This is a genomic window from Janthinobacterium sp. 61, assembly GCF_002846335.1.
Classification (GTDB): domain Bacteria; phylum Pseudomonadota; class Gammaproteobacteria; order Burkholderiales; family Burkholderiaceae_D; genus Janthinobacterium.
Map to the genome: position 1 here is coordinate 1,648,473 of NZ_PJMQ01000001.1, position 114,324 is coordinate 1,762,796.

Genomic DNA, 114,324 nt, shown 5'->3' on the forward strand with positions numbered 1-114,324 from the left:
ACGCAAATCACTTTCGTGATGTACTCATGCGCGTTCGGCTTCTTGCTGGTGGCCCATTTGATGGCCTGCTTGGCCTCGTCGATGGTCATGACGGTGGCTTTTTCCTTCGACTTGATGAAGGACACGCCTTCAAACACGCCTTCCTTGCTGCGCATTACCTTGGCAAACACGGGTGGCTTGGTCTCGCCATCGCTGATTTTGTTCTGTTGCACGAGGTAACGCTGATCGATCTGTTCCATGATAATAAAGCTGTCCAGTGGTAAAGGACGAAATATACCCTGAATGGACAAACGCCGCAGGACGAAATGCCTGCGGCCTTGCCTTTAAATTAATGCAAATCAGGCATAGACAGCGTTCTGTGTCACTGGCTGCAGGTTCACATCATAGATTACCTGCGCGCGCATCGACGCTTCCAGCGAGGGTATCGAGCCGCCGGCGCGGTACTGGAAGCTCACTTGCAGCACGTCGCCCGCCTTCACGGCCAGCGGCGTGGCCAGCGGCAAGCACATGTAGTGGTTCAGCCAGTCGATGGTGGTCGAGCGCTCGGGCACCACGGCCAGGATGTTCTTGGTGACGAAACGCAAGGCGTTCAGTGTGCCGCTGCGTTCGACGACGAACTTGCCATCAAAGCCGAACACGCTGTCCGTCGGCTGGCTGAAGTCGATGATGCTGTACACGGACGGCGGCGCCAGTTCCTGCACACCCGGATGGATGGCCGTGGTTTCCTGGAATTGCACGATGGGCGCATAAAAACCCTCGAAATCGTATTCCTGCTGCATCGGCTGCACGGCCATGATGATGGCTTCGGGCAGGAAGATGGGCAGCGGGCCGCCAAAACGGGCCAGGTAGCGGCGCTTGAATGATTCGATCACTTCCACTTGCTTTTCGCGCAGCATGCCCACGTGTATCATTTCGCAGATGACAATGTCGACGGGTTCGGGCGGCAGATATTCGAAGGCGTCCGCGTGGACAACTTCCACTTTTTCACCGTTGGGATTGAGCGCCAGCATCTTGCGCGCTTCCTTGACCATGTCCGGATTGAACTCCACGCACCACACCTTGTCAGCGCGCGCAGCCGCAAACCACGACAGCACGCCCGTGCCGCCACCCAGTTCCAGCACCTTCATGCCGGGCTTCACCGCGTAATCGATCGCCGACTTGAACCCGTGCATGCGGTTCTGGTCCATCAACATATTGTGGTGGTAATGGACGGGGATAAATTGCCCCAGGTAACAACTCTCGATTTCTCGTTCATTCAGCATGTCTGTCCTCTTGGAGTCTGGCTCCGATGGCCGATCGGTTTTGTCATTCCAGAAAGCAGTGATATCGCACGGGCTGCGCGAGGGGCGGCGACAATACAGCCGGCGCCTGACGGTGATGTGATGGCCCATGCGACGATCTCCTGATTAATGCGACAGGATCATTATCGTTAATTGGCCGGGGGAACAAAGCGCTGAGGTGAGAGGCATTTCCATGCCAGTTTCAGCGCTGGCATGGAAAATATGACTAGAAAGATCACTTACGGGAGGCGCGCGCCTTCTGTGCCGCTTCGATGATGGCCACCACGCCGGGCTTGTCGCCCGCCTGGGCGAACTGCGCGGCCGTCCAGCCATGGTCGCTTTTCAGGCTGGCGTCCGCGCCCCAGGACAGCAGCAGCTTGACGGCACCTTCCTGCCCTTCGCGGGCGGCGAACATCAGCGGCGTGACGTTGGCAGGGGCGCGCGCATCGACCACGGCATCACGGTCCAGAAAAATCTTCATGATGGGCAAGTCGCCCGCCGAGGCCGCATAGTGGAGCGCCGTCCAGCCGCTCTGGTTGACCTTGGCGCCCTTGGCCAGCAAAGCTTGCACGGCGTCCAGCTTGTGCTTGTAGGCGGCCATCATCAGCGCCGTGTTGCCGTTGGCCGAGCGCGCTTCGATGTCGATGCCGGGCGTGTCGAGCAGCAGCTTGAATACCTTGTCCGCATCGTCGCGCAAGGCCAGCACGAGGGGAATGTCACCCCGCTGCGTATCAGGCTGATTCGGATTCATGCCTTCGTCCAGCATGCTGCGCACGCCGCTGGCGTTGTTGACGGACACGGCACGGAAGAAAGTGTCCGGGTCCGGCGCCGCCTGGCTGGCGGTGGCACAGCAGAGCAGCATCGCCAGGGCGAGTTTTTTCATCATGTCTAACCTTAAGAAGTTATGGCAACTGATTGAATAACTTGAAGAAATTATCCGTCGTCTGGCGCGCCACCTGCTCCAGGGGGATGCCTTTCAGGGTCGACAGATATTCGGCCACGTGGGCCACATAGCCGGGCTCATTCATGCGGCCGCGGAACGGTACGGGCGCCAGATACGGCGAATCCGTCTCGATCAGTATGCGTTCGAGCGGCACGTCCAAAGCCACGGCTTGCAAATCCTTCGCGCTCTTGAACGTGACGATGCCGGAAAACGAAATATAGAAACCCATGTCTATGGCGGCGCGAGCCACTTCCAGCGACTCCGTAAAGCAATGCATGACGCCGGCAACGCCGCCATCGGATACGCCCGCACCCTCTTCGCGCATGATGCGTATCGTGTCTGCACTGGCCGCCCGTGTGTGAATAATCAAGGGCTTACGGGTGATTCTTGAAGCTTTGATGTGCGTGCGAAAACGCTCGCGCTGCCATTCCAGGTCGCCCGTCAGGCGGAAATAGTCGAGACCCGTCTCGCCGATGGCGATGATCTTCGGGTGATCGGCCAGGCGCACCAGGTCTTCCACGGACGGTTCAGGCGTGTCCTCGTAGTCGGGATGCACGCCGACGGATGCGAAAATATGCGGATACTGCTCGGCCAGGGCCAGCACCTGTGGGAAGTCCGGCAAGTCGACGGACACGCACAGGGCGTGCGTCACCTTGTTCTCGGCCATCTTGGCGAGGATCTCGGGCATGCGAGCAGCCAGCTCGGGGAAATTGATATGGCAATGGGAATCGATATACATAAGGCGGGATTGTACCGGAGGGAGCAAAAAATGGCCGGGGAACAGCGCCTTCATCCCCTGCCATGGTGGTGCGGATGCTTACAGCTTCGAGGCAGGATGTTCCGCAAGCGGAACGAAGTGGCCGGTCGACTCGTCGAGCGCGTCAAGGGAACCGTTCTCGATGTCGTACACCCAGCCGTGCAGGGTCAGCCTGTTTTGCGCCATGGCCAGCGCCACCGAGGGATGGGTGCGCAGGTTATTGAGTTGCGCGACCACATTGGCGCGCACCATTCCGTCGATGCGCGACTGTTCCGTCGGATGCTCGACCGACTCGTTGATCATGCGTGCCGCATCGGCATGGTGCAGCCAGCTGCGCACGGCCGGCATATGGTCCAGGCAGGCACAGGTGGCAATCGCCTTCATCGCGCCGCAATCGGAATGGCCGCAAATAACGATGTCGCTCACGTTCAAGGCAGACACGGCAAATTCCACCGTGGCGCTTACGCCACCCGGTTCGGGGCCGTACGAGGGCACGATGTTGCCCGCGTTGCGAATCACGAAGAGCTCGCCTGGTTCGCGCTGCGTTACCAGTTCCGGCACCATGCGGCTGTCCGAGCAGGAAATGAACAGGGCCTTGGGGGTTTGTCCCGTGGCCAGCGTCTTGAACAACTCGCGGCGCTCGGGAAAAACCTCTTTTTGGAAGCGTAGAAATCCAGCAATAATGTCGCGCATAAATAAATAAAATGGTTGGCTGAGACGATATTATCGCTGATATGGCGCCTGAGTTCCCTATTGCCCCTCGGGTGGCTGCCACAGCTCCACCTTGTTACCCTCGGGATCGATGACCCAGCCGAACTGGCCGTATTGCGAGTCGGGCGCCTTGTCCAGCACCGTACAGCCCTCGTCGCGCAGCGCTTGCAGCAGCGCATCGAGGTCATCGACCCGGTAATTGATCATGAAGCCAGCCTTGCCCGGCGCGAATTGCTCGCTGTCCTGTGCCGCCACGGACCAGATGGTGGTGCCACCCGTGGGCTGGCCACTAGCATCCGTCCAGGTGAAGGCGGCCCCGCCCCAGGGCTGCACGTCCAGGCCCAGGTGGCGCTGGTACCAGGCGCGCAGCGCGGCCGGGTCTTGCGCGAGGAAGAAGATGCCACCGATGCCAGTGACGCGTTTCATGCACGCCTCCATTGCTGTCCTGTGCCTTGACTGTATCACCGCGGGGCTAGCGTGGCAAACGGCCATGGCGCGCCAGGCAAAAATATTATCAAGATGTATAGTAAACTGCCGCTGCGCAGCCATGGGGGTTGCGCGCGGAAACGTGGAGAGTGTTCATGCTGAAACCTGCGGCTAAATCATTCGCATCGTGCCAATAATTAAATAATCTGCATTAACTTGGTGACGCAAGCGCTTGATTTCATTGGCAACTTGAAGAGTAGTCGAGCAGCATGTCTTCCAGAAACAGCTTGGGCGACAAGGGGTGCTCGGCGATCGCCCTGCGCTCATTGGCTGCCTTGATGGCGGCCATCAAACGGCTGACGTTGATGCGTGCGGCCAGCGCTTCCAGCTCCCGCCTGTGGCGCGGATAGTAGCGGATAGTGCCGGACAATTTCACGGAAAACACATCGTACAGCCAGCGCTGCAAGGACGCCACCAGTGGCGCCAAAGGCGCCTTCTGCAGCTTGTCGGCCGCCTTCAGGGCAGCTTCCACGCCCGGATGGGCCAACACTTGCAGCAACTGTTCCGTTTCTTCGCGGCCACCCGACTCGGATTGGGCCAGCGCGGCCAGCGGCGCGCCGCCCTGCTCGCGCAGCCAGCTGTCCGCGTCATTCAAGCCTTGGGCCTTGAGCCAGGTCAAGGCCTGCTCGTGGCTGGGCATGGGCAAGGCGAACTTGCGGCAGCGTGACAAGATCGTCGGCAGCAAACGGTCCAGGCTGTTCGATGCCAGCAGGAACAAGGTACCCGGCGGAGGCTCCTCCAGCGTCTTCAGCAAGGCATTCGAGGCGGGCGTATTGAGCGCCTCGGCCGGGTACAGCACCACCACGCGCAAGCCTTGGCGATGCGTGGAAATGTTCATGAAGTCGGCCAGGTTGCGGATCTGCTCGATCTTGATGTCTTTCGACGGCGTCTTGGTCTTGGCGCTCTTCTTCGCGCCTTCGCCCTCTTCGCCGTCGTCGGCCACCTCGTCTTCCAGCGCTTCCGGACGGACCCTGCGGTAATCCGGATGGTTGCCCTGGCTAAACCAGCCGCACGAAGCGCACGCGCCGCAGGCATGACCGTTTGCGCGTACGTCTTCGCACAGCAAGGCCTGCGCGAAATGCTCGATGAAATCTGCCTTGCCGATGCCTTGCGCGCCATGGAACAAAATGGCGTGCGGCATGCGCGGGCGCAGCGCTTGCAATTGCTGCCAGGCGTCCTGCTGCCAGGGATAGAGAGAACTTGTCATATCATCTTCTTTTAAATCAGCGTGTTACAGCACTTTGCTCAAGCAGAACATCAAGCAGCTGTGCGAGCTGTACTTGAATGTCAGCGATGCTTTGCGTGGAATCGATGATGCGGAAGCGTTCAGGGAACTGGGCGGCGCGGCGCAGATACTCGTTGCGCGTGGCGGCGAAGAAATCCGATCGCTCCTGTTCGAACTTGTCGAGCGAGCGCGTGGCGTCCAGGCGGGCACGGGCCACGGCCAGCGGCACGTCGAACAAAAACGTCAGGTCCGGCTGCAGGTGGGGATGCACCCACGCTTCCAGCGCTTCCATCTTGCGCAAGTCCATGCCCCTGCCGCCACCCTGGTAGGCAAAGCTGGCATCGGTAAAACGGTCGGAAATGACCCACTCGCCCCGCTCCAGGGCAGGCGCGATGACTTGCGCGATGTGTTCGCGGCGGCTGGCGAACATCAGCAAGGCTTCCGTTTCCAAATGCATTTTTTCATGCAACAGCAGTTCGCGCAGCTTTTCGCCCAGGCCGGTGCCGCCCGGTTCGCGCGACGACACGAGGCTTACGCCCCGCTGCTGCAAATAGTCGGTAACAAAGCCGATATGCGTCGACTTGCCCGCGCCATCGATGCCTTCGAAGGTGATGAAGCGGGGTTGATGGTGTTGTGTCATGAAACTTCTTACTTAATCAGGTGAAATTACCGCTGGTACTGGTTCACGGCGCGGTTATGGTCGGGCAAGTTGGCCGAGAACTGACTGGTGCCGTCGCCGCGCGCCACGAAATACAGCGCCTGCGTGCGGGCCGGCGCCAGCGCCGCCGTCAGCGATTGCGCGCCAGCCAGCGCGATCGGCGTGGGCGGCAAGCCGCCGCGCGTGTAGGTATTGTACGGGGTGTCCGCTTCCAGGTCGCGTTTGCGGATCTTGCCCTGGTAGTTGTCGCCCATGCCATAGATTACGGTCGGGTCCGTCTGAAGCAGCATGCCGGTCTTCAGGCGGTTGACGAAGACGCCGGCGATCATGGCACGTTCGGACTTTTGTCCCGTTTCCTTTTCCACGATGGAAGCCATGATCAGCGCCTCGTACGGGTTTTTATAGGGCAAGGCGGGATCGCGCTTGAACCACGCCTCGGACAAACGACCTATCATGGCCGTGTGCGCCTGCTTGAAAATCTGCATTTCGCTGGCGCCCTTGGCAAACAGATAGGTATCCGGGAAGAACAGGCCTTCCGGCAGCACAAATTCGGGACTGATTTTCGCCATCAACTCCTTGTCGGACAGGCCCACGGTATCGTGCTTGAGGCCGGGATGACTGGCCATCGCCTGGCGCATCTGCTTGAAAGTCCAGCCTTCGATGATGGTCAGCGATTCTTGCGCGAATTCACCGCGCGCCAGCTGCGTGATCAGACGCTGCGGTGTCGTGCCAGGCTTCAGCTCGTAGGAACCGGCCTTGATCTTCGAGGTCTTGCCTTCGATACGCGCCAGCAAGTTGAACAGGATGGGCACGATGGGCACGCCCGCGTCCGCAATCTGCTGGCCGGCCGCATGCGCGCCACTGCCCGGCATGATCGTAAACGGGATCGCTTCGCCTTCCGTGGTGATGGGTTGCTGCGCCCAGTACACAAAAGTACCCCCGGCGCCGATGGCGGCGATGAGCGAACTGACTACAAGTTTTTTAAAGAAAGCCATTGTTCCGATTCTTGTGATGCGGGCGCTACCGGGCAGCGCGCGCTTGTTATGATCGTTCATTTGTGAAGCAAGTACGCGCAAAGCGGCGCCAACACTGGCATTCTTGCCGCTGCCGACGCAATCTGCGCGACATCACTATAATGAACCCGTAATGATAATGCTTAATCGCTGATCTAATGGAAATTATGAATAACTGGAATCAATTTTTAACTGCACAAGGCGCCCGCCCCGTTGTCATCGATGGCGCGCCTGACAGCACCGCTCTTGTCACCAGCGTCGCCACCAACGTCTACCCCATCGCCGATTTTGGCCAGTCCCTGACAGTGTCCCAGCTGCAAGAAGGTTTTGTCGCGGCCATCACGGACCAGGGCTTGATCGGCTTGACCGGCGACGAGGCAGCCAGTTTCCTGCACGGCCAGCTGACCAACGATGTGGAACACCTGGACCGGGAGCAAGTGCGCCTGGCCGGCTATTGCACGCCCAAGGGCAGGATGCTTGCCAGTTTCCTGATGTGGCGCAATGCCACCACCATTTATCTGCAATTGCCGCGCGCCATACAGCCAGCCATCCAGAAGCGCTTGCAAATGTTCGTGCTGCGCGCCAAGGCCAAGCTGCACGATGCGTCCTTTGATGAAGCGAACCAGGTCATCCTGGGCCTGGGTGGACTAAAGGCCAGCGCCACCCTGTCCGCCTGCTTCCCCGTACTGCCCGCCACGCCGTTCAGCAAAGTGGACCACACTCTGGGCACCCTGCTGCGCGTGGCCGATGCCTTTGGCAGCGCCCGCTATGAATGGCTGACGTCCGCCGCCACGGCGCGCGAGCTGTGGCCACAGTTGACCGAACAACTGGCCAAGGGCGGTAATGACGCCTGGCAATTGTCGGAAATCCATGCGGGCATCCCGCAGATCACGGCCTCCACGCAAGAGCAATTCGTGCCGCAAATGGTCAATTTCGAGCTGCTGGGCGGCGTCAATTTCAAGAAAGGCTGCTACCCGGGCCAGGAAATCGTCGCGCGCAGCCAGTATCTGGGCAAGCTCAAGCGCCGTACCACCCTCGTCAGCATCGCTGACGCAGCGGCAGTGGCCGGTGGCGAACTGTTCGCCACCAGCGACCCGGACCAGCCTTGCGGCATGCTCGTCAACGCCGCGCCCAACGGTGCCGGCGGCATCGACGCCCTCGTTGAAATGAAGTTGGGGGCGATAGCGGAAGGTTCAAGCGCAGCCGGCGCCGTGCGCTACGGTTCGGCCCTGGGCGCTCACGTGCAGTTCCTGCCCATGCCTTACGTGCTCGACGCACTCGACTTGTGAGAATGCCATGAAAGATTTGTACATTTATTATCAGGTCAAGGAAGAGCACGCCCAGGCGCTGGAAGCGCGGGTCCGCTCCTTGCAGGCAAAGCTGGCGGCCGCCTCCGGCGTGTCGCCGCAACTCAAGCGCCGTCCGGAAGTGAAGGACGGCTTGCAGACGTGGATGGAAATCTATCCCGTCGTCGGCGAAGGTTTCGCCGAACTGCTGGCCGCAGCCGCCGACGAGGCGGGCTTGCTGGCCCTGACGGCAGGCGCGCGCCATACGGAAGTGTTCATGGATTTGCCTCCATGTGCCTGATCGTTTTTGCCTGGAAAGTCAATCCGCACATCCCGCTGATTGCCGCCGCCAACCGCGACGAATTCTATGAACGCGCCAGCGCCCCCGCCGGCGCCTGGCCCGAGCACCCGCAAGTGTATGCGGGCCGCGATCTGCAGGCGGGCGGCAGCTGGATGGGCATCACGCAGGCCGGCAGCGGCAGTTCGCGCTTTGCCGCCATCACCAATATCCGCAGTCCGCAAGACCGCAACCCGGACGCCCCCTCGCGCGGCGCCCTGGTGGCCGACTATCTGGCCGGAAATATGTCACCGCAAGACTACATCGCGCAAATCCGCCCCGGATGCAAAGCCTACAACGGTTTCAATCTGGTACTGGGCGACGCGCATACGCTGATCTGGTTTTCCAACCGGGGCGATGGCGATGCACGCAATGGCCAACCGTTGGAACCGGGCATCTACGGCTTGTCGAACGCCCTGCTGGACGCGCCGTGGCCGAAAGTCTTGAAGACCAAAGCCCAGTTTGCCAGCCTGCTGTGCCAGGGCGCGCCCGACGACGCGTATTTCGACATGCTGGCCGATACCACGCGCGCGCCCGACTTCCGCTTGCCGGACACTGGCGTACCGCTCGACCTTGAGCGCGTGCTGTCCGCCGTCTGCATCGAAACGCCGGGCTATGGCACGCGCACTTCCACCGTCGTGAAACTGTTCCCGGATTCCCCCGGCGAATTGCATGAGCTGGTGATTCAATAACGCAACCTTGCCATCTTGATGAGGCGCAGGTCGGGATAGGTCGGGTTAGCGCGCAAGCGCGTAAGCCGACACCACCACCACACTCAACCAACATCACCGCCATCCCAGGCGTCGGATTACGCGCGCCTGCGGCGCGCTAATCCGACCGACGCACGCTTCTCCTTGTCTTCATCGAAAAGCCACTCGGCATGCGTCCGCACAAAAAAGAAAGCGCTTGCGCAAGCGCTTTCTTTTGTTTACGATAGATTCAAACGCGGCGACACAGCCGCACCCAATCGCAGTACACAATAATAAAAAAACCATCAGGAGACACCATGGCCACCATGGAAGATGTAGCGCGGGCGGCGGACGTATCGCTGTCGACCGTCTCTCACGTAGTCAACGGCACCCGCAAGGTCAGCCCGAAAACCGTCGCCGCCGTCAACGCGGCCATGCAGCAGATCGGCTATGTGCCGAACATGCTGGCGCGCGCCCTGGCCGGCTCCTCGTCGGGCACCATCGGCGTGGCCATTTCCGCCTTCACCAATCATTACTTCAGCGAAACCGTGCGCGCCATCGAGGCGGCCTGCACGCGCCACGGCTTGATGATGCTGTTTTCCGACACGCATGACGATCCCGAACAGGAACTCAAAGTGGTGCAGAACTTGCACCAGCGCCGGGTCGACGGCATCGTACTGGCGCCCTCGGGCGATCCGCACAACCGCGCACTCGACTATTTGACCAGCAACAAGATCGCTTCCGTGCTGGTCGACCGCATGTCGCCACAACCGTTCGACCAGGTGGGCGTGGAAAACACCGAGGCGACGGCCCAGCTGGTCAGCCACCTGATCCTGGCCCACGGCCACCGCCGCATCGGTTTCATTGCCGGCGCGCCCGGCCTGTCCACGACGGACGAGCGTATCGCAGGCTACCGCCTGGCCTTGCAGCGCGCCAATATCGACTTTGACGCAGAGCTGCTGCGCTCGGGCGACTCGAACCTGGAGCGCAGCGGCACGGCCACTCTGGAACTGCTGGCACTGTCAAAGCGGCCCACGGCCATCGTGGCCGGCAATAACCTGATGACCATCGGCACCATGCACGCCTTGCGTGACGCCCACATTGCGGTACCGCAAGACGTCGCGCTGGCCGGCTTCGATGATTTCGACTGGGCCGATTATTTCAGCCCCCGCCTGACCGTGATGGCGCAGCCGCTCGAAGAGCTGGGCGCCATGGCCGTCGACCTGTTGATCGACCGCATCGCCAACCCGGGCCGCGCCCAGTATGTGCAGCGCTTGTCGCCGGCCCTGCGCGTGCGCAATTCCTGCGGCTGCCCCTGACCTTTTACAGTAATCCAATATGCATCCAGCGATTTCCCTCGGTATCGACCTCGGTACCTCCGAACTGAAAACCGTGCTGATGGACAGCACAGGCAGCGTGCGCGGCCAGGCTTCCGTCCGCCTGGACGTGAGCCGCCCGCAGCCGGGCTGGTCCGAACAAGCGCCGCAGGATTGGTGGGCCGCCTGTGTCAACGCGCTGGGCCAGCTGCGCGCCGGCTGGCCGCAGGAATACGCGCGCATCGTTTGCATCGGCCTGTCGGGCCAGATGCATGGCGCCGTGCTGCTCGACCTTGACGATGCCGTGATCCGTCCCGCCATCCTGTGGAACGATGCGCGCGCCGAGGCCGAAGCGGCCGCCCTGGCGCGCGACTTTCCCGCCTACGCGGACGTGACGGGCAGCCTGCCCATGGCGGGCCTGACGGCGCCAAAACTGCTGTGGCTGCAAACGCACGAGCCTGACGCTTTCGCCGCCATCGCCTGCCTGCTGTCGCCAAAAGACTATTTGCGTCTGCGTTTGACGGGGATCAAACTGACGGACATGTCCGACGCGGCCGGCACCCTGTGGCTGGACGAGGCCAAGCGCGCCTGGTACGCCCCCATGCTGGCCGCCTGCGGCCTGGCGCCGGAACAGATGCCGGCCCTGGCTGAAGGCGATGCCGCGACCGGCACCGTGCTGGCCGCCATCGCCGACCAGCTGGGCTTGCCCATGGACGTGGTGGTGGCGGGTGGCGGCGGCGACAATCCTGTCTCGGCCGTCGGCATCGGCGCCGTCAACGGCGGCGACAGTTTTATTTCGCTGGGCACCAGCGCCGCCATCGTTTCCGTCACCGAAGCGCCTTTGGGCAACCCGGCCGGCGGCGTGCACAGCTTTTGCCACGCCCTGCCCGGTCGCTGGTACGCCATGGGGGCGATTTTGTCCGGCGCCAGCTGCTTGCGCTGGGCGACTGGCGTGCTGGGCCAGCCCGACGAGGCAGCCTTGCTGGCGCTGGTGGAAGCGGGCTTGCCGCTCGACACAGCTGTCGCGCCATCCGCACCGCTGTTCCTGCCCTACCTGTCGGGCGAGCGCACGCCGCATAATGACCCGCAGGTGCGCGGCGCCTTTTTGCAGCTGGGCCACGACAGCACGCCGGCCCAGCTCGGTTATGCCGTGCTCGAAGGCGTGGCCTTTGCCTTGCGCGATGCCATGGCGGCAGTGACATCGACGGGCGCCGTCGTTCCCCACTGCATGCTGGTGGGCGGCGGCGCGCGCAGCCAGTACTGGGCGCAATTGCTGGCCAATGTGCTGGGACGCGAAATGCGCACCCTGCACAACAGCGAACTGTCGGCCAGCCTGGGCGCGGCCAAGCTGGGCTTTGCCGCCATCGGCGACACCAGCCTGCTGGCGCAGGGCTTGCCCATCAAAAACACTTTCCTGCCCGATGCCGCGCACAGCGCAGCCTTGAGCATCCGCTACGGTCGCTACCGTAGCCTGTTTCCCGCCGTGCAAGCCTTGCACCAACTCAGTGATAAGGAATAGTAATGAATCAGCTGCAACAATTGAAGCAAACCAGTACCGTCGTCGCCGACACGGGTGACTTTTTGCAATTGGCCCGTTTCGCGCCACAAGACGCGACCACCAACCCGTCGCTGATCCTGAAAGCTGTGCTGCAGCCCGATTACGCGCCCTTGCTGGAAAGCACGGTTGCCGCGCATAAATCCGCCTCGCTGGACGATATCGTCGACCAGGTGCTGGTGCGCTTCGGCCTGGAAATTTTGAAAGTGGTGCCGGGCCGCGTGTCGACGGAAGTCGATGCCCGCTTGAGCTTTGACCGCGCAGCCACCGTGGCCCGGGCGCGCCGCCTGATCGCCCTGTACGAACAAGCGGGCGTCCAGCGCGAGCGCGTGCTGATCAAGATCGCCGCCACCTGGGAAGGCATCCAGGCGGCCCGTGAACTGGAAAAAGATGGCATCTTTTGCAACCTGACCCTGCTGTTTGCATTTTGCCAGGCCGTCGCCTGCGCCGACGCGAAAGTGCGCCTGATTTCGCCGTTCGTGGGCCGCATCTACGACTGGCACAAGAAATCCCTGGGCGCGGCATGGGACGAAGCGGCGCGCAGCCTGTCCAACGATCCAGGTGTACAGTCGGTCACGCGCATCTTCAATTACTACAAACAACATGGCATCGCCACGCAAGTGATGGGCGCCAGCTTCCGCAACGTGGGACAGATCACGGCCCTGTCCGGCTGCGACTTGCTGACCATCAGCCCAGACCTGCTGGCCAAGCTGGAAGCGTCCAACGCACCATTCGAGCGCGCGCTGGGCGGCGACTTGGGCGCGGCGCAGCCGGCCATCACGTATGACGAAGCGGCTTTCCGCTACGCCTTGAACGACGATGCGATGGCGACCGAAAAGCTGGCCGAAGGCATCCGCGGCTTTGCCGTCGATGCGGGCAAGCTGGACGCCATGATCGAAAAGTTACGCAATCAATAACGCATGCAATCAGTTTTCACCCGTAGCACCAGTCGCTTTTCACAATAAAAACTCTTGGAGATCTTCATGAAAAAAGTCATTACCGCCACCCTGCTGCTGTCCGCCGCCTGCGGCGCCTTCGCTGCCGATAAACCGCTGAAATCCATCGGCGTGAGCGTGGGCGACCTGGCCAACCCGTTTTTTGTCGCCATCGGGCGTGGCGCGGAAGAAAGCGCGAAAAAGCTGGGCGGCCCTGGCGTGAAAGTCACCACTGTTTCCAGCAAGTATGACCTGAACACCCAGGTGGACCAGATTGAAAACTTTATTGCCAACAAAACCGACATCATCATCCTGAATGCCGTCGATTCCAAGGGCATCGCCCCGGCCATCAAGAAAGCACGCAATGCGGGTGTGGTCGTGATCGCCGTCGACGTGGGCGCCGTGGGCGCTTCGGCCACCGTGATGTCCGACAACACCATGGCGGGCGACGTGTCGTGCGCCTACCTGGCCAAGCAGATCGGCGGCAAGGGCAATGTCGTGATCCTCAACGGCCCGCCGGTCACGTCCGTGATCGACCGCGTCAACGGCTGCAAGAAAACCCTGGCCGCGTTCAAGGATATCAAGATCCTGTCCGACAACCAGAACGCGGGCGGCAGCCGCGACGGCGGCATGACCGTGATGTCGAATTTGCTGACGGCCTATCCGAAGATCGACGGCGTATTCGCCATCAATGACCCGACGGGCATCGGCGCCGAACTGGCGATCAAGCAATCGAAGCGCACGGACGTGAAACTGATCACGGCCGTCGATGGCGCGCCCGATGGCCAGAACGCCCTGAAGAACAAGGCCGGCCTGTTTGCCGCCACCTCGGCGCAAAACCCCTACCGCATGGCCACGGACGCCGTGCAGATGGGCTACGACATCATGAATGGCCGCACGCCGAAGCAAACCATGGTGCTGTTGCCGACCCCGGCCATCACCAAGGAAAACGTCGCCACCTACGCGGGCTGGGTAAAGAACTGATCTGCCTGACCTGAACCACGAGGCGCCGCCAGCTTGCGGGCAGGCGGCGCCAGTTTCACAAGCAAGGAAGGACAGTCATGAGCGACGATATTATTTTTGAAATGCGCGGCATCGAGAAGCGCTTTGGCGCCACGCGCGCGCTGCGCGGCGTGCACCTGACGGTGCGCAGCGGCGAAATCCATGCCGTGATGGGCGAAAACGGCGCCGGCAAGAGCACCCTGATGAAGATTTTGTCCGGCGTGTACACCCCCGATGCGGGCGAAATCATTCTCGACGGCAAGCCGATCAAGATCCGTAATCCGGGCGAGGCGCGCGCGCTGGGCATTAACCTGATTTACCAGGAATTGAGCGTGGCCAAGAACATGACGGTGGCGCAGAACGTCTTCATGGGCAGCGAACCGCAAGGACCGTTCTGGACCGTCAAGGGCGGCGAAATGCGCGCGCGCACCAACGCCATCCTGGCCGACCTCGGTTCCCGCTTCGACGCGGACACCATGGTGTCGACCCTGTCGATCGCCGAGCAGCAGCAGGTGGAAATCGCCCGCGCCCTCGTGCATGAAAGCCGCATCCTGATCATGGACGAGCCCACTGCCGCCCTGTCCGACCGGGAAACCGAACAATTGTTCCGCATCATCGAAGAACAGCGCGACAAGGGCCTGGCCGTGCTCTACATCAGCCACCGCATGGCCGAGGTGGAGCGCCTGGCGCGCCGCATCACGGTGCTGCGCGACGGCGCCTATGTGGGCGAGCTGGGCAAGGATGAACTGGATCAAAAGAAAGTCGTGCAAATGATGGTGGGGCGCCCCGCCGACGACTTTTATTCGCACCAGCGCCGCACCACGCGTGGCGCCGAGCGCCTGCGCGTGGAAAGCGTGGGCGGTGGCAAGGTCAAGCCCGCCTCGTTTGCCCTGCATGCGGGCGAAGTGACGGGCCTGGCCGGCCTGGTCGGCGCGGGCCGCACGGAACTGGCGCGTTTGATCTTTGGCGCTGACAAGAAGCAATCGGGGCAAGTGTGGCTCGACGGCCAGGAAGTACATATCCACCGGCCGCTGACGGCGATACGCCACGGCATCGGCTACCTGCCGGAAGACCGCAAGAGCCTGGGCTTGTTCATGCAATTGTCGGCCATGGAAAACATGTCGATGAATATTCTTGCTAAGCATTCCACGGCGGGCGTGGTGAACCGTGGCGCCCTGACCCAGCTCACGCGCGAGGCGATCGCCAACCTCAACGTCAAGGTCTCGGGACCGGACGGCATCGTGGGGGGATTATCCGGCGGCAACCAGCAGAAAGTCTTGCTGGCACGGTGGCTGGCCATCGCGCCGAAAGTGCTCATCCTCGACGAGCCGACGCGGGGCGTGGACGTGGGCGCGAAGAGCGAAATTTACAAGATCATCCACCAGTTGGCGGATGCGGGTACGGCCGTACTGTGCATTTCCAGCGAACTGGCCGAGCTGGTCGGCATTTGCGACCGCGTGATGGTGATGTGCGAAGGACGTTTGACGGGCGAAGTGACGGGCGACGACATCACGCAGGAAAACATCCTCGCCTATGCCACGCAGCTGGAAGCGGCGTAAGAGTACGCAATAGAATAATCATTCAGGAGATTGACCATGACAACGACTACCACCAGCGGCGCCCCGCGCGCCGGCGAACCCTTCAATGCCTCGAACCTGATGCGCCGCCTGGGCATGCTGCCCGTGCTGGTCGTGCTGTACCTGGCCATGTACGGCCTGACCGTATATTTCTCGGCCGACGGCACGTCGACCTTTATGACCAGCAATAACACCATGAACATCTTCCGCCAGGTGTCGATCAATATCGTGCTGGCGTCTGGCATGACTTTCGTCATTCTCACCAGCGGCATTGATTTATCGGTCGGCTCCGTGCTGGCCGTCTCGGCTGTGGCAGGCATGCTGATGTCGCTGTCGGCGCAGTTTGCCGGCTTCTCGATTCCCACCTTCCTCATCGTCGGCCTGCTGCTGGGCGCGCTGAATGGCGTGCTGGTGGCCCTCGTCGGCCTGAACCCCTTCGTCGTGACTTTGGGCACCATGACGGCCCTGCGCGGCGCCGCCTATCTGCTGGCCGACGGCACCAGCGTGCTGAACACGGAAATCCCAAGCTTCGAATGGATGGGCAACGGCAGCTTCCTGGCCGTGCCCTGGCTGATCTGGCTGGCCGCGGCCGTCGTGCTGCTGACCTGGTTTATCCTGCGCAAGACGACGCTGGGCCTGCATATCTACGCCGTCGGCGGCAATATCCAGGCGGCCCGTTTGACGGGCATCAAGGTAGGCCTCGTGCTGATGTTTGTCTACACGATCAGCGGCCTGTTCGCTGGCCTGGGCGGCGCCATGTCGGCCAGCCGTCTGTATGCGGCCAACGGCAACTGGGGCACCGGCTATGAGCTGGACGCCATCGCGGCCGTCGTGCTGGGCGGCACCAGCCTGATGGGCGGCGTGGGTTCCGTCTGGGGCACCGTCATCGGCGCCCTGATCATCGGCGTGATGAACAATGGCTTGACGATTCTGGGACTGTCGTCGTTCTGGCAGTATGTGGCGAAAGGTGTCGTGATCGTGCTGGCGGTGATTCTGGATAAATGGCGCCAGTCGCACGCGCAGAATTAAAGTCCGGGGTCAGACCCGATGGGGAATGTGTCCCGATGGGACGCATTCCGATCGCGAAGCGACTGACCCCAGCATTACTTCACTTAAACTCCAGTCGCATCTCCACATGCGCAATCCCCGCCTCTTCAAATACCTCCCCCTGCTGCACGAAACCGTGGCGCGCATAGAATGGCGCGGCCACGGTTTGCGCATTCAGCACCACCGCTGCATCGCCCCGTTCGCGGGCCTTTTGCATCAGCAAGCTCAAAATGGCGCCGCCCACGCCCGTACCACGGCCCGGCTGGCGCACGGCCATGCGGCCGATGTGGCCGTCTGGCAATAGCCTGCCCGTGCCGATGGCGTTGCCGGAGCCGTCATAGGCAACGGCGTGCAGGCAGACGGCGTCCATGTCGTCGAGTTCGATCTCGGCCGGCACTTTCTGTTCATCAACGAAAACTTCAAAACGAATGGCGGTGGCGTCAAGGCCCAGGGTGGCCCAGTCGCCGAGGCGGATGGTGTGCTTGGTCATGGTAGGTGCTAATGTAAGACGGGACGCAATTGTCGCACGGCCCGCCTTGAGGGAAGAAGGTCAGTCCAGCTTCACCAGCTGCTTGCCGAAGTTACGCCCTTTCAACAGGCCGATGAAGGCGTCGGGCGCGCTGGCCAGGCCATCGGCCACGGATTCGCGGAATTTCAGTTTGCCCGTCGCCACCAAGGCACCCAGTTCAGTCAAGCCCTGCGGCCAGAATTCCGCTTGCTCCGAAACGATAAAGCCGCGCATCGTCAGGCGGTTGGTGAGGATGAAGCGCGCATTGTCAATTGGCGTCGGCTCGCCGTTGTAGCCAGCGATCCAGCCACATAGGGCTACGCGGCCAAAGGCGTTGGTGCGCGCCAGGGCCGCGTCAAACATGGCGCCGCCCACGTTTTCAAAGATGGCGTCGATGCCGTCCGGTGTAGCCGCCGCCAGGTCGACTGCCAGCTTGCCCGCCTTGTAGTCGACACAGGCGTCGAAACCCAGTTCCTTGACGACATATGCGCATTTCTCCGCCCCGCCAGCGATGCCCACGACCCTGCAGCCTTTCAATTTGGCCAGCTGGCCCACGACGCTGCCCACGGCGCCACTGGCCGCCGACACGACGACGGTTTCGCCCGCTTTCGGCGCCATGATCTGGTTCAAGCCATACCACGCCGTCATGCCGGGCATGCCGACGGAACCCAGGTAGGCCGAGGCGGGAATATGCGTCGTGTCGACCTTGCGCAGCATCGTGCCGTCCGATACAGCCACTTCCGTCCAGCCCAGGGTACCGACAACCGTGTCGCCCACGGCGAACTTCGGATGCTTCGATTCGAGCACCACGCCCACCGTGCCGCCTATCATGGTTTCATCGAGCGCCTGCGGCGCCGCATAGCTTTTATTCGCACTCATGCGTCCGCGCATGTACGGGTCGAGCGACAGATACTGGTTGCGCACCAGCAGCTGGCCCTCCGTGATGGCGGGAATCTCTGCCGTTTCCAGGCGGAAGTTATCCGGCTGGACTTCAGCCGTGGGGCGCGAGGCGAGGACGATGCGTTGGTAGGTGGTCATGATGCTCCTTGACGATTGGTAGAGTCAGCGGAAGGCCGAAGTCTGTTGCGTAACGACTAAATCTCATAATCCATGCATTGCCGTGCTTCCCGCACAGCCCAAACAAACGGCTTGATTTTGACGTGCTCGGGATGGTTCTGGTAGGCATCGAGCGCTGCGCGGCTGGCGAACTCACTGTAGAGCACGATGTCATAGGTGGCTTCCAGGCCCGGCTGGGCCACGGCTACCTCGAATTTCAAGATGCCTGGCACCAGGTCGGCGCAGGAATCGAGCAAGGCTTTCAGTTTCAAGGCATTCGTGGCGCGGTCGGCACCTTCGGCGTGGTCTAACAGTTTCCAGAAAACGATGTGCTTGATCATGGTGGCAGGCTGCTTGTTTATAAACGAAGCATTACTGTAACCGCTATCGGCCCGGCTTGCAGGAACAGGGCAGGCAATGCAAACGGGCGGCCCTGGAAGCCGCCCGCAGACTGGGTTTTATCTACATTACAGCACTTCGAACAGGCCGGCCGCGCCCTGCCCGCCGCCGATGCACATCGTGACGACCACGTATTTGACGCCGCGGCGCTTGCCCTCGATCAAGGCGTGGCCCGTCAGACGCGCACCCGACACGCCGTACGGGTGGCCGACGGCGATCGCCCCGCCATTGACGTTCAGGCGGTCCATGGGGATGCCCAGAGTGTCGGCGCAATACAGCACTTGTACGGCAAATGCTTCATTAAGTTCCCACAAGCCGATGTCGGCCACCGTCAAGCCCGCCTTTTTCAGCAGTTTCGGAATGGCAAACACGGGACCGATGCCCATTTCATCGGGTTCGCAGCCGGCCACGGCAAAACCGCGGAAGATGCCCAGCGGCTGCAAGCCTTTTGCTTCGGCCACTTTCGCATTCATGACGATGGCCATCGAGGCGCCGTCGGAAAACTGGCTGGCGTTGCCTGCGCTGATGACGCCGCCCGGCATGGCGGAACGGATCTTCGCGACGCCTTCATAGGTCGTGTCGGCGCGGATGCCTTCATCGCTGGAAATCGTCACCTCGCGCGACACCAGCATGCCGCTGGCCTTGTCAGCCACGCCCATGATGGTGGTCATCGGCACGATTTCCGCGTCGAACAGGCCGGCCGCCTGGGCCGCGGTGGCGCGCTGCTGGCTTTGCGCGCCATACACATCCTGGCGCTCGCGCGAAATCTGGTAGCGCTTGGCCACGGTTTCGGCCGTCTGCAGCATGGGCCAGTACACTTCCGGCTTGTGCTGCTGCAGCCAGACATCGCGGTACATATGCGTATTCATTTCATTTTGCACGCAGGAAATCGATTCCACACCGCCCGCCGCATAGATATCGCCTTCGCCGGCGATGATGCGTTGCGCCGCCAGGGCGATGGCCTGCAAGCCCGACGAGCAGAAACGGTTGACGGTCATGCCGGCCGTAGTGACGGGGCAGCCGCCGCGCAAGGCGACCTGGCGCGCGATGTTACCTCCCGTGGCGCCCTCCGGGAAGGCGCAGCCGACCAGCACGTCTTCCACTTCCTCCGCCTCGATGCGCGCGCGCTCGACGGCAGCGGCCAGCACGTGGCCGCCCAGGGTGGCGCCGTGCGTCATGTTGAACGCGCCCTTCCAGGACTTGGCCAGGCCCGTGCGGGCGGTCGATACGATGACGGCTTCATTCATGCTGTGTCTCCTTGTGGGAATGTTATTGGTCAATGATGGTATCTGAGCAAGCAGAATAGCACATTTAAGTACGGTCGTTCGCAAAGTTATGGCGAGCGCCAATATGTAAGCTTCGTGTAAGTTTCAAGCAAGCATGACGTAAGTTTCAGAGAACACACTCGCCCCAAGCTGTTGCAAGAATGGTCAAAAAGACCTCGGCAGCAGTTCACTATAAAACATAGGGAGACAAACCATGGCAACACCATCCGGCTCGGCCGACGTACGGAAATTTTCCACAAAGGGAACGCCGATCACGCCTGAAGAACGCAAGGTCATCTTTGCGTCTTCGCTCGGCACCGTCTTTGAGTGGTACGATTTTTATCTGTACGGTTCGCTCGCTTCCATCATCGCCAAGCAATTTTTCATCGGCGACCCCACCACCACCTTCATTTTCGCCCTGCTGGCCTTTGCCGCCGGCTTCATCGTGCGTCCCTTCGGCGCGCTGGTCTTCGGCCGCCTGGGCGACATGATCGGACGCAAGTACACCTTCCTGATCACCATTTTGATCATGGGCGGCTCCACCTTCATCGTCGGCTTGCTGCCGGGCCATGCTTCCATCGGCATCGCCGCGCCGATCATCCTCGTCATCCTGCGCATCCTGCAAGGCCTTGCACTGGGCGGCGAATACGGCGGCGCAGCCACCTATGTGGCCGAGCACGCGCCTGAAGGCAAGCGCGGCGCGTTCACGGCGTGGATACAAACGACGGCTACCCTGGGCTTCTTCCTGTCGCTGATGGTCATCTTGGGCACCCGCCTGGCGACCGGCGAGAAGGATTTCGAAGCATGGGGCTGGCGCATTCCCTTCCTGGTCTCCGTCATCCTGCTGGGTATTTCCGTGTGGATCCGCCTGGCCATGAATGAATCGCCAGCGTTTTCCAAGATGAAAGCCGAGGGCAAGACCTCGAAAGCACCACTGACGGAAGCATTCGGCAAGTGGAAAAACCTGAAGATCGTCATCCTGGCCCTGATCGGCCTGACCGCTGGCCAGGCCGTCGTCTGGTACACGGGCCAGTTCTACGCCCTGTTCTTCATGATCCAGACCCTGAAAGTGGACCTGGCAACGGCCAACGTTTTGGTCGCCGTCGCCCTGCTGCTGGCCACGCCGTTCTTCCTGTTCTTCGGCAGCCTGTCCGACCGCATCGGCCGCAAGTACATCATCCTCGGCGGCTGCCTGATCGCCGCGGCGACCTACTTCCCGATCTTCAACGGCCTGACCCACTTCGCCAATCCGCAGCTGGAAGCGGCACTGAAGAACTCGCCAGTGGTGGTGGTGGCAGATCCGGCCTCTTGCCACTTCCAGTTCAACCTGACGGGCCAGAAGAAGTTCCCATCGTCGTGTGACATCGCCACGGCTTTCCTGTCGAACAGCTCGGTGAACTACACGAAAGAAGATGCACCGGCCGGCAGCGTGGCAAAAGTGCGCATAGGTGCCAAGGAATTAACCTCGTTTAACGCCGTCATGACGGCCGATGGCTTGAATTTCGATGCGGACAGCAAAGCCAAGGAAGCCGCGTTCAAGAAAGAAATCGGCGCCGGCATCAAGGAAGCGGGCTATCCGGCCAAAGCGGACCCTGACCAGATCAACAAGCCGATGGTCGTATTGCTGCTGTTCATCCTGGTACTGTACGTGACCATGGTGTATGGCCCGATCGCCGCCATGCTGGTGGAAATGTTCCCGACCCGTATCCGTTACACCTCGATGTCCCTGCCCTACCATATCGGTAACGGCTGGTTCGGCGGTTTGCTGCCGACCACGGCCTTCGCGCTGGTGGCCTTCAAGGGCGATATCTATTACGGCTTGTGGTACCCGATCGTCATCGCCCTGGCGACGGTGGTCATCGGCACCCTGTTCGTCAAGGAAACGAAGGATAACAATATCTACGCCGACGATTGATACGATCCAGCCCCGGCCGCAATGCCGGGGTCTGCAAAGCAAAACGCCGCTGACTGGTCAGCGGCGTTTGTTTTTTATGCGGCGTATGCGGCGGCAAGCTTAGTTGTCGTTCTTCTTTTTCAGCTGGTCGCGCTGCTGCACGTATTCCTGGTAGCTGGTCTGGTTGCGCTTGCGGCAGGCATTGCGGTCGTCAAAGTTATTGAGGCTGTTGCAATACTCACCGATCTTGTCCCGGTTCGCGTCATACAAGACTTCACAGCCAGTCATGGCCAGCAAGAAGGGAACGATCAAATATTTCATTGCTACTCTCATGGATAGGGACGAAATTGCGCGTAAAAACACCAGATTGCCCACTTGATAAGCGAGCAAGCTTTATCTTAACGCGATCCCGGAGGAAAGTACAAGCGCTCGGTATTACTGAATGGAAAGGATTTCCGGCGCGCCGCATGCTATGGTAGAAGTTTATTCCACCGTACTCGCGCCAGGCATGCCGACCATTGCTCCCTCCCCCTGCGGCCCATTGCAGCGCCATTTCGACGCCTTGCTGCAGGACGTCTGCGCCAGCGTGGCGATGCAAGCCGGTAACTTGCTCGATAGCATATATCTGTATGGCAGCGTCGCTCGCGGCGACGCCACGCCGGGCGTATCCGACCTCGACCTCACCCTGGTGCTGCGCCATCCTCCCACGCAGCAGCAGACCGACGCGCTGGAAGCGCTGCGCCTGGCCTTGCAGGCGCGCCACCCGGAAGTACTGAAAATCGATTTCGATATCGGCCAGCGGGCCCAGGTGCTGGCACCGGAGCACCTGTACAGCTGGGGTTACTGGCTCAAGCACCAGTGCCGCTGCCTGTGGGGCGATGACCTGGCGTCGCACTTTGCGCCGTTCGCGCCTTCGCGCGCCATCGCCCTGGCCGTGAATGGCGACTTTGTTCGCGTGCTGGACGATTATGCGCAGCGCCTTGATGACGAGCGAGACCCTGTCGCCATCGTCCGCCTGCAGCGCGAAGCGTCGCGCAAGCTGATCCGTTCCTGCAACATCGTGCGCCAGGATGACGATCCCTGCTGGCCTGGCAGCCTCGATGACCATGTCGCGCTGCTGCTACGGCATTACCCCGCCATGCAAGCGCAAATGGCCTATTTCCTTGCCCAGGCCAGGCCCGGTGCCGTGCCAGCCCGCGGTTTTACGCCAGCGCTGCGCCAGTTCACACAGTGGCTGGAGCAGCAACAGGCGAGCTAAACGCCCCACTCCTCATTCAACAATGGATTGCCGGCCGCAAACGCCGCCAAGTGTTCCAGCAGCACACGCACGCGGGCCGGCAGGTAGCGCCGCTGCGTCCACACGGCATACACGTGGCGCGGCTGAGGCATCCAGTCGGGCAAGACGCGCACCAGGCTGCCACTGGCCACTTCGTCGCGGCATTGCAGCAGCGGACACAGCAGGATACCGATGCCCGCGTCAGCCATCTCCACGGCCAGGCGCATCTCGTTGACACGCAGGCGCGCCTGCGGTTCGATTACCATTTCGGCGCCGTCGCCAGGCCGCCGCAAGCGCCAGCTGCGCAGCGGCTCGGCCACGATCAGCTCGTGTCGCGCCAGTTCCTGCAAGTCGCGCGGCACGCCGGCGCGCGCCAGATAGCCGGGCGCGGCCACCATGACCAGCGCGGCGCTGCCCAGGCGGCGCTGCATCAGCGAAGAATCGTCGAGCGCGCCCACGCGGATGGCCAGGTCGGCGCCGCTGCCCACCAGGTCTTGCAGCAGGTTCGACAGTTCCAGTTCCAGGCGGATGTCCGGATACTTCTGCATGAAACTGACCCAGGCCGGCGTCAGCAAGCCGCTGGCGAAGTTGACGGGCGCCAGCACGCGGATGCTGCCCGAGACGGCCGACAGGCTGGCGTCGAGCTGCTGCGTCGCTTGCCGCAAGGCATGCACCAGGGGACGGCATTGCTCGTAGTATTGCCAGCCTTCCGCCGTCGGCTGCAGGCGGCGCGCGCTGCGGTTGAGCAAGCGGTAGCCCAGCTGGCTTTCCAGCTTTTGCAGCCGGCGCGTGACGGTCGCGGCGGGCAAGTCTTCCTTGACGGCCGCCGCATGCAGGCTGCCTGCCTCAACGATGGCGACAAACAGGGCGAGATCATCTAACATGATTTCATTTTCGGAATTTGAAATTAAAAATTTGGCTCTAGTATAGATTGCTGCAAGTCGTTACGCTGCCACATCCTCACAATTTCGAAAGTTCCCCATGTCCGAAGCCCTGCGCCTGCGCTGCGTATTTGCCTTCCTGATGTCGCTGCTCATGACCCTGCTGATGAGCGCCTGGGTCACCTGGCTCAATATCGGCCTGCAAGCAGACTTTCTACCTCGCTGGCGCCATGCGTTCTTTGCCGCCTGGCCCGTGGCCTTCTGCGCCGTGATGCTGTTCGCGCCCCGCGTGCAGCTGATGAGCCGCAGCATCGTGACCCGGCTCGCCCGCTACCCTTAACCGGCAGTTAAGCACTGGCAATATCACTCGGTCACTCACGCCCACGGCTGCCCCGATCCGGGCTATGCTATGGCCGTCCTTGTTCTTACAGTGGAATGCCCATGCTCGATCACGTCTCCCTCACCGTCAGCGATCTGGAACGCGCCGAGCGCTTCTACGACGCCATCTTCGCCGCGCTGGACGTGCCCAAGGTGGGCAGCGACCATGGCCACGCCTGGATAGGCTATGGCGAGCGCAGCGATGCCGAACATCCCGAACGCAGCTATTTTTCCGTGCGCCTGGGGCCGAAGCCCGACGACGCGCCGCGCCGCCATTGCTGCTTCAAGGCCCCCTCACGCGCGGCCGTGGAAGCGTTCTGGCATGCGGGCCTGGCGCACGGCGGCATCGACCTGGGCGCGCCCGGCCTGCGCCACTATCACGCCAGCTATTACGCGGCCTTTTTGTTCGATCCGGACGGCAACCGCATCGAAGCCGTCTGCCACCGCGCCGACGTCGGCTGACAGGACGGGAAATCCGTTTCTGTTCGGCATTTCCACTTCGTGACGATTTGCCTATAATGGCTGGAACGCCATACCGGTCCCCGGTCCCTGCACCAAGAAGGAGATTCATGCATCATTTATTCGTTGGCCGCCCCGCGCGCACCATGCTCCTCTCCAGCGCAGGCTTGCTGCTGGCAGGCTGTTTTTCCGGCTGTTCCCTGCTGCCGTCGTCGCCTGCCACGCCCGGCGTGCCCGCCACGGCTGCCCTGCCCGACGCCAGCATCGCCTACACCCTGAGCGGCCAGGGCGGCTTGCCCGTGGTGTTCCAGTCGGCCATGGGCGACGGCAAGGATGTGTGGGCCAAGGTGGTGCCCGAAGCCGGCAAACAGCACCGCGTACTCGTGTACGACCGTCCCGGCTACGGCGACAGCCGCAAAACCACCACGCCGCGCGATCCCTGCACCATTGCTGCCCAGCAGCGCGCCCTGTTGACACAAGCGGGTCTGAAACCGCCGTATGTGCTGGTGGGCCATGGCTTGGGCGGACTGTACCAGTACGTATATGCCAAGCTGTACCCGCAGGACGTAGCCGGCCTGGTCCTGCTCGATCCCACGCACCCGCAGCAATGGAACCGGACGCAGACGGACGCGTCCACTTACGCCATGCTCGTGAAGACGCGGCGTAAACTCATGTTCAACAGTACGGAATCGGCGGAATTCGATGCACAGACGCAATGCCTGCAACATGTCGACATGAGCAGCCCGCTGCGCGTGCCCGCCATGCTGCTGGTGCGCGACAAGTTCGGCATCGAGGAAATGGGCTCGTTTGAAAACGTGGTGCGGGCCCAGGAAAAAGATTGGCAGCGCCTGTCCGGCGCGCCAGCCATCGAGCGCATCACGGGCGCCGGCTATTACATCCAGAAAGACAACCCCGTCATCGTCAACGAGGCGATCAAGATGGTGGCCAAGAAGAAATAAAAAAAGGGCAGAGAAATCTGCCCTTTTTCATTCAGCGCGCGTGCATCAGCTATTGAAGCCCTTGCCCTCGCCCGCCAGCTTTACCAGCAGCGGCGCCGGAGTCCACGCTTCGCCGTGGCGGCCTTTGGCGTAGCCGGCAATCGCGCCCTGCACGTTCGGCAAGCCTACCGTGTCGGCGTAGAACATGGGGCCGCCGCGGAACAGTGGGAAGCCGTAGCCCGTCAAGTACACCATGTCGATGTCCGAGGCGCGCAAGGCGATGCCCTCTTCCAGGATGCGTGCGCCCTCATTGACCAGCGCGTACACAAGGCGTTCGACGATTTCCTGGTCGCTGATCTTGCGCCGCGCCACGCCGATGTCGGCCGAATGCTGGACGATCATCGCATTGACCTGCTCCGACGGATAGGCTTTGCGGTCGCCCGCCTTGTAGTCATACCAGCCGGCGCCCGCCTTCTGGCCATAGCGTTTCAATTCACACAGCAAATCGGCCGTCTTCGAATACGTCACTTCCGGCTTTTCCACAGTGCGGCGCTTGCGAATGGCCCATCCGATGTCGTTGCCGGCCAGGTCGCCCATGCGGAACGGGCCCATGGCAAAACCGAATTTCTCGGCCGCCTTGTCGACCTGTTCCGGCAGACAGCCTTCTTCCAGCAGGAAGCCGGCCTGCCGGCTGTATTGCTCGATCATGCGGTTACCGATGAAACCGTCGCACACGCCCGAGACGACGCCCGTCTTTTTCAGCTTTTTCGACAGCGCCAGTGCCGTCGCCAGCACGTCCTTGCCCGTTTCCTTGCCACGCACGATTTCCAGCAGCTTCATGACGTTTGCGGGGCTGAAGAAATGCGTGCCGATCACGTCTTGCGGACGCTGGGTAAACGCGGCGATCTTGTCCAGGTCCAGAGTCGAGGTGTTCGAAGCGAGGATGGCGCCCGGCTTCATGACGGCATCGAGCTGCCTGAAGACGGTTTCCTTCACGCCCAGCTCCTCGAAGACGGCTTCGATGACGATGTCGGCTTGCGCAATGTCAGCATACGCCAGCGTGCTGCTGACCAGGGCGATGCGCTGCTCGGCCTTCTCTTGCGTCAGTTTGCCCTTCTTCACCGTGTTCTCGTAATTCTTGCGGATGGTGGCCAGGCCCTTGTCCAGCGCTTCCTGCTGCGTTTCCAATAGCTTGACGGGAATGCCCGCGTTGGCGAAATTCATGGCGATGCCGCCGCCCATGGTGCCGGCACCGACAATCGCCGCGCTGGCGATGCTGCGCACGGGTGTGTCGGCCGGCACGTCGGGCACCTTGCTGGCAACACGCTCGGCGAAGAAGGCATGGCGCAGGGCTTTCGACTCGGGCGACTGCACCAGTTGCATGAACAGCTCGCGCTCGTACTTCAAGCCATCCTCGAACTTCATCGTCACGGCGGCCGCCACGGCATCGACGCATTTCAGCGGCGCGGGGAATGGGCCGGACATGGCTTTCACCGTATTGCGCGAAAACTGCAGGAAGGCTTCATGGTGAGGGTAATCGACCTTGCGCTCGCGCACTTTCGGCAGCGGGCGCACATCAGCCACCTTGGTGGCGAAGGCTACGGCGGCTTTCAGCAAGTCGGCGCCGGGGGCGATGACTTCATCGAACAGGGCCGTGCCGGCCAGTTTTTCGGACGCCACGGGCGTGCCCGAAACGATCATGTTCAAGGCCATTTCCAGGCCCAGCACACGCGGCAGGCGCTGCGTGCCGCCCGCGCCCGGCAAGATGCCGAGCTTGACTTCAGGCAAAGCCATTTGCGCGCCTGGCGCGGCCACGCGGTAGTTGCAGCCCAGCGCCAGCTCCAGGCCGCCGCCCATGCAGACGCTGTGGATGGCCGCCACCACCGGTTTGGTGGATTGTTCGACGACGTTGATCAGGGTGTGCAGTGTCGGTTCCGTGAGCGCCTTGGGCGAATTGAATTCCTTGATATCGGCACCGCCCGAAAAGGCCTTGCCGGCGCCCGTAATGACGATGGCTTTGACGGCCTCGTCCGCCAGCGCCTGGCGGATGCCCGCGACGGCGGCAGTGCGCGTCGCCAGGCCCAGCCCATTGACGGGCGGATTGGCGAGGGTAATGACGGCAACAGCGCCGTTCACTTGATATTCAGCACTCATGTCTCTTCCTTATTGATTTTGCTCAGCGATGAGGTGGTTGCAAGGGATGAAGCTTTACTATACCGCATAAAAGAACGCTCGTATTATTTTTATCTCGACGCGCGCAGCGCCTGTGCCTGTCGTCATGGTACAACATCGCCCACGCCGGCTGGCCGCCCCCTCGGAAAAAAGGGCCAGCAACTATCGATAACATATTCATTTAAATAAATAAAAAACAACAAGTAAAACAGCGTTTTATAATCTGCTGAATATGCCTTCCTATCCATGCGCAGGCCACTGGCGACACTTTCAGCATTATTTATTCAGGGCACTTGTTTTTCTCATGGCGCTGAGGAATAATAAAATTATTGATTCAAATCAATACTCTGCAACTGATTTAATATTATGGAGCAATGGCGCCCGATAACGCCGTGTTCGATTTTGTTATATCGTGCAGATTCTCACCAATTATCACACCCGCCCTTTCCGGGTAATGATGCAAGCGTTTTATATCGTCATTAGCTGTCAGTATTATCGCCACTCCTTTCTCTTCTCACATTGAAGGAAATACTATGGACGCAGCCAGCCATGTCAGCCACTCCCAGGATTTGGACTTACAAGCGATAAATACTGCATTGAACCGTGTCCAGGCCGTCATCGAATTCGAACTCGACGGCACCATCCTGCATGCGAATGACAATTTCCTGCGCGTCCTCGGCTACACCTTGGCCGAAGTGCAAGGCAAGCACCATGCCATTTTCTGCGACGCCGAGTATGTGAAAACGTCCGAATACGCCGACTTCTGGGGCAAACTGGGCCGTGGCGAATTCGACCATGGCGAATACAAGCGCCGTGCCAAGGATGGTCGCGAAGTGTGGATCAACGCTTCCTACAACCCCATCCTCGATGCGGATGGCAAGCCGTATAAAGTCATCAAGTTTGCCACCGACATCACGGCCAGCAAACGCCGCAATGCCGATTACGAAGGCAAGATCGATGCCATCAGCAAGGCCCAGGCCGTGATCGAGTTCCGGCTCGACGGCACCATCCTCGACGCCAACGACAATTTCCTCAAGTCCGTCGGCTACACGCTCGATGAGATCAAGGGCCAGCACCACCGCATGTTTTGCCTGCCCGAATACGCCAGGAGCGACGAGTACGCGCAATTCTGGCATAAGCTGGGACAAGGCCAGTTTGATGCGGGCGAATACAAGCGCCTCACCAAGGATGGCCGCGAAATCTGGCTCAATGCCTCGTACAACCCCATTTTTGACGTGGAAGGCCGGCCCTTCAAGGTGGTCAAGTTCGCCAGCGACGTGACGGCCCTGAAAAAGCGCAACGCCGAATACGAAGGCAAGGTCAGCGCCATCGGCAAGGCGCAGGCCGTGATCGAATTCGACATGCAGGGCAATGTGCTGGACGCGAACGATAATTTCCTCGCCGTCATGGATTACGACTTGAGCGATATCCAGGGCGAGCACCACCGCATGTTCTGCGAGCCCGAGTATGCCAGCAGCGCCGAGTACAAGAAATTCTGGCAAAAGCTCAACCGCGGCGAATTCGATGCGGGACGCTACAAGCGCCTGGGCAACCATGGCAAGGTGGTGTGGATACAGGCCACCTACAACCCCATCCTGGACTTGAACGGTAAGCCGTACAAGGTAGTCAAGTTCGCCATCGACATCAGCGAACAGGTGAACCTGGAAAACAGCATCCAGTCCAAGGCCGCCAACGACAGCCGCAAGGTCAACGCCCTGCTCGATTCGGTGGCGCGCGCTGCGCAAGGCGATCTGACCTGCAATATCGTGCCTGAGGGCGACGAGCCGATCGACCTGCTGGCCGGCGGCATCAGCAAGATGATCGTCGACTTGCGCGGCGTGATCGGCAATGTGGTGTCGGCCGCCAACGGTTTTGCCGACGCCTCGCATACGATTGCCGAACGGGCGACGGGCGTGGCCGTGGGTACGCAGGCGCTGGGCGCCACGGTGGAAGAAATGAACGCCTCCATCGATGGCCTGACCTACTCCATCAATTCCATCGCGGAAAACACTTCGAATGCCGATTTCCTGGCGAAAGCCACGCAGCAGGAAGCGGAAGCGGGCGCGCGCGCCGTCGCCAAGTCAATCGAGGCGATGGACTTGATCAACCGCTCGTCGGAGGACATCGGCGAAATCGTCAAGGTCATCAGCGAAATCGCCAACCAGACGAATATGCTGGCCTTCAATGCCGCCATCGAGGCGGCGCGCGCGGGCGAGCACGGCCTGGGCTTTTCCGTCGTCGCCGACGAAGTGCGCAAGCTGGCCGAACGTTCTTCGCAAGCGACCAAGGAAATCTCCAAGCTGATCAACGAATCCGTCAAGCGCGTCTCGACGGGCAGCGAGATTTCGCGCCAGGCAAGCGATGCCTTCGACAAGATCGTCTCGGGCGTGGCGAAGACCACGCTGGCCATCTCGGATATCTCGAAGGCGGCCAACGAGCAGTTGCTGACGGCGCGTGAAGTGTCCACTGCGATCCAGTACATCGCCGAGGAAACGGAAAAGTCGGCCGCCAACTGCGACAGCATCGCCCGTTCGACGGATGGCTTGAACGAGCGCGCGGGCAGCCTGAACCAGACTGTCTCCGGCTTCGTGGTGTAGGCCATGAGCCACGCGGCCACCTTGACGCCCGAGGTGCTGACGAGCCTGATCGCGCTGGTGCGCGAGCATACGGGCATCGCCATGACCGCGCGCAAGAGCGTCCTGCTGGAACGGCGCTTGCAGCCTCGGCTGCAGGCGCTGCGCCTGCACAGCTACCAGGATTACCTGGACCGCGTCAGCAGCGACCGCGACGAGGTGGCCCATTTCATCGACCTGGTGACCACCAACGACACCCTGTTCTTCCGCACGCCGCAAATCTGGGATTACTTCCGCGACCGCTACCTGCCCGCCTGGGCCCGCGCCCACCCGGACGGCTGCCTGTCCATCTGGTCGGCGGCCGCCGCCAGCGGCGAAGAACTGTATTCGATCGCCATGCTGTGCGAGCAATTCAAGCTGCAAGCGCCCGCTTTCCGCTACCAGATCCTGGCCAGCGACATTTCGCAGCAAATCCTTGGCGCGGCGCGGGCCGGCCAATACAGCGGGCGTTCCGTCGAGCGCATCCGCTTGTCGCACCCGGACTTGCTGCGCAAATATTTCTCGCCTTCGCCGTATGGCGTCAAGGTCAACGAGGACTTGCGGCAGCACGTGAGCTTTGCACAGCATAATTTGCTGGAAGCGCTGCGGCCGGCGCGGCAATTCGACCTGGTCTTCCTGCGCAATGTGCTCATTTATTTCGATGCGGAGCACCAGGAAACCGTGCTGCGCCAGGCCCGCCTGAGCCTCAAGGATGAAGGCCGGCTGATCCTGGGCGAATCGGAAACCATCGCCCGGCTCGGTACCGGCTATCAATTCGAGTTTCCCATGATTTACAAGGCGGGACTGGCATGATCCACACGCACACTCCGGCAGACGCGCCGCCGCTGCAACTGGTTGGCATGGGGCAACTTGGTGTGGGTACGCAGGGCGAGCAGCTGCAAGCCTTGCTCGGCTCCTGCATCGGTATCGGCTTCATCTGGAAGAATGGCCCCTGCTGCGGCCTGGCTCACTGTTTGCTGCCGGAAGCGCCCGGCGCAGACAGCGCCCCAGGCGCCCCGAATGCACGCGCCCTTAATGCACGCTATGTGAGCCAGGCCGTGCCCTCGCTGCTGCGCCTGATGGGCGTGCGCGAAGCCGACTACGCCGATATCGAGGTGGTGCTGGCGGGCGGCGCAAGCATGTTCGGCCCCGACAATGGCCATGGCCGCCTGCAGGTGGGGCGGCAAAACGCGGCAGCGGCGCAAAAATACCTGGACCAGTGCGGCTTGCACCTCAGTTTTTGCGCGCTGGGCGGACGCCACGGGCGCCATTTGCTGATCGACTGCGCCCGGCACAGCTACGCCGTCACCGATGTGGTGGCGCGACCCGGATTGACTCCACGCAAGGAAGGCGTATATGGATATCCATGAAAACCACGAGGGCGGGCGCGACGGCGCCACCGAACTGTTCGGCTCCTTTCACCTGGGCGATGCTGAATTCGCCCTGCCCGCCAGTTGCATCCGCGAAGTGGTGAACTACCCCGCCAAAGTGACCGCCCTGCCCCTGTCGCCCGCGTATCTGGAAGGCATGTTCACTTTGCGCGGCAGCGTCATTCCAGTGGTCAACCTGGGCCGTTTGTTCCGCGCCGATGCGCCGCGCGCCGCGCCCACGGACAAGATCGCCATCCTCGACTTCCAGCAAGTGCTGATCGGCGTCGTCTTCCAGGATACGGGCGAAATCCTGCGCGTCCCCGCCAGCGCGCGCAGCGCCCTGCAGTATGCGGCCGGCGACGCGCACGCCGTCATCGCTGGCACGATCTTGCTCGACGGCGGCGCGCGCCTGCTGCAAATCCTCGACCCGCACGCCCTGCTGCACATTGAAAACGTGCCCCACGTGCTGGCCCTGCAGGCGACAGGCGCCAAGCTGAACACGGCTCGCTACCATGCGCAAAGCGAGCGCCGGCAATGCGTCAGCTTCCATGCGGCCGGGACCACGTTTGCCTTCGAAATGCTGGCCATCCAGGAAATCATCAAGGTGCCCGAACTGCACAGCTCCCTGCTGAATAGCGAGCTGTGCCTGGGACGCATGCATTTTCGCGGCAGCCAGGTGGCCGTCGTGGATTTTGGCGCCCTGCTGCAGGCGGCCGGGTCCGGCAATGCGGCCAAGGCTGCCACGCTGGAGCAGCGCATCATCGTCGTGCGCATTGATGACACCACCATCGGTTTTCTCGTTGACTCCGTCGACAGCATCGTGCATTTCTTTGGCGACGAGGTGCTGCCGATTCCCCTGCTGAGCAAGGCGCGCGCGGCCATGTTCGCCGGCTGCATCACGAAAGACGGTCTGGGCGACATCATTTTTCTCGACCACAAGGGCATCCTGTCGCAGGCGGAGATCGTCGACATGCGCGATGGCCACGCTCGCCTGTATCCGGCCGATACGGCAACGGCAACGGCCGCCACGCGCCAGGCGCAGCGCCGCGTCTACATCACGTTCACGGTGGAAAGCCGCTTCGCTGTGGAAATCGGCCAGGTGCGCGAAATCATCGATTTCAGCAGCGCCATCACCACGCCACCGGGCATGCCGGCCTGTATGCGCGGCCTGCTGAATTTACGCCAGCAAATGATCAGCATCATCGACCTGCGCCAGTTGTACGCGATGCCGGCCTTGCCTGACGAGGGCGCAGGCAAGATTTTGATCGTGGAACGGGGCGCCGAGCGCTACGGCTTCCTCGTCGACCATGTCGACAACATCATGACCATCTCTGACAGCCAGCGCTTTGCGGCGCCACAAATCATCCGCACGGGAGCACATGACGACTTGCGCAGCGAAATGGATGAAATGATCGATATCGGCACGCAGGCGCAGCGCCAGACCCTGTCCGTTTTCCAATGCGATCATTTGCTGGAAAAGCTGGGCTCGGCGCTGCCGCAGGCCGCATGAACGCGCTATAGCACTACATGCCGGGCAGCTGGTGGCCCTTGAACTGCTCGCGCAGCTTGTTCTTCTGGATCTTGCCCGTCGCGCCCATGGGCAGGGCGTCGATGAACAGCACGTCGTCCGGCGTCCACCACTTGGCGATCTTGCCCTCGAAAAACTGCAGCAAGGCTTCGCGCGTGACTGTCATGCCGGGACGCAACACCACGACGAGCACGGGGCGCTCGTCCCATTTCGGGTGGAACACGCCGATGCAGGCCGCCTGCAGCACGGCCGGGTGCGCCATGGCCAGGTTTTCCAGGTCGATGGTGCCTATCCACTCGCCGCCCGACTTGATCACGTCCTTGCTACGGTCCGTGATCTGCATGTAGCCGTCCGCATCGATGGTGGCCACGTCGCCCGTGGGGAACCAGCCATCCTGCAGCACGTCGCCGCCTTCGTTCTTGTAATACGAGGCAATGATCCACGGCCCTTTCACCAGCAAATGGCCATAACTGATGCCATCCCACGGCAACTCCTTGCCATCGTCATCGACGATCTTCATGTCCACGCCGTAGATGGCATGGCCCTGTTTTTGCAGGATCTTGCGCTGCTCGTCCTTCGACAGGTCCAGGTGCTTGGTCTGCAAGCCGCCCGCCGTGCCCAGCGGCGACATTTCCGTCATGCCCCAGGCGTGGATGACTTCGATGTCGAACTTGTCGATCAAGGTATCCATCATGGCCGGCGGGCAAGCCGCGCCGCCGATCACCGTGCGGCGGAAGGTGGAAAATTTCAAGTTATTTTGCAAGGCATGGTTCAGCAAGCCCAGCCAGACGGTGGGCACGCCCGCCGAGAACGTCACTTTTTCCGCCTCGAACAAGTCGTACAGCGATTTGCCATCGAGCGCCGCACCGGGAAACACCATGCGCGCGCCGGACAGGGGCACGGAATACGGCAAGCCCCAGGCATTCACGTGGAACATGGGCACGACGGGAAGCACCGTGTCCGAGGCGCGCACGTTCAGGGCGCTGGGCATGGCCGAGGCATACGCGTGCAGAACGGTCGAGCGGTGCGAGTACAGGGCACCCTTGGGGTTGCCCGTCGTACCGGACGTGTAGCAAAGCGTGGCGGCCGCATTCTCGTCGAACAAGGGCCAGGTGTAATCGTCGGAATGCGTGGCGATCAAGTCTTCATAGCACAGCAGGTCGGGGATGCTGGTACTGGCAGGCATGCGCTCGCGGTCGCACATCAGCACGAAGTGGCGCACAAAAGTGCAGTCGGCGGCGATTTTCTCCACCACAGGCAGGAAGGTCAGATCAAACAGTAAAACCTGGTCTTCTGCGTGATTGGAGATATAGGCGATCTGGTCGGGAAACAGGCGTGGATTGATGGTGTGCAGCACGGCGCCCGAGCCTGACACGGCGTAATAGGCTTCCAGGTGGCGGTAGCCATTCCAGGCCAGGGTGGCGACCCGGTCGCCCATGCCGATGCCGAGGCCGTGCAAGGCGTTCGCCAGGCGGCGCGCGCGCTGGTGGCAATCGCGGTAGGTGTAGCGGTGCATATCGCCCTCCACCCGCCGCGAAATGATTTCGCTGCCTCCATAATGACGCGCTGCAAACTCGATAATGCTGGAAATCAGCAGGGGCTGATTCATCATCTGGCCCATCACTGGACTCAAGGGAAATGCCGACATCGTGTCTCCTGGGCTGGATACTCGGTTATTGTTGAAATTTAAAGACTTTCCCTAGTTTCGTACGGTCGTGCGGAAATCGTCAACGCATTTCGATATTGCAATGCAGCATGGAATTTTTGATTCCGTTTTTTGCCCCGTTCGTAGTCGCCACGGCACCCGACACGGCAGCCTCGCCAGCGCCCGACACGCGCCTTGGCGCCGTGCGGTAAAATCGCATTCCAGGCTGGCGTTACTTGCCGCCATATCTTATTTTTGAATGGAATCGCCATCACCGCTCCTACCTTACCACTGGACAATGCCTTTGCCGCCTTGCCGCCCGCGTTCTATACGCGCTTGATGCCCACGCCCCTGCCCGCCCCGTATTTCGTGGCCGCCAGCGCGCCGGCAGCAAGCCTGGTCGGCCTCGATGCCGCGCGCCTGGCCGAACCCGGCTATGTGGAGTTGCTGATTGGCAATACCGTGGCCGAGCGTTCGCTGCCCCTGTCGGCCGTGTATTCGGGCCACCAGTTCGGCGTCTGGGCCGGCCAGCTGGGTGATGGCCGCGCCATCTTGCTGGGCGATATCGCGACAGAACGCGGCCCGATGGAGCTGCAATTGAAAGGCGCCGGCGCCACGCCGTATTCGCGCATGGGCGACGGACGCGCCGTGCTGCGCTCGTCCATCCGTGAATTCCTCTGCTCGGAAGCCATGGCGGCGCTGGGCATTCCCACCTCGCGCGCGCTGTCCATCATGGGTTCGCAGCAAGGCATCATGCGCGAAACGCTGGAAACGGCGGCCGTCGTGACGCGCATGGCGCCCAGTTTTGTGCGCTTCGGCTCTTTCGAACATTGGTTCTACCGAAAAAAAACGGACGAGCTGAAAATCCTCGCCGATTACGTCATCGATGGCTTTTATCCCCATTTGCGCGCCGCATCAAATCCCTATCAAGCTTTGCTGGCTGAAGTGTGCGTGCGCACGGCGCACATGATCGCGCAATGGCAGGCCGTGGGCTTCATGCATGGCGTGATGAATACGGACAATATGTCGATTTTGGGCCTGACCCTCGATTACGGCCCCTTCGGCTTCATGGAAGCGTTTGACGCCGAGCACATCTGCAACCATACGGACCAGCAAGGTCGCTATTCCTACGCCAACCAGCCGCAGGTGGGCCACTGGAACTGCCATGCGCTGGGCCAGGCGCTGCTGCCGCTGATCGGCAAAGTGGACTCGGCGCAGGCAGCGCTGGACAGCTACCAGGGCGCCTTTGCGGACAAGATGAATGCCTTGCTGCGCGCCAAGCTGGGCTTGCGCACCGTGCAAGAGGAAGATACGGCGCTGTTCGACAGCATGTTTGCGCTGATGCAAGCCAATCACCTGGATTTCACCAACTTCTTCCGCACCCTGTCGACCTTGCAAGTGGCCAGCCCCGAGCATGACACGGCACTGCGCGACATGTTCATCGACCGCCCTGCCTTCGATGCCTGGGCAGTTAGTTACCGCGCGCGCCTGTTGCAAGAAAATAGCGTCGATGCGCAGCGCCAGGCCGCCATGAACCAGGTCAACCCGAAATACGTGCTGCGCAATTACCTGGCGCAAGTCGCCATCGAAAAAGCCCAGCAGCAGGACTATACGGAAGTGACAAAATTACTGGAAATATTGCAAAAGCCATTTGACGAACAGCCCGAACACCAGCACTATGCGGCCCTGCCGCCCGACTGGGCCAGCCACCTTGAAGTCAGTTGCTCATCCTGAGGAGTCATTATGACCACCAATAAAGTCAAAAAAACCGACGCCGAATGGCGCGCCATGCTCGACTCGATGCAATACGAAGTCACGCGCCACGCGGCCACGGAACGCGCCTTCACAGGCAAGTTCTGGGACCACCATGAACACGGCATCTATACCTGCGTCTGCTGCAACACGCCCCTGTTCGCTTCGGATACGAAGTTCGATTCGGGTTGCGGCTGGCCCAGCTATTTCCAGGCCCTGGACCCGGCCAACGTGACGGAGATTGTCGACCGCAGCCACGGCATGGTGCGCACGGAAATCGTCTGCGCCGTCTGCGACGCCCACCTGGGCCACGTCTTTCCGGATGGCCCGCCGCCGACCGGCTTGCGCTATTGCATCAATTCGGCTTCCCTGCGCTTCGATCCGCAGCCTTGATGGCGGCGATGGCTTGGGCGTTGCTCCTAAGCCATTCCTAAGATGATTCTAATAAGACCAGTGTAAAGTCTCGCCATGAAATTTCTATTCGACCTATTCCCCCTGATCGCCTTCTTTGCCGCCTTCAAGCTGGGCGGCATGTATGAAGCGGCCACGCACGATTTCGTGCAGCAATATTTGTCCGGCTTCGTGTCTGGCGGCCTGATCAAGGCAGACCAGGCGCCGTGGATACTCGCCACCCTGGTCGGCATCGTCGCCACCGCCTGCCAGGTCAGCTATCTGCTGCTGCGCGGCCGCAAGGTCGACGGCATGCTGTGGCTGTCGCTGTTCATCTTTGTGGTGTTCGGCGGCGCCAGCATTTACCTGCATGACGATTTCTTCCTGAAATGGAAGCCGACCCTGATCTACTGGCTGTCCGGCCTGGCCCTGCTGATTGCCCATGTGGGTTTCAAGAAAAACCTGATCCGCAAAACCATGGAAGCGCAAGTGCAACTGCCCGATGCCGTCTGGAACCAGTTGCTGGCCGCCTGGATCATCTTCTTTGGCGTCATCGGCGCACTGAACCTGTTCGTGGCCTTCGTGCTCTACAAGGGCGACATGGCCGCCTGGGTCAGCTTTAAAGCGTTTGGCGCGACGGGCATTTTCTTTGCCTTCATCGTGGCGCAAACCCTGTTCCTGGCCAAACATATCAAGGAAGACGCATGAACACCACCATTGTCAACGCTGCGCCGGAAACGCGTATGGAACGCATTCGTACCCGCCTGGAAACGGCACTTTCTCCTCTGGAATGCGTGCTGGAAGATGACTCGGCGCGTCACCGGGGCCATGCGGGCGCCGCCTCTGGCGGAGGCCACTACAATCTACGCATTATTTCTAGTCAATTTGAGGGGCTCAGGCTCGTCATGCGCCATCGACTGGTGTATGATTCCGTGCACGATATGATGCATAATGAGATACATGCATTGGCGATTGTGGCTCTGGCGCCGTCCGAAGTAGTGTAAGGATGGCGTTTTGGCGTACCGGGGCAACTTGGTATGCCGCTTGCCGCAAGCGCCATGCACGCGTTTTCTTTCCATGCGTTTTTTACGAAACTTTCCCTAACAGGATTTAATAATGACTTTTAAGCCAGCCCGCTTGCTGATTGCACTACTCGCCGTTGTCGCGGTACCTGTTTTTGCGCAAAATGTTGCCGTTGTTAATGGCAAGCCTATCCCATCGTCGCGCGTTGATGCAGTCGTCAAGCAAGTCGTCGCCCAAGGCCAGCAACCGGATTCGCCGCAATTGCGCGAAATGATCAAGAAGGACTTGATCGGCCGTGAAGTGCTGATGCAAGAAGCGGAAAACAAAGGTTTCGGTAAAGATGCAGCAGTCAAGCAACAAATCGAGAACGCACGCCAGGCCATCGTCATCAATGCCCTGGTCGGCGACTACCTGAAAAAGAACCCTGTCAACGACGCTGAAATCAAGGCGGAATATGACAAGTTCGTAGCCCAGACCGGCGACAAGGAATACCACGTGCGCCATATCCTGGTGGGCACCGAAGCTGAAGCGAAAGACATCATCGCCAAGCTGAAAGGCGGCGCCAAATTTGAAGATCTGGCCAAGCAATCGAAAGATGCCGGCTCGGCCGACAATGGCGGCGACCTGGACTGGGCAGCGCCATCGTCCTTCCCGAAAGTCTTCTCCGACGCCTTCGTGAAACTGCAAAAAGGCCAGGTCACCGACACCCCGGTGCAAACGCCTAACGGTTTCCACGTGATCAAGCTGGACGACACCCGCGCGGCAAAACTGCCAACCCTGGAAGAAGTCAAGCCACAGATCGCCGAAGCGCTGCAGCAAAAGAAACTGCAAGCATATCAGGAAGAAATGGTCAAAAAAGCAAAAGTTCAGTAAGAACTGACCTCCCCGGCGCCCTTTTCGGCGCCGGTCGTGTATTCTGCGCCTGAATGTGCACTGCATGGCAGTCGCGATCTTTTGTACCAGTTTTTTGTATACTTATTAGGAATGAACATGATTTTGAAGCCAGCCCGCCTGATCTTAGCCCTGGTCGCCGTTGTAGCGATCCCTGCGTTCGCGCAAAACGTCGCCACCGTGAATGGCAAGGCCATCCCATCGTCGCGCGTTGACCAGGTCGTCAAGCAAGTCGTCGCCCAAGGCAAGCAAGCCGATTCGCCGCAATTGCGCGAAGCCATCAAGAAAGACCTGATCGGCCGTGAAGTGCTGATCCAGGAAGCCGACAAGCAAGGCTACGGCACACGTCCGGAAGTCAAGTCGCAGATCGACAATGCCCGTCAAAGCATCATCATCAATGCCCTGCTGGCCGACTACGTCAAGAAAAACCCTGTCAAGGACGCTGAAATCAAGGCCGAGTACGACAAGTTCAAGGCGCAAGCCGGCGACAAGGAATACCATGCACGCCACATCCTGGTGGCCACCGAAGCCGAAGCGAAAGACATCATCGCCAAGCTGAAAGGCGGCGCCAAGTTCGAAGAACTGGCGAAAGTATCGAAAGACGGTTCCGCAGCCAATGGCGGCGACCTGGACTGGGCTAGCCCAGCGTCGTACGTGAAGCCATTCTCCGACGCCATGGTTGCCCTGAAACCAGGCCAGATCACGCAAACGCCAGTGCAATCGCAATTCGGCTTCCACGTGATCAAACTGGAAGAAACCCGTCCGACGAAGCTGCCGGCACTGGAAGAAGTCAAGGGTCAAGTGGCGGAGTCGCTGCAACAGAAGAAACTTGCCGCCTACCGCGACGAGTTGATGAAGAAGGCAAAAATCCAATAATATTGGATGAGCATGAAAGGCGCTCCACGGAGCGCTTTTTTTACGCCTGAAAAAAGCGAGTTGCAATGGATCTACATGCAGAACTGAAGGCCGCGCTGGAAACGGCCGCCGACCCGGCTCGTGCCGCGCCCATGCAGGCCTATATGCGCGGCCAGTTCATTTTCCTGGGCGTGGCCGCGCCGCAGCGGCGGCTGGCAGCCAGGGACTTGCTCGCGGGCTTGAAAGGCGTGGGAGCCGATGCCTTGCTGGAACATGCACAACTGCTGTGGCAACAGCCAGAGCGCGAATACCAGCACGTGGCGCTCGACATGCTGGGTCTGCACCGACGCCAGCTGGGCATCGGGCACATCCCCGCCCTGCTGGCACTGGCACGCCAGCGGGCGTGGTGGGATAGCGTCGACGGGATGGCCGGCATCGTCGGCGACGTGCTGCAGGCGGAACTGCAGCATGGCGGCGATGTCCATGCGCATATGGTCCCGGCCTTGCACCACGAAGACTTCTGGCTGCGCCGCATCGCCCTCCTGCACCAGCTGGGCTGGCGCGGCGATACGGATGCCGGCTGGCTGTTCGACGCGGCCCTGGCGCTGGCCCAGGAGGACGAATTTTTCATCCGCAAGGCCATCGGCTGGGCCTTGCGCGATTACGCGCGCCACGCGCCCGAGGCCGTGACGGCGTTTGCCAACGCGCACCGCCAGCTGCTATCACCGCTCAGCTACCGCGAAGCGCTGAAGCACCAGCCACCTTGAACGCCTGCCCAACAAGCAATCGCAGCGCCGCATCGATGCGCGGCGCGGCATCCCAGGCCGGCACGGGCGCCAGCAAGCCCAGCGCCATCTGCCGCAACGGCTCGGCGATCACTATGGCCAGCAGCAGGCCGGCCAGTTCCGGCGCATTGCCGGTCACCACGTGGCCGCGCGCGGCCTGGCGCTGCAGCCACTCGGCCAGCAGGGCCGTGCCCCGCTCGATGCCATTGCGCTGATACACAGCCAGTAAATCCGTGCGGGCGGGAAAGTCCGTGCACAGCAGGCGGAACAGGCCCACGGCATCCGCCGTCAACACGCGCGCCGCCATCGCCTGCAATATTTCCCTCAATAGCGGCAAGACCTCGCCGGGCGCGGCCGCATCGTGCGCCATGGCCGGCAGGAAGGCGTCCGTCCAGCCGCGCACCACCAGCGCCACCAGATCTTCGCGGTTGGCCGCATATTGGTACAGCGATTTCTTTGCCATGCCCGCGTGGCGCGCCACCGCCTCCATGGTCGTGGCCGCATAACCTTCGTGCAACAGCAGCCAGGTGGCCGCCTGCACGGCCGCCTCGCGTGCTTCCTCGGGTGGGCGCGCCGGACGGCCCCGTCCACGCATGGCCTTGCCTTCTTCTTCCTGCATGCCGACTCCAAACTTGATCGATGGGCAATTCTACACCGAAACATATTTAGGAAACGTAGTGCGTTTCTTTAATATATAATTGTCTCACCCTAACAAAGGAGAACGACATGACGAACAACGCGCATATTGAATTGCCATGGAGCATCACTACGACGGGCGACTTGCTCGACCCGTTTCCCCTGCATCTGGAAACGGGCATCACGCGCCTGGACGATGGCTGCCTGCTGGTGGCCGCGCGCACGGAGCTGCACGGCTGCAGCGGGCGCATGCTGGACTGGTGGTTTACGTTTTTTGAAACGACGCAGCACATCAAGTGGTGGCACCCGCACGATCACGTGGCCCATCACGGCTGGAACAGCGCGTGGAAAAAAGGAGAGAGTTACTACGGCGCCTCGATCGAGGCGGTGGAATCCCTAGGCGACATTCCGCCCGTGAAAGCCAAGCTGAAGTTCCATGATCCAAAAGACGTGTTTGATCCGCTGCAATTGCAACTGGCCAGGGATAGCGGTGCCCTGTCGGCCGCCATCTGCGCGCGCATCGGCTTTGGCGAGCATGTGCAGCTTGATCCGCAGGGCGACCCGCTCGACGGCGAAATGCTGCATTTGACACGCGACACGCCCACGGGCTGCGTGCTGCGCAGCCGCTTCCTGCTGGGCCGTAACAGCCTCGATCCCGTGCGCGACGTACCCGACGTACTGGGCCTGAATTTGCTGCGCCATTGCTACAGCGAATTTACCTATCTGTCGCGCTTCCTGCCCTCGCTGTATTATGGCGAGCATGCCAACGGAGAAAAGGCGCCGCTGCCCTGGTAAAACCTTGCAGCCAAGGCGCCCCTTACAGCCGCTTGTGCATGCGCGCCAGCGGCAGTTTGATGTCACCAGGCAAGTCGAGGTAGAAATCTTCCGTGACGGAGAAGCCGCTGGCCAGGTACAGCGGCACGCCGGGCAAGGTGGCGGCCAGTTCCAGCGCAGTGAAACCAGCGGCCAGCGCCTGCCGTTCGCAATAACGCATCAGCATGCTGCCCAGGCCCTGGCGCGCACTAGCCGGCTCGACAAAGAAGGCGCGGATGCGGCCCGGCTGGCAGGCCGGGTCGAGCAGCGGGTCCGGTCCGCTCTTCGCGCGGTCGGCGCCGTACAGGGTGGCGCGCTGGCTCCAGCCGCCACAGGCCAGGATGGCACCGTCGCGCTCGATCACGAAATACGTCCGGTCGGCAACGAGCTGCGTATCGACGCCGAACACATGGCGCGTCACGGCTTCGGCCTGCTCTTCACTGTAAAACCCCGCGCTCAGCACCACGCCGGAACGGGCGATCAGCGCATTCATGGCGGGCACGTCGGACGGCAGCGCCACGCGCAAGCTGGTCAGGGCGCCAAAGCTGAACCAGGCACGCGCGATACGTCCCTGCTCCACCTCATATGTCGCCACCAGTTCCTGCGCGGAAACACCGTCTGGCGTGTCGCCATGGACGATTTCATGGTCGATCACCAGCTTGCCGCAAGCGATACGGTTGAGCAACTGCGCCCGCGGTTTGCTGGCCGCGAATCGGGCTGCGAAACGGGGGCCGATCTGCGCGCCACCTTGGGCCAGCAAGGTAGCCGGGTGCTGGAATTGCTGTGCGTCATCGGCATAGATCGCCAGCAAGGCCGCCACATCGTGGGCATTGTAGGCGTCCAGTTGGGCCTGGACCACCGCGACGGGAGAAATGCGTGTATCGTTGGCAAGCGCCATGCGTATACCTGTTATGGAATGGGTGGAAAGTTGCAAAGGGTAACATTGTCGCCCCTGTCGCGGCGCAATTTACTGCGATAATAACAAGATTCGTCGCACGAACTATATTCAGGCGTCACCAATCAATCGCACAATCGCAGCAGGAGTAAAGATCATGAAATGGGAAGGCAATCGCGAAAGCGACAATGTGGAGGATCGCCGTGGCGAAGATGGCGGCGGGGGCGGCGGTGGGGGTGGCTTCGGCTTTGGCGGGCGTTCTATCGGCATCGGCACCATCGTCATCGCCCTCGTCGGCTCGTATGTGCTGGGCGTCAACCCCCTGACCTTGCTCAACCTGCTCAGCGGCGGTGGCGGCCAGGTCAGCACCCAGCAAAGCCAGGCGCCCGCGCGCCAGCCGCCCGAATCGGACGACATGGCCCGCTTCGTGAAAACCGTGCTGGCCGATACGGAAGACACCTGGGGCGCGCTGTTCAAGGCCGAAGGCGGCAGCTACGTGAAACCGAAGCTGGTGTTGTTTTCAGGCAGCATCCCCACAGCCTGCGGCACGGGCCAGAGCGCCAGCGGCCCCTTCTATTGCCCCGGCGACCAGAAAGTCTACCTGGACCTGGACTTCTTTAAGCTGATGCAGCAGCGCTTCAAGGTCTCGGGCGAATTTGCCGAAGCCTATGTGATCGCCCATGAAGTGGGCCACCACGTACAGAACCTGCTGGGCTTATCCGAAAAGGTCGATAATGCGCGCCGCACGCAATCGGAGCGCCAGGCCAACGCCATGTCCGTGCGCCTGGAATTGCAGGCCGACTGCTTTGCCGGCGTGTGGGCATTCCACGCGAACCAGGACCGCAAAATCCTGGAACAGGGCGACGTGGAAGCGGCCCTGAAAGCGGCCACGGCCATCGGCGACGATGCCTTGCAGCGCCAGTCGCAAGGCCATGTCGTGCCTGACTCGTTTACGCACGGCACCTCGGAACAGCGCGTGCGCTGGTTCAGCAAGGGCATCGAGGGCGGCCAGATTTCCCAGTGCAACACGTTTGAGGCGCGTCAACTGTAAATGAAATCCACGCATGCCGCCCTGCGGGACGGCATGCGCATCCATCAGGGCACGCTGACCTCGTAGCGCTTGCCCAGCCGTTTCAGTTCGCCCGTCTCGATCAGCTTATTCAATTCCTGATCAAACTGCAGGCGCAGCTTGTCGAAGGCAGGGGAACGGGGGAAGACGAAATAGCCGTTTTGTACTTCGATGACTTTGGGTAAAGGTTTCACTTGGCGGCCATAGCCCAGGCGGGCGATCACTGGGTCGGTATTGCGGCGGTTGCTGACGAACACGTCCACGTGATTGTGCACCAGCATCTTCAAGCCATTTTCCACATTGTTGGCCACGCTGACCTGCAAGCCTGGCCGCATGCGCTCCCAGTCCGCACCATACGCCCAACCGTTCAGCAGCACTACTCTGCGGCTCTTGAGCACCGCGTCATCGCCATCCCAGCCAAAGCTGGCGTCCTGGCGCGTATAAAAGACCATCTGGTCCTGGTAAAACGGCTTGTCGGAAAACCCCATGCTGGCGATGCGCTCGGGCGTCTTGTAGGGACCGATCAGGATATCGGCCTGGCCCTGCACCAGCATGGCTTGTGCGCGCGCCCACGGCACCATGCGAAAACGCACGGTGTTACCGGTGCGCGCCGCCATCAGGCGCAGCAGTTCCACGCCCAGTCCGTCATACTCGCCACTCTCCTGGTATTCGAACACGCGCGCGAACTGCGCGCCCACGGCCAGCAGTTCGCGCGCTTGCAGTGGCAAGGTGAATGCCGGCCACAGCAGCGCCAGGGCAAGCAAGCGCCGCCCTGCTCTGTTCATCAGCCGACGATGCGCAAGGAGTAATCGGTAGCCCGCACATCCTTGGTCAGGCTGCCAATCGAGATACGATCCACGCCCGTTTCGGCGATAGCACGCACGGTATCGACATTGATGCCGCCCGACGCTTCCAGCAAGGCGCGGCCATTCGTCAAGGCCACGGCTTCGCGCATCATGTCGTTGCTGAAGTTATCGAGCAAGACGGAGACGGCGCCCGCGTCCAGCGCTTCCTGCAATTGCGCCAGGGTTTCCACCTCGATCTGCACGGGCACGCCAGCGTCGAGGTTGCGCGCGTTTTCCAGGGCCTGGCTGACGCCACCTGCGGCCGCGATATGGTTTTCCTTGATCAGGATGCCATCGTACAGGGCCAGGCGCTGGTTCTTGCCGCCGCCGACGCGCACCGCATACTTTTGCGCCAGGCGCAGGCCAGGCAGGGTCTTGCGCGTATCGAGGATGGCGGCCTTGGTGCCGGCGACCACATCGACATATTGGCGCGTGGCCGTGGCGACAGCCGACAGCAGTTGCAGGAAATTGAGGGCGCTGCGTTCGGCCGTGAGCAAGGCGCGCGCGGGCGCCTGGATCGTGCAGACGACGCTGTCGGCCGTCATCATGTCGCCTTCGGCGTAATGCCAGACGATATCGATGCTGCGGTCCAGGCTTTTCATGATGCCTTCGAACCACGGTGCGCCGCACAGCACGGCTGCTTCGCGCACGATGACACGGGCAGTGACGATATGGTCGGGCGGCACCAGTTCGCCCGTCAGGTCGCACTGGCCCACGTCTTCCAGCAAGGCGGCCAGCAAATTGCCTTCGAACGCGCGCGCCAGGGCCGGATCGAAGGGGGCGAAAGAATTAACGAGGGTACTCATGCTGGACCGATTCCTTGGAACAATGTGGTTTCTTTTGCCAGGTCCGCGCCTGGCTTGAGGCCCGCCTTCTTGGCGGCGGCGAAGTCGAGCATGCGATTGATCGAGCGCACGGCCAGCTGGCCGACGGCGGGATCGACGTGGATTTCGTTGTGCATGTTTTCCAGCGTTTCCGCCAGGTTCAGCAAGCCATTCATGGCCATCCACGGACAGTGCGCGCAGCTCTTGCACGTGGCGCTGTTGCCGGCCGTGGGCGCTTCGATGAAGCACTTGCCCGGAGCGGCCGCACGCATCTTGTGCAAGATGCCATTGTCGGTGGCGACGATGAAGGTATCCGTATCCATGGTTTGCGCTGCCGCAATCATTTGCGACGTCGAACCGACCATGTCGGCCAGCGCCACCACGTTCGCGGGCGACTCCGGATGCACGAGCACCTTGGCCTGCGGATACTCTTCCTTGAGCAAATCGAGTTCTATGCCCTTGAATTCGTCGTGCACGAGGCAGCTACCCTGCCACAGCAGCATGTCGGCGCCCGTTTCCTTCTGGATATACGAACCCAGGTGTTTATCGGGCGCCCACAGGATTTTCTTGCCCTGCGCATGCAAGTGGGCAACGATGTCGAGGCCGATGGACGACGTCACCATCCAGTCCGCGCGCGCCTTGACCGCGGCGCTGGTGTTGGCGTAAACCACCACCGTGCGATCCGGATGGGCGTCGCAGAAGGCCGTGAATTCGTCCACCGGGCAACCGAGATCGAGCGAACAGGTCGCGTCGAGGTCGGGCATCAGCACGGTTTTCTCGGGACTGAGGATTTTTGCCGTTTCGCCCATGAAGCGCACGCCGGCCACGACCAGGGTCTTGGCCGGATGGTCGCGCCCGAAGCGGGCCATTTCCAGGGAATCGGAGACGCAGCCCCCCGTGGCTTCGGCCAGATCTTGCAGGTCGGCATCAACGTAGTAGTGGGCAACGAGCACGGCTTCGCGCTCGATCAGCAGGCGCTTGATGCGCGTGATCAGTTCGGCTTTTTCAGCCGGGGAAGGCGTCGCTGGCGTGCGTGCCCAGGCGTGGGCAGTGCAGCTGGCTCCGTCTTGTGGGTGTTCATACTCGACGGATTTGATGGCTAAAGTTTGCATGGCTGTGTCAAACAAAAACGGGATAGACCGGCACAAACGCAATGAAGCTGGTGCGCCGGAACGAAAAAACCGCGGCGCGTCGGTGTGGTGCTGGTGGCTGGCGTTGTAATGTCGGATTACGCTGCGCTAATCCGACCTACGCGACCTACGCGACCAACCCGGGCAACTCACCCTGACGTAGGTCGGATTAGCGCACAGCGCGTAATCCGACGCAACGTTACCCTACATAATTAATCAATCCCTTGGCTTCTGAGGTAATCCTCATAGTTGCCGCGGTAGTCGACCACTTCATCTTCCTTGATCTCGATGATGCGATTGGCCAGCGAGGACACAAATTCGCGGTCATGCGACACGAAGATCAGGGTGCCTGCGTATTTTTCCAGCGCGATGTTCAAGGACTCGATCGATTCCATGTCCATGTGGTTGGTCGGTTCATCGAGCATCAGCACGTTGTGGCGGCCCAGCATCAGCTTGCCGTACATCATGCGGCCCTTTTCACCACCGGACAGTACCTTGACGGCCTTTTTTACATCGTCGCCGCCGAACAGCAAGCGGCCCAGGATGGAACGCACGGCCTGGTCGTCATCGCCCTCTTTCGTCCACTGGCCGATCCAGTCGGTCAGGTTCGTGTCCTTGGCAAAATCTTCCGTCGGGTCTTGCGGCATGTAACCCACGTTGGCGTTTTCCGCCCACTTCACGCGGCCTTGATCAGGCTGCAAGCCGGCGATGTCGCCAGCGATGCAGCGCAGCATGGTGGTCTTGCCGGCGCCGTTGGCGCCGATGATGGCGATGCGTTCGCCCGCCTCGACCATGATGCTGAAATTCTTGAACAGCTGGCGGTCAAAGCCTTTCGAGATATTCTCGACTTCCACGGCCAGGCGGTGCAATTTCTTTTCGCCGTCGAAACGCACGAAGGGATAGGCGCGCGACGATGGCTTGATGTCGTCGACCTTGATCTTTTCGATCTGCTTGGCGCGCGACGTGGCCTGGCGGGCCTTCGATTTGTTCGCGGCGAAGCGGCGCACGAATTCCTGCAGCTCGGCAACCTTGTCTTTCGCTTTCGCATTGTTGGCCAGCTGCTGGTTGCGCGCCTGGGTCGAAGCGAACATGTATTCGTCGTAGTTGCCTGGATAAATCTTCAGGGTGCCGTAGTCCATATCGGCCACGTGGGTGCACACCTGGTTCAGGAAGTGGCGATCATGGGAAATGATGATCATGGTGGAGTTGCGCTCGTTGAGCACGTCTTCCAGCCAGCGAATCGTGTTGATATCCAGGTTATTCGTCGGCTCGTCGAGCAGCAGGATGTCCGGGTTCGAGAACAGCGCCTGCGCCAGCAGCACGCGCAGCTTCCAGCCTGGCGAGACATTGCTCATCGGGCCTTGATGCAGCTCGATGGCGACACCGGCGCCCAGCAGCAGTTCACCCGCGCGCGATTCGGCCGTGTAGCCGTCGTATTCGGAGACTTTGCCTTCCAGATCGGCCGCCTGCATGTAGTCGTCGTCCGTTGCTTCCGGATTCGCGTAGATCGCGTCGCGTTGCTGGATGGCGGCCCACATTTCCGTGTGGCCCATCATGACCACGTCGAGGACGCGCATGTCTTCAAAGGCAAATTGGTCCTGGCGCAGCTTGCCCAGGCGTTCGTTGGTATCGAGCATGACATTGCCGCCCGACGGGTCCAGGTCGCCGCCCAGGATCTTCATGAACGTCGATTTGCCGCAGCCGTTCGCGCCGATCAAACCATAGCGGTTGCCGTCGCCGAACTTGACGGAGATATTCTCAAACAATGGCTTGGCGCCAAACTGCATCGTAATATTTGCGGTTGAAAGCATGTGATATTAGGTCTTTATTCAGTTAAAACAGCTAGTTATGTACTTTTCTCCCATTATACAGCACCCACCATGAACCACTGTATAACACCCCCTAAAACAATGACTTACGGCTGTATATTCGACGATTTCTAACGCGCAAGTTCGCGTACTGGTCGGTATCCAGTAGCATCACCATGCGCTTTTCATCGTCGGCTTGTGGAAGCGCTGCATCAGCGGGTACCCGTCGCCGTTAATCGTCAGCATCGAAAACGACAGCAGCTGATCAGCCGGCCGATATTCCCATCTCCCGGCGATGGCCACCGGCCCACCATCGGCGCGCTCGATGCGACATTGCACAGGCTTGCCGGTTTCGCAGTTGCACTCGAAAAATTGGCGGCCGGAATGATGCAGAACTGCTTGCGTTTCCAGTCGCTGCGGAAAGGTAGGTCCCTGACCACTATCTCGGTGCGTGCGCTGTAGATCTGGCGGACCATCTTGAGGTTGGCCCAGTGAGGCACAAAACCAAACATGGCTGAAGCGATTTCCATCTCACCACACATCCGGCTCCGGGACGCTTGCGGCCTGATTGCCATCGACGCCCAGGCGATTTACTATTGGTCAACATTCTAGGCCGCCACCAGGTCTTTTAAGGCCGCCCCTGCGGATTCGACGTGGCGGCACCCACGATCCCTATTGTCAAGTTTAGTACTGAAACGCAAGCGGTGTTGGCGTCGGCAGACGTGGGTGACATCTCCGTAGCGCCACGGGCAATATCGGCTTTAATGCGATATGTTGAAATAAGGAAATAAATTAATGTAAACTGTACCACGTGCGATGCCGAAGCGCCATCATCTCAATGTTGCATTTTTCACCAAGCGCCAGACTCCCGATACTCACCCATCGCTATTCACTCTTTTCCTTTGGACGGTACACATATGATTACGCAAACTTCTATTTTATTCATAGACTGCCGTGTGAAGGATGCCGCCAGCTTGCTGGCCGAGCTGGCGCCCGATGTCGAAGTCATCACACTCGATGCCGGACAGGATGGCTTGAGTCAGATGGCCGCGGCGCTGGCCGGACGCAGCGGCATCAGCGCCATCCACGTCGTCTCGCACGGCGCCGAGGGCATGGCACAACTGGGCAGCCTGGCGCTGAACAACGATAGTATCGCTTCCCATGCGGCGGACCTGGCAACGATAGGCAAGGCGCTTGCCGCCGATGGCGATATCTTGCTGTACGGCTGCGGCACGGGGGCCGGCACCTCCGGCGCCGCGCTGGTGCAATCGCTGGCCACGCTGACGGGTGCCGATGTCGCCGCTTCCAGCGACGTCACGGGCGCGGCCAACCTTGGCGGCAACTGGATATTGGAAGTGCAGGCCGGCCACATCGAAGCGGCACTGCCATTCAACGCGCAGGCGATGCAGAACTTCCACGAAACGCTGGCCACCGGTACGGCACTGACACCGGCGGTCCCTGGCAACTACAACAGTAATCAAGGCATTGCGCTACTCAGCAATGGCGGCCATGTCGACGTCTTCCTGCAGCAGATCGGCGGTGATAATTCCTACTATGGCGAGCCGCCGCAGTATTCGGCCAAGATCGTGGTCGCCAACGGCGCCAACCAGATCGTGCAGAACCTGACGGTATCGGGCAGTGACTATGTGATAAACGCCTCTGTCGCTAAGCTGGTCAACGGCGGTTTCGTTGTTGGCTGGAGCGCCGACACCTCTGCCGCGCATGACTTAAACGGCAGCAAGGCGCTGTACTACCAAATCTATGACAACGCGGGCGTGCCGCAAGGCGGCGCCCAGCAGCTCAGCAGCGTGGGAGGATCGGGCGTTGCTCTGACGGCGCTGGCCGATGGCGGTTTTGCCGCTGCCTTTGCCGCCCAATCCAACAATGCCGAGGGCCTAGTGGTGTATGGCTATGACAATGGCGTCATCACGCGTACGCAGGAGACTCTTGTCGGCGGCAACACCGGCCCGAATTTCAGCAATGGCGCCGATACGAACGTGCGCCTGTGGTCGGTGTCCAGCAGCAACGGTGGCACGCCGTCCATCATGCAGCTGTCCGACGGCAGCATCGTCGTCACCGATTCCGTGTACGCCTACGGTTCGCCTACCTACACGCCGATCGGCGAATATGCGTTCAAATACTCCAGCGCCGGCGTGCCGGTCAATTTCGCCTCTGGCTACTCGACCCAGCGCCTCAACTGGTCCTACGACATCTCCCAAAACAGTGGCCAGCATGCGATTGCGCTTAAGGACGGTGGCTTCGCGGTCGTCAGCCTGAACGCCTATTCTGGCGGCTCGCCAGCATACTCGTATGAGCTGATGCTGTTCAATAATGACGGCACACCCATCAACCCGGGCGACACCTTGACGCACAACGTCAGCGTGCCGGGCGGTGGCTCAACCACGCCGAAGACCTATTTTGCCAAGACCATCGCCATCGATAGCACCGACCCGACCGACATGTACGGTTCCACGCGCTTTGCTGTGGTGGAGGCGAGCAATGGCAAGATCCTGATCGCCTTGCCGAATGAGGAAAACGCGGGTCTCGATATCTACACTTTCAGCAAGACCGGCACCGCATTGAGCGGGCCGGTCGATACGAACATCGTGCCGACGCCGGGAATGTGGATAGGGCATCCGGTGCTGGCACCCGCCGTCGACGGCGGCTACGCGCTCTCGTATGACGAATACAGCCACGACGTCAATTACCTGTATAGCGGCACGGCCTACAGCTATGGTACGCCGTACTCGGAGGTCCCGAATACGGCGCCCGCGTTCACGGGCGCCATCACTGCAGCGAACGCCGCGCAGAACGGCGTGGCTATCGACCTAGCCACCTTGCTGCATGTCAGTGACAGCGACAGCGGCCAGACATTGACCTGGTCGCAAAGCGTGGCACCCTCGCACGGCACGCTCACCTTTACCGCTGCCAGCGCGAGTTCCGGCAGCGCCAACGTGACGCCCGGCGGCGTCATCACCTATACGCCGACGGCTGGTTTTGCCGGCAGCGACAGCTTCACGGTGCAGGTCAGCGACGGCGTCGCTACCGTCACGCGCGTCATCACCGTCAAAGTGGCGCCTGTGACGCCTGGCGCGCCAGACCTGGCGGCCGCTTCCGACAGCGGCATCAGCTCCAGTGACAACATCACCAACAGCGCCGTCCTCTCCTTCAGCGGCACGGGTGCGGCCGGCGACAGCGGCAGCACGGTGCAGGTGTTTATCGACAAAAACGGCAACGGCAGCTACGATCCCGGCACGGATAGCACCGCTGCCGCCACCATGAGCGCCGGTGTCTGGACAGTCAATAACCTAAGCACCAGCGGCTTGGCCGATGGCCAGTACAATGTGTATGCCATTACCACCTCAGCCACCGGCAGCATCAACAGCGCGCTTAGCGCGCCATTCAACTTGACCATCGACAAGACGGCGCCCGCCACCACGTTCGGCGGGATGGCGCTGTCGGAAGACACGGGCGCTGGCTCCACCGATTTCATTACCAGCGTCGGGGCGCAAACAATCAGGGCCACGCTGAGCGTGGCGCCGGCCGCCGGCGAGATGGTGCAGGGCTCACTGGACAATGGCGCCAACTGGATCAACCTCAGCACCATGGTGAACGGCACGTCGCTGGCCTGGACCGGCGTCACCCTGGGTGCCAGTGGCACCATTTTACTGCGCGTGGTCGACGTCGCCGGCAACGTCAGCCTCTCGGCGGGCCAAGCCTATACACTGGACACCAGCGCGCCGTTAGCGCCAACGGCGCCGGCACTAAGCACCAGCAGCGACAGCGGCGTGCTCGGCGACGGAATCAGCAACGTCGCCACGCCAACGTACACCGGCCAAGGGGAAGCCTACGCCCAGGTAAAGCTGTACGATACAGACGGGGTCACTGTGCTCGGCACGAGCACAGCCGATGGTTTGGGCAACTGGAGCATCGCCAGCACGGCGCTGAGCGAAGGCACGCATACGCTGAGCGCAAAACAGACTGATGCGGCGGGAAATGTGTCCGGCGCTTCGAGCAATTTCAGCTATACCCTCGACACGGTCGCACCGTCAGGCATGGCGCTGAGCACGACTTCGGTACCCTTGTCGGGCGCAACCGTTGGCGCTACCCTGGCCACCCTGTCGGCCACCGACACCACCGCCCTTTCTTACGCTTTCGCTACAGGCAACGGTGTTATCGATGCCGACAACGGCAAGTTCGCGGTCTCGGGCAATTCACTGGTAGCCTCACAGAGTCTCGCGGCCGGCACTTACCATATTTACATAGCGGCGTCGGACGCGGCCGGCAACCAGTCACTCCAGTTCTTCGCCATCGACGTCGTCGATGCACCCGGCGTGCTCTCCATCGCGCGCGCCGGCGGTGCCTCAGCCACAGTGCCGGCGGCAGCCGCGTCGCTGAGCTACACGGTCACCTTTAGCCAGGCCGTGAACGGCGTAGATGCCAGCGACTTCAGCGTGATCGGCAGCGGCACGGCTGAAGGCACTATCGCGTCGGTCACCGGCAGCGGCGACACCTATACGGTGACTGTCACCGGCATCAACGGCGACGGTAACCTGCGACTGGACTTGAATGGCAGCGGCACCGGCATCGCGAACGGCTCCGCCACCGGCATCATCGGCGGCGGCTACCAAGGCCAGAGCTACACGCTGGACCATACGGCGGCCGCCGCGCCTTCCACACCTGTCATGAGCGCCGTCACCGATACGGGTACCTCGAACAGCGACGCCATCACCAGCAACACTACACCTGTCTTCACGGGCACCAGCGAGGCCAATGCCGCGGTAAAGCTGTACGATACAGACGGCGTCACTGTGCTCGGCGCGAGCACGGCCGATGGTTCGGGTAACTGGAGCATCACCAGCAGCACGCTACAGGAGGGCAGCCATACGCTGACCGTCAAGCAGACCGACGCCGCCGGTAATGTCTCGGTTTCCAGCGGCGCGTTGGCCGTCGTCATAGATACCAACGCTGCGGCACCCGCTGCACCCGTGCTGGCCATCGCCAGCGACAGCGGCACACCAGGCGACGGCATCACCAAGTTCGCCACGCCGACCATCACGGGCACGGCCGAGGCCTTTTCTAGCGTGACCTTGTACGATACCGACAAAACGACCGTACTTGGCACGGCCACGACCAACGCCAGCGGTGCCTGGAGTATCGTCTCGGCCAGCTTGGTCGACGGCGTCCATACCTTGAACGTGAAGCAGACCGACCTTGCCGGAAACGTGTCCGCCATCGGCGCCGGCCTCGTGCTGACGATCGATACGCAGGCGCCCTCCGCGCCATCAGCGCCGACGCTGGCTGCTGCTAGCGACAGCGGCACCGTAGGCGACAACATCACCAGTATCTCCGCACCGCTCATTAAAGGCAGCGCGGATGCAAACGCCACCGTCAGGCTGTACGATACGAACGGCACCACCGTACTGGGCACGGCCGTCGCCGATGGCGCGGGCAACTGGAGCATTACCAGCAGCACGTTGGCGGTGGGAGCGCATACCCTGAGTGCCAGGCAGCTGGACCTGGCGGGCAACGAGTCGCCGGCTGGAGCAACACTGTCCCTGACGATAGAGACGCCACCAATTCCACCGGCTCCACCGCCCACCAAGATCGACGGCGTGCTAGTGACGCAGTTGCCGGTCACCTTGCCGGGCGGCGGTATGGGCACGCAAACTGTCATTCCGATCGTGAGCAACGACCGCAGCGATTCAAGCGGCAATACCAATGTTGCCGACATCCCGCTGGTGACGGCGGGCGCGAATAACCTGCTGCTAGCGCAGTTAGCCCCAGGCTTCGGCTTGACGACCAGCGGCGGCGCCAGCGAGCCGGCCGGCAACGCCGCCGAACACCTGATCCAGGCCATTCTGGCGGCTACACCCGGCCATCCTGCCAGCGACCAAGGGCACTTGACGGGCAATGGCGTAACCTTCCTGAACCAGTTGGCCGCCAGCGTGCCGCTGCTGGTGCAGACCATTGTGCCGACCAGTACGCCGACAGCGCCGAGCGGCGCGTTGACGGTCACTGGCACGAGTACCGATGGGCAGCATACGGCGCTGGTCATCGACACCAGCCATCTGGCCGCTGGCAGCACGCTGGTGCTAAACGCGGTGGATTTCGCCGCCATTGTCGGCAGTGCTAATGTGGTCGGCAACACCGTGGGGCAGATTTTGACGGGCGATGCCGCCAGCCAGCAATTCACAGTGTCCGCTACCAGCGGCGGCGCGGTCTTCTCGGGAGGCGGCAACGATAGTCTGGTGTTCAATTCTCCGTCGGCCGCGCCGGCCGGCGACAGGGCTATGGCCGCGCTGGCTGCGGCGGACGCCGGCATGACCACCATCCTGCACGGCGGACAGGACAAAGACACAGTGGTTTTCAGCGGCGCCAGTTCCGACTACACGGTGGATGCTCATGACGGCTACCTGATCGTGACCGCCAAGGCGCAACCAACGCAGCACGCGCTGGTTTTGAACGTGGAGAGCCTGAAATTCAGCGATGTCACGGTGGCCGTAGAAAATCGCGGCGTGCTGACCTCAATCGCCGGCCTGTACCAGAGTGTCCTGGGCCGCCAGGCCGACTACCTGGGTATCGAATACTGGGCCACGGCGGAAAAGAATGGCGCCAGCCTGGGCAAGATCGCAATCGACATGATCAGTGGCGCGGAGGCCAACGTGTCGCGACCCACACCGTTCAATGGCAACAGCGCGCATGATTTGGAGCTGCTTTACCAGGGCATATTCGGTCGCCACAGCGATGCTGCCGGTCTGGTTTACTGGGACGACAAGATGAAAAAAGGCATGAGCCTGGAGCAGGTGGCGCAGAATTTTATCGTTTTCGATGAAATGAACGTGCACAAGATTGCGGTACAAGACTGGAACTTCTTTGTCTAAATACTTTGCCGGAAAAGCGTTCCGTTGCAACGGCGGAGTGTTTCTTCTGGCATGAACCATTGAGAGCGCGGGGCGCAGGCCATGCGCAAGCCTGGCACCAAGCATTCTTTATAGCATGCGGGCCTTCGCCGTTGGAGCTCTGTTGGTAGAGGAGCATATTTGCATGCGAAGGTCGTCAGTTCGACATCGGCCAACAACACCAGTAATTAGAATTAAAACCAGAGGGTTACATGCTTCGGCCTGTAACCCTTTTCTATTTTCGGAAGATGAATCAATAGCAACCCTTGACCACCGCTTCCAAGTCCGCCTCACATAACAGCCCGCGCGGCCTGCCCAACACCGGCGCTACGGCCACATGCCGTTGCCGCGCACAAATGCCTGACACATCCCCCCCGTCACGGCAACCTCCTCCGTCTGCACGATCAAGGTTTGAATATCTCGCGCCACCGCGTCAGAAAGTAGCCTGCCGGAGAGATCGACTGCAACGCCGGCAGCGGCGCCACCGGAACCGGCCCGATATCACCGTGCAAGGTTTACAGTCAACGTTCCGCAACTGGTGCTTGGAATCGGTCGCAAAATCGTTCCCGTACGAAGTTTGCGAGCATAACCTGTGTCACCGCCCGTGCCAAGCAGGGCCGCGATGAATTGCGGCGGAGCCTCCTGGCCATGATCCGTCGGTGAACTTCGCCCGTTTTCTAAGCTCTGTCTTCTCGATACTCAAAAAAAAGCCGCCAGCACAGTGATACGGCAGGCGACGAACAATGATCGAGAGGGGTGGACTTTCTTGGCTTTTATCCACCGTATTGGCTACTAGGCCCCACCTCGCGGTCTGGGCCTCTCGAAACTGGAGGGGGTGACGGGCCTCGAACCCGCGTCGCCGACTTGGAAGGCCCGCGCTCTATCACTTGAGCATCACCCGCGAAAACTAGTTACCGGTTACAGCGTCCTGCGCCAAATAGCCGCGCCTACAATACGTGTCAGCTGGGTACAATCTAACCTGCTCGCGACGTGTGGCGTCAACTGAGTATCTCCGGGCGGGTGCTCCGAAACTCATCAGCCGATTTTTGACCCGTGCGCACTGAAGTGGCGCTTCTAACGCCGGCAGCAGCCGGGATTGGCGACTGGCAGTGTTTTTTGGGGACTCCCTACTTCATGATGCACGCCCTTTACTGACCTGCGGCGGCCTGATCGCGCGTGCATCGGGTCAGACCACGCGAATAAATAAACATTTCTGCTTATATTGTTTGCCAGAATAAGCAGAATTGCTTATACTCTGGCCATCAAAAAAACAAAGGGGCAATGAAACAGCGTGAGTTTGTACTGTGGCTCAAGCAGAACGGAGCGACTTTCAAGGATGACACGAACCACCTGAAGGTCTATCTAAACGGCAAACAGACCATCCTCCCGAGGCACCCAAGCAAGGAGCTGAAAACAGGCCTTGTTGAAACAACTAAACCTGAAATGAGGCAAGCCCTGAAAGGGGTTTGCAGCATGATTCGCAGCACCGCAGTATCAGCATTCTTCTGAGGACGACCATGAAATATCCAGCAACTTTTACACCAGATCCGGATGGCGGCTATGTCGTCACGTTCCGCGATATCCCAGAAGCGATCGCTCAGGGCGACGACGAAGTCGAGGCGCTCGCCGAAGCCCGCTCTGTCCTTGCCACAGCAATGGATTTTTACTTTGAGGACCGCCGCGCCGCGCCGGCGCCATCAGCAGCGCTGCCTGGCGAGCGCCTTATTAGCCTGCCGGCCAGCGTTAGCGCCAAGGTACTGCTGCTGAATGAAATGGCCGCACAGGATATCAGACCGGTCGAGCTGGCCCGGCGCCTGGGCGTGAAGCCCCAAGAGGTAACGCGACTGCTCGACCTGGCGCATACAACCAAGATCGACGCTATCGAAAACGCGATGCATGCACTTGGTCGAGAACTTGAGGTGGTTGCGGCATAACTGTGCAACGAAGTATGCGGCCAGCGTCGTGTTGCACGAATCCGACGGCCAGAGGGTGACCTCTGCCGCCAGCTTCTTACAGCTAAAATAGAAAAACCACCTCAAGGGTGGCTTCGTCTTTCGCCCCCACGACAATAATGCGTGGTGAGCGGAAAATTCAAGGCGAGCAGAGCCAATGCGGGCCGGGTACTGTCACAAGTTCCAGCTACTCAGTTAAAACAACTAGTTAGGTACTTTTCTCCCATAATACAGCACCCACCCTCTTCCACTCTATAGTGGTCCAGCAGGGGCACGCTGAGTCAATGCGGAGGAAGTCAGGAGGGAGATGATGGCAAGAAAATACTATTGCAGCTGTTCTATTTAGCGGATACCCTGCGTGGCATCCGTTTTCCACACATCACCTTGCAGGCATCCCTTGAAAAAAATCACCATAGCCGTCAGCGTGGCCGTCATTGCCTTCGCCGCCAGCGCCTACGCTTCGCCCTACTACGCCTTGCACCAGATCAAGACTGCCCTGGCCGAACGCAATGCCGAAACCCTGGCTACACACGTGGACTTCCCCGCCCTGCGCGCCAGCGTCAAGGCGCAGCTGGAGGCCAGCATGGCCCGCAGCATCGAGGCGACTGCCGGCAGCGGCAACCCGCTGGCCGCCTTGGGCCAGTCGATCGCTGGCGCCATGCTGGGCAAGATGGTCGACACCATGGTTTCGCCCGCCGGTGTCGTGGCGCTGGTCAACAAGAGCGCCGTCAGCCCGCAAGCGGGAGCAGAAGGCGATGCGGATGCGCCCGCCGATGGCGCGCAGAAAAAAGCCGGGTACATCGCAGGCTATGCCGGCGTCAACACCTTCGTCGTGCGGACCAAGGAAGGCAGCGGCCAGAACGGTGCGCTGGTCTTGCAACGCCACGGTGTGTGGGACTGGAAACTGAGTTCGATCGAGATTGCGTCGGCGATGGCGGTCCGCTAGCGGTGCAGTTGCGGCAGCCTGTTGGCGGCTGCCGCTCGCCCGCACGCCATTAAAAGGTCATCGGCAACCTGACTGATATGGACACATCGGGCGTATCGCGCGTCAGGCCGGCGCCCACCGACACGTTCAGGCTCCGATCCTTGCTAAGGCGATACGAAAACCCCATCAGCAGGGTACCCAGCTGCGTGCGCACGGAACCGGGCACGGTCACGCCATTTTGACGCGTGCGTCCAACGCTGCTGTGATCGTAGCCCAGACTGAGCGACGCCTTTTCATTCAGCGCCAGGCCGATGCCGAAATTCACGCCGAAAATTTTCCCCGGCTCGATGGTGCCCAGCGGTTCGCGCGCGCCATCGAGCACCAGGCGGCTGACATCAGTGCGCTTGAAGCTGTGCAGGTAGCTGATACTGCCAAAGAATACGGCGGGATCAGAGGGATACAGCCAGGTCAGGCTGGGCTGCAGGGAATAGAATCCGGAACCGGTGGGCAAGTCCAGCGGCAAGCCCGTACCCGTCGCATTTTCGCCCACGCAGCGCTGCGTACAGTCCGTGACGACCTGGAACGGATCGCGTCCGGTGCGCGACTTGAAGCGCAGGCCGGCCACGTAGTACGGCTTGTCGGCGCCGCCATTGTTCAGCTGGTAGCGGGCGGCCACCTCGATATCGCCCAAGGCGCGCCCGCTCGTGTCGAACACCCGCTCCGAGGCCGTGCCGGTGAACAGTTCGCGGCTGACGGTAGCATCGGAGCGATACACATACGGTACCCTGGCTTCGACTTCAAGGCGGTTGGTCAAGCCGGTGCGCACGGTCAGCGCGCCGGTCAGGGTATTGCGCTTGACTTCGCGCACATCGATCAAGCCGATCAGCAAGGCGGGAATAATGGTGTAGCCGACCAGGGCGACCCGGTTGCTGGACGAGTAGCCGAATTGCATCGACGGTTCCAGCACGTAGCTCCCCTTGGGCGTGAGCACCCCGGGCTGTTCGAACAGGGGCGCCACTTCGGGCGGCCGGACGGGCTGGCTTGGCGCAACTCCCACCGGTTGGGGCGTCGATGGCGGCGTCTGCGGAGCGGACCCGGTGTCCTGCATGTCCGCCAGCGACAGGTAAGCCGCCCGCAACCCTGTGCCCCGCTGCCTGGCCAGGCTGTTATTGTCGACAGGTTCATTGCCCTGCAGCACGTCGATGCGGCGTTGCTGATCATGCATCGATGCGCGCAGCGCCTCCAGCAGGTGCCGCTGTTCGGCCAATTGCGCTTTCAGGCTTTCCAGCTGCGCCACCAGATCGTCCTGGCTGGCGCCGGGCGCTTGCTGGGCCTGAACGGCTGCACACAGCAGAAAAGCTGATACACCCGCCGTACCAAATCGCAATAAGTAAAGATGCCGCATAGTCTCTCCCGATGACAAGCCCTGCCTATCAGTAGCCGGCGCGGGCAGCACAACCGCAATGGCCCGGCGCTACTGCACGATGCCGCCCAGGGAATCCGGGCGGCTTGCTGAAAACTCTATCTGGAACCTGCAACATTGCCTAGTGCATTTTGCAAGGTATCCTGGAAGTTCGCCAGCTTCAGCAATTGAAGACTGTTCACGCTGCTATTGACGATGGTCTGGGTACGCAAGACCTGGTCATTCAAGCTGTTCTGGATCACGGTGCCGGCCATCGTTTGCGCCATCGGGCCTGGCGAAAACACATTGCCGGCACCATTTTGCACGACATTCATCGACGTGATTGCCGTGCGCGCCAGGCTCGCTTCTTCGACGCTCAGGTGCGCCACGTCGGCAATCGTGAACGCCACGCTGGAAACCACATTGCCATTGATGCTGACCAGGCGCTCTATGCCCAGGGACAGGCTCAAGCCACCTGGCATGTCGAAGCCGCCCCGAGTTTGCTCCAGCGTTTCTTCGCTGACCGCCGTCCATCCCGCTTCCGGCAGTGCGGCGTCAGTATTCTGCGCGACAACAAGCAGGCAGGCCAAGCTCGCAGCAGCTAACCGCTCTTTCTTGTACATACATCCTCCAGCGTGGCGTTTGCCCGCCATTAGAAATTCCCACCGTCATTCTTCGGCATGGTGAGCTGATCGAGCCCGCTGCGGCTGATCGCCAGTCCCAGTGGCGCTTGCGGCGCCGCGCGCCAGTCATCGACATCATTGAAGCGGGCTGCCTGCATCGCCACATCATCCACCGGGCCCGGTGCGGACGATGTCGCACGGCCATGGATTACAAACAACAAACGGCCCTGCCAGATCGCCTCGAAACCGGCGCGCGGCATGGCACGGGTGCCGCCGGCAGGATCGCCGATCAGCACACGGCTCTGGTTCAGCCCCTTGACCACGACAAAATGCCGATAGCCTTTTTCGGCCACCAGCACGATGGCGGGAAAGCCCGCCTCAGCCAACTTATCCAACGGCAACTGAAACCCGTCGGCCAGAAAGCCGCGGCTTGCAAGAAAACGCTTGATGTCGAGCAAGGAAAATCCCTCTTTGCGAATCTTTTGCTGATCACCTTGCTTATACATTTGTTCAAAAACAAACTCTTCCGTCACAGGATCGGCGTAATGATGGGTCAACAGGGTGGCCACCGCAGCGGAACCACAACTGAAGTCGTATTGCTGATGCAAAGTGCGCTGGAAACGCGCCTCGCGCATGCTGACCAGCGGCACATTAAAGCGTGCACTGCCGAAGGCGCCGATATCGGCTGCGCCCGCGCCTGCGGATGCCACGCCGCCAAGCAAGGGCAGGCAAAGCGTGAGCAGCGAGCATGTGCGAGTCGTGGCCATGCCTAGTGCAACTGCAAATTGATGATGGTGGCGTTCTGGATCAACACATTGGCGCCCGAATTCTGAATGACGATAGGGATGCCGGAAGCGTTGGCAAACGCGGCACCATCGATCGTGTTGGCCCCCGTGCTGATGTAGCTGGCCGAGTTGCCAGTGACGAAGCCGCTCAGGCGTGCTTCATTGGTAACCGTATCGGTACCGCCACGCGCCTGATCCAGGGCGGATTCGCCAGCGGCCCGGCCAAGGCCCACGGCAAACGTCACATCCGCCGCCAGCGGCATCAGCGCGGTCAGCGACGTGGGCGGAGTGGCAATAATCGGCAGATTAAACTCTGGCCCGGCAAGCAAGGGCAGCGCCCTTGCTTCCTGTGCAGCCATGACGCCTGTGGAAACACAGGCCAGACTGGCACAGCATATCGAATGAAAAAAAAGGCGCATGCTCATCCCCTTGTTCATGACCTGTGATGCTCCGCCGCAGCATTGCCACGGCGGAGCCTGACACCAAGCAAGCGCTAGCCTAGCGTCCCACTGCCAGATTGGCCTGCACCGTCACACTTTGCTGTATCAGCGAAGAAATGCCGCTGTTCTGGCTGATAACCAGCAAGCCTGCCGCCGACTGCGCGGTACCGGTCATGGTGTTGGACATGTCGAACGTACCGGCATTGACGGCCAACGCACCGCCGGCACCGCCCGTGCCGCCAGCGCCAGCACCGCCAGTTGCCGCGCCGCCCGTGTTGGTGCCACCGCTACCGGCCGCGCCACCGGTATTGCTGCCGCCGCCTGCACCGCCAGCACCGCCAGCACCGGCAATGGCACTGCCGTTCGAAGGCGAGCCGTTAGTCGCGCTGCCATTGCTCGAACTGCCGCCAGCCGCACCGGCACCCCCGGTGTTTTGCGCCATCCCGCTGCTGCCGCCACTGCCGCCAGTCGCACCAGCAGCGCCGCTGCCGCCGGTGCTGGTGCCACCCGTGCCGGCACCACCAGCACCACCGCTACCGCCAGTTGCAGCAGCCCCGGCGCCACCCGTACTCGTCAATGCAGCGCCAGCACCACCGGCACCGGAGCCACTTCCCCCGCCTGCGGCACCTGCGCCAGCCGTATTGGTGCCACCAGCACCACCGGCGCCGCCCGTCGCAGTACCACCGGTGGAAGTGGAGACGCCGCCACCCGCATTCCTGGCGCGGCTGTTGGCACTGCCGCTGCCGCCATCGCCGCCAGCGGCGCTACGGCTATAGCCACCGTCGCCACCTGCACCGCCGTAGGCATTGCCGCTGTCACCGCCGTTGCCGCCTGTCGTGCTGCCGGTACTGCCGCCAGCGCCGCCAGTGGCACTGCCTGCCAAGCCACCCCTGCCGCCGTTGCCGCCAGACACATCGCCACCGGCCGCACCGCGGCCACCTGCGCCGCCTGTGCCGCCAGCACCGCCATCGCCGGTACTGGCATTCTTGGCCAGGCCGCCCGCACCACCAGCCCCGGCCGTGCTGTCACCCACCATCGCTGCGCCATTGGTGGCACTGCCATTCCTGGCGTTGCCACCGCTCGCACCCGATGCGCCAGCGCCACCGGCGGCAGCACCACCCGTGCCACCCTTGCCGTAGGCATCGCCACTCTGTGCTTTGCCGCCGATGCCCCCCATGCCTGTGCCACCGCTGGTATTGCCATTATTGGTGGCGACATTGCCAATGTTACTGACCGTGTTGCCCGACACCGCGCCACTCAGGGTGCTCGCTGCAGTTGCCGTCGACGTATTGAAGGCATTTGCCGCGCTACTGGTGCTGGTGCCGCCATTGTTTGCCGCGGATGCGCCCAACGCACTGGCATTCGCGTTGCCGCTGCTATTGTTTTTCCCTGTGCTCTTGTCGTTATTCTGGTCCGAGTTATTGTCCTGCGTAGCGGTGGAGTTCGCGTTCGCCCCGGGCCCGGCGCCGGACAGCGTCGTGGTATTGCTCGCCGTCTGGGTATTGTTACCCGTGACATCATCGACCCTGGTCGAGCCATTGTTCTGGGCATGGGCGCTGAAGCCGAAGGCCAGCGCTACCGCTGCCGCGATGAGAGTTTTTTTCATTGCAGTTTCCTCTTTAAAAGTTGATCAGGATGCTGGCACCAGACTGACTCGTCAGGTACACAGCTTCACAGCAAATTTGGTGCCAGCAATAAAAAAATCGGCCAAGCCATTGAATTGAAACGCCTTATTCGATGACCGCCGGCTTGCGTGGCATTCCCCTCGGAAACTTGACAAACAAAACACGGAAAACTGTCACAGCCATGTGCCACCCGCTTTTCAGCCACGGCTTGCTAAAACAGCGATATCGACGAAGAATCAAGCACTTGCAAGACGCCATGCCGGTCCTGCGACTGTCTCAATTCTGTTACACCGTTACAGCTGCAACTATCCACACGCAGGGCAAGGGACTTCCCCCGGGGCGCCAGGTTCAACATTCGATATTGAGCTTTTTGATCATCCGGTACAGCGTCATGCGCGACACGCCCAGATTGCGTGCGGCCTTGCTGACATTGCTGTCGGCACTGGCCAGGCAGGCCTGCACGGCGTCACGGTCCGCGCGCAAGCGAATACTGCCGAGTGCAACATCGGCGCCTGGCGCGTCCGCAGTGGACAAGCCCAGGTCCTGCGGCAGGATCGCCCTGCCCTCTGCCATCACCATGGCACGCCGCACCCGGTTGATCAATTCGCGCACATTGCCCGGCCAGGTATGGTTGCAGATCGCCTCGACGGCTGCGTTACTGAAGCCACGCACCAGCGGCGCCCGCTCCGAGACATAGGTGGCAAAAAAATGGTTTGCCAGCAACATCAAGTCTTCCTTCCGTTCGCGCAAAGGAGGGACATCGAGCGCCAGCACATTGAGCCGGTAATACAAATCTTCCCGGAACCGCCCCTGCTGCACGGCCTCCAGCAAATTGACATGCGAAGCAGCAATGACGCGCGCGTCCACGGCGGTACTGTGCGTGGAGCCGACACGGTAAATCGTTTTTTCCTGCAGAAAGCGCAGCAAATTGGTTTGCAAGGGGAGCGGCAGGTCGCCTATCTCGTCAAGAAATACCGTGCCTCCTGCCGCCGACTCGATCAAGCCCCGCTTGTCCCGGGTGGCCCCGGTGAATGCACCCCGTTCATGGCCGAATAGCTCGGATTGCGCCAGGCCAGCCGGAATCGCGCCACAATTAATGGGCACGAAGGGCCCTGCCGCGCGCGCGGAATGGACGTGTATCGCTTGCGCCGTCAGCTCCTTGCCACTGCCAGACTCGCCCCAGATCAGTACTGGCGCGCTGGCACCTGCGACCTTGAGGATCTGGCGCCGCAAGCGGCCAATGGCGACGCCACTGCCCTTGAGCGCCATATCAGGCTGTTCCAGCGCACACAGTGGCGCTTCCGGCATCTCGCGCAAAGTGGCGTAGCCATAAGCATGGCCCAGGGTATGGCGCAGCCGCAGCATGTCGACAGGCAAGGTGTGGTAATCATAGCAATGATCGCGTACCAGACGCCGGCATGCCGCCGTCTGCAAGGCACGCGGTGGAAAAATGCCCACCCATTGCATATCCCAATGCTGATGCAAGAAACTGTCGATTTCTCCCAGCCCGTCGAGCGGGGAAATCAGCACCCCCACCGGAAAAGCCTGCGTGCGCAACGCACGTGCCGCGGCAGCCAGGCTCGTCACGGCGCAGACTTTCCAGCCTTCCCACGCCACGCCAAACTGCCGCATGCTTGCCTCATGCTGCGAGCCAGTGCCACTCAAATCGATACACAATAACTGTCGTTTCAACATCCAGCCTCCAAATGGACTGCCATCATCAGGAAACATCCCGCCATCGCGTCCCGCGAGTAGAAGCGCCCGTGGGGCTAGCCCATAATCTGTCGCACTCATGCAAGCCAGTCTTGCTTTTCGGCATGATGAAAACGATGAAAAGGCTACAGCGGATTAACACACCGTCAGAGCCACAGCGCCGCCAACATGACCCTTTTCCAGCAACATACAAAAGCCCAATTGCACCTGGCACAGCCAACTACCTGAAGCAAATAGTTACGTTAATAATCAATGACTTAAGATAATTACTGGCAAAGAAATACAGGCAATGGAGCAGCTCTATGGCAGCGTAGCGAGAATTGTGTAGATGTGTGACAATTATATTGATATACATCAATGTGGTGCTAATAAATACTCTTCTTTTCTAGTGATTTAATATTTTTTTGCCACACTGTGTTTCCCATTGGAATCAAATCAGCATACATAATTTTGAATTGGAAATTAATATTTCCAGCGTTTAAGTACCATGCACAATGTCGCTTTCCAGAAAGTAAATAAGCGAATAGATGGAATGCGCCAGCCCCCCGTTATCTGGCGGAGCGCAATCGCCCTCCTTGCCGTGCGCGCATAGGCAAACTCGCCATTCGATGCCAGAATGCATGGCATTTCTTTCCATGCCACAGCGCGCGCCACTTGCCGCGCACGCCGCACCTCCAAGAGATCCCATGCTGACAAAACACATTTTCACGCTGGCCATCGCCGCCGGCCTCGCCAACCCGCTCCAGGCTGCCGAGCCAATTGACATGCGGCAAGCCGAGCGTAGCCACTCTGTTGCCTCGCGCATGCAGGCGGAAACGTCCAGCGCCGCCGATCCCGATGCCCCCGCGCTGTTGCCCGTGCCCAGCGACATTTCGCTGGCCGAGCTGGAGCGCCGCTGGGCGCTGGGCCTGGCGCAGGTTGCCGAAAAACACTATAGCAGCGCACTCGACCCGGCCGCGCTGACGGCCCTGGCGCAGCAGATGGCGTGCCACGATATCGTCGGCGTGCAACCATATGGTTTTCCGCTGGAACGGGCGCATCCTACCGTCCTGAGCGGCGCGCACCTGCTGGCGCGCTGCCCGGACCGCGCCTATCTGACGATCACGGCAATGTCGATGGCGGGCAAGACGGGCAAGCGCGTTACGATTTCGCCGCAATCGTTCCATCAGACGGTGGACGGCAGGCCCGCGCGGCGCCTGTATTACAAGGCGCCCAGCGGCCGCCAGAAGGAAACGCTGACCATCATCGATGGCAGTTATGTGTACGCGCTCGAGTACTGGTCGCTCGATGACAGCCAGCACAGCAGCATGGTCGGCAAGTCTCGTTTGGAAACATTGACGTTGCCGCAATAAAGACGGGTGCAAAGAAGAGAAATACTGTATATTCATACAGTTATTAACTATCATGCTGTCAGCCATGCCTGCCACACCGCACAAGGACTCGCCCTACACCATCTGCGTCAGCGCCATGCTCGACGCGCAGGCTGAACAAACCATCCTTGAAGGATTGAACGCCTACAACGATGCCATCACCGGCTATAGCGACAGGCAAGTATTGAACGTGGTCGTGCGCGATCGGGAGAGCCAGCGCGTGCTGGGCGGCGCCATGGGCAGAACCTCGCTGGGTCTGCTGTTTCTCGATTTGTTTTATTTGCCCGCTGCCTTGCGGGGACAGGGCCTGGGCAGCCAGGTACTGGCGCAGTTCGAGGAAGAAGGCCGCCGGCGCGGCTGCGCCTCGGCGGTGCTGTACACCATCAGTTTCCAGGCGCCCGAATTTTACGAGCGCCGCGGCTGGCGCCGCTTCGGTGACATCGCCTGCAGTCCCGAAGGCACGAGCCGGGTGTTCATGAGCAAGACCCTGTAGGCTGTCAACGACAGTGGCCGGTGGCAGACATGCCGCCAGCCACTGTCCGCGACAGCTGCTTACATGCCCAGGGACTTGAGCAGGTCGGCGTTGTCGTCGTCTTCCGGTTCCGCCGCAGGCGCCGGGGCGGCGTCGCGTTCGCGGTTCGCGTATTCGGTATCCATCAGCGAGTCGGCATCGACTTCACGGGAATCGAAATCGTGCAACTTGATGAACTCGGTACGGTCGATCGCCAGTTCCAGATAGAAAATGTTGTTCTTTTCCGTGTAGAAGGTGACGCGGCGCATTTCCGGGCGGTCTAGCGGCGTGTCAACGCTGAGCATCACCTGCTTGTTCAGCACCAGCATCTTCGGCTGGCTCTGGGTGATATTCGTTTGCAATTCGCGTCGCACCTTGCCCGTGAAATCGCCCACGATCTGGTTCATCAGCTCACCCATGATGTTCGACACTTCGTCCGACGTGTAGAAACTTGCCAGTTCCGACTTCGGCATACCCATGTGCAACATATAGCGCTCATAGATTTCCATCGCCGTATCGGCGGCGAAATTGAGCACCACCAGGCCCGTGAAACCGCCATCGAACATCACGAAGCAACCGATGTCCGGCTTCAGGCCGGTCTTGGTGATGCGCTGCACCATGCCTGAATAATTGACTTTACTTTGCGTTGCAACGTTGAGCACCCGAACTACCGAGTTACACAAACTCATCAACAAATCTTCTGTACCGTACACAACATCCTTTTCTGCATCCATGAGCAACCTCTCCTACTATTTTAAAGATGACAGCACTGTTTCCCTGCCCGTCGCGAGCCGAAACACGACAGTTTCGCTCAGCAAGCGGACGACTTCACCTTTGCATGCCTGACCTTGCCTGGCCGTGCGAGCCGCGTTGCCGCTGGCACGAACCGCCCTCTTACCTTTTTCCGTATAGAAATAAGTATCAGATGCGCAGAATACCCAGATGTAACATTTCCGTCCAGCCATACCTGCATTTACTTGACGATCTGTGCGGAAATGCCATACGCCGCCGTCCGCGGGGCCACAGTGCCGGATCCTAGGCGCCCATGCTCAAGCCCAGGGACCGGCGCGCGGCAGGCCGTGCCACGCCTGCCTGCGTGGCCGGCGGCGCATCCTTCAAGCGAAACACTTGCACGGCGTGAGACAGCTGCGCCGCCTGATCCTGCATGGCATTGGCCGCGGCCGCCGCTTCCTCGACCAAGGCCGCATTTTGCTGTGTCACCTGGTCCATCTGGCTGATGGCTTCATTGACCTGCTCGATACCGAGGCGCTGCTCTTCGCTCGCATCCGTGATCTCACCGATGATGGCACTCAGGCGCTGCACGCTGTCGACCACGTCCTGCATGGTGGCACCGGCCTGGTCGACCAGCTTGCTGCCCGCCCCCACCTTGTCCACCGAATCATCGATCAAACCCTTGATTTCCTTGGCGGCGCTGGCCGAACGGTGGGCCAGGTTGCGCACTTCCGTGGCCACCACGGCGAAACCACGCCCCTGTTCGCCCGCCCGAGCAGCCTCGACGGCGGCATTCAGGGCCAGGATATTCGTCTGGAAGGCGATGCTGTCGATCACGCCGATGATGTCGGCAATCTTGCGCGAGGAATCATTGATCGAACCCATGGTCTGCACCACTTCGGACACTACCGCCCCTCCCTTGACAGCCACGGCAGACGCCGCCGAGGCCAGCGCGCGCGCCGCCAGCGCATTGTCCGCATTCTGCTTGACGGCGGCAGTCAACTCTTCCATTGACGATGCCGTTTCTTCCAGCGAACTGGCCTGCTGTTCCGTGCGCGATGACAAGTCCATATTGCCCGCCGCGATCTGGCTCGACGCCGTGGCAATCGTCTCCGTGCCGCCGCGCACCTCGCCCACGATACGTACCAGGGCCGCATTCATGTCGCGCAGGGCGGCCATCAACTGCCCCGTCTCATCTTGTGAACGCACGTCGATGTGGCTGCCCAGATCACCTTGCGCAACGCGCTTGGCCAGCGCCACGGCTGCGCTCAGGGGAACGGTGATGTTGCGGGTCAACCACATGGCCAGAACCGCCGCCAGCAGGACGGCGACGGCGCCTCCTCCCAATAGCACCAGCGTGGTGCGCGTCTTCAGGGCAGCAGCCTCGTCGGCGCGCTGCGCCAGCAGCATACTTTCCGTCTTGCCTATGTCGGCCAGCAAGACGCGCATCGCATCCATGTCCGACTTGCCCTTGCCCGCTTGCTCTGCCGCCACGACCGCATCGATGTTGCCATCGACGGCCGCTGCTCGGCGCAGGGCGATCACGGGCTCGATGGCGCTCACCTGCCACTGTTGCCGGGTACGCTCCAGCACCGCCAAGCGCTCCTGCTGCGTTGGGTTGTCCGCCGTCAGGGCGCGGATCTTCTGCAAATGCTGGTCGAAACTGCGGTGGCCCGCGACCAGCGGCTCCAGCGAGCTGTCCTTGCCGGTCAAGGCAAATCCCCGCTGGCCCGTTTCGATATTGATCAGGCTTTCCAGCAGACTGCTTGCCTCGGCCAGTACCTCGTAGGTGTGGATGTTCAAGCCATTCGCCTCGCCCAGCCGCGACAAATTCGTTTGTGCGGACGCGACCAGTATCGCCAGCAAGGCGACGACGGCGCCAAAGGCCAGATACAGGCGGGTGCCGATCTTTAAGTTGGACAATGCGTTGGACAATGCCATGTTGACTCTCCATTCAGGTGGCGCAGTAAAAAAAATGTTGTCCAGGACAAACATCGGGCCATCATCATAGCGATAAAAACGGAAACATTAGTTGCTTTTAGTCTACAATTTATATCTTTCCGTCTCTTTGTTAACCATGGATCGTCTGTCTGCCCTGTTGATACGCATGGAGTTCTCTGCCGACACCTTCTTCGAGGGGGCGTTTTGCGGAAGCAACCACTTTCCGGCCCAGCCGGGAACGGGCCACCTGCACCTGGTGCGGCGGGGACCTGCGACCTTCACCCACGACGATGGCACGCTGCTGCAGGTCGACGTGCCCTCGCTGGTGTTCTATCCGCGCTCGCTGGCGCATGGCCTGGACACGGGCGCCGGCACGGCACGGCTGTTGTGCGCCACCGTCCGCCTGGCGGGCGATGGCGCTGCCGTGCTCGATAAGCTGCCGCCCTGCCTGCACATCCCGCTGGCGCAACTACCGGCCATGGCCGGCGTGCTCGACCTGCTGTTCGATGAAGCGCAGCTTGGGGGGCTGGGGCAGAAACTGGTGCTCAATCGCCTGTGCGACGTGCTGCTCGTCCAGTTGCTCCGCCATGCACTGACCAGCAAGCTGATATCGGCCTCGCGCCTGTTCGGCGTCTCCGACACGGCCCTCGGCAAAGCCCTGGCGGCCATGCACGACCATCCCGGGCGCCACTGGACGGTGGCATCGCTGGCCAGCCTGTGCGGCATGTCGCGCAGCCGCTTCGCGCGCCAGTTCCACGCGGCCATCGGTTGCCCGCCGGCCGAATACCTGACGGGCCAGCGCATGCTGCGCGCCAAGGCGCTACTCCAGCAAGGCTGGCTGGTGCAGGATGTCGCGCTGGAAGTGGGCTATGCCAGTCAGCCAGCCTTCACCCGGGCCTTCCGCGCATGCACCAGCCTGTCGCCGCGCGACTGGCTGGCACAGGGAGGCAGCTAGAAGTCGAGCGCCCGCAAGACCACGCTGTTGACCAGCAGATCACGGCTCAGATAAGCAAAGGCCCGCTGGCCGATACGCAGGCGGTGGGTGTCGAAGATGGACAGCCAGTCGCCGCCCTGGCCCTGGTCCAGGCTGCGCAATGCCGTCACGGTAATGCGGCAAGTCTTCCCCGCCCCGAAAACGGCGAGATGGAAGTGGATGGCGTCTCCCGCCGGTTCGAGCGCGACGCTGTCGCGCGGGATGTCATAGGGCATGGCCGCCGCATCCGCTCATGTGACGAAGGTGGCGACAGCCCCGGCATGCCGGGGCAGGTCGATGACGAAGACGCAGCCATGGCCAGGCACGCTGTCCACGCTCAAGGTGCCGCCATTCGCTTCCACGCTGCGGCGGGCAATCGACAGCCCCAGCCCCAGGCCCGTCTTGTTGGCACCGCCTTGCGTAAAGGGCAGGAACATGTCATCTGCGGCCTCCGGCGACAGGCCGGCGCCGTTATCCTCCACTTCGATCCTGATCCTTTCGCCGTGCGCATAGGCGCGCAGCACCACCGTCCCATTCGGTGCGCCAAACTTGAAGGCATTCTGCAGCAGGTTGCCCACGGCGGAAAGCAGCAAATCCTGGTCAGCATAGAGCTGCGGCATGGGAGAGACCTCTTCCACGATCAAGGTAAAGTGCAGCAAGTCCGCTTCCAGCCTGGCTGAATAGCTCAGCTCACTGATGAAGTTGCTCACGGAAAAAACCGTGCGTTGCAAGGTCAGGCCTGCCTCCACACCGCACTTCGGCCAGCGAGCGATCGATCAGGGTACGCAAACCCACGAGGCTGCGGTCGAGCACGGCGCCAGTGGCGCCCGTCACGCCCATGCCGCCCTGCTTGATCGCCGCGACGGCCAGGCCTGCCGTGCTGAGGTGATTGCGCAGCTCATGGGCGAAGAAGCCGATACGCTGGCTCAGTGCCAGTGCCTGCTCGTTGGCGATGAGCACATCGCGCCGCTGGATAAATTCGGAGACAGCTTCGGCAATGCCGTTATCAAGGCAACGGTTCAGTGTCCTGAATTCCTCGACGGCAAATTGCTCACCCAACGCCACGGCAAGATCGCTGACAGCCTGGCACAGGTCGCCATAATCGTGCACCACCTGACTGACGGAATAGCCGAGCGCCAGCAATTGCCCGCCGTGCGTGTTCGCGCTGTCGGCCAGCTCCGATATACCCGCCGCACTACCGTCGGCGGGACCGGAAATGGCCAGGCTTTGCGCCAGTTTGCCCGCCTCTTCCGCTTTCAGGGTACGGATCAGCTGATCCAGGAAGATGGGAATGCCTTCACTTAACTGCTTTTCAGTCGAAAAACGCAGGGGCCGCTTGGCGACTTTGTCACGGCAACGGCGCTCCAGCTCGGCGCGGTTTTCCGCGAGGAATAAATGCATCATGGCGTTTTCGGCAATCTCAATGATTAAGAATAGGCCAGCCTAGCGCGATGACCTGCCAAGCACCGTCTGCTATCGAACATAGTTGCGCGCACGCCCGTCCGGTGCCGTGCAGCGCAGGCATCGGCCATCTCCCTGTGCTATTGTCATCGGATACATAACCAAGCAGGTGCCTCGCATGCCAAACATCGTTACCAGCGTTTCATTCCGTTACCTCGATCCGCGCCAAAAGGAACCGGGCCCGAGCAGGGAATTCATCAACCAGAACATTCTGCTGCCGCCGGGCGCCCATCTGCCGCGCATGGGCGAAGCCATCGAACTGATGCACTGGGACTTGAAGCGCGACATGAAATCGGGCGTGTATTCCGTCCTGTTCATCCACACGCGCATCGCCTTGTTTGATGGCAATGACAAGCCATCGGGCTGGCACAGCACAATTACCGTGGGACCGCTGTCCGACGACATCGACGCGCGCTTCCTCGCCGCTGCCTCCTGACAGCCGTGCGGCCCTTGTTGCACCCAGGCTTGAACACCTAAAATAGTGCTTTATATTAAACATGACCGTGACGGCAGCCGGTGGCGCTGTCACGCGCAAAGCAGGGAAAGACGACGATATTGATGAGTACACTTGTAGAGCTGGCAACACAGGAAATGACGGCAGCCATTGACGCCTGGTTCGATGAGCGCCTGCAGCGCACCGACCTGGAGCAATCCGTCAAGCGCACGACCTTGCAAGCGGGCATCTTCAATGACTTGATGCTCGACTACAAGCCAGGGCGCGCGATCGCCGACGATCTCGACCTGGGTTTCGATGACGACGACGCGCGCCCCAGGACGCCGGCCCGCCTTGACGATGCGCAAATACGCGAGGCTGTCGCGCCACAACTGACGGCGCTGGTGCAAGCCCGCCTGGCGCCGCTGGTGGACACGCCGATGATCGACTATCGTTTCACCTGCCGCAGCAAGTTCCAGACGGCGCAGGGCATGCTGCACCTGACGTTGCTGGAATACGTCAACGAGGATAAACGCCAGGCCTTGCTGGAAAACATACACGCGTACATTGAGCAAAAGCTCACGCATGGCAAGCATCCGACGAAGCCGCTGGAAACGTTCTTCCTGGCGCGCCACCTGCTCGACCCGCAACTGTTCCCGCAGCTCGACGTGGCCTGGAGCATCGCCCAATACGAACGCATCCAGGCCTTGAGCAAGACCCAGCCGGAGGCTCTGGCCAAGCACCGTGCCGACATCATCCGCGCCATCACGCAATGGGCGGAAAACGTTTTCCTCCCGCAATTTTATGACAGCGCGCTATCCGCCTACCGCGCCACGGAATACACCTTGAAAACGGGTGCGGCGCCCGATGCACAGGCGCTGCAGCCGATCGACCTGCTGCTGTATGGCGCCGTCATGATCCTGCGCCACGAACCGAGCTACGCCAAATCCAGGGGCCTCAAATTCCTGGACATCGCGCGCGAACTGGGCAGCGAACGGGCCGTGCGCATGCTCAAGGAGGGCAGCGGCACCTTCCCCGATGCCGACATCCACCTGAAAAATGCGCTGCTGGAATGCCGTGCCAACGATGTGTTTGCCACCATCAGCATCAATATCGCCAGGGAAGAGGAAGACGCGTATGCGCAGACGCTGGCATTCATCACGCATTTGCTGCAAAACGGTTTCCCGAAAAGCTACCAGATCAAGCTCAAGTCCAAGGTGAAGGAATATCTTCCCTTGAAAGGCCTGGCCAGGTCCGATACGCACCGCTTCTTTGCCAACGCCCTCGCCTATGCATCCCTGCGGCCGCAACTGGAAGCGTATGCGCGCGCGGCCATCGAAGAATTCGAGTTCTATGCCGACACGGAAGGCGAAAAGAACTGCATGCCCGGCAGCTATGCCACGTTTGGCCTGGGCCTGCTCGACGTGCGCTATTTCCCCCTGGTGCAGCACTACATGGCCAACGTCGACGAAGAGCACCAGTCCGTACAGGATCAGTTCACGGCCGCCTTTGCCGAGCGACATGGCGTCACGGGCGACTCCATTGCCGTGCTGGCGGCGTGCCTGCGCGCATGCACGGATAACGCAAAAGTCAGGATCCAGGCAGAACTGGAAGAGGTGGAGAAACTGGAGCTGTTCTGCCAGCAACTGCAGGGGCTGGAAGGCTATCTGGTGGAGCACATGCTGTATCCGGTCTGGGGCAAGCTGGAAAAACTGGCGGCCTTGGCGCGCAAGGCGGAAGGCCGGCGCAAGGAGCTGTTGCTGGGCTTGCTGGCAGCGGCGAGCAAGGCGCACACCTAAAGTGCGCAACGTTATGACTTTCGCCATATATAATGCGCGCGCCAGAGTTGCTGTAAAGCATCTTTTGGCGCCTGACATTGAATCGTGGAGAAAATACATGCACAAGCAATTCCCTGCCGCCAGACTGCTGGCCGCCACCTTCGCCGCTGCACTGATGCAGCCCGCCATCGCCGCCGAAGCACCAGCCGTGGAGCTGGCACCGGTCGAGGTGGCCAATCTGTATATCAAGACCATCATCAACCACGATGAAGCCAGCGTCGCCAAGCTCAACGCCTACCTGCGCCCCACCCGCCTTGCGGGCCAACAGAGCGCCGAATACGCTTCGTACAGCGGCTTGAAGGAAACGGACGCCAAGTTTCCAAAGGAAACCGGCAAGCTGATCGCCGACCTGTTCCCCGCCACCATGCGCGCAGCCGTGACGCCGGCGGCCGAACTGCTGGCCGCCAATGTCATCGCCGCCAAGAATGGCGCCGCCTGCCAGGCCATCAAGGCAGATCCGGTGACGGTGGAAAACGGCATGCAGACGGCTGCCGTCAGCTTCGAATGCCAGGTCGTCAAGGTGCCCGTGGCATGGGCGGCTGCGGCCCAGCAACTGGCGAAGAGCAGCTGCAAGGTCGAGCAATGCACGGCCGGCCTGCAAAAGATCGCCGCCACCTACACCAGCACACCGAAGCAGACCTGGCGCGCCGTGTTTGCCGTCAGCCGCGAAAAGAACTCGGAAGCCTGGCGCAACGATTTCGCGCGCGAAACCTTCGATGAAATCTGGGAATACCTGTAATCCTGGCGTCGTTTAGAATGACTGGATGAACAAATTCACTCCGGCACCACAGCCCGCAGGTCTGGCCTTGCTGCGCCTGCTCGACCCCGACCATGTGGAAGGCGCGGTGGCCAAGCAGGCGCTGGCGCAAGACTTGCCTGCCCTGCACGGCAAGCAATTGCTGGCGCTGCTGCGCCGGCTGCGCGCCGCGCAATCCAACCAGCAGAATTATGCAGGCGCCAGTCCAGCGCAAGCCGAGCAGCAGTTCGGCGCCGCCATCGCCGCCGTCAAGGCGGAGCTGGCCACGCGCCCGCACATTCTCAACAAGCAAGAATCCAGGGCGCTGCGCCAGGCGGCGGCAAAAAAGCGTTGATCGAGGCGCAAGCCGGCTGCCAGCAATGCCATCCCTTGGCCAAACGTGAGGGCAAGCACGCCTGGCCCCTCCTATAATCGGAAGATCTCCTGTTTCCGCTATTGAAAGGCGCCCCATGTCAACACGATTTTCCCGTCACGTAGCCGGCTGCGCCATCCTTGCTGTCTCCGGCCTGGCCGCCATGCAGGCGGCCCATGCCCTGGAGACGGGCCCCATCGACGCGCGCGCCGTGTGGCAGGAACGTTCGTTGTCGGCCTGCCGCAGCGAGCAATCGCACAGCGCGCCCGACGTCTGCCTGCTGCGCACCATGCAGCGCTCCGGCGCGCGCCCGCAAGCCCTCGCCGCCGCCAGGATGCTGGTCAAGGCGAACAAGGCGGGCTTCATCTCCGCCTGGCGCCCGCTGGGCAAGGCGGCCCTGGCCACCGTCACCTATCCTTTCCGCGCCAACACGAATGAAGGCAGCTTGCTGATCGGCAGCGATGGCGCCGCCATCGACGTCGACGAGGACACCGTGCGCGAGGAAGACCGCGCCACACCGGCCTGGCGCGCGTTTGCCGCCGCCCACCCGGACGCCGTGCCGTTTGCCCCCGCCGATTTTGTCGGCAGCACGGCCACCGACGATGGCGGCCAGCGCCTGCTGTTTTCCACGCCCCTGAAGAGCTGCCATGCCTGCGCCGACGATGGGGCCCTGCTGATCGCCTATACGGTGGACAAGGCCGGTATCGTGCGCGAACGGGAAATCTTGACGATCAAGTAAGACTGCATAAAAGTTAAGATAAAATTGCTTGATGGAATGTCTATACGCGTACATGCCATCTATCCACTACTTATCACGGGAAAACATGCGCCGCTCTCGCCTTGCACTGCACTTCACTGCCGCCCTGCTGCTGTCCAGCTCCTTCCCTCTCGCCATTGCGGCGCCCACCGCTACCGCCAGCGCGGCCACACCGCTCGTCATTGGCGAAACTTTCAGCATCGATTCGCAGGCGCTGAAGGAAAAGCGCCACATCAATGTGTACCTGGCGCGCGCCTGGGATACGCCGCCCGACGCGCCATTGCCCGTGCTGTACATGCCGGACGGCGGCGTGGCCGAAGACTTTTTACACGTCGCCGGCTTGCTGCAAGTATCGGTAGCCAACGGCACCATGCGTCCCTTCATGCTGGTCGGCATGCAAAACACGCAGCGCCGGCGCGACCTGACGGGGCCAACGGACAATGCGGAAGACCGCAAAATCGCCCCCGTGGTGGGTGGCGCGTCCGCTTACCGGGCCTTCATCCGCGATGAACTGATGCCGGAAGTCAAACGGCGCTACCGCACGACAGGCGAAACGGCCATCGTCGGCGAGTCGCTGGCGGGCCTGTTCGTGGTGGAAACGTATTTACTGGAACCGCAACTGTTCGACCATTACCTGGCGTTCGATCCCAGCCTGTGGTGGAACCATGGCGCACTGCCGCGCCAGGCGGCGGCCCTGCTGGCCAAGGGCAAGCCAGGCAAGCACAGCCTGTACCTGGCATCCAGCAGCGAAGCGGGCATCGCCGTCGAAGTGCAGCGCCTGTCGCAAGTGCTGGAAAAACAGGCGCCGCCCGGCTTGCAATGGCATCTGGAAAAGATGCCGGAAGAAAGTCATGGCACGATCTATCACCCGGCCGCGCTGAAGGCTTTCCGCGCCGTCTTCAAGCCGCAAGTAGCGGCCAAGCCGTAAACATGGACAAACTGTAATCTGGCGCAGGGCCTGCCCGCCGTCACTGGCGGGTAAAATCGTCGGCCCCTCCCCCGCCTGAGTCCCGATACCCATGAGCTTTTTGCAATTGTTTATTCTTTCCATCGTCCAGGGCTTCGCCGAACTGCTGCCCGTCTCCAGTTCCGCCCACGTCATCATGGCGGAAAAATGGATGGGCCTGGACCCCACGTCACCGGAGCTGACCATGCTGCTGGTGATGCTGCACACGGGCACGATGTTCGCCGTCATCGTGTATTTCTGGAAATCCTGGCGCGCCACGTATTTCAGCTCGGCCGCCGCCTTCCGCAGCAATGTGCTGCTGCTTGTCGCCGCCACCGCCCTGACGGGCATGGTCGGCTTCGGCTTGCTGAAGGGCATTACCCACATCATGAGCAAGGATGCGCCTGGCTTTGAAATCGAGCACCTGTTCGGCAACGCGAAACTGATGGCTGCCGCGCTGGCCGCTGCCGGCGTGCTGATCATCGTCTCCTCGCGCCAGCAAGCGCGCCAGCATGGCAGCTTATCCTTCGGCAAGGCCATGGTGATCGGCGCCGTGCAAGGCCTGTGCCTGCCCTTCCGGGGATTTTCCCGTTCGGGCGCCACCATTTCCGCCGGCATCGCCATGGGCGTGCCGCAACGCCGCGCAGAAGAATTCAGCTTTGCCCTGGCTGTGGTGCTGACGCCAGCCGTGCTGATCAAGGAAGGCTGGCGCTTTTACCAGGCCGTGGCAAATGGCAGCCTGGACCATCTGGAACACGGTAACAGCCTGATGCGCCTGCTCGGCCCCAGCCTGCTGGGCATGCTGCTATCCTTTCTGGCCGGCTTGCTGGCGCTGCGCTGGCTGTCTCGCTGGCTGGAACAGGGCCGCTGGCATTTCTTTGGCGCCTATTGCCTGTTTGCCGCCTTGGTGGTGCTGTACGTAGGGTAAAATTGCCGGGTTTGTAATTTGCAACTCACCATCCCAGCCAGGTTTTACCGAAAGCCAACGATGAATTTCGCCGCCACCGCCGCCCTCTCCCTTGCCATGTCCACCGATGCCTTCGCGGCCGCCGTGGGCAAGGGCGCCGCCCTGCACAAGCCGCAATGGCGCGAGGCGCTGCGCACTGGCCTGATCTTTGGCGTCATCGAAGCCATCACGCCCGTCATCGGCTGGGCCCTGGGCAGCGTGGCCGCACCCTATGTGGAAGCGTGGGACCACTGGATCGCCTTCAGCCTGCTGGGCATCATCGGCCTGTTGATGATACGCAATGCCCTCTCCGACGCCGACGAGGACGAAGCGCCGGCCCAGTCGCACTCGTTCTGGGTGCTGGCTGTTACCGGCCTGGCCACCAGCATCGATGCGATGGTGGTAGGCGCGGGCCTGGCCTTGCTGGGCGCCAACATTGTCGTCACGGCCGCCGCCATCGGCTTTTCCACCTTCGTCATGGTCACCCTGGGCGTGATGCTGGGCCGCGTGCTGGGCACGGTGGCGGGCCGGCGCGCCGAACTGGTGGGTGGCCTGGTGCTGATCATCATCGGCTGCGTGATTTTATACGAGCATATCGGCCATCCGGCCTGACGATGGGCCGACCAACGGGCGCGCACGACATACGTGCGGGCATGGACGACGGCGCGCTTTGTGCTACATTCATTACTCTGCATTTATGTCTCGCAAGGTGACCATCATGGAAACTCTGGAGCTTATTTTTGCCTCGCTGGTGCGCGAAACGGCCGAGTCAATACGCGAGCACCACGTCCCTTTCGCCATCAGACAGGACGAGCGCGCCTATTTCGAGTGGATGGACGGGCACCCGATCAATGGCTATATCCAGGAAGCGTATCGGGAGATCGAGGAAACGGCCCAGCAGATCCGCGCCATTCGCGCTGGGTGAGGACGGCTGGCCAGATCGGCTGCGCGGAGCACCTTGCGGCTGGCGATGCTCACCGTACTTTTAATACACTTCTCAGCCTCAAATCAGCGCCGCTCGCTACGCTTGCGACTGGCGTCGATGCGCTAGTTGAACCCTGGCTGACAGTATTGATGCAAATCAAAGACTCGACCGTTCGATGCGCGTAAAAAGGTCTGGGCCACGACAAACAGGTCTGGAGGCGGGAGATATGGATCAGCTACAAAAACACCAGATCAGCGGCTATGAATTTCATGTGGCGGGGGCGCTGGAGAAGGATGGGCGCTATCGGGGCATGATTTTGATCAGCAAGCGCGGCGATACGCTGCAGGTGTATGCCAAGCCCGTGCTGATTGAAACGTCCAGCAGCTTCAAGTCCGTGCATGCAGCCCTGATCGAGGCATCGGCGTACGCCCAGGAACTCATCTATAGCGGCGCCATCACGGCGCTGCTGCCCGCCGATGCGCCGGCCGGCGGCAAGCAGGCCCAACAGCCGCCCGACCTGGTCGGCAATTAACGCGGCGCAAGGAGCGGCGCGTATAATCGCGTTCCCCTTGCTAAGAGTGCTTCACCATGGAATTTGTAAATTTGCCGCTGGTCTTCCTGGTCGGCTGCGCGCTGATCGCCTTGCTGGCCAAGAAGAATGGCTACTCGTGGTACCTGTTTTTCTTCGCGATTGCCGTGCCTGCGCCCCTGTTGCTGCTGGCCTTGCCGCATATGCTGGGCGTGGAGACCGCTTCGCTGACCTCCGTACGTCTGGGCGCGGCCCTGCTATTCCCGATTGCAGGCCTGTTGCTGGCCCTGCGCAAGCGCTAAAGCCGTTTCAGCGTACCGGCACGCCATCGGCGAGGCTCCAGCCCATCGACAGAGCCACTTGCTGCGCCTCTTTTTCATTGCTGCAATCGTCATAGTCGCAGGTGTCCGCATACGCGCCGCACGCCTGGTTCTGGCTGACATACGAACCGACCCAGCGGCCATCGCGGCGCTGGCTGGCCGTGGCGCTGATGGTAAAACCTTTGTGGATGGTGGGATTTTCAAACGACATGATTCCTCCGATGCTAAAAGCGTCAGCCATCTGACTGGCCTCCACTGTGCGCCACATCCCGCCCGCAGTCTGTACGTTGGCCCACACCCACGCCAGGCGCGCGCCAGCCCGCGTGCGCCATGGCGATCGGGTATGATTTCGCCATGTGTGGACGATTCGATCAAAATGACACGGCGCGCGTGCTGGCGTCTTCCTTCGGCTGGACCGACGCGGTGTTCGACAGCGAGGCTGAGCCGCACCTGAACGTCTCGCCCGGCACCTACCGGCCCGTGATGCATGTCGAGGACGGCGTGCAGCGGGTCGACGACGTCTTCTGGGGTTACCGCCCGGCCTGGGCCGCACAGGCCGTGCCCGCGCCCGGCAAGAAAAAAATCCCCATCGCCATCAATGCGCGCCTGGAAAAACTCGCTGGTGCCTACTGGAAACCCTTGCTGCGTGCAGGGCGCGGTATCGTCTGTGTGTCGGGCTGGTACGAATGGACGGGAGAAAAAGGCAGCAAACAGCCCTGGCACATCCACCGCCGCGACCGAGCGCCACTGTTCCTGCTGGCGCTGGCCCATTTCGGCCCCTGGAAGTTCAGCCGCGAGGACGCAGGTTTCGTGCTGGTGACGGCCGACAGCCTCGGTGGCATGGTCGACATCCACGACCGCCGACCCGTCGCCGTCAGCCGGGAAGACGCGCACCGCTGGCTCGAGCCGGCGCTCATTCCCGAGCAAGCACTGCACTTGGCACGCAGCTGCATGCTCGATACGGCGTTATTCGAATGGCATGCTGTGGATAATCCGCTCGTGCCCGCTGCCAGGGCCAAGGCGCCGCCAGCGGCTGCGGCGCAAGGCGCGTTTGACTGGGGAACGGATTAAGGCAGGCGCGCCAGCCTGCGCCACAGCGCCTCCATCGGTCCCTGGCGGAAGTATTGCAGCCAGTAACGGCTGAACAGCACCTGCCCCGCCATGATCACTACCGCCAGTCCCAGCATCTCGGCGGGACGCAAACGGGCGCCCCATCCCAGGCCCGGTCCCTGCAGCAGCCAGGTACCGATCAAGGATTGCAGCAAATAATTGCTCAGCGCCATGCGTCCCACGGGCGCCAGCCACGCGCCCAGCCAGCGCAGCATGAAGGGGCCGGCCAGCATCAGCGCCGCCACATAGCCGGCCGCCAGCACAGGGCCACCCGCGAACAGGCCCACTTCGAACAGGGCCGTATCGAAAACGGTTTGATACGGATCAGCCACTTGCCACGCGATGGCGCCCGCCGCCAGCAGGCTGAACGGCAAACCCACGCCCAGTCCGACGGCACACACGCGGCGCCACAGGCGCTGGTGGCGCTGCGGCTGCGTCAGCCAACCGAAACGCACGGACAAGATGCCCAGCAAGAACAGCACGATAATATGCGGCAGCATGACAGCGGCGTACAGCAAGGAGACGAGAAAATCGTTGGCGCGCAGCCTGGCCACGGCCCACGCGCCACCTTGCGTGTAGATGGCATAGCGGTCCGCAAAGTCTTGCAGGTCGCGCGCGATATCCGGCGCGCCGCCCTGCTGGCCCACGGGAATCAACAGGCACAGGAATAGCAGGAAGCCGGCGGCCACCAGCCAGGCGCGGTTGCGCACGCGGCTGAGCCTGACTGACGCCAGCGGCAGGATCAGCATGCCGGCGACGGCATACGAAGTCAGCACGTCGCCGCTCCAGATGCAGAAACCGTGCAGCAGGCCGAATGCCAGCAGCCAGCGCAAACGGCGTCGATAAGCTGTTTGCGCCGCCTCCCAGCTGCCCAGCTGGCGTTTCAGGGAACGCGTCTGCAGGGCAAAGCCGGCGCCAAACAAAAAGGCAAAGATGGGATAAAACTTGAATTGCGCCAGCGCCGCCACCGCGAAGATGGTGAGCTGGTCCAGCACGGGCGGCTGCGCCGGCAAGGTGCCGTAGCGCAAGGAAATCGTGCCCCAGGCAAAGCCCCAGATATTCACCAGCAAGATGCCAAACACGGCGATGCCGCGCAGCACATCGAGCTGCAGCAACCTGCCGGGCTTGGCGGTCACGGCGCTGAGGGCGTTCAGAGGCGCGCCAAGGTGGGGTAATCGGTCACCGTCAGGCTGAAACCGGACGCATCCGACTGCAGCCGCGCGTGGCCACCGAACGGCAAGGTGACGCGGCGGCGGATGTGGCCGAATTCGAGTCCCGTCAGCACGGGCACGGGCAGACGCTCGCGCACGTAGGCCAGCATGGCGTCGAAATCGTAGCCCTTATCCATGGGGCTCAGTTTATAGGCGGAAAAATCACCGAGCACGATCGCATGCTGGCGCTGGAGCACGCCCGCGTGCAGCAATTGCAGCAGCATGCGCTCGACCCGGTACGGGTGTTCGTTGACGTCTTCCAGGAACAGGATGCCGCCGTCGATCTCCGGGAAATACGGCGTGCCCAGCAAATGCACCAGCATGGCCAGGTTGCCGCCCCACAACTTGCCTTGCAGCTCGACCTGCGGATTGCCCGCCGCCGTGCCCGTGATCGTATGCGTGGGGCCGGCCAGGCACGACCACAGTTGATCGAGCGTAAATTGCTCTGGCTCGTCGCGGGTAAAATCGTCGCAGAGCATGGGGCCGGCGAAGCTGGCACGGCCCGTCCTGGCCAATAAGCCCATGTGGAAAGCCGTGAAGTCGCTGTAGCCGACAAACAGCTTGCCACTGGCGGCCATGGCGCTAAAGTCGATGTCGGGCAGGATGCGGCTGATACCGTAACTGCCGCGCAACGCGATCACCACCTGCACGTCCGGGTCCGCGGCCGCCGCGTTCAGCTGCGCCAGGCGGCCCGCATCTGTGCCACCGAAGCGCTGGAATGTGTGTTCGGGGTCGTAGTAACTGTGGACGGTGGCCCCTTGTGCCTGCAAGCGGGCGATGCCGCGCGCCACGGCCGCTTCATCGGGCGCGCAACCGCCCGGCGCCACAATGGCGATGCCAATCTCAGGTGTCTTCAAAATATATCGGGCTAATCAAGTGGTGGGCGCGCCTGCTTACTTTCAAGCTGGCTGGGAGCGCATCTGGGGCGCCATCTTACCTTGCAGATGCACATCGATCAAGGCGAGCAGGCGCTCGATCAGCTGGGGCGGCATATCGTGCCCCATGCCCTCGATCACTTCCAGCCGGGCGCCCGGGATCAGCGCCGCCGTATCGATGCCGCAGGCGACGGGTATCAATGGGTCGGCCGCGCCATGGATCACCAGCGCCGGACAGCTGATGCTCGGCAGCAAGGCCGTGCGTTCGCCCGAAGCGGCAATCGCCACCATCTGTCGCGCCACGCCTTCCGGGCAACTGCCCCGCTGCAGCGCCGCTTCGATGCGCTGGTACAGCAGTTTTTCCGAGACGGGATAGGCGGGACTGCCGATGACGCGCACGGTGGCGGCCATGTGCGCCATCAATTCGGCGCGGCTGGCATTGCGCTTCGGACGTTGCAACAAGGCGTTGCGCGCCGCCCGCGTGGGGCCGGGCAAGCCGCGCCGGCCGCTGCTCGACATGATGGAGGTCAGGCTCAGCACCTGCTGCGGCGCGCGCGCCGCCATCACTTGCGCGATCATGCCGCCCATCGAGACGCCGATCACGTGTGCCTGGGCAATACGCAGGGCCGTCAGCAAGCCCAGCGCATCGTCCGCCATGTCATCGAGGGTGTAGGAAGTTTTCAGGGGCCAGCCGATGAGGTTTTTCACGTAGGCGAGCGGCAGATACGGCTTGCCTCCCAGCGCCATCTTGCTCGACAGGCCGCTGTCGCGGTTGTCGAAACGCAGCACCCGAAACCCTTGCTCGACGATGCCTTCGACGAAGTCCGCCGGCCAGGCGATCAGTTGCATGCCCAGGCCCATGACCAGCAGCACGCACGGATCGTCCGGGTTGCCGTGGCTTTCATACGCTATGCTGAGGCCGTTCGCCATGATGGTTGCCATGATTGCCTCTCTTCAGGAACCAGCACGCAGGCACGATCGCTGCGGCCTTGGACTCAGCATACCACTATTGTGATCTTGCCATCGTGACTCATGCGGAAGTCGAACTGAAGTGTTGCCGCGCCGGTACGCAGGGCGGCAACGGTACAGTCTCAACGGTGCTGCTTACTTGGCTTTTGGCAAGGAATCGGCCAGATCCACCCACGCTTGCGGCTGCGGCTTGCCCCGCTCGCGCACGCCGAAGAAGGAGACCACTTGCGTGCCGTCGTTGTCGAAGAATTCGACGGAAGTAACGCCGCCACGCTTGACGACCCAGCCGCTGCGCAGGGCCGTGTCGCGGATGTGCAGGTTGAAATCCGGGTCCAGTACATTGAAGAAGCCGCCGGCGGCCATGGTTTTCTCGATCTTGCCGCTGTAGATCTGCGTCAAGCCTTCATTGCCCAGGAACACCATGATGGCGACCTTGTCCTTGGCCGCGTTTTCCAGCAGAGTGCGCAGCGCTTGCGGCGTCACGCGCTCGACCACGCCGGCCGGTGCCAGGCGCAGCGCCTGTTCGCGCGTCAAATGGAATTCACGCATGATTTGCGCAAACTGGTGCACGTCCGTCATGTCTTTCCAGGCCAGCTGGAATTCCTTGACGTCGATCTCGGCATCGGGCTTTTCCGCCGCTTTCGGCGCCACGGTCAGCACGTTTAATTCCCCGCTTTGCTGGGGCATGCGGAAATTTGCCACCAGCTTGTCGTAGACGGCCACGCCCGCGGCACTGCGCACATAAATCTTGTGCACGGCCGTGCCGTTGGCGTCAAAAAATTGCAGGCTGCGGGTGGGCTTGCCGTCGCGGCCCGCTTGCTCCACGGCAAAGGCATATTTCCAGTGTTCAAAGTGGAAACGCAGGTCGATCTGACCACCCAGGTAGCCGCCCGCGATATTGCGCTGGCGCGCTTCCGTTTCCGGGTCCTGCTTGGCATCGGCCTGTTCCGACTTGTCGCCCGCCTGCTTGAACTTGCTGGCGACGCCCGTCGTTTCGATGACGCCGTTTTCATTGCGCGTGATGGCTTGCACGAGGCCCAGGTCCAGCGCGGCGCGCATGATTTCGCGCGGCTGGTTGCCATCGGCCTGCAGGCGCGTGACGCCTTTGCCGATGTTGGTTGCCAGCAATTGCGCTTCCGACACACCCAGCGCACGGGCCGCATCGCGGATCTGCAGCTTCGGCTGCTCCGTGCGCAAGGTGGACCAGCGTTCCGCCAGGGTCGCTGGGGCCGCGGTCGCGTTTGCAATCAGCAGGCTGCCTAGCAGGGATAGAACGAGTTTGGATAACTTCATAGAGAGACCATTCAATCAAACATGGAAAAAAGAGGGGCAAGCACCCCTCCCCCGGTAAAAATCAGAAATTGACGCTGAGGTTGGCGGCGACGTTGCGGCCAGGCTTGGCGTAGCGCTCGATCTCGGCGCGGCTGGCGGCCGTGGTGCCGGCGGACAGGCTGCGCGCAGCGGCGTAATCCCAGTACTTGCGATCCGTCAAGTTGTACACGCCAACGACGATCTTCGCGTTCTTGTGCACGTTCCAGTAAGTCGACAAGTCGAAGATGGTGTACGACGGCACGGTGAAACGCTGCGCGGTCGTGCCCGTCAGCAAGTCATTCGGCGCCTGTTTTGCGCCCGCATGCACGGCCGTCAGGGCCAAGCCGAACAGCTCGTTCGCATGGTCGTAGCCGAAGGTCAAGGCCGACTTGGCCGGCGCCACCGAGGCCAGGCCGCCGCTGTCGCCCGTCAGGGTATTGAAGGAGCGGCCCTTGGCCACGCCCGTGCCCAGGTCGACGTGGTAACCCTGCATGGCTGGCGCCCAGGCGCCCAGCTCCACGCGCAAGGTCAGCTCGGCGCCCCAGGTGCGCGCATTGCCGATGTTTTCAGGGCGGAACAGGCCCTGGGTGATGGTGGGATAGTTGACCGGGTCATCTTCCTGCATCACATACTCGATCATGTTTTTGTATTCCGTCTGGTAGACGGAGGCGTGCATGCTCAAGCCCTTGACGACGTCGCCCTTCAAGCCCAGTTCATAGGCCTGGCTGGTTTCCTTGCGCAAATTCGCATTGCCCAGCACGGCATAACCCTTGCCCGTGCCCGTATAGCTGATGGAATCATAGGTACCCGTGCGTTCGGCCGCCGTCGGCAGGCGCGTGCCGCGCGTCACGGTGGCGTAGGCATTCATTTGCGGCAAGACTTCCACGGACAGGCTCAGGCTGGGCGTGAAATAGGTGTCGCTCTGCTTGCGCACTTCCTTGGCTGCGCCCGGTACACCGATGGCGTAGCGTTGCAGGTTTTTCGGTGCGTCCTTGCGGTAGTCGGCACGCAAGCCCGGCGTCAGCACGGCTTTCTTGCCAGCAAGATCAAAGCTGAGGTCGTCGCGCACGTACAGGGCCAGCTTGGTCGTGTCCATGTCGGCCATGCGGTTCTTGTTGGTGATCTGATGCTGGCCCGTGGCGATGATGAGACGGTCTTCACGCCACGGACGGCCCGTTTTCAGCTGTTCCAGCTGCACGCCGTACAGCAGCGCGTTGTCGGCGTTAAGCTGCTTGAACGCTTCGGACGTGACGCCGATGCTGTCGTTCTTGAAGCTGGTGTCGATCGAGCGCTGCGCCGGGCTGCCAAAGGTGTAGACGCCTTGCGTCTTGTCATCGGTTTTCGCATTCTGCAGATACACTTTCGACGTCAGGCGGTCGAACAGGGCGAAATCCTTGAGCACCACATCGTGACCCAGGCTGACACGCGTGCGCCTGGTGGTGGAATCCTGCTGCACGCCTGTCGGATAATATGTGCTGACCTTGCTGCGCAGATCGCGCTTGTTCTTGCGCTCGAACATGTCGACCGTCAAGTCGAGCTTTTGTTCACCCGGCAAGGTCCACACGAGCTTGGACAGCAAGGCATTCGAATGCCAGTCGTCGGGGTTGACGGGCGTGGTGCCGCGGCTGTCCGTCTGCTCGCCATCGCGGTGCACGTAGACGGCCAGGCCCTGCAGCTTGTCGCCGATCCTGGCGGCGCCCGTCAGGGTGTGCGCATTGCTGCGATCGGCCGTGGCGCGGCCGTATTTATAGGAGACATAATGATCCTGCCCCTCTCCCAGGTAATCCTCGGGCGACTTGGTGATGAAGGCCACGCCGCCGCCCAGGCCCGGATTGGCGCCGCTGGCGGCCGTCGTGCCCGAATCGATGCGCACTTCGCGGAACGTTTCCGGGTCAAAATAATCACGGCCCGTGGCGAAGGCGTTGAGGGTGTTGCCGTCCGGCTTGGGCGCCGCGTCGGGCAGCGCAATGCCATCGAGCTCCAGGCTGACCCGATTGCCTTCCAGGCCGCGAATGTTGTAACCGCTATTACCCGAACCATCCCACACGCTGCCGCTGCCCGAGGCGGCCGCTGGCGCAGTAATCAAAGGCAGGTAGCGCACGATGCCGCCCATTTCCGTGACATTGCGACGCTCCAGGTCGTCCGCCGTGACGAGCGTCCTGGTACCGGCGCGGCGTTCATAGTCCTGCTTGGCATTCACGACGATTTCCGGGAAGACAGGCAGCTTGGCCGGTTCCTGCGCCGCCGTGCCCGCGTTGATGGCGGCGTTTTGCGCAGCGACGGGCAGCAGGGGCGCGGCAAACAGGCCCAGCAGGGCGGCACGCAGCACCAGGTTGTGGCGACGGTTTGGCAGGTAAACTGGGGGTACGACGGGCGCAGCGGAGCGCTGCAGAAGCACTGTAGTCATGATGATCCGGTTTAAGAGTGGAAGCTGGCTCTTGAACCCGGATCGATAACGATGCGCAAGGGAAGTTTGCTGGCGAAAACAATACTGTAACACGAATCATTCTCATTTGAGAATGGCGAAGTGGTCTAGACAGATGTTATTTCGCAACAGTTGCAAAAATGCCAGCCGGAGTGGCTGGCAAGGCATGGCTTATTACTGGCAAGGCCGTGGCGGCCCTGCCCTGTTCCGGAAAATGCTAGCCCGTCGGATTGGCCAGCTTGCGCGCTTCCGCCTGCGCGCGGCGGCGCTCGGCAAAGAAACGCTTGAGGAAGGCGCCGCACTCGTCGGCCAGCACGCCCCCTTCGATCGCCGTCTGGTGGTTCAGCGCCGGCTGCTCGAACAGGTTCAGCACGGAACCACAGGCGCCCGTCTTCGGGTCGCCCGCGCCGTACACCACGCGTGCCAGGCGCGCATGCAGCATGGCGCCCGAGCACATCACGCACGGCTCCAGGGTCACATACAGTTCGCAGCCGGGCAGCCGGTAGTTGCCCAGTTTTTCGGCAGCGGCGCGCAGCGCCATCACTTCCGCGTGCGCCGTGGGGTCGTGGCGGCCGATGGGCTGGTTGTAGCCCACGGCGATGACTTCCCCATCCTTGACGACAACGGCGCCGACGGGCACTTCGCCCAGGTTCCACGCGTGCTGGGCCTGCTCCAGGGCCAGCTGCATGTAGCGCGCGTCCTGCGCGCTAGCGTGCGTTTCAGTCATCGGTCACTTCTGCCCAGCAATTCGGCGTTTCATGCAGCACCAGTTTATGCAGGTGCAAGCCCGTGCCGAAATGGTCGGTAAACGCCGCTTTCAGGATCTCGAAGGCGATACGGGCCAGGTTTTCCACTGTGGGGATGCGGTCGATGACGACGGTTTTATGGTCAGGCAGGCTGGCCAGGAAGTCGCGCACGGCCGTATCCTTTTCATAGACGAGGAAGGCGTGATCCCACACATCGACCAGATGCTGCTTGGCGAGGGTTTTCACGTCGGAAAAGTCCATGATCATGCCATTGTCGGAATTGCCTTCCGCTTCGATGACCTTGCCGACCAGGGTGATTTCCACCGTGTAGCGGTGGCCGTGCAAGTTGCGGCACTGGCTTTTATGGTCGGGAATGCGGTGGCCCGCGTCGAATTCGAGCTTGCGTGTGATAGTCAGCATATTGTTTTGTTAAGGGATTTGCAGGAGTTTATGGGTTTGCAGGCTCAGCTTCCATTTCGGGTTGCTTTTGCACGTCTCGATGGCCAGCTGCATGTTGTGCGCGGCCAGGGGGCCGTCCATCGCTTGCACGAAGAAGTTCTCGAAGTCGAGCCCTTCGTAGGCGGCCAGGTCTTGCTGGAACTGGGGAATGACGACCTTGATCTCATTGCCTTTGTGCACCACCAGGGTGGAGCCCATCTTCGGGCTGACACAGATCCAGTCCACGCCGGCCGGCACGGGCAAAGTGCCGTTGGTTTCGATGGCGATCGTAAAGCCGACCGCATGCATGGCGTCGATCAGGGCCGTGTCCAGTTGCAGCAGCGGCTCGCCGCCCGTAAACACCACGTATTTGCTCGGTGAGTAGCTGGCCGGCCACAGGCTGTTGATCAGCGCGGCCAGTTCCTCGGGCGTCTTGAATTTGCCGCCCAGTTCGCCGTCCGTGCCGACGAAATCCGTGTCGCAGAACTGGCACACGGCCGTGGCGCGGTCGCTTTCGCGGCCCGTCCACAGATTGCAGCCGGAAAAGCGGCAAAACACGGCCGGACGGCCTGCGTGTGCACCTTCGCCCTGCAGGGTGTAAAAAATCTCTTTGATGCTATAAGTCACTGTATTTCCTAAGAGCTGGCTGGCGTCCTCGCGCAGGGCGTACGCAGCGATGCCGGCGCACAGCGCCGTCACCGCAAAAGCCGATTGACAACCCTCTATTATATGCCGCCACGACACTTCCCGTGCAAATGCCTTGGCCGCCACCTGACGCTGCGACACCAAAGGGCAAGAAAGCTCCAGCGGCAGACCTACCTGCGCAGCTTTTGCGCTTAGACAACACAAATAGCCCAAAGATAATATATTTTCTGTAATAACATTGCCTGATGAGAACATTTTGGGAGCGAGTAAATGATGCAACGCTGGTTACTCCTGCCGTACCGCCTGAGCATCCTGGCCTGTCTGGCGGCCGGCGCACTCGCTACCCTGCACACCGTGCCGATGCTGCAGACAGACACGCCCGCCACCTTGATGGCGGCATGTGATGCCCTGCTGGGTGCGCTGACCCTGCTGCTGTGGCGCCAGCACCGCCTGGCGCTGCGCCTGCAGGTGCAGGAACAGCTGCGTGCGCACGCCGAGCAGACGCGCCTGAGCAATGAGCAGTACAAGGCCCGCGAACAGGAACGCCTGCGCATCGGGCGCGACATCCACGACGACCTGGGCCAGCATCTGCTGACCCTGAAAATCGACCTGTCCATGCTGCTGGCCAACACGCATGGCGCGACGCCCCAGCTGACACGACACCTGGCCGTGATGGCGCACAATGTCGACCTCAGTATTGCGGCGCTGCGCCGCGTCATCCACGACCTGCGCCCGCCCGCCCTCGATGCTGGCCTGCAAGCAGCGTGCGACGGCTTGCTGGTGGACTTTCAGCGCAGCACGGGCATAGACTGCAGCTGCGATTACCGGCTCGACGCCGCCGCCGGCTGCGCGCACGGCCCCTTGCTGTACCACGCGCTGCAGGAAGCGCTGGCCAATATCGCCCGCCATGCTCACGCCACGCATGTTCAGCTGCGCCTGCAGCAAGCAGGCGCCACCCTGACTTGCCGCATCCGCGACGACGGCGTCGGGCTGTCAGGCTCGCCGCCACGCCTGGGTCGCGGCCTGTCCGGCATGCATGAACGCGTGGCCGCCGCTGGCGGCAGCCTGCACATCGACAGCCACAGCGGCGCCGGAACCACCTTGCACCTGTCGCTGCCCCTGCCAAGCTGCTGCCAGGACGAAGCGATGCTGCATCGCTGAAAATATTGCTCAAGATCAACACCGTCTTTTCTTCACGCTGCAACATGGCCTAAGAGCCCGCCCCCATTCACGCCCAAGAAGGATGCATACATGCCGGATAGCCATGCACATGCCAGCGCATTGCCCTGCGAAGTAGCCCAGGGTTTCGCCGTCAAGATGATGGAATTCTTGGTGGTGCCCACCTTTGTCCTCGATGTGCACGGGCGGGTGATGATCTGGAACCGCGCCTGCGAGCAGCTGACGGGCGTGCCGGCGGCCGAAGTGCTGGGCATGCGTGAGCCGGGCCGCTGCTTTTACAATGACGAGCGCCCCACGCTGGCCGACCTGCTGCTGGCCGGGCGCGGCGCCGACATGCGCGCCCTGCATCTCCAGCAGCAATACCGCAGCAGCACGGGCAGCAATCTGTGCGCGGAAAACTGGTGCGACATGCCGCGCACGGGGCGCCGCCGCTACCTGGCCGTCGATGCCAGCCCCATCTACGGCAATGGCGACGAACTGATCGCCGTGGTCGAAACCCTGCGCGACATGACCGATGAAAAGCGCGCGCAGGTGGAGCTGGAACGCCTGGCCACGCGCGACGGCTTGACGGGCCTGGCAAACCGGCGCTGCTTCGATGACACCATCCTGGCCGAATGGCAGCGCGCCCGGCGCCAAGGCCAGCCCCTGTCGCTGCTGATGGTCGATGTCGACAACTTCAAGGAATACAACGACAGCCACGGCCACCAGGGTGGCGACCTGTGCCTTCGCAAGGTGGCCGGCGCCGTGGCCAGCGAGATGCGTACAAACGACCTCGTGGCCCGCTATGGCGGCGAAGAATTTGCCGTCATCCTGCCGAACCAGTCGCTCAAGGGCGCGGCCATCGTGGCCGAACGCATCCGCCAGCGCGTGGAGCGGCTGCAACTGCCGCGCAAGCGTCCCGACGGCGCCTGCGTCACCGTCAGCATCGGCGCCGCCACGGCCCTGCCCGGCCCCGGCACGGAACTGGGGCAGCTGATCCACACGGCAGACTGCGCCCTGTACCGCGCCAAGCACCTGGGCCGCAACCGCATCAGCCTGCCGGCAACGACGCTCCCGTAAGCACCCGCCCCAGCGGTCGGCCTTGCCAGTTCCTGGCGCAGCGTTGACGGGCCAGCCCTGACCTGCCAAAACACTTGCCCCTATGCACGGCGGCATGAATATTCTATGCTGCGGCGTTGCACTTTCCACATTCCAAAAAAAGAAGGAGCCTTCGTGTCAAGAATCATGCCCACTTTATTACCTGCTTTCGCCCTGGCCCTGTCGGCCATGGCATCGTCGAACCTGGGCGCCGCGCCCGTGAAGCCGACCGCCGCCCACAGCGCTACCGCCAGCAAGGCCGATTTGCTGCCATTCAAGGCGACGGAAAAGACCCTGGCCAACGGCTTGAAAATCATCATCGTGCCGACCGGTTTCCCCAACCTGGTCTCCTTGCAAATTCCCGTGCAGACGGGTTCGCGCAATGAAGTCGAGCCGGGCAAGTCCGGCTTCGCCCATTTTTTTGAACACATGATGTTCCGCGGCACCAAGGCCTATCCGCCCGAGAAATACCAGGAAGTCATCACCCGCGCCGGCGCGCGCCAGAACGCGTATACCAGCGACGACTTGACCAATTACCACACCACGTTTGCCAAGCAAGACCTGGAAACCGTGCTGAAGGTGGAGGCGGACCGCTTCCAGCACCTCGAGTACGCGGAAGATGCGTTCAAGACGGAATCGCGGGCCGTGCTGGGCGAATACAACAAGAACAGCGCCAATCCCGTCTCGAAACTGTTTGAAGTGATGCGCGACAGCGCCTACACGACGCATACCTACAAGCACACGACGATGGGTTTTATCCAGGATATCGAAGACATGCCGAACCAGTACGCATATTCGAAGGTCTTCTTTGACCGCTGGTACCGTCCCGAGCGCACCACCATCATCATCGCCGGCGACGTGGAGCCGCAGCAAGCCATCGCGCTGGTGGAAAAATACTGGAGCGGCTGGCAGCGCGGCAAACAGCAGGCGGCCGTGCCCGTGGAGCCCAAGCCGCACGGGCCCGTCTACAAGCATGTGGCCTGGCCTACGCCGACCCTGCCGTGGGTAGCCGTGGGCTTCCACGCGCCCGCGTTTTCCGTGAAGGACAAGGACCAGGCGGCGCTGGCGACCCTGCTGTCGCTGTCGTTCGGCCGCACCTCGCCGCTGTATAAACGCCTGGTGCAGAATGAACAGAAAGTCGACCAATTGTTCGACATGACGCCGGACCGTGTCGACCCGACCCTGGCCGTGCTGGGCGCGCGGGTGAAAAACATCGATGACGCCGTCTACGTGCGCGACGCCATCCTGGCCACCGTGGCGCAGCTGCGCGACACGCTAGTGAGCGAAAAAGACCTGGCGGATGCCAAGTCAGCCGAAAAATATGGTCTGATCCGCACCTTGGACAATACCGAGCAGATCGCCGGCACCCTGGCTTCCTTCGTGCATTTCGACCGCTCGTATGCCACCCTGAACCAGTACTACCGCCTGATCGATACGCTCACGCCGGCCGACCTCCAGGCGGCCGCGCGCAAATACCTGACGGATGACGGCCTGGTGGTGACGACCCTGTCGCACCAGCCGATGGCGGCCGCGATCGCCACCACGCCGAAGCTGGCCAGCCTGCTGCCGGCCGCCTCGAACGCCAAGTTCGACGTGCTGGTGCAAAAGTCGGCTCTGCCGCAAATCCGCTACAAGCTGCTGTTTACGGCCGGTTCCGCGCAAGACCCCAAAGGCAAGGAAGGCCTGGCCGCGCTGACGGCCGCCATGGTGGCGTCCGGTGGCTCGTCCGAACGCAAGATCGACGAAGTCAACCAGGCCCTGTTCCCGCTCGCCGGCAGCTTCAGCCAGCAGACGGACAAGGAAATGACGACGTTTACGGGCTCCATCCACAGGGATAACTGGACGCAGTTCAACGCCATCGCCCTGCCACTGCTGCTCTCGCCCGGTTTCCGCGAGGATGACTTCCGCCGCCTGAAGGATGCGCAAAAGAACGCGCTGTTGCTGGACCTGAAGGACAATAACGAAGAAGAGTTCGCCAAGGAGCGCCTGCAAACCAATGTGTATGCGGGTACGCTGTATGGCCACCCGGTGCTGGGCACGGTGGCAGGCATCGACGCCATCACCCTGGACGATGTGAAACAGTTCTGGAAGAGCGCGTATGCGCAGGGCGCCGTCAAGGTGGGCATTTCCGGCGATGTGTCCGACGCCATGACGGCCTCGCTGACGCGGGCGCTGGCAAGCTTGCCGGCCGGCCCCGGCTTGCCAGCCACCGCAAAACCCGCGGGCCGCAAGGCACAGGGACTGGAAGTGGAAATCATCGAAAAGAACACGCGCGCCACGGCCATCTCCTTCGGACTGCCGCTCGACGTGACCCGCACGCACCCGGACTTCCCCGCCCTGTGGCTGGCGAAGACCTGGCTGGGCGAGCACCGCGCCTCGAATTCCTATCTGTACCAGCGCATCCGGGAAATTCGCGGCATGAACTATGGCGATTACGCGTACATCGAAGCCTTCCCGCGTGGCATGTACCAGTTCTTCCCGAACCCGAACCTGGGCCGCAAGGCGCAGCTGTTCGAAATCTGGATACGCCCCGTGGCGCCGGACAACGCCCACTTCGCCCTGCGCGTGGCCCTGACGGAATTGGGCAAGCTCATCGACAACGGCTTGACGCAGGACGATTTCGCCACCACGCGCGACTACCTGATGAAAAACGTGTTCGTCATGACGTCGACGCAAGACCAGCAACTGGGCTATGCGCTCGATTCGCAATGGTATGGCACGCCGGAGTTCACCAAGCTGATGCGTGATGGCTTGACGAAACTGACGCTGGCCGATGTCAACCGCGCCATCAAACAGCATCTGTCGGCGAAGAACCTGTCCGTGGTGATCGTCGCCAAGGATGCGGCCGGCCTGAAGGAAAAACTCGTCAGCGACGCGTTTTCTCCCATCAAGTACGACGGCAACAAGCCGCAGGCTCTGCTCGATGAAGACAAGGTCATCGGCGCGATGAAGCTGAACATCAAGCCGGAAGCGGTCACCGTGACGCCAACTGCACAGGCGTTCGCCAGGTAACCGCGACAGAAAAATAACGCACAAAGTAAATGCAGTCATGGCCGCCAGCATAAAGCTGGCGGCTTTTTTTATGCACGAAAATGGCGCACCGCAGCATCCATTGGCGATTATTTGCCGATATTACCTCGCCTAGCCGGGTGCGTCATAGAGCTTCCGTCGCCGCACCAGAACGGTGCATTTGCAACATATTACAAATGTAAAAATTTGCAACTTGAATGGACATCCGCAAAACAGGAAAAAAATATTTTCAAGCGGGAATAATTTAAATTAATCCTTAAAAATCAATAACTTAAAAAGTTAATGGTGCATTTATGACATTGCTACTTTTGTAATTTCTGGATATTTCCTAGCATAAAATCTTTTACCTGCCATCAATTTTTTACCGAATATGTAAGCATAAAAATAATCTAGATAAACTGTTGTGTCAACGTGACAATGTTGAAAAAAAGCATGGCGCAACTTTTCCGAAAATGTTTTGATAAAGGTCTAGGCAATACTGTTTATACGGTTTTGCAACAAAAATCGCTCAAGCGATCCACTAGACCGGGAAAGTCGCGCATCGCACAACGATGCCCGACCATGTGTTCAGCAGTTGAAATTCGATGGAGAATATTTTGCTTAAAAAAATAGTCTTAAAACAAAGTGTGATCGCAGTCGCCTTGACCTTATCTTCCTCGCAATTAGTCTACGCGCAGCTGGCACCACAGGAGCCGGCGCTGCAAAAAATTCTCATTACAGGTTCGAACCTGAAGCGCGCCGACAAGGAAGGCACTTCCCCTGTCGATGTGATTACCGCCAAGGATATCAAGGACAGCGGCGCATCGACCGTTGCCGAATTGATGAAACTGGTGCCATCCATGGGCACCGACACCAATCAGGACCAGCTCGGCGGTTCCGGCTTTGCCAAGGGCGTCGCCACCGCCTCGCTGCGCGGACTGGGTTCAAGCTCCACCCTGATCCTGCTGAACGGACGGCGCATGACGCCATCGGCCTACGCCGACCCGAACAACGGCAACTCCACCCTGTATGACTTGAACAGCATCCCGCTGTCCGCCCTGGACCGCGTCGAGATCCTGAAAGACGGCGCTTCGGCCGTCTACGGCTCGGATGCCATCGGCGGCGTCATCAACTTCATCACCAAATCGAATTATCGTGGCGGCCAGATCGCTGGCAATGCTGGCACCAACGACGATGACCGGTTCCGCCGCAAGAATGTGAGTGGTTTCTTCGGCACGGGCGACTTGGACACCGACGGCTACAATATCTTCGCCGCCGTCGACTTTTCCGAGCGCGACCGCGTGGCACGCCGCGATGCAAAGGACATCGCTTATTCAACCTACCAGGACTTGAACGGCCGCTTCCGCTCCAACTACTCGAGTTCCATCTCGAAATACGCAACGGTCTACCGCGAATCGTCGCCAGGCTCGCGCAACTTCGGCGTGACGCAAGCGAACGCGCCACAGCGCGTGACGTTCAATCTGGGCTGCGACCCGTCGGAACGCATTACGGGGGGCACCAAGGATGGCTTGCTGCCAACGAGCATCCTCATTGGCCGCACTTTCTGCAACTATGATGCAGATAAATTCCTGGAAAGCCAGGGCGACGGCCGCGATGCCAGCGTGTTGAGCCGCGGAACCCTGAAGATCAGCAACGCCGTCACCGGCTACGCCGAAGCGGCCTACACCCGCTCCGTGCGCTCGTACACGCTAGCACCGATCACCCTGGGCACGACCTCCGTCACCAACTACATGGCGACGGGTTTGGCCGATCCATTCCAGGCCATCCTGCCGATTGGTCATCCGGACAACCCGCTGACGAATGCCCGCGCCTCGGTCGCCTACCGCTTTGAAAACCTGCGCGGCGGCTCGGAGACGACCAACCAGAACACGCGCCTGCTGACTGGCCTGCAAGGCGATCACTTCGGCTGGAGCTGGGACACCGGCCTGCTGTGGAACCGCTCCAAGCGCGATGAAACAACATATGGCCGCCTGTACCTGCCAACCTTGCGCAAGCTCAATACCGGTACCTCGCTGGCACAGCTGGCTGCCGATCCGACCATCGGCTACGACCCGCAAAGCGTAGGCATAGCGGAAATCTTCCAACTCGACGGCAAGGCCAGCACGGAATTTGGCAAGCTGGGTGGCGGGGCCATGGGCCTGGCAGTCGGTTTCGAACTGCGCCGTGAAAAAATCCGTATCGATCCGGACGCAGCAGTCGCCGCCGGCCAGATCTACGGACAGTCCAATACCATTATCGACGGCCAGCGCGACGTCAAGTCGGCCTTCGTCGAACTGCGCACGCCATTCACCAAGAGCTTCGAGATGGACTTTGCCGGCCGCGTAGACAAATATCCTGGCATCAAAACCAACTTTGTGCCGAAAGTGGGCGCCAAGTGGACCGCCACGGATACGCTGGCCTTCCGCGGCACGTATGCCGAAGGTTTCCGCGCCCCGGCACTGTCGCAAGTGACGCCAGGCGGTGCACAATTCTTCCTGTCCGGCGTGTGGGATCCGAAACGCTGCCAGGAAGATGAAAGCACCCCGCGTCCGGGTGGCGTGACGGCCGACTGCAGCAAATCGATCTCTGGCGTCGGCGGTGCCAATCCGGACCTGAAGCCGGAAACGTCGAAGAGCTACTCGCTGGGCCTGATCTACTCGCCGACCTCCAACATCGACTTTGTCGTTGACGTGTACCGCGTACGCAAGGAAAAAGAAGTGGCGCTGGGTACGGCTAGCGAAGCGCTGAAAAACGAAGACCGCGCGCCGGAAAACGTCCTGCGCGATCCGAATCCAGCCAACTTCATCACCGATGCGAACGGCAATCCGATTCCCGGCACGGGCACCTTGTTGTCGGTCAAGACTCCTTGGTCCAACCAAGGTTCGACCGAACTGCGTGGCGTGGACTTTGAAACGCGTCTGCGCAACAAGCTCGGTGAATGGGGTTCGCTCAGCACCGCCTTGCGCGGCACCTACGTCTACAGCTACAAGCTGGAGCAGCACGAAGGCGACACGGTCAGCAATGTGACCGGTACCCGTCCAGGTCTTTACGACTGGCAACTGTCCACCGGCACCGACATGCCGAAGGTCAAGGCTTCGCTGACCACCAACTGGACGCGTGGCGACCATAGCGTTAACGCCTCGCTGAACTTTGTTGGCAGCGTATCGCTCAAGCGTAACCGCGACGGCGCCGAGATCTACGACCAGCCTTTCTGCTACTACGGCACGAAGAAGCCAACCGATGCGGCGCCGGATCGCAATACCACGATCCCTGGCTATGAAGCGGCCTTCCCTGACTGCAAAGTCGCCAGCTGGACCACCGTGGGTCTGGGCTATACGTACACCGGCTTCAAGAACCTGAGCCTGGGCATCAACATCCAGAACTTGTTCGACAAAGCCGCACCGTACGATCCAGCGTACCCACTTGAGGGCTACAACGAAGGCTTGCATAACGCCTACGGCCGTTACTTCACCTTCAATGCGCGCTACACGTTTTAATTAACAGCACGCAAGAGACCAACGCCTCCTTCGGGAGGCGTTTTTTTTGCCACTACTCGAATGGATTGGCCACCGTCGTCATCTCGGGCGGCGGCAGCTGGTCGGTCAGCACCTGCTTTTCCAGCTGCGCCAGCACGTCGCCCAGCAGTTTTTTACAGCTGCCTGACCGTGGCAAGAACCGGTTTGTCCAGGGTCTGGTCGATGTCGCCGCTGATGCCGTCGACACGGTTTTCGATGCTCAGGCCGCCGATGTCGCGCACATCGCAGCATGGGCATACAGGACGAATTTCTTTGCTCAATGGGATTTCCTCTCAAGGGGATTATTTCGTGGGCTTGCCATGAATCTTGGGCAAACTCGGCATGTGCTGCTTTTTCTGCCGCGCCAGTGGCGGTAGCTGATGAAAACCGTCTTCGTCACGCCAGCGGCGCAGGCCGTTGCCAGGTAAGGTCGGTCTGGTATTCAGCACGGCCAAACGCGCCTTCAAGCGGCAAATCCTGGCCTTGGTCGCAAAGTGTCATCTTGGCAATCTGCTTATCCCCATAATGTTTTTCGATTCTTCCCGAGTAAAAACCATGACAAGGATATCCATGCATCTGCTCCATCCCCAGCTTTACGCCAGTTGCATCCTCGCCGTTGCCGCGCTGCCTGGTGCCCTGTACGCCCAAACCCCGGCCCTTGCGGGGCATTGGCAATTCCGGACGGCGACGGGCACGACAACGACGAATGGCGGCGAAGTCGACCTGATCGACACGGGCATACTCGACATCACCGAAGACCAGGGTAGCTTGCGCGCGACGATATCCTGGCTCGACGAGCGTGGCCAGCTTACCTCGCCGCGCACGGTCAATGGCACGCCCGGCCCCGCCGGCACCGTCTTCAGGCATGGTGGCAAGCGGATCAGCACGGGGAGAGACGGCAAGGAGGTGAGCACCGAGGTGACGATCCGCTGGACCTTGCAGGCCAAAGGCATGGTGCTGAGCGGCGAACGCCTGGTCGAAACCGATGAGAACGAACCCAAGCCTGTGACGGGAACGCGGCTCACGGAGAGCTATGTGCCGCCGGCGCTGCCGGCCGCACTGCCGGGAACTGCGGCAAGCGCCACCGCGCGCGGCCCTTCCACGCCGGCCGAACGCGCGCGCGTGGTGGAGATGGCAAAAGCGGCGCAGGACGATCCGCAGGCGCTGCAGCAGCGCGATGGCGCCTGGCTCAGCGCATGGATCGATGCCATTCCCGACCTCACGTTTGGCGCCAGCATGCCCGATGACTGGCTCAGCACCGCCCCCACGCCGGCCACGCGCGAGGCGCTGCGCTTCCAGTACCTGGCCAGCGTGATGGCCTTCCAGATCGAACACCCGGAACAGGCCCGGCAGAAAGGGGAATGCGACCTGGCGGGCATGCGGGGCGTGCTGCGCGCCTACGACACACTGCAGCGCCAGGATAGCCGCTACCGTTCCGCAAAGCTGGACGCGGCGCTGGCGGCGCGTCAGCAAGGCAGGCTGCCCGCCTTCCTGGCTACGCTGTCCGGCAGGAATGCCAGCATCAAGGCCACGCCATCACCCTCTGGCGACGCCACGGCGCGCCGGATTGTGGCGCTGGGCACCAGCGACCCGCGCGCCATGGACTGGCTCGACATCCTGAGCAACCGCTTCGGCGGCCGCATGGCTGGCAGCGATGCCTACACGCATGCGGCGCAATGGGCACACAGGCAACTGCGGCAATGGGGCGTGCAGGCCGAATTGGAAGAAGCCGGCGACATGCCCGTCGGCTTCAACCGCGGCCCCTGGACGGGCAAGATGCTGGCGCCCCAGGAACAGCCCTTGCGCATGGCGACGCCCGCCTACTCGGCCGGCACGCGTGGCGTGCAGCAGGGCCTGGCCACTCTGGGACCGGCCACCCTGGAAGAGGCGCAGGAGCGCGCCGCGCAATTCAAGGGGAAATGGGTACTGATTGGCGGCGAAAGCGGCGGTGGCGGGCGCGACGGCAAGACGATCCACAAGCCCAGGGCCATCACCCGGGTGTTGATGGAGGCGGGCGCCCTCGGCACCATACAGGCTGGCGAAGAACCACTGTATGCCGCCAGCGCGGCGCCTGCCACCTGGGCGACCCTGCCCACCCTGCCCGACATCAAGCTGGCCGCGCCACAATACGCAGACATCCGCCAGCGCCTGGCGCGCGGTATGGCGGTCACCCTGGAGTTTGATATCCGCAACTGGTTCTATCCGGGGCCGGTGACGTATCACAATGTGGTCGCCCACATTCCGGGCACGGAAAAACCGGAGGAAATCGTGCTGATCGGCGCCCACCTCGACAGCTATGATGGCGGCACGGGCGCGGCCGACAATGGCGGCGGCGTGGCCACCATGCTGGAAGCGATGCGCCTGCTAGCCAAGTCCAATGCCAGGCCGCGCCGCACCATCATGCTGGTGGCCTTTGGGGCGGAAGAAATCGGCCGCAAGGGTTCGTTCGCGTTCGCCGAACGGCATGCGAGTGAATTGAAAAATATCGTCATGATGCTCAACCGCGATGGCCGCCCTGGCGCCATCGACGGCATCGCGATTCCCTCGGCCTGGAAACCCGTGTTTGGCCGGGTCGAACAGGCCCTGCAAGACGTCCATCCCCTGTTCGGCTTCGCCACGAGCGTCAATGACGTGCCGCGCGACGCCAGCAAGGCGATGAACGCGCGGGCAGGCAGCGATGACGCCGTCTTCAGCCTGCATGGCGTGCCGACGCCGAAATTTACCGTGCTCGGCGATTTCGACTATGCGCGCGTGCATCACACGGTGCTCGACACCTATGAGAGCGTGCTGCCTTTCAGCTCGGCGCAGCAATACTCCGCCATCGCCATTGCCCTGACCGCCTATGAGGTCGCGAATGCCCCGGAAGAGATCAGCCGGAAGGGCTACTATCGTGCCGCCAGTCCGGAAAAATAGGTGCCGGCCCCAACGTCACTCGAAGGGATTGGCCACCGACGTCACCTCGGGCGGCGGCAGCTGGTCGGGCAGCGCCTGCTTTTCCAGCTGCGCCACCACGTCGCCCAGCAGTTTTTGCAACTGCCTGGCCAGGGCCAGGCCAGGCTTGTCCAGGGTCAGGTCGATGTCGCCGCTGATGCTGATGCGGTCAACACGGTTTTCGATGGTCAGGCCGCCGATGTCGAGCACATCGCTTTCATTGGCATACGGGACGAATTTCTTTGCGCACATGGGATTTCCTCTCAAGGGGATTATTTCTTGGACTTGCTATTAATCTTGGGCAAACTCAGCATGCGCAGCTTTTGCTGCCGCGTCAGCGACGGTAGCAGATCGATGCCTATCCTGTCTTCCAGTTGCGCAATGCTCAGCACCTCATACGCCTTGGTATCGACGTTTTCAATGAAGTAGGCGGCGCCGACGCGCTGGCGCGGGCTGTACACGGCCTTGTACAGATGGCTGGGCACGATGACTCTTCCCACCTTGCGCAAGTTCCCGCCAATAAAGGCCGGTCCCGTGATGACGTACAAATCGCCCTCCTTCTTCGCCATCTTGCGCACGGCGCCTTCGATGCCGGCCCACACGTAGCGGTTGTTGCGCGCGTCCTGCGGCACCATGTTGGCCAGGGTAAAGCTGTCGCGCTGGCTTTGGCGGTCCGGCATGTCGCCGTTCGGTGCCATATGGCCGCGGTCGAAGCCGCTGCGCGCATAATCGGCCAGTTCGGCGCGCTGGGCGGCGGGCAGCTTGCGTTCGGCATGGAAGGAATTTTCGCGCGACAAGTCCTGTGCCGCTTCCAGGTTGTTCACTGTCAAGTGTTCAGCCGACCACAGGGGCGTGCGCGTAATCCCCGAATGCATCACGCCAAACACGTTGTAGCACAGTTCCTTTGTCGCCACGTCCAGCTTGGGGTTGGTAATTTCCGGCTTGCGGCCATCGACATAATGGGCAGGACAGGCATCGGCATGCGCCAGGTTCGCGGCAAAGGCGGAAGCCAGCAAGCCACACGCCAGGGTCAGCCTGGCGATCGATCGTTGAATCATATTTCCCTAATTGAAATCTTTGCAGGACAGCATTCTAGCGGACGGCGGTCCTCGCCACAAACCTGCACAAGGCAGGCGTGCGCGTGTACAGGCAGCGGTGAACGCAGGTGCAGGCGGGCGTGCATGCGGCCCTGCGCAGAGGTGGCGCAAATAAAGGCCAACAGGCTGCGCACAGCCATTCATATCTGCTAAGATTGCCTTGATTTGTTCGCATCGACCATTCAATATTTGGAGAGCATATGATCAAAAAAACCCTGCTGCTGATCGTTGTCGTCGTCGCCGCCATCCTCGGCTATGCCACCACCAAGCCCGATACCTTTAGTGTCCAGCGCGAAATCACCATCAAGGCCCCGCCCGAGAAAATTGCTGGCCTGATCACAGACTTCCATTACTGGGCCGCCTGGTCGCCGTGGGAAAAGCTCGATCCCGCCATGCGCCGTACCTTTACTGGCCCGGCCAGTGGCCTGGGCGCGCAATATGCGTGGCAAGGCAACGACAAGGTGGGTGCCGGCCGCATGGAAATCACGGAAGCGGCCCAGCCCGAGCGCACCGTCATCAAGCTGGACTTCCTGAAACCGTTCGAAAGCCATAACACCACCACCTTCAGCATGACACCCGGGGGTGACGGCACCAAGGTGAACTGGACCATGACAGGCCCCAGCCCTTACGTCAGCAAGGTCATGACGGTCTTCGTCAGCATGGATAAGATGATCGGCAAGGATTTTGAAAAAGGTTTGACCAACCTGAAGGCGGCTGCGGAACAATAAGTTCAACCCTTAACCGCCGCCGACAGGGCCACATGGCCCTGTTTTATTTTTGCGCCCCGTCAGAACTGCTCGATCCAGGCCGCCAGGTGGTCCGGCGTGAGCGCCGGTTCAGCCTGCACCACCTTGCCCTGCAAGCCCAGTTCCGTCTTGCTCAGTTGCAGGGACCAGCCGCGCCGCGCCAGCCACAGCAAGCTGGCCAGCCAGAATGCGTGGATGGACGAGACGGGCGTGGTGGTGGGCGTTTCCAGGAATTCCGTCAGCAGACGTCCGTCGAGGAACAGCGCCGTACCGCCCTGGTTTTGCAGCGCCGCACCAAACGCGGGCAACAGCATGTCGATCGCTTGCTCCACGCCGCGCCCCGGATGCTCGCGCTCGAGCGCGTCGAGCTGCTGGCGCACGGCGGCGGCAAAGGCGGTGCCGCGGAAGGCTTCCGAACTGACCAGGTCGGCATAATCCATGAGCAGCCAGTCCGGCTCGGGCGGCGTAACGCCGGCCGTCAGGGCTGCCGACAAATACGCTTCCACGGGCAGCTGCTGTTCCGGACCGGCCAGGCTGGCGCACAAGGCGTACAGGGTGCCGATGCGGTTGGCCACGGCTTGCCGCTGGCGCACCATCAGCTTTTCGCGCAGCAACTGCGCGTGTTCATTGCGCAGCCGCGCCAGCTCCAGCGCCTGCTTCAATTCCATGCGCAGTGCCGCGATATCCCACGGCTTCTGGATGTAGCGGTGGATCTGGCCCTGGTTGACGGCTTCCACCGTGTGCTCCAGCTCGGAATACGCGGTGGTCAAAATGCGCACGATATGCGGATGGCGGTCCCAGGCGTACGACAGCAGCTCGTTGCCGTAGGCGCCGGGCATGCGCTGATCCGACACCAGCACGGCGATGCGGTCGGCCTGCTCGTCGAGAATGCGCTTGCCCTCCTCGACCGAGGTGGCCGTCAGCACGTGGGCCAGCGGCGCGATGGCGCGCTGGAAGTATTTGAGGGCGTTGGCCTCGTCATCGACATAGAGTATCGTCGGCAAGCCTTGCGTCGGCTCACGCTGAGCCGGCAAACGCAGATTGGCGTCAATCATGCTCGTTCCTTATATGTACTGGAAAATTCAGGGTTACCGTGGTGGCACTGCCAAACTCGGAGGCGATATCGAGGTTGCCGCCGAACGATTGCATCATGCGGTGGCAAAAAACCATGCCCCAGCCCTTGCCTTCATTGCCGCTGGCACCGACGGGGTCGATCAACAGCTGCGCAACAATCTCGGGGGCAATACCGGCGCCATTGTCGCGCACCGTGATGCGGCCGGCATCGATGCAGATGCCGATCGCAGGATGGGCGTGCTCACCGGCCGAGCGCAAGGCGTTCGCCAGCACGGACGATAAAATCAGCGCGACGCAGTTGGGTGACTCGGCAATGGCGAAATCCTCGCCCTGCTCGACCGTGATGGCGGCGCGCTGGGCCGGGCTCAAGGGATAGCTTTCAAGCAAGACGGCCAGCAGCTGGCGCGCGCTGCCGGCGCTGCGTCCACCCTGCATGCCGGGCCCGGCGCTGGCCAGGCGCACCGTGTCGACGAAGCTGGCCAGCACGGACAGACAATAACGCGCATTGTCGTGCATCAAGGTGGCCGCTTCGCCGATCTCCGCTTGCGGTGCAGCGTCCGTCTGCGCTCGCCGCGCGATGCCGCGCGCAAAATTGGCGATGGCCGCCAGCGGCGTGTTCAATTCATGCGCGAGAAAGGCCAGCGATTCTTCCATCGCCACCAGCCCCTGGCGGCGCGCCGCGCGCTCGCGTCCCGTCTGCACGGCCAGTTGCAGCGCCGTTTGCATGGCGGGCAAGTCGAGCGGCTTTTCCAGCAGACGGAACAGCGCTCCGCCGTTGATCAGTTCCAGCAACACTTCCTTGTCCGCGTAGGCCGTCACCAGCATGCAGACGATATGCGGATAGCGTTGCGCCACTTCCTGCAGCAACTCGCTGCCCAGGCGGTCCGGCATGCGGTAATCGGTAACGAGCACGTCGATGCGGGCGGCCTGGTCTTTCAGCAAGGCCAGGGCCGCATCGACGCTCTGCGCCGTCAGCACGCGGTAGCGCGGGCCGACGGCGCGTTCGAAATACTTGCAGGCGAGCGCTTCGTCATCCACGTACAACACGCTGGCGCGGCTATCGTTATCCATGTTAACGGCCCTCCCAGTCGGAGCGCTGCAAGTCGAAATTCATGCTGGCCCATTGGCCCAGCTCGCTTTCGGCGCTCAGGGTGCCACCATGGCGTTCGATCACGCCATAGCTGATGCTCAGGCCCAAGCCCAGCCCCTGGCCCACTTCGCGCGTGGTAAAGAACGGTTCGAACACGCGCGCCAGGTTTTCCGGGGCGATGCCGGGGCCGTTGTCGCGCACGCTGATGCGCAGACGCTTGTCATCCCAGCGGGCCGTGATGCGGATCTCGAATGGTGGTGCATTACCCTTGCGCATGGACAGCACGGCGTTGCCCAGCAAATTGATCAGCACGCCCACGATGGCCGCCTCGTCGCCGCGCACCAGGGTGTCGACCGGCAGGTCGTGGCTGATGCTGACATTCTTCGTTTCATGCCCCACCAGGCGGATGGCCGCGTCGAGCGCACTGCGAAACTGGAAGTGCCCCGTTTCCAGCTGGTTGCCGCTCTTGCGGTAGGCAAAGGTCTTCAAGTCGGACACGATGTGCTGCACGCGCAGCATGCCCTGCTTGGCGTCGGCCAGGCATTCGCTCACCAGCGCGCTTTGCTGGGCGGCCGGATCTTCGATGGCCACCTCGATGGCCATCATGCAGAAATTCACGGGATTGTTGACTTCATGCAGCATGCCGGCGGCCAGGGTGCCGATGGCGGCCATTTTCTCCTGCTGCAGCATCTGCCCCTTGATATCGGCCAGGCTTTTATTGGTTTCTTCCAGCTGCGTGTTCTTTTGCGCCACTTCCGCCTTCAGCTGGAACAGCATGAAGCGGGCCCGCTCATTGAAATAGGTGAAGACGGCGCTGATGCTGGCCGACATGATGAGAAACAAGCAGTTGACGACAAAGGTGTCCGGCAAGTTGAAGCCGCCTGCATGCCAGGCGCAGGCAGCCACGTACAGCAGACAGGAGATGGCGCCGAAAACCATGTTTTGCCACAAGCCGAACGCCAGCACGATGCCCGACGAATAGATGGCCAGGGTCATGCCCACGTAATAAATCGAGGTGGCGCCTTCCGTGACGGCGATCATCCATGCGATCATGATTTGCGGCAGGATCAGCCACACAAAAGTCAGTCCCTGGATGCGGTCCTGCGCCCAGCGCGTGCGCATGGCCAGCACGACGCAAAAGATCAGCGCCGACACGAGGATGCGCGCACTGGTGAAGGCCGACTGCTTGTCGGGATACAGGGCCAAATCGAGACCCACGCCCAGCAGGATCAGCACGATGCCCGTGTAGGCTCCGCCGCGGCTGAATTCCAGCCGGAAGTCGCGCAGAACGGCCGCGTAGCCGGCGTGCAGGCCTGGAGTATCCATCAAGGAATGCTCACTTCTGCAAACACATTCACGCCCGTGGCGTCGACATAGATTTTCGGTTCTTTCGCGTGTTCGGGTAGCAAGGCCGACAAGCCCGCTTCATTGCGATAGATCAAATGCCACTCCAGCAAATGCTCCATGCCGAACTTGCCCGGATTGTCAGCGTGCACATTGGTGACGAGCAAACGTCCGCCCGGCCCCACGCGCGAGGCGAAGTGCAGCAGCAGGCGCGCGCACACCTTGTCGGACAGGTAATCGAACAGGCCGGCGCAATACACGGCGTCGAAGCTGCCGGGCGAGCCCGTGGCGCCCGAGCCGTGGCGGCGCTTGAGCAGGTTGTGCACGGAATCATGCACATAATCGATCTCCACCACACGTCCCGTGCGCTGCATGATGGTGCTCAGGCGCGCGCGCGTCCAGTCCAGCGTCTCGCTGCTGAAGTCGACCAGCTCGAAGGCCAGCCATTGCGCATCGGGGCACGTTTCCAGGAAACGCTGCACCTCGATGGCCGGGCCGCAGCCCACGTTGAGCACTTTGTAGACGCACCCGGCAACACGCGCCTCGGCCGCTTTCTGCGCCAGGAATTGCGTCAGTATATCGATGCGGTTGCGGTGCGCCGTGGCGACGGCCGCCTGCAAAAAGGCCGCGTTGACGATCTGAAAATAGGTGCTGGGACCCTGGCGCGGATCATCCAGCAACTGGTTGACCATCTGGTAATCGCCCGCATAGCCGAGCGGTTTTGTAAACGTGCGGAAGACGAAGGGCGCGCGCAGTATCAGCGGGTGCAGCGCCGCCTGGGCGAACGCACGGTGGGCCGGCGCCCGCTCTTCCTCGACGAGCGAGGCTTCCACCTCGAGCTGGCGCAAGTACAACTGGGTTTGCTCCATCAGCGGAAAGGCCAGTTCATCGAAGATGTCGGCGCGCAGGCGGCCGTTTTCCTTGGGCAGCGAATCGGACAAGTCGACCTGCTCGACCCAGCGCGCCACTTCCGACAAAAAGGCGCGCATTTCATTGACGACGATCTGGTAGTCGCGGCGGATGCGGAAGCGCTCGCCCCAGCCGGCGACAAAGGCGCTGGACTCTTTCGCCACGGCGCCCTTGACTACGACCACGTCGCTGAGCTCGCGCCACTCGTCGATCAGGGTCACGGAAACGATGGCGGTCAGGCCCGTATTGACGCTGCTGATGACGACAGCCTTGCCGACGTAGGCGTTCTTCGCCCCCATGCGCACCGTCACGTCATTGAGCACCTCGCTGACCTGCACAATCGAGTATGGATTGTAGATTTCCATGACCAGCGAATTGCGCTGCAAGTTGAAAATCGTACCGCGCACCGCCTCACCCTGGGTGTTGCGAAAACTGACGACTGGATCGATCTGCGATTGTGAATACACGATTGAGCATTATCAAGTTACCCGGTCTCCGGCGCACCACGTTGGGGACGCCAGTTTCCAGGCTGGGTTAAGGCACGGCACACCGGTCGTCTGCCGCCGGCCCGCCATCGAAATGGCGGCGTTGCGGCGTCGCGTGACGCCGTGCCGGAGCGCCTCGAAGCGCGTCTGTTCGCTCTCTGATCGAGTGTACTATGGATGTGGCAGAACGGGCAATTGTTCCCTCTGGAACGACTGTCTGTGGCGCTGGCGCACAACGCTGTGCGCAGAACGTCTTTAACCAGCAACAAACAAGGCCAAGGCGTGACGCAACAGCTGCGGCGTTTGCCCCGTCCAGCGCTTGAACGAGCGACGAAAGTTGGTGGCATCATGAAAGCCGAGGTAGGCGGCCACGGCATCGTTGTCGTAGCCATGCGCCTGGAACAGGTAAATGGCCTTGTGTGCGCGCACCTGGTCCAGCTCGGCCTGGAAATGCGTGCCATGGCGCGCCAGGTGGCGTTTCAAGGTGGCGGGACTGACGCCAAACTCCTGCGCCGTGCGTTCCAGGGTCGGCGCGCAGCGGATATTGGCCAGCAGGTAATCGTACAGCGCACCGAGCAGGCTCGCTGGCGGCACGGGCGCCACGGCCGCAGCGCGCAAGGCCAGCGCGGCGGCCGTGGCATTGCCGCGCGGCCAAGGCTTGTCGAGCCAGCTGGAATCGATCAGCATGGCGTCGACCTGGCAATCGAAACGCAGGCACTGGCCCAGGTGCACTTCATGCTGTTCCACGTGCCGGGGCCGCGCGCGATTGAAGCAGAAGCGCCACGGCAAGGAGACGCCCGCCAGCCAGCGGCACATGGCCGCCAGTGCCGTCATGTGCATCTCCACCAGAAAAGGCAGCTGGCTCGGCGCGCCAAACGCAGCAACCCAGTACAGCACGTGCATGTCGCCCGCCTCGCGCAAACGGGGCTGCAACAACGGACACAGCAAGGCATGAAAATCGCACAGGATGGTCAAGGCCTGGCGCAGATTCTGCGCCTGCAGCAAGGCATGGCTGGCGGCGCCGTAATGGCCGGGCAGCATTTGCTGGCCCAGCATGAAGCTGGTATCGGCACTGTCCAGGCCGCGCGCCACGTTGGCCAGCAATTGCAGGTATTGCGCGGCGCTGACCTGGCTTTCCGCGGACGGCAGCGCGCCGCCATCGAGGCCGGTGCCCTTGAGCAGCGATGCCGCGTCCAGGTCGCGGCTGCGCGCATAATCGAGCACCAGCGCCGGCTGGTGATGGGCCGCGATGCTGGCGTCGCCCTGCTGGTTCAGTGGCATCAGGCAGGCGCGGCGGAACTGATCCCGGCACCGGAGCGCGGCGTTTCCACGGCCCGGCTCAGCTCGGCAAGCACCACTTCCGGCACGCCATCGGTGAGCGAGCAGGCATGCCGCAGGCTCAAGCGGATTTCGCGGTTGTCATTGGCGTGGTGGCGCATCTGCCCCACCATGGCGCACAGATGACGCGCCTTCACGGCCGCGTCCTCACGCGACACGCCCGGCATCAGCACGGCGAAGCGGTCGCCCGCATAGCGGCACAGCAGATCGTCATTGCGCAAGTTCAACAGCAGCATGTGGCCCACGGCTTGCAACACGCGGTCACCTTCGCGGTGGCCGTATTCGCGGTTAATCAGGTGAAAACTGTCGATATCGAGCAAGACCAGCGCGCAATCGAGGCCGGGCCGGCGCTCCTGTTCCAGTCGCATCTGCGTGCGCAGGTAGCTGGCGTCGGCCAGTTGCGTGATGCGGTCGAAGGCGCGGTGGTCGCGGAACAGGCGCTCGCGCTTTTGCAGGTGCTCGTTCAGGCGGAACTGTTCCTGGCGCCAGTAATACATGCCGATGGTCAGCACCAGCATGCCAAACGGAATCAAGGCTTCCAGCCAGTTATCCCACAAGGCGCTCTTGTCGACGGCAAAGAATTCGTCCAGGCAATCGGCCCAGGACCCCAGCATGATGGCGCACAGGCCGCCGGCGATCAGGCTCGTCACCCGTCCCCGCGGACGGCTGCTGAGGGTAAACAAGAACCAGATGCCCGCCATGACGGCCGTGCCGCCTTCGCAGACGATATCCATCCACTTCCAGATGGCAAACGGTTTAACGTGGCCCAGTGTGGCGTACAGAAAAAAGAACAGGGGCAATGCCAGCGCGGCGGCAATCAGACTGTTACGGTGCAACGGCAGCATGTGGGGAACCTTTAAAAGTGGTGCTGTCGCCACGATAGCGCCCGCCCATGACGGCACGATGACATGCCCCGCGCCCGTGAGGCAGGTGCAAACGGCTCATCATTACCAGCGCAGCTGATGCAAATCCGGCAAGCGAGTGCCCATGTGCCCTGCGCTGGCAGGTCATTTCAGCTCATCACGGTTCATTTATGGCCGGAAAGCGTCCACCTGCCGTTGTTTTCAAGGTGGCAAGGCCTTGCCTGTCACGCAACCGTCATATTTGCTGCCTAGAATCCGCCCGGTTCCTTCCTCCCTAACCGAGCTCTTCATGAAAACCATGCACACTTCGTTTCCCTCCCCGCTGCGCCTGACAGCCCTGTCACTCGGCATCATGGCCATCTTCAGCGCTCAAAGCCATGCGCAGTCGCAAGCCCAGGACGATGGCCAGGCGGGCACCACCGTGGTCGTCAGCGGCCAGCGCGCCAGCCTGCGCAACGCCATCGCCGCCCAAGAGAAAGCCGACAACATCATCAGCGTCATCAGCAGCGACGACATCGGCGGCCTGCCCGATAAAAACGCGGCCGAGGCGCTGGCCCGCTTGCCGGGCGTGTCCGTGCAGCGCGACCAGGGTGAAGGCCGCTACATCACGGTGCGCGGCCTGGGCCCGGACCTGAACGCGGTGACCATCAATGGCGCGCTGGTACCGTCGCCGGAAGCGGGCCGCCGCGCCGTGGCGCTGGACATCCTGCCTGCCGGCCTGATACGCACCCTGGAAGTGTCGAAGACCTTGCTGCCGGAAATGGATGCCAACTCGCTGGGCGCCACCATCGAAGTCAAATCGCTGTCCGCCTTCGACTTGCCGGGCAAGCTGCTGTCGGCCAACGTGGCCGCCAGCCATGATGAAAAAACGGGCAAGACCAGCCCCAGCGGCGGCGCCCTGTGGGCCCAGCGCTTCCTCGATGGCAAGCTTGGCGTGGCCGCCGGCCTGAGCGCGGAAAAGCGCTCGTTCGGCTCCGACGACGTAGAAACGGGCGGCGCCTGGAGCAAGGGCAAATTGTCAGGTCTGGAATTGCGCGACTACCTGCCCGTGCGCAAGCGCGGCGCCCTGGCAGTCAACCTCGATTACCGCCCGGAAGCGGGCAACAGCTGGTTCTTGCGCTCGTTCGTCAGCGAATTTTCCGACGATGAAGTGCGCGACCGCCTGACCATCAGCAATATCGCGGGGGGCAGCCTTGCCGAAGGCGCATCAGCCAGCGCGCGCGCCGAGCGCCGCATCCGCCAGCGCAAATACACGCAGCAAGTACGCTCGCTCGTGCTGGGCACGCAGCAGAAATCGGGCGACTGGACCCTGGACGTGAAAGGCGGCATGAGCCGGGCGACGGAAGACACGCCGGAGTCGCTGAACGATGGCCGTTTCCGCAGCACCAGCAATGTCGCCGGCATCAGTTTCTATGACACTCAGGAACCCGTCTTGAGCGGCCCCGCCTCGCTGTACGACCCGGCCAGCTATGCGCTCAACGCCATCACCCTGCAAAAGCGCTACTCGAAGGACAATGAACACCACGCGCGCATCGACCTGGCACGCAAGTTCGACATCGCCACGTTGAAATTCGGCGCCAAAGTCAGCCGCCGCGAAAAAACCAATGATACGGATCAATGGACATATAACAGCAGCAAGGCGTCGAGCGGCAATTTCTGGGGCGCCGGTTCTACCTCGATGAGCAATTTCGTGCAGGGCCACAATCTCGACTACGATCTGGGCAACATCGGCGTGGCGCTGGACCCGGGCCTGATCCGCGCCCGCGTGGCCGGCCTGGACCGCGACAAGGCGCGCCTGGCTACCGAGTCCATCATCAACGATTACCGCATGCATGAAGACATCAACGCCATGTATGTGCAGAACAGCTATGACTTCGACGCCTGGCACATCCTGGGCGGCGTGCGTCTTGAACGCACCAGCTTTGAAGCTGCCGGTTCGCAAGTGGACAGCGCCGGGCTTGCCACGCCCTTGACGCGCGAACGTTCGTACACCAACTGGCTGCCAAACCTGCAAGCCCGTTATGACCTGGATCAAAAAACCAGCGTGCGGGCCGCCTGGACGCAAGCCGTGGTGCGCGCCAACTTCAGCCAGCTGGCGCCCGGCATCAGCCTGGCCAGCAACACGGAAGCCGTGATCGGCAACCCGGACTTGAAACCCTTGAAGGCAAACAACCTGGATTTGGGCATCGAGCGCGTGCTGGGCAACGACGGCGTGATGTCCGCCTACGGTTTCTACAAGGACATCAAGAATTTTACGTATACGACGAATCTGGCCGGCACGGGCCAATGGGCAAGCTACACGACGGCCACCTCGTATGCGAATGGCGACGCGGCCAAAGTCAAAGGCATCGAACTGGCCTACATGCAGCCGCTGCGCATGTTGCCGGCACCGTTCAACAAGTTTCTCGTCGGCGTGAATGGCACCCTGAGCACCTCGAGCGCGCAAATCGGCCGTTTCGACAAGGCCGGCAACAAGCAGCTCACCCGCGACATCCGCCTGCCGGGCCAGTCGAACCAGGTGATGAATTTGATGCTGGGCTATGAAACCGGTCCGATCAGCGCCCGCCTGGCCCTCAACTACAAGTCGCCCTACCTGCTGGAAATGGGCGGCGACATCCTCGACCAAAGCCAGGACCACATCGTCGCCAGCCAGAAGCAGCTCGATTTCTCGCTGTCGTACCAGATCAGCAAGCAGTTCCAGCTGATGTTCGAGGTGGCCAACCTGAACAACGAGAAATACTACGTCTACCAGGGCACGAAGCAATACAACGTACAGAACGAACAATATGGCCGCACTTTTAAAGTGAGCCTGAAAGCCAGCGCCTTCTGATGAGGATCTTGAATAACATGAAAACAACCGTCCTGTGCAGCGCTTTGCTGGCTGCCTTTTGCCTCACCGGCACGGCGCAAGCCACCCCGGTCGCGTCTAACACTGTGCCCGCCTTCGCGCACGAGGCCGAAGAGCTGGCCCGCCTGCCCGGCGGCGGCTGGCTGACCTTGGACAAGCACGGCTTGCGCTTGTTCACTGCGGCCGGCCAGGAGCAGGACCGCATCGCCGTGCGCGCCAAGCAGCTCGACACGCGCATCGATGCCAATCGCGTGCTGGCCGTGTTCCTGGAGGCCGATACGCAGCGCCCCCTGCCCGTCTCCGTGGACGTACAGGCAGGCAAACTGGTCAAGCTGGCGCCGTTTCCCGTGCCGACGTTTTCCGTGGAAGCGTCCTGCCTGTACCGCGACGCCCAGCGACTCGATCATCTGTTCTTGATCGGCAAGGATGGCCAGGCGGAACAGTGGGTGATGCAGGGCGAGCAGCGCAGCCTGGTGCGCAAACTGGCTTTGCCGCCGCACGCCAAGCATTGCCGGGTCGACGATGGCGCGCAGCGCCTGCTGGTGAGCGAGTCCGACATGGGCGTGTGGGCCTATGACGCCGAGTCCGAAGGCATGGGCAAGCGCGAGGTGGTGGCCTTGCGCAAGCCGTACGGCCAGCTGGATGGCGGCGCCGGTGCATTGGCCGTGCTGCCGGGCGGCGTAGCCGTACTCGATGGCAAGGCGGAAAAGCTGCACTTGTACGCCCGCCAGGGGAGTACATGGACGGCGCAGCCAGCCCAGGCCGTCGCCTTGAACGTGCGCAAGGGTGACAGCCAGCTGGCACTGGACGAAGACACGCTACTGCTGCGCGGCAAGAATGGTTGGCAAGCGCGGCCCGTAAAATGGCGCGGCAAGGGGGAAACGCAGGCTGCTGTGGCCATCATCGCCCCGCAAGCGCAGACGGAGCCGATGGCGCGCCAGGGCGACGCGGCCGACGATCCGGCCATCTGGCTGGCCAGCAACCCGGCCGACTCGCGTATCCTCGGCACCAACAAGA

General features: G+C 61.6%; 109 protein-coding genes (2 of these 109 running past the window's edge). 54 read left to right on the forward strand and 55 right to left on the reverse strand.

The genetic code is table 11. The annotated features are described in order from the left end of the window. The 9 genes from CLU92_RS07575 to mltG all read right to left on the reverse strand — a co-directional run. Positions 1-239: the 5' portion of a hypothetical protein gene (locus tag CLU92_RS07575; RefSeq protein WP_101481369.1), read on the reverse strand. It extends 10 nt beyond the left edge of the window; 239 of the gene's 249 nt are visible here — the first part of the coding sequence; its start codon is at positions 237-239; its stop codon lies off the left edge, out of view. A 99-nt stretch (positions 240-338) separates the two neighbouring features. Continuing rightward, positions 339-1,262, reverse strand: coding sequence for a methyltransferase domain-containing protein (locus CLU92_RS07580; protein ID WP_101481370.1), 924 nt, complete (start codon positions 1,260-1,262; stop codon positions 339-341). Between the two features lie 253 nt (positions 1,263-1,515). Beyond that, on the reverse strand, positions 1,516-2,166 hold the full coding sequence (locus CLU92_RS07585) for an ankyrin repeat domain-containing protein (RefSeq protein ID WP_101481371.1): 651 nt from the start codon (positions 2,164-2,166) through the stop codon (positions 1,516-1,518). A gap of 16 nt (positions 2,167-2,182) precedes the next feature. Further along, positions 2,183-2,962, reverse strand: coding sequence for a TatD family hydrolase (locus CLU92_RS07590; protein ID WP_101484552.1), 780 nt, complete (start codon positions 2,960-2,962; stop codon positions 2,183-2,185). A gap of 78 nt (positions 2,963-3,040) precedes the next feature. Then, the gene (locus CLU92_RS07595; RefSeq protein WP_101481372.1) at positions 3,041-3,673 is read right to left on the reverse strand and encodes a carbonic anhydrase; all 633 of its coding nucleotides are present in this window, start codon (positions 3,671-3,673) and stop codon (positions 3,041-3,043) included. A gap of 57 nt (positions 3,674-3,730) precedes the next feature. Further along, positions 3,731-4,117, reverse strand: a complete 387-nt coding sequence (locus CLU92_RS07600; RefSeq protein ID WP_101481373.1) for a VOC family protein — start codon at positions 4,115-4,117, stop codon at positions 3,731-3,733. 238 nt (positions 4,118-4,355) lie between these two features. Beyond that, complete coding sequence (locus CLU92_RS07605) at positions 4,356-5,384, reverse strand: DNA polymerase III subunit delta' (RefSeq protein WP_101481374.1); 1,029 nt, start codon at positions 5,382-5,384, stop codon at positions 4,356-4,358. A 16-nt stretch (positions 5,385-5,400) separates the two neighbouring features. Further along, a complete protein-coding gene (gene tmk / locus CLU92_RS07610; protein WP_101481375.1) occupies positions 5,401-6,042 on the reverse strand; it encodes a dTMP kinase in 642 nt (213 codons plus the stop codon). A gap of 26 nt (positions 6,043-6,068) precedes the next feature. Then, a complete protein-coding gene (gene mltG / locus CLU92_RS07615; RefSeq protein WP_101481376.1) occupies positions 6,069-7,055 on the reverse strand; it encodes an endolytic transglycosylase MltG in 987 nt (328 codons plus the stop codon). Positions 7,056-7,231: 176 nt separating this feature from the next. Here mltG and CLU92_RS07620 point away from each other — a divergent pair, with 176 nt between their 5' ends. The 9 genes from CLU92_RS07620 to CLU92_RS07660 all read left to right on the forward strand — a co-directional run bounded on the left by CLU92_RS07620 (position 7,232) and on the right by CLU92_RS07660 (position 16,799). After that, on the forward strand, positions 7,232-8,362 hold the full coding sequence (locus CLU92_RS07620) for a folate-binding protein YgfZ (RefSeq protein WP_101481377.1): 1,131 nt from the start codon (positions 7,232-7,234) through the stop codon (positions 8,360-8,362). 7 nt (positions 8,363-8,369) lie between these two features. Continuing rightward, positions 8,370-8,660 carry a DUF4936 family protein gene (locus CLU92_RS07625; RefSeq protein ID WP_101481378.1) on the forward strand — a complete coding sequence of 97 codons (291 nt, stop codon included), beginning with the start codon at positions 8,370-8,372 and terminating at the stop codon, positions 8,658-8,660. Continuing rightward, positions 8,651-9,388: an NRDE family protein gene (locus tag CLU92_RS07630; protein WP_101481379.1), complete on the forward strand. Its 738-nt coding sequence runs from the start codon at positions 8,651-8,653 to the stop codon at positions 9,386-9,388. Before CLU92_RS07625 ends, CLU92_RS07630 begins: the two co-directional genes overlap by 10 nt. 314 nt (positions 9,389-9,702) lie before the next feature. Beyond that, positions 9,703-10,704 carry a LacI family DNA-binding transcriptional regulator gene (locus CLU92_RS07635; protein WP_101481380.1) on the forward strand — a complete coding sequence of 334 codons (1,002 nt, stop codon included), beginning with the start codon at positions 9,703-9,705 and terminating at the stop codon, positions 10,702-10,704. A gap of 31 nt (positions 10,705-10,735) precedes the next feature. Further along, a complete protein-coding gene (xylB, locus tag CLU92_RS07640; RefSeq protein WP_218973486.1) occupies positions 10,736-12,220 on the forward strand; it encodes a xylulokinase in 1,485 nt (494 codons plus the stop codon). A 2-nt stretch (positions 12,221-12,222) separates the two neighbouring features. Then, positions 12,223-13,173 carry a transaldolase gene (tal, locus tag CLU92_RS07645; protein WP_101481382.1) on the forward strand — a complete coding sequence of 317 codons (951 nt, stop codon included), beginning with the start codon at positions 12,223-12,225 and terminating at the stop codon, positions 13,171-13,173. A 66-nt stretch (positions 13,174-13,239) separates the two neighbouring features. Further along, on the forward strand, positions 13,240-14,175 hold the full coding sequence (locus tag CLU92_RS07650; protein WP_101481383.1) for an ABC transporter substrate-binding protein: 936 nt from the start codon (positions 13,240-13,242) through the stop codon (positions 14,173-14,175). A gap of 77 nt (positions 14,176-14,252) precedes the next feature. Continuing rightward, complete coding sequence (locus CLU92_RS07655; protein ID WP_101481384.1) at positions 14,253-15,752, forward strand: sugar ABC transporter ATP-binding protein; 1,500 nt, start codon at positions 14,253-14,255, stop codon at positions 15,750-15,752. A 36-nt stretch (positions 15,753-15,788) separates the two neighbouring features. Beyond that, positions 15,789-16,799, forward strand: a complete 1,011-nt coding sequence (locus CLU92_RS07660) for a ribose ABC transporter permease (RefSeq protein ID WP_101481385.1) — start codon at positions 15,789-15,791, stop codon at positions 16,797-16,799. 79 nt (positions 16,800-16,878) lie between these two features. Here the strand turns inward: CLU92_RS07660 and CLU92_RS07665 are convergent, their stop codons facing one another. From CLU92_RS07665 to CLU92_RS07680, 4 genes are all read right to left on the reverse strand, one after another. Continuing rightward, entirely contained in the window at positions 16,879-17,307 is a 429-nt protein-coding gene (locus CLU92_RS07665) for a GNAT family N-acetyltransferase (RefSeq protein WP_101481386.1), read from the reverse strand. A 60-nt stretch (positions 17,308-17,367) separates the two neighbouring features. Further along, positions 17,368-18,363, reverse strand: coding sequence for an NADP-dependent oxidoreductase (locus CLU92_RS07670; protein ID WP_373917611.1), 996 nt, complete (start codon positions 18,361-18,363; stop codon positions 17,368-17,370). Positions 18,364-18,419: 56 nt separating this feature from the next. Further along, a complete protein-coding gene (locus CLU92_RS07675) occupies positions 18,420-18,722 on the reverse strand; it encodes a Dabb family protein (protein WP_101481388.1) in 303 nt (100 codons plus the stop codon). Positions 18,723-18,848: 126 nt separating this feature from the next. Then, entirely contained in the window at positions 18,849-20,027 is a 1,179-nt protein-coding gene (locus CLU92_RS07680) for an acetyl-CoA C-acyltransferase (RefSeq protein WP_101481389.1), read from the reverse strand. 232 nt (positions 20,028-20,259) lie between these two features. Here CLU92_RS07680 and CLU92_RS07685 point away from each other — a divergent pair, with 232 nt between their 5' ends. Then, complete coding sequence (locus tag CLU92_RS07685; protein ID WP_101481390.1) at positions 20,260-21,960, forward strand: MFS transporter; 1,701 nt, start codon at positions 20,260-20,262, stop codon at positions 21,958-21,960. Between the two features lie 99 nt (positions 21,961-22,059). Here CLU92_RS07685 and CLU92_RS07690 read toward each other — a convergent pair whose 3' ends face one another. Further along, positions 22,060-22,260 (reverse strand): hypothetical protein, encoded by a 201-nt coding sequence (locus tag CLU92_RS07690; RefSeq protein ID WP_101481391.1) that lies wholly within the window; start codon positions 22,258-22,260, stop codon positions 22,060-22,062. A 187-nt stretch (positions 22,261-22,447) separates the two neighbouring features. Between CLU92_RS07690 and CLU92_RS07695 the strand changes: the two genes are divergently transcribed. Then, a complete protein-coding gene (locus CLU92_RS07695; protein WP_101484553.1) occupies positions 22,448-23,197 on the forward strand; it encodes a nucleotidyltransferase domain-containing protein in 750 nt (249 codons plus the stop codon). On the opposite strand, the gene CLU92_RS07700 is transcribed toward CLU92_RS07695, so the two are convergent. Further along, positions 23,194-24,099: a LysR family transcriptional regulator gene (locus tag CLU92_RS07700; RefSeq protein WP_101481392.1), complete on the reverse strand. Its 906-nt coding sequence runs from the start codon at positions 24,097-24,099 to the stop codon at positions 23,194-23,196. The two genes, CLU92_RS07695 and CLU92_RS07700, sit on opposite strands and share 4 nt — an antisense overlap. A gap of 97 nt (positions 24,100-24,196) precedes the next feature. Here CLU92_RS07700 and CLU92_RS07705 point away from each other — a divergent pair, with 97 nt between their 5' ends. From CLU92_RS07705 to CLU92_RS07715, 3 genes are all read left to right on the forward strand, one after another. Beyond that, the gene (locus CLU92_RS07705; protein ID WP_101481393.1) at positions 24,197-24,436 is read left to right on the forward strand and encodes a DUF2798 domain-containing protein; all 240 of its coding nucleotides are present in this window, start codon (positions 24,197-24,199) and stop codon (positions 24,434-24,436) included. 95 nt (positions 24,437-24,531) lie between these two features. Continuing rightward, a complete protein-coding gene (locus tag CLU92_RS07710; RefSeq protein WP_208327717.1) occupies positions 24,532-24,936 on the forward strand; it encodes a VOC family protein in 405 nt (134 codons plus the stop codon). Between the two features lie 107 nt (positions 24,937-25,043). Next, complete coding sequence (locus CLU92_RS07715) at positions 25,044-25,892, forward strand: alpha/beta fold hydrolase (RefSeq protein WP_166674778.1); 849 nt, start codon at positions 25,044-25,046, stop codon at positions 25,890-25,892. A gap of 45 nt (positions 25,893-25,937) precedes the next feature. Here the strand turns inward: CLU92_RS07715 and CLU92_RS07720 are convergent, their stop codons facing one another. Beyond that, positions 25,938-28,025 (reverse strand): 3-hydroxyacyl-CoA dehydrogenase NAD-binding domain-containing protein, encoded by a 2,088-nt coding sequence (locus CLU92_RS07720; protein WP_101481396.1) that lies wholly within the window; start codon positions 28,023-28,025, stop codon positions 25,938-25,940. A 614-nt stretch (positions 28,026-28,639) separates the two neighbouring features. On the opposite strand from CLU92_RS07720, the gene CLU92_RS07725 reads away from it, so the two are divergent. The 4 genes from CLU92_RS07725 to CLU92_RS07740 are packed head-to-tail and all read left to right on the forward strand — an operon-like array spanning position 28,640 to position 33,535. Beyond that, entirely contained in the window at positions 28,640-30,640 is a 2,001-nt protein-coding gene (locus CLU92_RS07725; RefSeq protein ID WP_306821362.1) for a PAS domain-containing methyl-accepting chemotaxis protein, read from the forward strand. Positions 30,641-30,643: 3 nt separating this feature from the next. Beyond that, positions 30,644-31,468 carry a protein-glutamate O-methyltransferase CheR gene (locus tag CLU92_RS07730; RefSeq protein WP_101481398.1) on the forward strand — a complete coding sequence of 275 codons (825 nt, stop codon included), beginning with the start codon at positions 30,644-30,646 and terminating at the stop codon, positions 31,466-31,468. Further along, on the forward strand, positions 31,465-32,025 hold the full coding sequence (locus CLU92_RS07735; protein ID WP_101481399.1) for a chemotaxis protein CheD: 561 nt from the start codon (positions 31,465-31,467) through the stop codon (positions 32,023-32,025). Before CLU92_RS07730 ends, CLU92_RS07735 begins: the two co-directional genes overlap by 4 nt. Continuing rightward, positions 32,012-33,535 (forward strand): chemotaxis protein CheW, encoded by a 1,524-nt coding sequence (locus tag CLU92_RS07740; protein WP_101481400.1) that lies wholly within the window; start codon positions 32,012-32,014, stop codon positions 33,533-33,535. The genes CLU92_RS07735 and CLU92_RS07740 overlap by 14 nt, the downstream gene beginning before the upstream one ends. Before the next feature lie 13 nt (positions 33,536-33,548). Here CLU92_RS07740 and CLU92_RS07745 read toward each other — a convergent pair whose 3' ends face one another. Beyond that, positions 33,549-35,201: a 3-(methylthio)propionyl-CoA ligase gene (locus CLU92_RS07745; protein WP_101481401.1), complete on the reverse strand. Its 1,653-nt coding sequence runs from the start codon at positions 35,199-35,201 to the stop codon at positions 33,549-33,551. A gap of 252 nt (positions 35,202-35,453) precedes the next feature. Between CLU92_RS07745 and CLU92_RS07750 the strand changes: the two genes are divergently transcribed. From CLU92_RS07750 to CLU92_RS07780, 7 genes are all read left to right on the forward strand, one after another. Next, positions 35,454-36,932: a YdiU family protein gene (locus tag CLU92_RS07750; RefSeq protein WP_180338454.1), complete on the forward strand. Its 1,479-nt coding sequence runs from the start codon at positions 35,454-35,456 to the stop codon at positions 36,930-36,932. Between the two features lie 9 nt (positions 36,933-36,941). Next, entirely contained in the window at positions 36,942-37,343 is a 402-nt protein-coding gene (gene msrB / locus CLU92_RS07755; RefSeq protein WP_070218372.1) for a peptide-methionine (R)-S-oxide reductase MsrB, read from the forward strand. Positions 37,344-37,418: 75 nt separating this feature from the next. Further along, positions 37,419-38,048, forward strand: a complete 630-nt coding sequence (locus CLU92_RS07760; RefSeq protein WP_101481402.1) for a septation protein A — start codon at positions 37,419-37,421, stop codon at positions 38,046-38,048. After that, the gene (locus tag CLU92_RS07765) at positions 38,045-38,344 is read left to right on the forward strand and encodes a BolA family transcriptional regulator (RefSeq protein ID WP_101481403.1); all 300 of its coding nucleotides are present in this window, start codon (positions 38,045-38,047) and stop codon (positions 38,342-38,344) included. Before CLU92_RS07760 ends, CLU92_RS07765 begins: the two co-directional genes overlap by 4 nt. A 112-nt stretch (positions 38,345-38,456) precedes the next feature. Then, positions 38,457-39,236 (forward strand): peptidyl-prolyl cis-trans isomerase, encoded by a 780-nt coding sequence (locus CLU92_RS07770; RefSeq protein ID WP_101481404.1) that lies wholly within the window; start codon positions 38,457-38,459, stop codon positions 39,234-39,236. Between the two features lie 117 nt (positions 39,237-39,353). After that, positions 39,354-40,130, forward strand: a complete 777-nt coding sequence (locus CLU92_RS07775) for a peptidylprolyl isomerase (RefSeq protein ID WP_070218375.1) — start codon at positions 39,354-39,356, stop codon at positions 40,128-40,130. A 65-nt stretch (positions 40,131-40,195) separates the two neighbouring features. Beyond that, positions 40,196-40,876 (forward strand): DNA alkylation repair protein, encoded by a 681-nt coding sequence (locus tag CLU92_RS07780; RefSeq protein ID WP_101481405.1) that lies wholly within the window; start codon positions 40,196-40,198, stop codon positions 40,874-40,876. Here CLU92_RS07780 and CLU92_RS07785 read toward each other — a convergent pair. Then, the gene (locus CLU92_RS07785) at positions 40,839-41,513 is read right to left on the reverse strand and encodes a TetR/AcrR family transcriptional regulator (RefSeq protein WP_101481406.1); all 675 of its coding nucleotides are present in this window, start codon (positions 41,511-41,513) and stop codon (positions 40,839-40,841) included. The two genes, CLU92_RS07780 and CLU92_RS07785, sit on opposite strands and share 38 nt — an antisense overlap. Before the next feature lie 107 nt (positions 41,514-41,620). On the opposite strand from CLU92_RS07785, the gene CLU92_RS07790 reads away from it, so the two are divergent. After that, a complete protein-coding gene (locus CLU92_RS07790; RefSeq protein ID WP_101481407.1) occupies positions 41,621-42,325 on the forward strand; it encodes a DAPG hydrolase family protein in 705 nt (234 codons plus the stop codon). Positions 42,326-42,347: 22 nt separating this feature from the next. Here the strand turns inward: CLU92_RS07790 and CLU92_RS28180 are convergent, their stop codons facing one another. Next, positions 42,348-43,241, reverse strand: coding sequence for a GNAT family N-acetyltransferase (locus tag CLU92_RS28180; protein ID WP_101481408.1), 894 nt, complete (start codon positions 43,239-43,241; stop codon positions 42,348-42,350). 154 nt (positions 43,242-43,395) lie between these two features. Here CLU92_RS28180 and CLU92_RS07800 point away from each other — a divergent pair, with 154 nt between their 5' ends. Continuing rightward, positions 43,396-44,289, forward strand: coding sequence for a neutral zinc metallopeptidase (locus CLU92_RS07800; RefSeq protein ID WP_101481409.1), 894 nt, complete (start codon positions 43,396-43,398; stop codon positions 44,287-44,289). Between the two features lie 44 nt (positions 44,290-44,333). Here the strand turns inward: CLU92_RS07800 and CLU92_RS07805 are convergent, their stop codons facing one another. From CLU92_RS07805 to CLU92_RS27440, 5 genes are all read right to left on the reverse strand, one after another. Then, a complete protein-coding gene (locus CLU92_RS07805; protein ID WP_101481410.1) occupies positions 44,334-45,092 on the reverse strand; it encodes an ABC transporter substrate-binding protein in 759 nt (252 codons plus the stop codon). Then, positions 45,092-45,958 carry a carboxylating nicotinate-nucleotide diphosphorylase gene (gene nadC / locus CLU92_RS07810; RefSeq protein ID WP_101481411.1) on the reverse strand — a complete coding sequence of 289 codons (867 nt, stop codon included), beginning with the start codon at positions 45,956-45,958 and terminating at the stop codon, positions 45,092-45,094. The genes CLU92_RS07805 and nadC overlap by 1 nt, the downstream gene beginning before the upstream one ends. After that, complete coding sequence (nadA, locus tag CLU92_RS07815; RefSeq protein WP_101481412.1) at positions 45,955-47,088, reverse strand: quinolinate synthase NadA; 1,134 nt, start codon at positions 47,086-47,088, stop codon at positions 45,955-45,957. The genes nadC and nadA overlap by 4 nt, the downstream gene beginning before the upstream one ends. 230 nt (positions 47,089-47,318) lie before the next feature. After that, positions 47,319-48,917, reverse strand: coding sequence for an ABC-F family ATPase (locus tag CLU92_RS07820; RefSeq protein WP_071077220.1), 1,599 nt, complete (start codon positions 48,915-48,917; stop codon positions 47,319-47,321). A gap of 236 nt (positions 48,918-49,153) precedes the next feature. Beyond that, positions 49,154-49,444 carry a hypothetical protein gene (locus tag CLU92_RS27440; RefSeq protein WP_143452560.1) on the reverse strand — a complete coding sequence of 97 codons (291 nt, stop codon included), beginning with the start codon at positions 49,442-49,444 and terminating at the stop codon, positions 49,154-49,156. Between the two features lie 387 nt (positions 49,445-49,831). Here CLU92_RS27440 and CLU92_RS07825 point away from each other — a divergent pair, with 387 nt between their 5' ends. The 4 genes from CLU92_RS07825 (at position 49,832) to CLU92_RS07845 (ending at position 58,714) form a co-directional block, all read left to right on the forward strand. After that, the gene (locus CLU92_RS07825) at positions 49,832-55,798 is read left to right on the forward strand and encodes an Ig-like domain-containing protein (RefSeq protein WP_101481413.1); all 5,967 of its coding nucleotides are present in this window, start codon (positions 49,832-49,834) and stop codon (positions 55,796-55,798) included. 1,299 nt (positions 55,799-57,097) lie between these two features. After that, positions 57,098-57,325, forward strand: coding sequence for a type II toxin-antitoxin system HicA family toxin (locus tag CLU92_RS28185; RefSeq protein WP_257561018.1), 228 nt, complete (start codon positions 57,098-57,100; stop codon positions 57,323-57,325). An 8-nt stretch (positions 57,326-57,333) separates the two neighbouring features. Then, positions 57,334-57,750 (forward strand): type II toxin-antitoxin system HicB family antitoxin, encoded by a 417-nt coding sequence (locus tag CLU92_RS07840; protein ID WP_101481414.1) that lies wholly within the window; start codon positions 57,334-57,336, stop codon positions 57,748-57,750. Between the two features lie 415 nt (positions 57,751-58,165). Next, entirely contained in the window at positions 58,166-58,714 is a 549-nt protein-coding gene (locus CLU92_RS07845) for a DUF2939 domain-containing protein (RefSeq protein WP_180338456.1), read from the forward strand. 49 nt (positions 58,715-58,763) lie between these two features. Here CLU92_RS07845 and CLU92_RS07850 read toward each other — a convergent pair whose 3' ends face one another. The 6 genes from CLU92_RS07850 to CLU92_RS07885 all read right to left on the reverse strand — a co-directional run bounded on the left by CLU92_RS07850 (position 58,764) and on the right by CLU92_RS07885 (position 65,200). Then, entirely contained in the window at positions 58,764-60,098 is a 1,335-nt protein-coding gene (locus CLU92_RS07850; protein ID WP_101481416.1) for a transporter, read from the reverse strand. A gap of 116 nt (positions 60,099-60,214) precedes the next feature. Then, positions 60,215-60,718 (reverse strand): hypothetical protein, encoded by a 504-nt coding sequence (locus CLU92_RS07855; RefSeq protein ID WP_133991268.1) that lies wholly within the window; start codon positions 60,716-60,718, stop codon positions 60,215-60,217. Positions 60,719-60,747: 29 nt separating this feature from the next. Continuing rightward, positions 60,748-61,485 (reverse strand): C39 family peptidase, encoded by a 738-nt coding sequence (locus CLU92_RS07860; protein WP_101481418.1) that lies wholly within the window; start codon positions 61,483-61,485, stop codon positions 60,748-60,750. Positions 61,486-61,487: 2 nt separating this feature from the next. Then, a complete protein-coding gene (locus CLU92_RS07865) occupies positions 61,488-61,862 on the reverse strand; it encodes a hypothetical protein (protein WP_101484555.1) in 375 nt (124 codons plus the stop codon). A gap of 139 nt (positions 61,863-62,001) precedes the next feature. Beyond that, positions 62,002-63,549: a hypothetical protein gene (locus tag CLU92_RS27725; protein ID WP_180338457.1), complete on the reverse strand. Its 1,548-nt coding sequence runs from the start codon at positions 63,547-63,549 to the stop codon at positions 62,002-62,004. 367 nt (positions 63,550-63,916) lie between these two features. Beyond that, positions 63,917-65,200, reverse strand: coding sequence for a sigma-54 dependent transcriptional regulator (locus tag CLU92_RS07885; RefSeq protein ID WP_257561019.1), 1,284 nt, complete (start codon positions 65,198-65,200; stop codon positions 63,917-63,919). Positions 65,201-65,967: 767 nt separating this feature from the next. On the opposite strand from CLU92_RS07885, the gene CLU92_RS07890 reads away from it, so the two are divergent. After that, a complete protein-coding gene (locus tag CLU92_RS07890; RefSeq protein ID WP_101481422.1) occupies positions 65,968-66,633 on the forward strand; it encodes a hypothetical protein in 666 nt (221 codons plus the stop codon). A gap of 115 nt (positions 66,634-66,748) precedes the next feature. Next, entirely contained in the window at positions 66,749-67,144 is a 396-nt protein-coding gene (locus tag CLU92_RS07895) for a GNAT family N-acetyltransferase (protein WP_208327786.1), read from the forward strand. Between the two features lie 59 nt (positions 67,145-67,203). Here CLU92_RS07895 and CLU92_RS07900 read toward each other — a convergent pair whose 3' ends face one another. Continuing rightward, positions 67,204-67,896, reverse strand: coding sequence for a DUF3334 family protein (locus tag CLU92_RS07900; protein ID WP_101481424.1), 693 nt, complete (start codon positions 67,894-67,896; stop codon positions 67,204-67,206). 301 nt (positions 67,897-68,197) lie between these two features. Further along, positions 68,198-69,835: a methyl-accepting chemotaxis protein gene (locus CLU92_RS07910; RefSeq protein WP_101481426.1), complete on the reverse strand. Its 1,638-nt coding sequence runs from the start codon at positions 69,833-69,835 to the stop codon at positions 68,198-68,200. A 136-nt stretch (positions 69,836-69,971) separates the two neighbouring features. On the opposite strand from CLU92_RS07910, the gene CLU92_RS07915 reads away from it, so the two are divergent. Beyond that, positions 69,972-70,790: an AraC family transcriptional regulator gene (locus CLU92_RS07915; RefSeq protein ID WP_101481427.1), complete on the forward strand. Its 819-nt coding sequence runs from the start codon at positions 69,972-69,974 to the stop codon at positions 70,788-70,790. Here the strand turns inward: CLU92_RS07915 and CLU92_RS07920 are convergent. From CLU92_RS07920 to CLU92_RS28195, 3 genes are read right to left on the reverse strand one after another with little or no spacing between them, the layout of a single operon-like run. Next, a complete protein-coding gene (locus tag CLU92_RS07920) occupies positions 70,787-71,044 on the reverse strand; it encodes a DUF1488 family protein (protein WP_101481428.1) in 258 nt (85 codons plus the stop codon). The two genes, CLU92_RS07915 and CLU92_RS07920, sit on opposite strands and share 4 nt — an antisense overlap. 15 nt (positions 71,045-71,059) lie before the next feature. After that, the gene (locus CLU92_RS28190; protein WP_257561021.1) at positions 71,060-71,518 is read right to left on the reverse strand and encodes a sensor histidine kinase KdpD; all 459 of its coding nucleotides are present in this window, start codon (positions 71,516-71,518) and stop codon (positions 71,060-71,062) included. After that, positions 71,499-72,212, reverse strand: coding sequence for a hypothetical protein (locus CLU92_RS28195; RefSeq protein WP_257561022.1), 714 nt, complete (start codon positions 72,210-72,212; stop codon positions 71,499-71,501). Before CLU92_RS28195 ends, CLU92_RS28190 begins: the two co-directional genes overlap by 20 nt. A 175-nt stretch (positions 72,213-72,387) precedes the next feature. On the opposite strand from CLU92_RS28195, the gene CLU92_RS07930 reads away from it, so the two are divergent. The 11 genes from CLU92_RS07930 to CLU92_RS07980 all read left to right on the forward strand — a co-directional run bounded on the left by CLU92_RS07930 (position 72,388) and on the right by CLU92_RS07980 (position 80,054). Beyond that, complete coding sequence (locus CLU92_RS07930; RefSeq protein ID WP_101481429.1) at positions 72,388-72,705, forward strand: hypothetical protein; 318 nt, start codon at positions 72,388-72,390, stop codon at positions 72,703-72,705. Between the two features lie 122 nt (positions 72,706-72,827). Next, positions 72,828-74,501, forward strand: a complete 1,674-nt coding sequence (locus CLU92_RS07935) for a DUF6138 family protein (RefSeq protein WP_101481430.1) — start codon at positions 72,828-72,830, stop codon at positions 74,499-74,501. A gap of 97 nt (positions 74,502-74,598) precedes the next feature. Next, positions 74,599-75,279, forward strand: coding sequence for a hypothetical protein (locus CLU92_RS07940; RefSeq protein WP_101481431.1), 681 nt, complete (start codon positions 74,599-74,601; stop codon positions 75,277-75,279). Between the two features lie 25 nt (positions 75,280-75,304). Further along, positions 75,305-75,631, forward strand: a complete 327-nt coding sequence (locus tag CLU92_RS07945) for a hypothetical protein (RefSeq protein WP_101481432.1) — start codon at positions 75,305-75,307, stop codon at positions 75,629-75,631. A gap of 115 nt (positions 75,632-75,746) precedes the next feature. Continuing rightward, positions 75,747-76,388, forward strand: coding sequence for a hypothetical protein (locus CLU92_RS07950; RefSeq protein WP_101481433.1), 642 nt, complete (start codon positions 75,747-75,749; stop codon positions 76,386-76,388). 85 nt (positions 76,389-76,473) lie between these two features. Continuing rightward, positions 76,474-77,334 (forward strand): alpha/beta hydrolase, encoded by an 861-nt coding sequence (locus tag CLU92_RS07955; protein ID WP_101481434.1) that lies wholly within the window; start codon positions 76,474-76,476, stop codon positions 77,332-77,334. 91 nt (positions 77,335-77,425) lie between these two features. After that, entirely contained in the window at positions 77,426-78,280 is an 855-nt protein-coding gene (locus tag CLU92_RS07960) for an undecaprenyl-diphosphate phosphatase (RefSeq protein WP_101481435.1), read from the forward strand. Positions 78,281-78,340: 60 nt separating this feature from the next. Continuing rightward, complete coding sequence (gene mntP, locus CLU92_RS07965; RefSeq protein WP_101481436.1) at positions 78,341-78,910, forward strand: manganese efflux pump MntP; 570 nt, start codon at positions 78,341-78,343, stop codon at positions 78,908-78,910. A 106-nt stretch (positions 78,911-79,016) separates the two neighbouring features. Continuing rightward, on the forward strand, positions 79,017-79,223 hold the full coding sequence (locus CLU92_RS07970; protein WP_133991234.1) for a hypothetical protein: 207 nt from the start codon (positions 79,017-79,019) through the stop codon (positions 79,221-79,223). A 226-nt stretch (positions 79,224-79,449) separates the two neighbouring features. Further along, entirely contained in the window at positions 79,450-79,755 is a 306-nt protein-coding gene (locus CLU92_RS07975) for a hypothetical protein (protein WP_101481438.1), read from the forward strand. A 56-nt stretch (positions 79,756-79,811) separates the two neighbouring features. Continuing rightward, the gene (locus CLU92_RS07980; RefSeq protein ID WP_101481439.1) at positions 79,812-80,054 is read left to right on the forward strand and encodes a hypothetical protein; all 243 of its coding nucleotides are present in this window, start codon (positions 79,812-79,814) and stop codon (positions 80,052-80,054) included. Positions 80,055-80,061: 7 nt separating this feature from the next. Here CLU92_RS07980 and CLU92_RS07985 read toward each other — a convergent pair whose 3' ends face one another. Further along, positions 80,062-80,283 (reverse strand): hypothetical protein, encoded by a 222-nt coding sequence (locus tag CLU92_RS07985; RefSeq protein WP_101481440.1) that lies wholly within the window; start codon positions 80,281-80,283, stop codon positions 80,062-80,064. A 119-nt stretch (positions 80,284-80,402) separates the two neighbouring features. Here CLU92_RS07985 and CLU92_RS07990 point away from each other — a divergent pair, with 119 nt between their 5' ends. After that, entirely contained in the window at positions 80,403-81,143 is a 741-nt protein-coding gene (locus tag CLU92_RS07990) for an SOS response-associated peptidase (protein WP_257561023.1), read from the forward strand. Here CLU92_RS07990 and CLU92_RS07995 read toward each other — a convergent pair. The 8 genes from CLU92_RS07995 to queE form a co-directional block, all read right to left on the reverse strand. Next, positions 81,140-82,318 (reverse strand): DUF418 domain-containing protein, encoded by a 1,179-nt coding sequence (locus CLU92_RS07995; protein WP_101481441.1) that lies wholly within the window; start codon positions 82,316-82,318, stop codon positions 81,140-81,142. The two genes, CLU92_RS07990 and CLU92_RS07995, sit on opposite strands and share 4 nt — an antisense overlap. A 14-nt stretch (positions 82,319-82,332) precedes the next feature. Next, positions 82,333-83,250 carry a muramoyltetrapeptide carboxypeptidase gene (gene ldcA, locus CLU92_RS08000; RefSeq protein ID WP_101481442.1) on the reverse strand — a complete coding sequence of 306 codons (918 nt, stop codon included), beginning with the start codon at positions 83,248-83,250 and terminating at the stop codon, positions 82,333-82,335. Positions 83,251-83,292: 42 nt separating this feature from the next. Further along, positions 83,293-84,210: an alpha/beta fold hydrolase gene (locus tag CLU92_RS08005; RefSeq protein WP_101481443.1), complete on the reverse strand. Its 918-nt coding sequence runs from the start codon at positions 84,208-84,210 to the stop codon at positions 83,293-83,295. Between the two features lie 162 nt (positions 84,211-84,372). Next, on the reverse strand, positions 84,373-85,530 hold the full coding sequence (locus CLU92_RS08010) for a hemin-degrading factor (protein WP_101481444.1): 1,158 nt from the start codon (positions 85,528-85,530) through the stop codon (positions 84,373-84,375). Positions 85,531-85,591: 61 nt separating this feature from the next. After that, a complete protein-coding gene (locus CLU92_RS08015) occupies positions 85,592-87,955 on the reverse strand; it encodes a TonB-dependent hemoglobin/transferrin/lactoferrin family receptor (RefSeq protein ID WP_101481445.1) in 2,364 nt (787 codons plus the stop codon). Positions 87,956-88,190: 235 nt separating this feature from the next. After that, positions 88,191-88,700, reverse strand: a complete 510-nt coding sequence (gene tadA / locus CLU92_RS08020; RefSeq protein WP_101481446.1) for a tRNA adenosine(34) deaminase TadA — start codon at positions 88,698-88,700, stop codon at positions 88,191-88,193. Then, complete coding sequence (gene queD / locus CLU92_RS08025) at positions 88,693-89,139, reverse strand: 6-carboxytetrahydropterin synthase QueD (protein ID WP_035819191.1); 447 nt, start codon at positions 89,137-89,139, stop codon at positions 88,693-88,695. Before queD ends, tadA begins: the two co-directional genes overlap by 8 nt. A gap of 9 nt (positions 89,140-89,148) precedes the next feature. Next, positions 89,149-89,784 (reverse strand): 7-carboxy-7-deazaguanine synthase, encoded by a 636-nt coding sequence (gene queE, locus CLU92_RS08030; protein ID WP_101484557.1) that lies wholly within the window; start codon positions 89,782-89,784, stop codon positions 89,149-89,151. Between the two features lie 288 nt (positions 89,785-90,072). On the opposite strand from queE, the gene CLU92_RS08035 reads away from it, so the two are divergent. From CLU92_RS08035 to CLU92_RS08050, 4 genes are all read left to right on the forward strand, one after another. After that, positions 90,073-90,963, forward strand: coding sequence for a sensor histidine kinase (locus CLU92_RS08035; RefSeq protein WP_101481447.1), 891 nt, complete (start codon positions 90,073-90,075; stop codon positions 90,961-90,963). Between the two features lie 90 nt (positions 90,964-91,053). Further along, entirely contained in the window at positions 91,054-92,040 is a 987-nt protein-coding gene (locus CLU92_RS08040; protein WP_257561024.1) for a diguanylate cyclase, read from the forward strand. 153 nt (positions 92,041-92,193) lie between these two features. Continuing rightward, on the forward strand, positions 92,194-95,070 hold the full coding sequence (locus tag CLU92_RS08045; RefSeq protein ID WP_101484559.1) for a pitrilysin family protein: 2,877 nt from the start codon (positions 92,194-92,196) through the stop codon (positions 95,068-95,070). Between the two features lie 659 nt (positions 95,071-95,729). After that, positions 95,730-98,564 (forward strand): TonB-dependent receptor, encoded by a 2,835-nt coding sequence (locus CLU92_RS08050; protein WP_166674774.1) that lies wholly within the window; start codon positions 95,730-95,732, stop codon positions 98,562-98,564. Between the two features lie 52 nt (positions 98,565-98,616). On the opposite strand, the gene CLU92_RS28200 is transcribed toward CLU92_RS08050, so the two are convergent. Genes CLU92_RS28200 through CLU92_RS27730 form a run of 3 tightly spaced genes read right to left on the reverse strand, consistent with a single transcriptional unit; the run spans position 98,617 to position 99,049 of the window. Beyond that, positions 98,617-98,739 carry a hypothetical protein gene (locus CLU92_RS28200; RefSeq protein WP_257561025.1) on the reverse strand — a complete coding sequence of 41 codons (123 nt, stop codon included), beginning with the start codon at positions 98,737-98,739 and terminating at the stop codon, positions 98,617-98,619. Then, the gene (locus CLU92_RS28205; protein WP_257561026.1) at positions 98,717-98,863 is read right to left on the reverse strand and encodes a hypothetical protein; all 147 of its coding nucleotides are present in this window, start codon (positions 98,861-98,863) and stop codon (positions 98,717-98,719) included. The genes CLU92_RS28200 and CLU92_RS28205 overlap by 23 nt, the downstream gene beginning before the upstream one ends. Positions 98,864-98,884: 21 nt before the next feature. Next, positions 98,885-99,049 carry a hypothetical protein gene (locus CLU92_RS27730; protein ID WP_180338458.1) on the reverse strand — a complete coding sequence of 55 codons (165 nt, stop codon included), beginning with the start codon at positions 99,047-99,049 and terminating at the stop codon, positions 98,885-98,887. 103 nt (positions 99,050-99,152) lie between these two features. On the opposite strand from CLU92_RS27730, the gene CLU92_RS08060 reads away from it, so the two are divergent. Continuing rightward, entirely contained in the window at positions 99,153-101,495 is a 2,343-nt protein-coding gene (locus CLU92_RS08060; RefSeq protein ID WP_101481449.1) for a M28 family metallopeptidase, read from the forward strand. A gap of 15 nt (positions 101,496-101,510) precedes the next feature. Here CLU92_RS08060 and CLU92_RS08065 read toward each other — a convergent pair whose 3' ends face one another. Both CLU92_RS08065 and CLU92_RS08070 read right to left on the reverse strand, forming a co-directional pair. Further along, positions 101,511-101,765, reverse strand: a complete 255-nt coding sequence (locus tag CLU92_RS08065; RefSeq protein ID WP_101481450.1) for a hypothetical protein — start codon at positions 101,763-101,765, stop codon at positions 101,511-101,513. A gap of 20 nt (positions 101,766-101,785) precedes the next feature. Next, positions 101,786-102,571, reverse strand: a complete 786-nt coding sequence (locus tag CLU92_RS08070; protein WP_101481451.1) for a DNA/RNA non-specific endonuclease — start codon at positions 102,569-102,571, stop codon at positions 101,786-101,788. Positions 102,572-102,810: 239 nt separating this feature from the next. Between CLU92_RS08070 and CLU92_RS08075 the strand changes: the two genes are divergently transcribed. Further along, positions 102,811-103,338: an SRPBCC family protein gene (locus tag CLU92_RS08075; RefSeq protein ID WP_101481452.1), complete on the forward strand. Its 528-nt coding sequence runs from the start codon at positions 102,811-102,813 to the stop codon at positions 103,336-103,338. Between the two features lie 59 nt (positions 103,339-103,397). Here the strand turns inward: CLU92_RS08075 and CLU92_RS08080 are convergent, their stop codons facing one another. The 6 genes from CLU92_RS08080 to CLU92_RS08105 all read right to left on the reverse strand — a co-directional run bounded on the left by CLU92_RS08080 (position 103,398) and on the right by CLU92_RS08105 (position 110,441). Continuing rightward, a complete protein-coding gene (locus CLU92_RS08080) occupies positions 103,398-104,411 on the reverse strand; it encodes a response regulator (protein ID WP_101481453.1) in 1,014 nt (337 codons plus the stop codon). Then, complete coding sequence (locus tag CLU92_RS08085) at positions 104,404-105,501, reverse strand: hybrid sensor histidine kinase/response regulator (protein WP_101481454.1); 1,098 nt, start codon at positions 105,499-105,501, stop codon at positions 104,404-104,406. Before CLU92_RS08085 ends, CLU92_RS08080 begins: the two co-directional genes overlap by 8 nt. Before the next feature lies 1 nt (position 105,502). Continuing rightward, on the reverse strand, positions 105,503-106,846 hold the full coding sequence (locus tag CLU92_RS08090) for a sensor histidine kinase (RefSeq protein ID WP_101481455.1): 1,344 nt from the start codon (positions 106,844-106,846) through the stop codon (positions 105,503-105,505). Continuing rightward, on the reverse strand, positions 106,846-108,240 hold the full coding sequence (locus CLU92_RS08095; RefSeq protein WP_101481456.1) for a bifunctional 2-polyprenyl-6-hydroxyphenol methylase/3-demethylubiquinol 3-O-methyltransferase UbiG: 1,395 nt from the start codon (positions 108,238-108,240) through the stop codon (positions 106,846-106,848). The genes CLU92_RS08090 and CLU92_RS08095 overlap by 1 nt, the downstream gene beginning before the upstream one ends. Before the next feature lie 273 nt (positions 108,241-108,513). Beyond that, complete coding sequence (locus tag CLU92_RS08100; protein ID WP_101481457.1) at positions 108,514-109,539, reverse strand: AraC family transcriptional regulator; 1,026 nt, start codon at positions 109,537-109,539, stop codon at positions 108,514-108,516. After that, positions 109,539-110,441 carry a GGDEF domain-containing protein gene (locus CLU92_RS08105; protein WP_101481458.1) on the reverse strand — a complete coding sequence of 301 codons (903 nt, stop codon included), beginning with the start codon at positions 110,439-110,441 and terminating at the stop codon, positions 109,539-109,541. Before CLU92_RS08105 ends, CLU92_RS08100 begins: the two co-directional genes overlap by 1 nt. A 307-nt stretch (positions 110,442-110,748) precedes the next feature. Between CLU92_RS08105 and CLU92_RS08110 the strand changes: the two genes are divergently transcribed. Together CLU92_RS08110 and CLU92_RS08115 are read left to right on the forward strand one after the other, a co-directional pair. Continuing rightward, entirely contained in the window at positions 110,749-113,289 is a 2,541-nt protein-coding gene (locus CLU92_RS08110; protein WP_101481459.1) for a TonB-dependent receptor, read from the forward strand. A gap of 17 nt (positions 113,290-113,306) precedes the next feature. Next, positions 113,307-114,324, forward strand: the 5' portion of a protein-coding gene (locus tag CLU92_RS08115; protein ID WP_101481460.1) for a phytase. It continues 848 nt past the right edge of the window; 1,018 of the gene's 1,866 nt are visible here — the first part of the coding sequence; its start codon is at positions 113,307-113,309; its stop codon lies beyond the right edge, outside the window.

Bases quoted from the DNA above. Each gene is read 5' to 3' on its own strand.
- CLU92_RS07580 (WP_101481370.1), bottom strand. From the start codon at position 1,262: ATGCTGAATGAACGAGAAATCGAGAGTTGTTACCTGGGGCAATTTATC.
- CLU92_RS07585 (WP_101481371.1), bottom strand. From the start codon at position 2,166: ATGATGAAAAAACTCGCCCTGGCGATGCTGCTCTGCTGTGCCACCGCC.
- CLU92_RS07590 (WP_101484552.1), bottom strand. From the start codon at position 2,962: ATGTATATCGATTCCCATTGCCATATCAATTTCCCCGAGCTGGCTGCT.
- CLU92_RS07595 (WP_101481372.1), bottom strand. From the start codon at position 3,673: ATGCGCGACATTATTGCTGGATTTCTACGCTTCCAAAAAGAGGTTTTT.
- CLU92_RS07600 (WP_101481373.1), bottom strand. From the start codon at position 4,117: ATGAAACGCGTCACTGGCATCGGTGGCATCTTCTTCCTCGCGCAAGAC.
- CLU92_RS07605 (WP_101481374.1), bottom strand. From the start codon at position 5,384: ATGACAAGTTCTCTCTATCCCTGGCAGCAGGACGCCTGGCAGCAATTG.
- tmk (WP_101481375.1), bottom strand. From the start codon at position 6,042: ATGACACAACACCATCAACCCCGCTTCATCACCTTCGAAGGCATCGAT.
- mltG (WP_101481376.1), bottom strand. From the start codon at position 7,055: ATGGCTTTCTTTAAAAAACTTGTAGTCAGTTCGCTCATCGCCGCCATC.
- CLU92_RS07620 (WP_101481377.1), top strand. From the start codon at position 7,232: ATGGAAATTATGAATAACTGGAATCAATTTTTAACTGCACAAGGCGCC.
- CLU92_RS07625 (WP_101481378.1), top strand. From the start codon at position 8,370: ATGAAAGATTTGTACATTTATTATCAGGTCAAGGAAGAGCACGCCCAG.
- CLU92_RS07630 (WP_101481379.1), top strand. From the start codon at position 8,651: ATGTGCCTGATCGTTTTTGCCTGGAAAGTCAATCCGCACATCCCGCTG.
- CLU92_RS07635 (WP_101481380.1), top strand. From the start codon at position 9,703: ATGGCCACCATGGAAGATGTAGCGCGGGCGGCGGACGTATCGCTGTCG.
- tal (WP_101481382.1), top strand. From the start codon at position 12,223: ATGAATCAGCTGCAACAATTGAAGCAAACCAGTACCGTCGTCGCCGAC.
- CLU92_RS07650 (WP_101481383.1), top strand. From the start codon at position 13,240: ATGAAAAAAGTCATTACCGCCACCCTGCTGCTGTCCGCCGCCTGCGGC.
- CLU92_RS07655 (WP_101481384.1), top strand. From the start codon at position 14,253: ATGAGCGACGATATTATTTTTGAAATGCGCGGCATCGAGAAGCGCTTT.
- CLU92_RS07660 (WP_101481385.1), top strand. From the start codon at position 15,789: ATGACAACGACTACCACCAGCGGCGCCCCGCGCGCCGGCGAACCCTTC.
- CLU92_RS07665 (WP_101481386.1), bottom strand. From the start codon at position 17,307: ATGACCAAGCACACCATCCGCCTCGGCGACTGGGCCACCCTGGGCCTT.
- CLU92_RS07670 (WP_373917611.1), bottom strand. From the start codon at position 18,363: ATGACCACCTACCAACGCATCGTCCTCGCCTCGCGCCCCACGGCTGAA.
- CLU92_RS07675 (WP_101481388.1), bottom strand. From the start codon at position 18,722: ATGATCAAGCACATCGTTTTCTGGAAACTGTTAGACCACGCCGAAGGT.
- CLU92_RS07680 (WP_101481389.1), bottom strand. From the start codon at position 20,027: ATGAATGAAGCCGTCATCGTATCGACCGCCCGCACGGGCCTGGCCAAG.
- CLU92_RS07685 (WP_101481390.1), top strand. From the start codon at position 20,260: ATGGCAACACCATCCGGCTCGGCCGACGTACGGAAATTTTCCACAAAG.
- CLU92_RS07690 (WP_101481391.1), bottom strand. From the start codon at position 22,260: ATGAAATATTTGATCGTTCCCTTCTTGCTGGCCATGACTGGCTGTGAA.
- CLU92_RS07695 (WP_101484553.1), top strand. From the start codon at position 22,448: ATGCCGACCATTGCTCCCTCCCCCTGCGGCCCATTGCAGCGCCATTTC.
- CLU92_RS07700 (WP_101481392.1), bottom strand. From the start codon at position 24,099: ATGTTAGATGATCTCGCCCTGTTTGTCGCCATCGTTGAGGCAGGCAGC.
- CLU92_RS07705 (WP_101481393.1), top strand. From the start codon at position 24,197: ATGTCCGAAGCCCTGCGCCTGCGCTGCGTATTTGCCTTCCTGATGTCG.
- CLU92_RS07710 (WP_208327717.1), top strand. From the start codon at position 24,532: ATGCCCATGCTCGATCACGTCTCCCTCACCGTCAGCGATCTGGAACGC.
- CLU92_RS07715 (WP_166674778.1), top strand. From the start codon at position 25,044: ATGCATCATTTATTCGTTGGCCGCCCCGCGCGCACCATGCTCCTCTCC.
- CLU92_RS07720 (WP_101481396.1), bottom strand. From the start codon at position 28,025: ATGAGTGCTGAATATCAAGTGAACGGCGCTGTTGCCGTCATTACCCTC.
- CLU92_RS07730 (WP_101481398.1), top strand. From the start codon at position 30,644: ATGAGCCACGCGGCCACCTTGACGCCCGAGGTGCTGACGAGCCTGATC.
- CLU92_RS07735 (WP_101481399.1), top strand. From the start codon at position 31,465: ATGATCCACACGCACACTCCGGCAGACGCGCCGCCGCTGCAACTGGTT.
- CLU92_RS07740 (WP_101481400.1), top strand. From the start codon at position 32,012: ATGGATATCCATGAAAACCACGAGGGCGGGCGCGACGGCGCCACCGAA.
- CLU92_RS07745 (WP_101481401.1), bottom strand. From the start codon at position 35,201: ATGTCGGCATTTCCCTTGAGTCCAGTGATGGGCCAGATGATGAATCAG.
- msrB (WP_070218372.1), top strand. From the start codon at position 36,942: ATGACCACCAATAAAGTCAAAAAAACCGACGCCGAATGGCGCGCCATG.
- CLU92_RS07760 (WP_101481402.1), top strand. From the start codon at position 37,419: ATGAAATTTCTATTCGACCTATTCCCCCTGATCGCCTTCTTTGCCGCC.
- CLU92_RS07765 (WP_101481403.1), top strand. From the start codon at position 38,045: ATGAACACCACCATTGTCAACGCTGCGCCGGAAACGCGTATGGAACGC.
- CLU92_RS07770 (WP_101481404.1), top strand. From the start codon at position 38,457: ATGACTTTTAAGCCAGCCCGCTTGCTGATTGCACTACTCGCCGTTGTC.
- CLU92_RS07775 (WP_070218375.1), top strand. From the start codon at position 39,354: ATGATTTTGAAGCCAGCCCGCCTGATCTTAGCCCTGGTCGCCGTTGTA.
- CLU92_RS07780 (WP_101481405.1), top strand. From the start codon at position 40,196: ATGGATCTACATGCAGAACTGAAGGCCGCGCTGGAAACGGCCGCCGAC.
- CLU92_RS07785 (WP_101481406.1), bottom strand. From the start codon at position 41,513: ATGCAGGAAGAAGAAGGCAAGGCCATGCGTGGACGGGGCCGTCCGGCG.
- CLU92_RS07790 (WP_101481407.1), top strand. From the start codon at position 41,621: ATGACGAACAACGCGCATATTGAATTGCCATGGAGCATCACTACGACG.
- CLU92_RS28180 (WP_101481408.1), bottom strand. From the start codon at position 43,241: ATGGCGCTTGCCAACGATACACGCATTTCTCCCGTCGCGGTGGTCCAG.
- CLU92_RS07800 (WP_101481409.1), top strand. From the start codon at position 43,396: ATGAAATGGGAAGGCAATCGCGAAAGCGACAATGTGGAGGATCGCCGT.
- CLU92_RS07805 (WP_101481410.1), bottom strand. From the start codon at position 45,092: ATGAACAGAGCAGGGCGGCGCTTGCTTGCCCTGGCGCTGCTGTGGCCG.
- nadC (WP_101481411.1), bottom strand. From the start codon at position 45,958: ATGAGTACCCTCGTTAATTCTTTCGCCCCCTTCGATCCGGCCCTGGCG.
- nadA (WP_101481412.1), bottom strand. From the start codon at position 47,088: ATGCAAACTTTAGCCATCAAATCCGTCGAGTATGAACACCCACAAGAC.
- CLU92_RS07820 (WP_071077220.1), bottom strand. From the start codon at position 48,917: ATGCTTTCAACCGCAAATATTACGATGCAGTTTGGCGCCAAGCCATTG.
- CLU92_RS27440 (WP_143452560.1), bottom strand. From the start codon at position 49,444: ATGGAAATCGCTTCAGCCATGTTTGGTTTTGTGCCTCACTGGGCCAAC.
- CLU92_RS07825 (WP_101481413.1), top strand. From the start codon at position 49,832: ATGATTACGCAAACTTCTATTTTATTCATAGACTGCCGTGTGAAGGAT.
- CLU92_RS28185 (WP_257561018.1), top strand. From the start codon at position 57,098: ATGAAACAGCGTGAGTTTGTACTGTGGCTCAAGCAGAACGGAGCGACT.
- CLU92_RS07840 (WP_101481414.1), top strand. From the start codon at position 57,334: ATGAAATATCCAGCAACTTTTACACCAGATCCGGATGGCGGCTATGTC.
- CLU92_RS07850 (WP_101481416.1), bottom strand. From the start codon at position 60,098: ATGCGGCATCTTTACTTATTGCGATTTGGTACGGCGGGTGTATCAGCT.
- CLU92_RS07855 (WP_133991268.1), bottom strand. From the start codon at position 60,718: ATGTACAAGAAAGAGCGGTTAGCTGCTGCGAGCTTGGCCTGCCTGCTT.
- CLU92_RS07860 (WP_101481418.1), bottom strand. From the start codon at position 61,485: ATGGCCACGACTCGCACATGCTCGCTGCTCACGCTTTGCCTGCCCTTG.
- CLU92_RS07865 (WP_101484555.1), bottom strand. From the start codon at position 61,862: ATGGCTGCACAGGAAGCAAGGGCGCTGCCCTTGCTTGCCGGGCCAGAG.
- CLU92_RS27725 (WP_180338457.1), bottom strand. From the start codon at position 63,549: ATGAAAAAAACTCTCATCGCGGCAGCGGTAGCGCTGGCCTTCGGCTTC.
- CLU92_RS07885 (WP_257561019.1), bottom strand. From the start codon at position 65,200: ATGCGGCAGTTTGGCGTGGCGTGGGAAGGCTGGAAAGTCTGCGCCGTG.
- CLU92_RS07890 (WP_101481422.1), top strand. From the start codon at position 65,968: ATGCTGACAAAACACATTTTCACGCTGGCCATCGCCGCCGGCCTCGCC.
- CLU92_RS07895 (WP_208327786.1), top strand. From the start codon at position 66,749: ATGCTCGACGCGCAGGCTGAACAAACCATCCTTGAAGGATTGAACGCC.
- CLU92_RS07900 (WP_101481424.1), bottom strand. From the start codon at position 67,896: ATGGATGCAGAAAAGGATGTTGTGTACGGTACAGAAGATTTGTTGATG.
- CLU92_RS07910 (WP_101481426.1), bottom strand. From the start codon at position 69,835: ATGGCATTGTCCAACGCATTGTCCAACTTAAAGATCGGCACCCGCCTG.
- CLU92_RS07915 (WP_101481427.1), top strand. From the start codon at position 69,972: ATGGATCGTCTGTCTGCCCTGTTGATACGCATGGAGTTCTCTGCCGAC.
- CLU92_RS07920 (WP_101481428.1), bottom strand. From the start codon at position 71,044: ATGCCCTATGACATCCCGCGCGACAGCGTCGCGCTCGAACCGGCGGGA.
- CLU92_RS28195 (WP_257561022.1), bottom strand. From the start codon at position 72,212: ATGATGCATTTATTCCTCGCGGAAAACCGCGCCGAGCTGGAGCGCCGT.
- CLU92_RS07930 (WP_101481429.1), top strand. From the start codon at position 72,388: ATGCCAAACATCGTTACCAGCGTTTCATTCCGTTACCTCGATCCGCGC.
- CLU92_RS07935 (WP_101481430.1), top strand. From the start codon at position 72,828: ATGAGTACACTTGTAGAGCTGGCAACACAGGAAATGACGGCAGCCATT.
- CLU92_RS07940 (WP_101481431.1), top strand. From the start codon at position 74,599: ATGCACAAGCAATTCCCTGCCGCCAGACTGCTGGCCGCCACCTTCGCC.
- CLU92_RS07945 (WP_101481432.1), top strand. From the start codon at position 75,305: ATGAACAAATTCACTCCGGCACCACAGCCCGCAGGTCTGGCCTTGCTG.
- CLU92_RS07950 (WP_101481433.1), top strand. From the start codon at position 75,747: ATGTCAACACGATTTTCCCGTCACGTAGCCGGCTGCGCCATCCTTGCT.
- CLU92_RS07955 (WP_101481434.1), top strand. From the start codon at position 76,474: ATGCGCCGCTCTCGCCTTGCACTGCACTTCACTGCCGCCCTGCTGCTG.
- CLU92_RS07960 (WP_101481435.1), top strand. From the start codon at position 77,426: ATGAGCTTTTTGCAATTGTTTATTCTTTCCATCGTCCAGGGCTTCGCC.
- mntP (WP_101481436.1), top strand. From the start codon at position 78,341: ATGAATTTCGCCGCCACCGCCGCCCTCTCCCTTGCCATGTCCACCGAT.
- CLU92_RS07970 (WP_133991234.1), top strand. From the start codon at position 79,017: ATGGAAACTCTGGAGCTTATTTTTGCCTCGCTGGTGCGCGAAACGGCC.
- CLU92_RS07975 (WP_101481438.1), top strand. From the start codon at position 79,450: ATGGATCAGCTACAAAAACACCAGATCAGCGGCTATGAATTTCATGTG.
- CLU92_RS07980 (WP_101481439.1), top strand. From the start codon at position 79,812: ATGGAATTTGTAAATTTGCCGCTGGTCTTCCTGGTCGGCTGCGCGCTG.
- CLU92_RS07985 (WP_101481440.1), bottom strand. From the start codon at position 80,283: ATGTCGTTTGAAAATCCCACCATCCACAAAGGTTTTACCATCAGCGCC.
- CLU92_RS07990 (WP_257561023.1), top strand. From the start codon at position 80,403: ATGGCGATCGGGTATGATTTCGCCATGTGTGGACGATTCGATCAAAAT.
- CLU92_RS08005 (WP_101481443.1), bottom strand. From the start codon at position 84,210: ATGGCAACCATCATGGCGAACGGCCTCAGCATAGCGTATGAAAGCCAC.
- CLU92_RS08010 (WP_101481444.1), bottom strand. From the start codon at position 85,530: ATGAAGTTATCCAAACTCGTTCTATCCCTGCTAGGCAGCCTGCTGATT.
- CLU92_RS08015 (WP_101481445.1), bottom strand. From the start codon at position 87,955: ATGACTACAGTGCTTCTGCAGCGCTCCGCTGCGCCCGTCGTACCCCCA.
- tadA (WP_101481446.1), bottom strand. From the start codon at position 88,700: ATGACTGAAACGCACGCTAGCGCGCAGGACGCGCGCTACATGCAGCTG.
- queD (WP_035819191.1), bottom strand. From the start codon at position 89,139: ATGCTGACTATCACACGCAAGCTCGAATTCGACGCGGGCCACCGCATT.
- CLU92_RS08035 (WP_101481447.1), top strand. From the start codon at position 90,073: ATGATGCAACGCTGGTTACTCCTGCCGTACCGCCTGAGCATCCTGGCC.
- CLU92_RS08040 (WP_257561024.1), top strand. From the start codon at position 91,054: ATGCCGGATAGCCATGCACATGCCAGCGCATTGCCCTGCGAAGTAGCC.
- CLU92_RS08060 (WP_101481449.1), top strand. From the start codon at position 99,153: ATGCATCTGCTCCATCCCCAGCTTTACGCCAGTTGCATCCTCGCCGTT.
- CLU92_RS08065 (WP_101481450.1), bottom strand. From the start codon at position 101,765: ATGTGCGCAAAGAAATTCGTCCCGTATGCCAATGAAAGCGATGTGCTC.
- CLU92_RS08070 (WP_101481451.1), bottom strand. From the start codon at position 102,571: ATGATTCAACGATCGATCGCCAGGCTGACCCTGGCGTGTGGCTTGCTG.
- CLU92_RS08075 (WP_101481452.1), top strand. From the start codon at position 102,811: ATGATCAAAAAAACCCTGCTGCTGATCGTTGTCGTCGTCGCCGCCATC.
- CLU92_RS08080 (WP_101481453.1), bottom strand. From the start codon at position 104,411: ATGATTGACGCCAATCTGCGTTTGCCGGCTCAGCGTGAGCCGACGCAA.
- CLU92_RS08085 (WP_101481454.1), bottom strand. From the start codon at position 105,501: ATGGATAACGATAGCCGCGCCAGCGTGTTGTACGTGGATGACGAAGCG.
- CLU92_RS08090 (WP_101481455.1), bottom strand. From the start codon at position 106,846: ATGGATACTCCAGGCCTGCACGCCGGCTACGCGGCCGTTCTGCGCGAC.
- CLU92_RS08100 (WP_101481457.1), bottom strand. From the start codon at position 109,539: ATGCCACTGAACCAGCAGGGCGACGCCAGCATCGCGGCCCATCACCAG.
- CLU92_RS08105 (WP_101481458.1), bottom strand. From the start codon at position 110,441: ATGCTGCCGTTGCACCGTAACAGTCTGATTGCCGCCGCGCTGGCATTG.
- CLU92_RS08110 (WP_101481459.1), top strand. From the start codon at position 110,749: ATGAAAACCATGCACACTTCGTTTCCCTCCCCGCTGCGCCTGACAGCC.